The sequence below is a fragment of the Williamsia sp. D3 genome, assembly GCF_000506245.1.
GTDB classification, from domain to species: Bacteria; Actinomycetota; Actinomycetes; order Mycobacteriales; family Mycobacteriaceae; genus Williamsia; species Williamsia muralis.
In genome coordinates, this window is the sequence record NZ_AYTE01000006.1 from 1 (window position 1) to 109,491 (window position 109,491).

Below are 109,491 nucleotides of genomic sequence, written 5' to 3' on the forward strand. Positions count from 1 at the left end.
CGGCCCGCCCGCGACGACAACGATGAAGACGCCCTGAAGGCGCCCTCGCACATCGTCATTCGCGGCCGCCTGCAGCATCGACATCCGGAACGCTGCCGACGCCATGTCGGCCGCGCCGCCGATCATGAGCAATGCCACCGCGATCGGGAGCATCGGCAACGCCGACCCCGAGGCGAAGCCGACGCAGATCCCCACCCCGGTGATCGCCACACCCCAGATGAGGATGCAGATGATCACCGCGTACCCCTGACGCTGCACTCGCGAGACCCAACCGGAGAACACTCCCCCGATCACCGCACCCGCGGCGATGGCCGAGAACAAGAGCGCAAAGGCCACACCGCCACCGTCCGGTCCGCCGAAACTCTCGTGCGCCATCTGCGGGAACAGCGCCCTGGGCATGCCGAAGATCATCGCGATCAGGTCCACCAGGAACGACATCATCAAGACCTTGTGACCGCCGAGATAACGGAATCCCTCGATCACCGACTTCAGGCCTGGCGTGCCCCGTTTGTCCGGTCCCTCCGGTCGCAGCGACGGCAACCGGATCACCGCCCAGATCGTGGCGAACAGGAACAACGTGTCCACCAAGTACAGCACGGAATAACCCAGGATCGGGATGAGCGCCCCACCCACCAGCGGGCCGGCGATCCCGCCGGCCTGCATCACCGTCATGTTCAGCGAGTTGGCAGCGGGCAGTTCGGTTTTCGACATCAACTTGGGCAGGATCGCCGACCGCGTCGGCTGATTGACCGCAAAGAAGGCCTGTTGTACCGCGAACACCACGAGGATGAACCACACGTTGCCGAAGCCCAGCGCCGACTGCACAAAGAACAGGGCGCTGGTCGCGATCAGCCCGAATGTTGTGATGATCAACAGGATTCGCCGGTCCATCACGTCGGCGACCGCCCCGCCCCAGAGGCCGAAGATCACCAGCGGGACAAGGCCGAACAGTCCGGTCAGCCCGACGTAGGCCGAACTGCCGGTGAGTTGGTAGATCTGTGCGGGAACCGCCACCACCGTCAGTTGCGCACCGATGACCGTGACGATGTTCGCCCACCACAGGCGTCGGAAATCAGGGTGTTGCAGCGGGGTGGTGTCGGCGAGGAACCGGCGCGTCACCTCGTCCGTGCCCCGGAACCCGAATCCGGCAGGACCTGCCGGGTGGGCGTGGTCGGTGTCACGGCTGCAATCTCTCACTGCGCCAACGGCCGTCGACGAGCGTGCACCGAACCCGGTTGTGCAACCTGTTGGCCCGGCCCTGCCAGAACTCCACCTCGGTGGGCGTCAGGCGATAGCCACCCCAGCGCGGCGGCACCGGAACCGGTTGATCCCCGTCCGCGCCACCGAATTGGTCCGCGATCGCCGCCGCACGCTCCTCGAGCGCCTGGCGTGACTCGATGGGCGCCGACTGTTCGGACGCGTAGGCACTGAGCTGCGAACCACGTGGTCGCCTGACCCAGTAGTTCTCGGTGGCCTCGGCGGTCACCTTGCTGACGGGCCCCCGAAAGTGCACCTGCCGCTCCATCCCGATCCACGGGAAGGTGACCGAGGCATAAGGAGTGGACGCCAGATGGTTCGCCTTGTCGGAGTCGTAGCCGGTGAAGAACATCACGCCGTCGGCATCGGCACCCTTGCACAGCACCGTCCGTGTGGACGGATGGCCGTCGGCATCAACCGTGCCGAGGACCATCGCATTGGGTTCGGCGATCGCGGCATCGATGGCTTCGCGTAGCCATTGGCCGAACAGGGCCAGCCACGGCGGATCCCCTGCGAGCCAGCTCGGGTCGAGGTTGCCGCGAACCCCGTCCGCACCCGCCGCGTCGTCACCGCCCGATGCCGAATAGGCCACCCGCATGCTCGACAGATCCACCGGTTCGTTCGTCACGACGAATAACGCTACTCCCGGGTAACCGCGGCTGGAACGGGCTACTACAGTCCTAGGCAAGTACGGCAGTCGGTGCCCCGAGACCGCGGGTGACAGCGCGGCCGCAGTGTGCAGCTCGAACCGCGAGGAGTGCGATCGATGGCAGTCAATGTGCAGGTACCGGAGGGATTCGTCGAAGGTCTCGAGGGCGTCACCGCCTTCACCACCGAGATCGCCGAGCCGGACAAGAACGGCGGAAACCTCCGATACCGCGGGGTCGACATCGAAGACCTGGTCGAGAACAACGTGACCTTCTCCGATGTCTGGGCGCTGCTGGTGGACGGGAAGTTCGGCGACGGCCTCCCCCCGGCCGAACCCTTCCCGCTGCCCATCCACACCGGCGACGTCCGCGTCGACGTGCAGGCCGGGCTGGCCATGCTTGCTCCGATCTGGGGCTACAAGCCGCTGCTCGACATCGACGAGTCCACCGCACGCAACAACCTCGCCCGCGCCTCGGTGATGGCGCTGTCGTACGTCGCCCAGTCGGCACGCGGCATCCATCGTCCCGCCGTGCCGCAGGACGTGATCGACGAATGCGACACCGTCACAGCACGTTTCATGACCCGATGGAAGGGTGAGCCGGACCCCGCGCACATCCGCGCCATCGATGCCTACTGGGTCAGCGCCGCCGAGCACGGCATGAACGCCTCCACGTTCACCGCCCGCGTCATCGCCTCCACGGGCGCCGATGTCGCGGCCTCACTGTCGGGTGCCATCGGCGCGATGTCCGGCCCGCTGCACGGCGGCGCACCGGCCCGCGTGCTGCCGATGATCGAAGAGGTCGAGCGCACCGACGACCCCCGCGGCCTGGTCAAGGGCATCCTCGACCGCAAAGAGAAGCTGATGGGTTTCGGTCATCGCGTCTACCGCGCCGAAGATCCCCGGGCCCGGGTGCTGCGCCGCACGGCCCAGGAACTCAACGCCCCGCGCTATGAGGTTGCCGCCGCCCTGGAGCAGGCCGCCCTGACCGAACTACGTGAACGGCGCCCCGACCGCGCCATCGAGACCAACGTGGAGTTCTGGGCCGCGGTCATCCTCGACTTCGCCGAGGTGCCGCCGCACATGATGCCCGCCATGTTCACCTGCGGGCGCACCGCCGGTTGGTGCGCGCACATCCTCGAACAGAAGCGCCTGGGCAAGCTCGTCCGTCCTGCCGCGCTGTATGTGGGCGCCGCACCTCGCCGGCCAGAAGACGTCGACGGCTGGGCCACCATCGCCGGCTGACCCGAAAATGGTGGGTTCGGGCGAACAAACCCCCAGGTCGCGTTCGCCAAAACCCACCATCATCGGGTTCGGGGGCGGTCTCTAGACTGGTCGCATGAGCGAAACGATCACCATTCCGGCCGACCTCCTGCCCTCTGACGGCCGATTCGGTTGCGGCCCTTCCAAAGTCCGCCCCGAACAGCTGCAATCGCTCGTCGACACCGGTGCATCGGTGTTCGGCACCAGCCACCGGCAGGCCCCGGTCAAGAACGTTGTCGGCTCCATCCGCAGCGGTCTCGCCGACCTGTTCAACCTGCCCGACGGTTACGAGGTTGTGCTGTCCAACGGTGGTACCACCGCCTTCTGGGACGCCGCGGCATTCGGTCTCATCTCCAAGCGGTCGCTGAACCTCACCTACGGCGAGTTCTCCAGCAAGTTCGCCACCGTCGCGAAGAAGGCCCCGTTCCTCGACGACCCGATTGTCGTCTCCACCGAGCCGGGCACCGCGCCGAGCATCGCGACCATCGGCGCCGAGCAGTACGAGGGCGTCGACCTGGTCGGCTGGGCCCACAACGAGACCTCCACCGGTGTCGCCGTACCGGTGACGCGCCCCGACCTCGCCGGTGACGCCCTGATCGCCATCGACGCCACCTCCGGCGCCGGCGGCCTGCCGGTGAACGTCGCCGACGCAGACGTCTACTACTTCGCCCCGCAGAAGTCGTTCGCCTCCGACGGTGGCCTCTGGATCGCCCTGATGAGCCCCGCGGCTCTCGACCGGATCGCCACCATCGGCGCCTCCGATCGCTGGTGCCCCGAGTTCCTGTCGCTGCCGACCGCAGTGGACAACAGCAGCAAGAACCAGACGTACAACACCCCTGCTGTCGGGTCTCTGCTCCTGCTGGCCAACCAGATCGAGTGGATGAACAACCAGGGCGGCCTCGACTGGTGCACCGCCCGGACCGCCGACAGCTCCAGCCGGCTCTACGACTGGGCCGAGGCCAGCGAGTTCGCCAGCCCGTTTGTCGCCGACAAGACCTACCGGAGTCAGGTGGTCGGCACCATCGACTTCAACGACGACGTCGACGCCGCCGCAGTCGCGAAGATCCTGCGCGCCAACGGCGTCGTGGACACCGAGCCATACCGCAAGCTCGGCCGAAATCAACTGCGCGTCGGCATGTTCCCGGCCGTCGAGCCCGATGACGTCAGCAAGCTCACGGCGTGCATCGACTACGTGGTCGGCGCTCTGTAAAGGCCGAACCACCGCTCAACACACCCCCGCTGAGCTGGGATTTTTCGGGCGTGTCACAGCATGCGATCTGTTGAATCTGCATTACGCTGTCGCTAATGCAGACCGACGCAAGTGTAAGGCTGGCTCCCTGACGTGAAGGAGGAGCAGATGCGTGAGCTTCGAGTCATCGGCCTGGAGCCGGACGGCAAAAAGGTGATCCTGCAGGACACCGAGTCGAGCGAGAAGTTCCGCATCCCCGCCGACGACACCTTGCGCGCCGCCGCTCGCGGCGATCTGACCCGAATGGGTCAGATCGAGATCGAGATGGAGAGCACGCTGCGACCGCGAGAGATCCAGTCGCGCATCCGCTCCGGGGCGTCGGTCGCCCAGGTCGCCGCCGCTGCCGGTGTGCCGATCGACCGCGTCGAGCGTTTCGCGCATCCGGTTCTGCTCGAGCGTGCACGTGCGACCGAACTCGCCGCGCAGGCGCACCCGCTCCGCTACGACGGCCCGGCACTGTCCACGTTGGCAGAGGTGGTCGCCGCCGCACTCGGAGCCCGCGGGCACAACCCGGACGACACCGAGTGGGACGCCTGGAAGGGCGACGACAACCGCTGGGTGGTCCAGGTGAGCTGGCGCGTCGGGCGGTCGGTGAACCGTGCACATTGGCGTTACGTTCCGGGGTCCAACTCGGGCACCGTCGAGGCCATCGACGAAGTGGCCGACGAGCTAACCGATCCGGACATGAGCCGGCCGCTGCGGAGTGTGATCGCCGTCGCGCCGGTCTCGGAGGACAACACCTACGACTACGACCACCCCGAGCTCGCGTTCGACTACACACCTCCCCCAGCGGCACAGGTGACACCCGTCTCGCGGCCCGCACGACTGACCGTGAAATCCGACGGAACCGAAGCCGTGACCGTGGACGCCGACTCCCTGACCGGCGCCCAGACGGCCCGACGCATACCGGCGAGGCGGGCCGAACCCGTACCCGCGCCGCAGGTCGACAGGGAGCCGGCGGTCACCGAGCCGGCGCCGACCACCACCGACGATCATGACGACCACCACGACCAGACCGACGCCCCGGAAGCCCCCGCGGCCGAACAGCAGCCACCCGCGCCGCGTAAGCGTGCTCGCAACAGCCGCAAACCCGCCGTGCCGACCTGGGAAGATGTTCTGCTCGGTGTCCGGAGCAGTGGCAACACCTGACGCAGGCTAAGTTGTTTGATGCACCTAATGTCGGACAGCAATCACGGAAAGGCTTGAATTGGCAGCGAAGGCGTCCATGCTCTGGTTCGTCAATTCGAGCGATCCGGCGGCCGAGATCCGCGAGGGCGTGACCAACGACGAGAATGCGGCGCAGGCACTGGCCACGGATCTGTTCCCCGACATGACCCTGCTGCCGATCGGACACAGCGATCTGGTGGAGGCCGCAACCCCCGCAGCCGACCAGCTCTTCGTCGGCGTCTATCGCTCCTTGGCCGTGGTGACCGGACCGATCCTGCGGACCAGCAGTCCGTCCACCCTGCCCGAGCAGTGGACCGCCGCACTGCCGGCGCAGGCAACGGTGTTCCTCAACACCGATCCGGAGTACTCGGTCGGTGCATTCGCGCGCTGGGAGGACGGGATACTGCGCCGGTCGTTCGCGGCCAACCCTGTCGACATCTACGAGAACATCGGCCTCCCGTTCATCTTCGAGGGCCCGTTCTGGGCCGGTGAACGCCCGCTCGTCTACGCCGAGGGCGCCATCCCGGACCCCCAGGCCCTCCCCTTCCATCCGCAGGAGTTCGCCGAGGAGGCCATGCGGAGCTGGCTGGGCTTCCGCATCACCACCCCACGCGACCCGTCGGACTCCGATCCGCACTCGATCCAGTTGTCGGGCTTTGCGATTCGGCCGAAGGGTTATCAGCCCGACCAGCGTTCGGATGAACGGAACCTCGCCGAACAGCACCATTCCAAAGGCCAGTATCCGACCGAGCATCCGCAGCGACCCGCCGAGGAGTCGGCGCCCGCACCTGCGGCCAAGCGCGTGGCCCGGTGGTTCGGATTCGGACCCAAGGCCTGATTCAGGCCTGACGCGCAAGCCCGGTCATCGAGCCCGGTCAGCGAGCGCGTTCGTAGAACGCCAGGGCGGCGGCGGTCGCGACGTTCAGCGAATCCGTTCCGCGTGCCATCGGGATGCGTGCGCGCACATCGCCCGCACGCATCGCCGTCTCTGTCAGCCCCGGACCTTCGGCGCCCACCATGAACGCCACGCGCGGGGCATCCACCACCTCCGACAGGGTCGCCACCTCCGGGTCGGGGGTGAGTGAGATGATGCGAAAGTCGTTGCTGCGCAATACGTCCAGGTCTGCCGGCCAGCTCGTGGCATGGGCGAACGGAACCAGCAGTACGTGACCCATCGACACCCGGACCGATCGGCGGTAGAGCGGATCGGCGCATGCCCCACCGAAGATCACGGCATCCACGCCCAAACCTGCCGCGTTACGGAAGATGCTGCCGATGTTCTCGTGGTCGTTCACACCTTCGAGCACGGCGACGGTGCGGGCGTCGGCCAGGACGTCAGGCAGCGCAAGGGGTTCGGGGCGGCGCGCCACGGCGAGCACACCACGATTGAGGTGGAAGCCCACCACCTGGGCCATCACGTCTGCGTCAGCGCGAAAGAACGGCACCCCGCTGACCGCAGGATCGGTGAGAGTCTCACCGAGTTCACGCAACCTCTTGTCCACGCCGAAGAATGCGTGCGGCGCGAACCGGGAAGCGACCATCCGCTGCGCCACGAGCACACCCTCCGCGATGACCAGCCCCCGTCCGGGGCGTCCTCCGGCGAGGACCGGGAGATCCGGCCGCCGGTCGACCGAGTTGAGGTCGCGGAAGTCGTCCACGCGTGGGTCGTCGGGGTCGTCGATGTCGATGACCGTCACCGCGAGGTCAGAGATAGGTCCTGCCTGGTGAGCGTGCGATCCGACCATCCGACTAGTTTGCCCGACGGCCGATATGGCAGGTTGAACGGGTGAGCAAAGGTAATCTGACGCTTCGTCGCGCAAATGAATCCGACTGGCCGGCCATCGCGACCGCAGACGCCCGGGCCTTCGCGTTCGTCAACCCGCTCGACGAAGAGGCGCTGGCCGACATCCGCTCGAAAGTTCGCGATGACGACGTCATCGTGGTGCACGACATGTCCGATCCAGAGCGGCCGACGCTGGTCGGTGTGTCGATGTTCTTCCGGATGACGATGTCGGTTCCCGGCGGACATCGGGTATCGCTGCCCGGGTTGTCCTGGGTGTCGGTGGCCTCGACTCACCGCCGCCGCGGCATCCTGCGGATGATGATCACCGAGTTGTTCGAGCAATGGGAGCGCGAGCAGTCCGTGTTCTCGATCCTCACCGCATCAGAGGGCACCATCTACGAGCGATTCGGTTACGGCCCTGCCGCTTTCGAACAGCAGGTTCGGATCGACCTGCGCCGCGCACAACTGCGCGCACCGGCCCCCGAGGATTCGCGGGTTCGCTACGCCGACCCGGACCAGATCCGCGACCGCGTTCCCGAACTACATGACCGCTGGGTCTCCACCAGGCCCGGCGCTATCGTCCGGGCGCCGGTGTGGTGGAACATGATCTTCGCCGACCGTCCGATCCTGCGTGACGGACGAAGCGGTCTGCACTACCTGCTGCATCCCGACGGCTATGCGAGCTACCGGATCCACCACGAGTCGGAAAGCGTGTCGGTGGCGGAGGTCTCGGAGTTGTTCGCCGTCACCGACGAAGCGCATTCCGATCTCTGGAGGGTGCTGGTCGGCCTGGATCTACTGCCCGCCATCACCGCGACAACGCCGGTCGACGACCCGCTGCCGCTGAAGCTGACCGATCTGCGTGCTCCGTCCGTGACGGGTATCCGCGACAGCATGTGGCTACGGATCCTCGACGTGCCGGCGGCTCTGACGATGCGCGAGTACGGTCTCGACGCCGAGTTCGTGATCGAGGTGTCGGACAAGTTCCGCCAGTCGGGGGGTCGCTTCAAGCTCGCCATCACCGACGGCCGGGCCGAGGTCACCGAGACCGATGCCGAACCGACGGTCACGATGGACATCTCCGTGCTGGGCAGCCTCTACCTCGGGGCGTACCGGGCGGTGGACTTCGCATCGGCAAAGCGACTCTGGGCCGTCGACGGGCACACACTCCATGCGCTGGATCAAGCGCTGAGCACCGATCGCAAGCCGGTGGCGGGCACGTTCTTCTAGTCCCGCTCTGGGGCGCGGCGTTCAGTCGCTCTCTGCGACGATCGATTCGATGATGCCGACCGCGTCACGCAGCGTCGCCATCTGGTCGTCGTCGAGGCGTTTGAGCTGGGCACGCAGCCATTCCTCACGAGCATTCGCCTCATCGACCACAACGTCGGTTCCCGACGGCGACAGCGCCACGATCACCTGGCGTCCATCAGTGGGGTGCGGTTCGCGCTTCACCAGGCCGAGGTCGGCCAGGGATGCGATGACCCTGGTCATCGACGGAGGTTGCACACGTTCCCTCGCCGCGATGGCGCCCGGCGTCATCGGGCCTTCCCTGTTGAGGGTTGCCAACGCCGAAAGCTGTGTCAGCGACACCGGCGAAGCCGACCGGCGACCGCGCAAATGCCTGGTCAACCGGACAACGGCGATCGCCAGATCGCTCGCGAGCTTTTCGTCATTGTGATCCACGCGATCAAGGATAGGTGAGGCCGCGCTGAATGCACCATGAACCGGCGATGTTCATGTGTTCGGTTCACGAGTGAATGCTCGTTAACTTTTTAAAAGACAGTTCGTCTCGTAGTGCTGCACAAGCCATCCCCACGTCTGAGATTACGCCTGGACGAGTGGCTAAACGAGTGAACTTTCGACTGCGTACGAGTTGGCCTGCCACGTTTCCGTCACTAGTGTCGACTGCATGCCCGAACCCATTCCATCGCTGCCGCGAGCACTGACGGCACCGGAGCCGGTGATCGCGGTGGGCATGATCGGTTTCCTCATCGCGACCGTGCTGGTTGCCGTCTGGGACCTGGGAACCGACAACACGCTCACCATTTGCCTGGTGGGCCTGGGCGTTGGTCTGTTCGGCTGCTTCGTGGTGTCCCTGCAACGGTGGGCGATCCGGCGAGGGAGCCGCGCCGCCCAAGACGGTCTGTCCTGAACACGACACAGGTCGCCGACGCCACGAAGACCACGCCCAGGAGCCAGCCTGCGACGACATCGGTCATCCAGTGCACGCCGAGGTATACGCGACTCCAACCGATGGCGACAGCCAGTACAGGAGCCGCGAGGAGCACCAGGCGGTGCGCTCTCACCCACGAACTGCTGTGATAGCCGGCGACCGCGATCAGGCCGTAGACGATCGTCGCCATCATCGCGTGTCCGGACGGCATGGAAAAACGTGTCGATGGCCAGCAAGCGGGCTTCTGCGGGCGGCCGTTCCCTTCCGATCAGGTGCTTGAGCCCGACCATCAGGCCGTACGCGATCAGTGACCCGGCCCCGACCAGCACCGCCGACCGCGCTTGTCGCAGCACGAGCAACGCGATGGTCGCCAGCACCGCCACCAGCGTCAAGGTGACGGTGTCGCCGAGGGTGGTGACGACCTTCATCGTCCGGGTCCACGCGTCGGTCCGGTTCGCGACCGACCATTCCCAGACAGAACGGTCCGGCCCGAAGACAAGGGACTCGGTTCGGAGAATGCCCGTCGGGTCAGTCAGGGATGACGCGGAACTCGGCATCGATGTGGAGAACCCCTTTCTGATCGCGCCAGAACGGAACCCGGCGTCGACTCGTGGTGCCGTCGTGGTGCACCTCGACAACCAATTCATCATGTACCCGGATGGGACCGGTGGGCAGCGGCCTGCTCTGCATCAACGCCGATCGCAACGCGCCGGGCTCGGCCTCCCATGTGGACGGCCTGCCCTCCTGCACCGGTTCTGCGGCGAATTCCTCGGTCGCGAGCGGCATGTCGAGAAGGTCGGCGAGCGCCGATGCCAGCCCGATCTGCGACGGCACCACGGTGATGAGTCGACCGGGGTCGATGGCGGCGGCGAGCCAGGGGGCGTCCAGGACAACCGCGTCCTGCGCCACGTCTCCGGCGAGAGTTCTTGCAGCCGTTGGTGGTTCGATGTCGTCCAGCTCGATGCGGCCGGCCCGCAGCGCCTCGGCGAGGGCAGTGTGTGCTGTGGCCGCCACCAGCGGTGAGACCGCGCGGTCGGCCGCGGACAGCCGGTTCAGGATGAGCCGAGCCGCGTCGATGTCCTCGACATCGGCATTGCCCAGCGCGCCGGAGATCTCGTCACCGTGCGGGTGATCGATGGGGTCGAGCAGGCCTGCGACGGTCCGGTCGCTCGGTGCGCGCCAGCCCCCGAGCGGTACGCCGTCGACCACCGCATAGTGTCGCAACCACCAGCAGGTGTACCCGGAGCGATCGGCCAACAACGTTGCCGCGTCGGCAGATTCGACCAGCAAACTCAGCGCCTCCGGCCAGCGATCGGGGTCGACCAGGTCGAGATCGCGGACCGCTGCCAGCGTCTGCGGCGCATCGTCCAGTGTGCTCCACCACTGCTCTTCGTCGGGCAGGTCGTGGTCGGGGCCGGTCGGATACTCCTCACGCAGCACCGTGAAGTCCCAACCCACGCCCAGAGCGCGGAACGCCGCCTGGCCGAACTCCTCCACCAGATCGGCCGAGACGATCCCGAACGGCGAATCATCGATCAGCACAGCCGAAAGCGGACTGCCCGGCAACAGCAGCTCGTCCGCCGGTCGCACGTCGTCGTCATCGGTGGGGAGCTGCAACTGGCCCAGCCAGGTCGGAACCACCACGTCCGGAGCCGCGCGGAGCAGACCGAGCACACTCCGCACCAGACGTTCGTCGGCCGGGTCCTCGTCGATCTCACTGCGTAGGGCAGGGTCGGACAACATCTCCCCCACCGTGATCCGCTGAGCACCGAGCCGTTCGAGCAGATCGTGGTTCGCTGCAGGATGGACGGTCGGGAGCCAGCTGGGGGCGACAACGTCGGCATCCTCGTCGCCGCGGTACGGCGGCAACACGGTTCCGCGGGCACCGGGAAGTGTCCGTCCGTCGGTCAGGGGCACCGGGAGCGCCCCGAGTTCGTCGACCTGGCCCTGCGCCACCACCGACAACTCGGCGTAGAGGGCTCCCCACCACCGTGGTTCGCGTTCGGAACCGGTGAGCCGTTCGGCCACCTCGGCCAGACCGATCTCCGTCACACCCACCGACCTCAGCGTGCTGAGCGAGCCCCGGCCGGACAGGTCCGGGTGCACCAGCGTCGTGATGACCTCTCCCAAGAGGTCGGCGAGCCCGGCGGTGAGGTCGGGCAGCACCTCGGCCCGGGACGCGATCAGGTCGTCGCCCTCGGCACCCGGAACCCAGGCGTGCCCGGCCAACTCGGCGATCAGCGCTTCACGCAGTTGTTCGTCGTCGCGTCCGGCCGCGAACCCCGGTGCCGGGACGAGCCCCATTCGCTGATCGATGGGCAGCTCGGCCACGATCTGTGCGTAACCCTGTGCCAACACGGCGATGTCGGCGTCGGGATGCAACCCACGACGATCGGCCGTCAGCTGCACATCGCCGACACAGATGGCCGGCACGGTGAGCTCGACGTCGGTGCGGGTGGGTGCACGCAGCACATCGCGACGCACGCGAACCGGCCTGCCGTCGCGCAGCGGGAGCAACCAGCGGGCGCGCGGCGCCACGAGCTCACGCCAGCTCGCACCGCCGACGGAGATGATGTCGCCCTCGCGGACGCGTCGAAAGGTGTTGTCGGGCAGGGTTATTGTGTCGATCGATTCGAGCTCGAGCAGCAATTGCACACTTTCGGCGGCAAAACCGTCGAACATCGCGGCCATGTCGATCGAGTTGTCGATCTCCATCACCACCTCGGTGTCGAAGCCGTCGATCGGCGCGGTGTCGATCGGCCAGGCCAGGCGCAGCGTCGGTACCTGCTCCACGACCGCCCCGTTCGCGGCGAGTTCGGCCCGCGTGCGTTCGGCTGAGAACTCGAATGATCCGCTCTTCGAACGGATCTCGACATGACGCGTCACTGCGGCAACAGCGGTGAACCCCACCCCGAACCGTCCGATCAAGCCGTCGCCGTGTTTGCTCGAGGAACGCAGCGCCGTCAGGGCAGCGGCACCGTCGGAGTCGACAGGTGCGCCGGTGTTCGCGATGTGCAGCCACCGCCCGTCGTGCCACACACGAACCGAACCGATGATCCCGACAGCCGTGGCGGCATCGGCAGCGTTGGCGACCAGCTCGGTCAGCAGGCGATCGCGGTACCCGACGCCGACAAGATCTGTTTCGGCAGCAGTGTCTTCACGCAGGCGGGTGGGCGAGGTGAGCCACGACCCGAGAATCGAGTCGCGCAGACGGCCGAGGCCGAACGGGTCGGACGGCTGCACGACAGGGTCAGGAGTTGGCGTGGATCTCAACCGCGCCGTCGTCGTAGGCATCGTAGGCAGGGCTTCCGCCGCCGGTGGGCGCCTCGACATCCGAGTGGGCGCCGCACCCGTACTCGGCGTGCACCACACGGCCGTCCGCGGCGTATTCGTTGGCGCACACACCGAACGCGGCGCGCAGCGAACCGACAACGGGGAGGTAGAAACCGCAGGTGCCGCAGTTGTGCCGGGCGCTCCTGGCCATCTCGGAAGCGGGACCGTGCTCACCCTCGACCCACCGCGAAGCCGCCTCGAGCCGACCCTCGCGGCTCAGCAGTCGTTTGCGGCCCAGACCCAGTTCGGTCGCCACAGCGGACTCTTCGCTGAAGGGGTCATTGTCGTCGTTGTCGACGTACCCCGGGACCAGGCGTGGGTCGTCGGCCGGTGTCGCCAGCAGATCTCCGGGGTTCAGGTCTCCCGGCCGAACCCGCTCGGCCCACGGAACCCATTCCGGCGCGGTCAGCGCAGTGGAACCCGGCAGCAAGGCCACCTCGTTGACCGTGACGTCGTCGCAGCCAGGGCATCCGGCCAGGACCACACACCACTGCCATCCGCGATAGCCGGGCACATGGGCGGCGAAGTAGTGAGTAACCGTGAAGGCGGCCTCGGTGACCGCTTCGAGGTGGTCACCGACCTCTTTGTCGTCGGCGTCGATCGCGGCCCTCGCCTGCGAGACGGCCGCGGTCAGCAGCGCTTCCACGCGTTTCTGCTCGGCGTCATCCCTCTCCTGGTCGACATGACTGCCGGGCCCGTCGTGATCAGTCACTGCGTCTGTCTGCTCGGTAACCGCGTTCACGTCCTCCAGTGTGCCGTATCGGGGCGCGCCGCAAGTGCCCGAGGGTTGGTAGGCCCGCGTCGGATAGGGAACAATCGGGAAAGTGAACCGAGGAAATCAACCACACGATCCTCGTACGACCTCCTCGGGCAGGGGCAGAGGTACTCAGCGCCCCGCCGACCCCGCCGGGCAAGACCCCCGCCAGCCGCCACGACCGGGGCCCGCGGCGCATCCGGGTTCGGCCAATTATCCGGTGGACGGCTCGACGCCGGGAACCCGCCAGCCACGTCCTGGGGGCCAGCCCTCCTATCCGCGCGGCGGCCAGCCCCCCATGCCACCGCGTGGACCGCGACCGCCCAGTGGCCCTCCCAACGGTGGTCCTGCTCAAGGCGGTCCGCCGCCCGCGTCCACCGCCGCATTCCCCCCTCACGACGACAGCCGGCGGAACGACACTCGCCAGCAGACATCGCGCAACCCGCATCTGCCGCCACTGGACGAGACCGACTACCACCGCGAGGAATCCGGCGGCCGGGCAATGCCCCGCAAACTCACCGTCACCCGCGTTGCCGCGCTTCGAGGCCGGGAACTGACATCGAAGGGCCTGGGCAAGATTCATCAGGCCGCCACCGCCGACGGTGCCGACCGTTCTGGTCTGACCGCGTTGACCTATCCGACGGTGGTCAACTTCGCAGTCGACGCCGCGATGACGATCGCGTTGGCCAACACCTTGTTCTTCGCCGCCGCAAGCGCGGAATCCAAAGGCAAGGTCGGTCTCTACCTGTTGCTGACCATCGCGCCGTTCGCGATCATCGCCCCACTGATCGGGCCGATGCTCGACAAACTCCAGCGGGGCCGTCGGATCGCGATGGCCGGCACCTTTGCCGGGCGCACCGTGCTGGCCCTGCTGGTGATGGCGAACTGCGGTTGGGACGACGCCGCGAACCAGCTGACCTACGACCCCTGGGTGCTCTACCCATGCGCACTCGGAATGTTGGTGCTGTCCAAGTCATTCGGCGTGCTCAAGTCGGCCGTCACACCGCGTGTCCTGCCGCCGACCATCGACCTGGTCCGGGTCAACTCCCGGCTGACCACATTCGGGTTGGTGGGCGGAACGATCCTCGGCGGTGGTGTGGCAGCACTGTGTGAAGTGTTGCTGGCCAAGGTCCTTCCCCTCCACCTGCCCGGAGCCATGGTGTGGCTGGCCATCATCACCGTCGCCGGCGCCGTGCTGTGCATGCGCATCCCGTCGTGGGTGGAGGTCACCGCGGGCGAGGTCCCCACCACACTGACCTACCACGGTGAACCGGCACGCGATCCGTTGCGGCGCCCCGATCCTGCCCAGTACCCCCCGCCGGGTGGCGCACAGGCACCGAGCGCAAAACAATCCGGCGAGAAGGCCTCTCCGGTCAAGGCCCTCGCGGCCACGATGCGTCAGCCCCTGGGCCGCAATGTACTCGTCGGTCTCTGGGGTAACGGCACCATCCGCATCCTGACCGGCTTCCTGACCCTGTTCATCGCCTTCTACGCGAAGTCGCAGCAGGGTGGCGGCAGCGGCTGGGCCCAGGTCGCCATGCTCGGCGCGGTCGGCGCGGCCGCCGGCATCGGAAACTTCATCGGGAACGCCACCGGCACACGACTGGAGCTGAAGAACCCCGAGCGCATCATCGTGATGGTGACCGGTGCCTGCGTCGCGGTCGCGGCACTGGCCGCAGCGTTCGGCAGCCTGCTGTTCGTGGCCATCGCGGCACTCGTCGCCTCGGGAACCAGCGCCATTGGCAAGGTCTGCCTCGACTCGTCCATCCAGAACGACCTCCCGGACGAATCGCGGGCATCGGCTTTCGGTCGCTCGGAGACCGTCCTACAGATGAGCTGGGTGTTCGGCGCATCCCTCGGCGTGCTGCTCCCGCCGAACCTCACCATCGGCTTCGGAGTCGTCGCAGGATTGCTGGCCCTGGGCCTGGTGCAGACGTTCGTCACCAACCGGGGCTCTACGCTGGTCCCCGGATTCGGTGGCAAGCGGCCAGACATGACCATGCCCACCGGCGCAATCCATGTCGATCCGCACATCCGCGAGGCCTGGAACAAGGGCGGCGGAGACCGATGAGTTGGGATACATGAGCGCACGCTTGACCACAGGCGAGAAGAAGTTCTTCGCGATCGCCGTCATCACCGTTCTGTTGCTCGTCGCCGTCATCGGCGGCTCGGTGGCCGCGTTGGCCTCCGGACACGAGGACAACGACGTTCCATATCTGCATGTCGCGAACGGCAACACACTGATCACCGTTGAGCCGCTGATCTATTGCTCCATCGAGGTGACGAACTGCGAAGGATCGCCGACCAACAAGCCGGCGCGGATCCCCGTACCGGTCGGCGACGCGGTGATGGTGTCGCTGTCGAGTGACCTGTCCGTCGGGCCCTGGACGCTTGTGGTGCAGTACCTCACGAAAGACGGGTTCGACAACACCGCCGAGGTCTTCTACCGCAGCGACAGCAAACGCACATTCACCCTCGCCTCGACCCGCGACCGGATCCTGGCGACGATCGAGATCAAGCAGCCGTCACAGAAAGAAGACGCGGGCGGCTTCATCCCACGCGGGATCTGGGGCATCGACACCCTTCCCGACGGTGTCGATGTCCCAGCGTCCGACTAGTTCGAAATCCGGCTGGTTGAAGATCCGGCCGGTTGAGGAACCGGCCGCGGTGTCACACGAGTACTGCTAGGTCTCGAGCTCCCGGGCAACGGCCCGCACCACCTCGGAGATCCGGGCGGCGGTCTTGCGGTCGGGGTACCGACCCTTCCGCAGATCTGGCTGAATCTTGCCTTCCAGCAACGTGATCAGGTCGGCCACCATGCCGTGCAGCTCATCAGGACTGTGCCGCTTGGGCTGTTCCTTGCGCGCTTCCCGCGTGTTCTTGGCAACGCTGGGAGCCGGATCGAGAACCTTGACAGTCAACGCCTGTGGGCCGCGACGACCCGCTGCCATGCCGAACTCGACCCGCTGGCCGGGTTTGAGTGCCTCGGTCCCATCGGGGAGCGCGGACGAGCGCACATAGACGTCTTCGCCCTCATCTTGCGAGAGAAAGCCGAAGCCCTTCTCCGCGTCGTACCATTTCACCTTGCCGGTAGGCACTGTGCTCACCCTCATCTACTCGCATTGCCCAAAACGAAAGCGCCCGCTGCGGGCAACTGGCCCAGCCGGACGCGTTCGGTCAGTCTAGCGCCTCGGCCAACCCCCGAGCACACGGGTTTTCGGCCGCCTCGAACCTGCACTACCGTTGTCTACATGCGCAAAGCCGAAGGCAGCCTCTTGCTACGGGCCGCTGTGGGACTGTTCGCCATCGGAGTCATCGCACTGCTCTGGCTGTTTCTGAGTACGCCGATCACCGGTGAGACCGCTCCCCTGTTCGTCTATCTGCTCACCATGTGTGCCCCGCTCGGCTTTTTGCTCGGGCTGATTTTTGCGTTGCGATCAGGGCGACGCCATCGGGACGCCGCTGCGCACCAGGGCCGCGGCTCGAGGTCGCCACTACAGTGACTGACGACATGACGCTCTCAATCGACGGAGCATTGACTCCCACCAGTGACGGCACGGCACTCCGCGCTGCTTACAGCTGCTTTCCGACCGGTGTGGTCGCCGTATGCCACCAGGGCGACGGCGACCCCATCGGCATGGCCGCCAGCTCGTTCGCCACGGTGTCGCTCAACCCGCCACTGGTGTCGCTCTGCGTTCAGAACGAATCGACGACGTGGCCCAAGTTGCGCAGCGCTCCCGTCATCGGGCTGTCGGTGTTCGCCCATGATCAGGACGCCGAGTGCAAGCAGCTCGCGGGCCGGGCCGATGCGCGATTCACCGGGCTGCGGGTGGAAACGACCGACGACGGGGCACTCTTCATCGGCGGAGCGGTGGCCCAGCTCTCGTGCACCATCTACAACGAGATACCGGCCGGCGATCACAGCCTGGTCCTGCTCAAGGTCGAGGCGTTGCGCGCCGACCCGTCGCAGGAGCCGCTCGTGTTCCACGCCAGTGCGTTCCGGGCGCTGGAAAGACGGGCGTAGCAACCACGACTTCGGCGCCCATCAGAAAACGACCGTAGTCAGTTTCCCCCGGGAATCCGACCTCGATCGGGCGATCACCGTAGGCTTGTACAGGTGACCGCCATCGCTCTGGGTATGCCAGCCGGCTTATCCGTCCGCCCGCCCGTCGGGACAGACGCCGTCATGCCCACCAGCGGTCCCATGGTGGACACCTTCGGGCGCGCTGTTCGCGACCTCCGCGTCTCGGTGACCGACCGCTGCAATCTGCGCTGTACCTACTGCATGCCCGCCGAAGGCCTCGACTGGCTCGATCGCGACGACGTACTGACAGCTGCCGAGATCATGCGGGCGGTCTCGGTGGGCGTGCGCGAACTCGGAGTACGAGCCGTCCGGTTCACCGGCGGCGAGCCACTGCTGCGCAAGGACCTCCCGGAGATCATCGAAGCGGTTGCCGCCCTCGACCCCCGACCCGAGATCGCGCTGACCACCAATGGACTGGGCCTGGCCCGGCAGGCGAAACGATTGGCAGCTGCCGGCCTGGACAGGGTGAATGTATCCCTGGACACCGTCGACGCCGCCAAGTTCGCTGCCATCACCCGTCGCGACCGCCTTCCCGACGTGTTGGCGGGCCTCGAGGCCGCGGCCGACGCGGGGTTGACCCCGGTGAAGGTCAATGCCGTGCTCGACACCGCCGGCGGCCTCGACGACGCCGCTGCGCTCCTGAAGATGTGCCTGGACAAGGGCTACCAACTGCGGATCATCGAGCAGATGCCGCTGGACGCCGAACACCACTGGTCACGCACCTCGATGATCACCGCCGACCAGATCCTCGCCCGCCTGCAGCAGGACTTCGACCTGCGGCCCGACGACGTGGCGCGTGGGTCGGCCCCGGCGGAACGCTGGATCGTGGAGGGTCATACCGGGCTCGACGGGAGGCCTGCCCGAGTCGGGGTCATCGCCTCAGTGACCCGCCCGTTCTGCGGCGATTGCGACCGGACCCGGCTCACCGCGGACGGACAGCTTCGCAATTGCCTGTTCGCCACCTCGGAGACGGACCTACGCAGTTTGCTGAAGTCAACTGACGCTACAGATCAGGAAATCGCACTGCGGTGGCGACAGTCCACGTGGGGCAAGCTCCCGGGCCATGGCGTCAACGAGCCAGGCTTCCTCCAGCCCGCACGGTCGATGTCGGCGATCGGGGGCTGACCATGCGTATCTGCGTCCGGTTCTTTGCCGCCGCCCAAGCAGCCGCGGGTGTCGAGCAAAGTGTGGTCGAACTCACTGACAAAGCCACTCTTGCGGATCTGGAAATCCAATTGGGTCAAAGCAATCCACAGTTGGCTGAAGTGCTCGAGAGATGCTCGTATCTGCATGAGTCCGTCGCCGTTCGGGACCGCTCACGGGTGCTCTCGAGTGGCGACACCGTCGACGTCCTGCCGCCGTTCGCGGGCGGTTGAGCGCATCTCACCCTGCGGAGCAGCGGGTCATTCGACCCACATCGGCGTCTCATTCCTTCGGATGATGCTGTGACGTTCCTCACATAACGGTTGGGTTACGGTACGGACACGGGACGACAGTCATACCGATGAGCAGCAGTAATGCCGAAACCGCCGAAAACGGGCCCGACGACACGTCGAAAAGGCCGTCGAAGAAGTTATGTGTAACCACTGATTAACCCGTACCGTCTGTCTCGGTCGACCTGATCGGCCAGACCGCAAGTGAATATTCCCGGCTCGCCGCGCCCAACCTCGTCCCGCGAACCGAGAAACTCCAAACGCATTTCAGGGACGAGGACGGGGGACCCACCATCTCCTGGAGATCACCGGGTTCCGAGAAATCGGAGCCCTTGGGGTGAAGCCCGCGCAAGCGGACCGAGCAACCTCTCGCTCGAACCCGACAGCTGACTTCGTAGGCGCGTGGAGAGAGGAAGTACAACTCATGTCCGGACGTCATCGTCAGCCGACCACCACTGGTCGCACCATCGCCAAGTTCGCCCTCACCTCTGCCGTCATCGGCGGCGGCGCCACCCTCGCCTTCGCAGGCGGCGGCAACGCCGGTGCAGCCACCGACGCCGAGTGGGACCAGGTCGCCTCGTGCGAGTCGGGTAACAACTGGGCCATCAACACCGGCAACGGCTACCAGGGTGGACTGCAGTTCAGCCCGAGCACCTGGACCGGCCACGGCGGCGGCGAGTTCGCCCCCTCCGCCGACCAGGCAACCCGTGAGCAGCAGATCGCTGTCGCCGAGCGTGTTCTCGCCAGCCAGGGACCCGGCGCATGGCCGACCTGCGGCACCGGCCTGAGTGGCGCCACCCCGCGCAACGCTCCCGCTGCGGCCCCGAGCCTCGAGATCCCCGCAGCCCCGGCTGCGCCCCAGGCTCCGGACCTCTCGGCTCAGACCGACGAGATCGCCAACGACCTGAAGTCCGTGTTCAACGATCCCACCGTCCACGCGCTGATCGATCAGGCCAACGCGGCCGGTGACCTCGACGCCGGAACGATCGCGTTCTACAACGAGTACCGGGACTTCCTGCCCCTCCCCTGATCCTCGGGGAGCCCAGACGAAGGGCCTCGCACGCGACCATGAGTCCGTGCGGGGCCCTTTTCCATGTTCCGATGTTGGTGGGTTCGGGCGAGCATTTGCCCACGTCGACCCCGCCCGAACCCACCAATTCTGGGCGGGTGGGGCACTCTGGTCAGGCGCAGCCAACCCATTCGTCGGTGCCGTCGGCGAAAACCTGGTGCTTCCACACCGGGAGTTGGGCCTTGACCTCGTCGACCAGCAGGGCGCAGGTGGCGAAAGCTGCCTGACGATGATCGGCCGCCACGGCCACCACCAGCGCCGCATCACCGATCGCCAACGGACCCACCCGGTGCGTCACAGCGACCGCACGTACGCCGTCGGCCCCGGCTGCGATCTCTGCCACGACCTTCTCTACGACCTCGCCGGCCGTCGGGTGCGCGCTGTAGTTCAGTGCGGTGACGTCGCGGCCGCCGTCGTGATTGCGTACCGCGCCGACAAAACTCACGATGGCCCCAGCTGTTCCGCCTGCCGCCTCCGCCGCGAGAGCCTCATGGTCGGAGGTGGACAGAGGCTCTTCGGTGACCACGGCACGGGCGACGATGGCAGCCATCAGTGGTCGCCTCCGTTGATCTGGTCCAGGGCGTGGGTGAGCACAGGTGCGAGAACTTCGAGGCCGTCACGGACACCGCCCGTGGAACCGGGCAGATTGACGATGAGGGTGCGGCCCGCGACACCGGCCGTGCCCCGCGACAGGACGGCCGTGGGAACTTTGGGCAACCCGCTGTTGCGGATGGCGTCGGCCAGACCGGGTATGTCGCGTTCGATGACCGCGGCGGTCTGTTCGGGGGTCTGATCGGTCGGGTTCAGACCGGTGCCACCGGTGGTGAGGACCAGAGCGGTCTCATCTCCGACTGCTGTTCGAAGTGCTGCGCCGACCTGGTCACCGTCGGGAACCACCACCGGGTCGTTCACCACGAACCCTCGGTCGCGCAACCATTCGACGATGATCGGCCCCGAGCGGTCGGCGTACACACCGCCGGCGGCGCGCGTCGACGCCACGACAACCACTGCAGTGCGGGGATCAGGAGTGCGGGGATCGGCCATCAGTGCCCACCGTCCCGGGTCCAGTGACCCTTCTTGCCGCCGGTCTTCTCCTGGAGGCAGATGTCGGTCATCTGCGCGCGCGGATCTACCGCCTTGACCATGTCGTGCAGGGTGAGTCCGGTCACCGCCACCGCAGTGAGGGCTTCCATCTCGACGCCGGTGCGGTCGGTGGTGACCGCGGTCGCGCGCACCTCGATGAAGTCGGTGCCGAGCTCGAAATCGACGCTCACGGTGCTGAGCGCGACCTGATGGCACAGCGGGATCAGCTCGGGTGTCTTCTTGGCGGCCATGATGCCGGCGATGCGGGCCGTTGCCAGCGCATCCCCTTTGGGCAACCCGCCCGTCGACAACAGCGAGATCACGTCGGCCGTGGTGCGAAAAACCCCGGTGGCCAGCGCTTTACGCGTGGTGACCGCCTTGCCGCCGACATCGACCATCTGCGCCGCCCCCGCCTCGTCGAGATGGCTGAGACGTCCTGGGCCGGGCCGGTCGGTCGGCGCGCTCACCGATCAGCGATTGACGGTGGTTCGCGGGTGAAGGTAAGGCAGGTCGTCGACCGGGAGCGGGAAGGTGACCTCACCGAACGGTGACAGAGCGCCGGAGACGTGCGCGGCGAACTCACTGACGGCGTGCTCACCCTCGGGAACCTCGGGCCAACCATTATCGACGTACTTCTTCTTTTCAGCCACGGGCGTCATTCTGCCATGAGTGGCCCGCATATCATCTACTGGATGAGCCCCGACCAGCCAATCAGTCTGGCCGACGAACTCGCCCGCCGCGACGACGACCAACTGCTCGATCTCCTGCAGTCCCGGCCGGATCTGGCCAGCCCTCCCCCACCCGGGGTCGAGGTGCTTGCGCAGCGCGCGATGTCGGCGGCCTCGATCAACCGATGTGGCGAAGACCTGGACCTGCTGGCGGTGGCGGTGCTCGAGACCATCGCGGCACTGGGTTCGCGATCCGAACAGGCCCGTGGGCTGTCGCCTGTGTCCACCGACGCCATCGTCGAGGCGCTGTCGGAGCGTGCCGCACCCGACGCGATCCGGGCGCGCATCGACAACCTCGTCGACCTCGCGCTGCTGTGGGGGCCGCCCGATGCGCTGGTCACCGGACCGCACATGGCTGCGGCGTGGCCGTGGCGTTCACGTCTTGCGACCGCCCCTGTCAACGCGTTGTCGCTCGCCGAAATCCGAGCAAAGATCGACGCCCTCGGCGACCGGGAGCGTGACTTGTTGTCCACCCTGGCGTCGGGACCCGGCCTGGGACGAACCCGTGACGCCGGTCTCGGACCCGACTCGGATCGGCCGGTCCCGAGATTGGTCCATCAGGGACTGCTCCTGGTTGTTGATGAGCAGACCGTCGAATTGCCGGTGGTGATCGGCCAGCTCATCCGCGGCGAGGATCCAGCCGAGCCATTCGAGCTGCGGCCGCCGGAGCTCTCCGGTGGCGGTGGACGCAAGGTCGGGCTGGCCGAGGTCGATGCCGCGGCCGGTGGCGAAGCGCTCGAGTTCCTGCGGCACAGCGCCGACGCCATCGAGACCCTCGGTGCCCACCCGGCGGCGGTTCTGCGCGCCGGTGGCATGGGCGTCCGGGAGATCCGTCGACTCGCCAAGGCCCTGTCCGTGGACGAGAAACGGGTCGGCCTGGTCATCGAGGTACTCGCCGGGCTCCGCCTCATCGATTCCGGATTCCCCGTGCCCGACCCGTCGGACGGTCTCGAACCGTCGTGGGCCCCGACCACGTCCGTCGACAGTTGGTCGCATCAGGCACCCGAGCGCCGATGGTTCTCCATCGCCTCGGGGTGGCTGGATCTGCACCGCAGGCCGTGGCAGATCGGCGGACGCACCCCGGACGGCACGTTGATCGGCGCGCTGGTCGGTGCGATGCCCGAAGGTGCTGCCCGCGCCGAGCGGCTTCTTGTGCTCCAGGCGCTGGCCGAGGCCAAACCCGGCGCCGACGTCACGCCGGTCGCCCTGGGCAGGCACATCGCGTGGCGCCATCCCCGGTGGCTTCGCCGCATGCCGCAGTCGACGATCATCGAAACACTGGCCGAGGCCCAGTCGCTGGGCCTGGTGGCTCACGGCGCTCTGACATCGGCGGGCCGCGAACTCATCGCAACCGGTACACCCGACGAGGTCGAGGCCGCGACGGTCGCGGCGATGGCCAAGTCCATCCCCGCTCCCATCGACTTCTTCCTGGCTCAGGCGGATCTGACCGTGACCGCCCCGGGACCGCTGACCCCGGAACTCGCCGCCGACCTGGCTCTGGTCGCAGATCTGGAGTCCGGTGGTGCGGCCTCGGTGTACCGGGTGTCGGAGTCGTCGGTTCGCCGCGCCCTCGACGCGGGCCGTACCGGAACCGAGCTGATGACACTGTTCACGTCCCACTCGAAGACCCCTGTGCCGCAATCACTCTCGTACCTCATCGACGATGTCGCGCGTAAGCACGGACAGCTGCGCGTCGGCGTCGCCAGTACGTTCATCCGTTGTGAGGACCCGACGACACTCGCGGCGGTACTCAATTCACCGGTGGCCGAACAGTTGTCGCTGCGGGCGCTGGCCCCGACCGTCGCAGTGTGCGACGACCCCATCATCGACGTCCTGGACATCCTGCGGGCGGGCGGATTCGCCCCGGCAGGCGAGGACTCGGCGGGTGAACTGGTGGACCTGCGTACGCGCGGGGCTCGGCTGCCTACCCCACGGGAACGACGCGCGTCGGCACGCAAGCCGTCGCTCAGCTCACCCGCTCGCGATCGGTTGGCTGCGGTGGTAACCCACATGCGATCACAGGACGCGGCGAACGCAGCCACGCTCACCGCGGCCGGAGCCGGAGGATCGTCGGTGACCGGTGGCGGACTGCCCGCGACCGCATTGCTGCAGACCGCGCTGGCGAACAAGCAGTCGGTACGCCTGGGGTACGTCAACGCCGAGGGCTTCGCGTCCAAGCATGTGGTCGTGCCCCGGATGATCGGCGCCGGCCAGGTGATCGCCCTGGACCCGGGCAGCAACGACGAACACCGGTTCTCACTTCACCGGATCACCAGCGTGGAGATCGTCGACTGATTCCGCGCGCGGCCACCACGGGCCGAGGCCGCCGGGAAGTTCGGCGGCCTGTTGACTGTTGATCACGAAGCGAGTTGCAACATGTAGCAGCTCTCGATCCCCCGGCCACCGCTCGTGGCACAAACTGCTGCTTCTGAGGAGAATGGTTCCTTGTGACTGACGGACCGTTGATCGTGCAATCGGACAAGACCCTTCTACTGGAGGTCGACCACCCCCAGCTGCCGAGGCGAGGGCCGCGATTGCGCCGTTCGCCGAGCTCGAGAGGGCTCCCGAGCACGTGCACACCTACCGGGTGACACCGCTCGCCTTGTGGAACGCTCGTGCCGCCGGGCACGACGCCGAGCAGGTGGTCGATGCGCTGGTCACATTCTCCCGTTACGCGGTGCCGCAGCCTTTGCTGATGGATGTCGTCGACACCATGGGCCGCTTCGGCCGGCTACAGCTGGTGAAGAGTCCGGTGCACGGATTGACCCTGGTCAGCTTCGACCGCGCGGTGCTGGTCGAGATCATGCGCAACAAGAAGGTGGCGCCGATGCTGGGCGCCCGGGTGGACGACGACACGGTCATCGTTCATCCGTCCGAGCGCGGCCGTCTCAAGCAGATCCTGCTGAAGGTGGGCTGGCCTGCCGAGGACCTCGCCGGGTATGTCGACGGCGAAGCCCACGAGATCAAACTGGACGAGAACGGCTGGGAGCTGCGTGACTACCAGCAGCTGGCTGCCGAGTCGTTCTGGGCGGGTGGTTCCGGTGTGGTTGTGCTGCCCTGTGGTGCAGGCAAGACCATGGTCGGTGCGGCCGCGATGGCCACGGCGCAGGCCACCACGCTGATCCTCGTCACCAACACGGTCGCCGGCAGGCAGTGGAAGCGCGAGCTCATCGCACGGACGTCGCTGACCGAAGAAGAGATCGGCGAGTACTCGGGTGAGCGCAAGGAGATCCGCCCTGTCACCATCGCCACCTATCAGGTGATGACCCGCAAATCCAAGGGCGAGTACCGCAATCTTGATCTGTTCGACTCCCGCGACTGGGGGCTGATCATCTATGACGAGGTCCACCTGCTGCCCGCGCCGGTGTTCCGGATGACGGCGGATCTGCAGTCGCGGCGCCGCCTCGGTCTCACCGCCACGCTGGTGCGTGAGGACGGCCGGGAAGGCGACGTCTTCAGTTTGATCGGGCCCAAGCGCTACGACGCGCCGTGGAAGGACATCGAGGCGCAGGGCTGGATCGCTCCCGCCGAGTGCATCGAGGTTCGGGTGACACTCACCGACAACGAGCGCCTCGAGTACGCGGTCGCCGAGCCGGAGGAGAAGTACAAACTCTGTTCGACGGCGCACACCAAGATCAATGTGGTGAAGTCGATCCTCGAGCAGCACAAGAACTCTCAGACACTGATCATCGGCGCCTACCTGGACCAGCTCGACGAACTCGGCGCTGCCCTCGACGCACCCGTGATCAAGGGGTCGACGAAGAACAAGGAGCGCGAGGAGTTGTTCGCGAAGTTCCGCACCGGCGAGATCCAGACGCTGGTGGTCTCGAAGGTCGCGAACTTCTCGATCGATCTCCCCGAGGCGTCCGTCGCGGTCCAGGTGTCGGGCACATTCGGTTCTCGCCAGGAAGAGGCTCAGCGGCTCGGGCGCTTGCTGCGCCCGAAGGCCGACGGTGGTCAAGCGCACTTCTACTCGGTGGTCTCGCGCGACACGGTCGACGCCGACTACGCTGCACACCGCCAGCGGTTCCTCGCCGAGCAGGGGTACGCGTACCGGATCACCGATGCCGACGATCTGCTCGGACCCGCCGTCGGCTGACGATCTTTGGGCTGACGATGTTTGGCCGGCGATCTGGGGGGGCGTGCATCGGCCGACGACGCGGGGGTGGAACCACCGGCAATGGGCATCTGACGATCGGCAAACTGTAAGCTGTCGAGGTGTCCACTGCGACGTTCGAGCGGAGTGACCCGCAGCTGTTGTCGGTCGGCTATCGGCTCACGGGCAGTGTTGTCGCTGCCCTCGGCATAGCGGCCGACGGCGGTTCCACCTCAGACCCGGCAGACCGCTTGGTCCGCACAGTGCGGGCCGCTCTCGCGGCACTGCAGGCGGTTGCGGTACGCAAACAGACCTACACCGGGCCGTGGCTTCCCGAACCCATTGTCCTCGAACCTGATTCGTTCGAGGACCCGCTGGCGTCGGCCGTGGCAGGCCACGGCGCACGCCTGGCCACGATGGTGGCCCTGGAAGCACTGTCCCCCACCACCCGCATCTCGTATGTTCTTCGGGATTGTTTCGGAACACACGCCGGACAGATCGCCGGCGCACTGGCCATCTCGGCCGACAAGGTCAACCGGCTCGCCGACAAGGGTGCCGAGCTGATGGCCGACACGCTGCAGCCCGACAGCATCGAAGACCACAACGAGGTGGTCGCGCAAGGCGTGCTCGCGTTGACGCTGGGCGACATGGAATCGCTTGCGGCACTTGCTCACCCGGATCTGACGTACTTTGCCGACAGCAACGGGGTCACGAGGTCGGCAACCGGCCCGATCGTCGGCTCGGCCACCGTCCTGCGACTTCTCTCCACCGTGATGACCCGGTACGGCAGCGAGATGACCCGCCACACGCGTCCCGTGCTGATCAACGGCGAGATGGGCCTGCTCACCGACGCCGGGATCCGTGAACAGAGTCCCCTGCATCGGCGGGTGACGGCGCTGGCCGTCAGCGGCGGCAAGATCGTCGCGGTGTACGACCTGTCGAATCCGGACAAGCTCACCGGGACACCACTCTTCCGATGACCAGCGAAACGAAGCCGGGAGCCCGCATGCGGACGGTCAAGCGCCTACAGCCGTTCTCGTCCACCATCTTCGCCGAGATGTCGCAGCTGGCGGCCGAGCACGATGCCATCAATCTCGGTCAGGGATTCCCGGACACCGACGGCCCGGCGGCGATGCTCGCCGCGGCACAAGAGGCCATCGCGACCGGCCAGAACCAGTATCCGCCCGGTCCAGGCATCCCGGCGCTGCGGGATGCGGTGGCCCAGCACCAACTCGATCACTATGGCCTGCAGTACGATCCGGCCACCGAGGTACTGATCACGGTCGGCGCCACCGAGGCGATCGCTGGAGCCATCATCGGGCTGGTCGAGCCCGGCGAACGGGTGGTGATGATCGAGCCGTATTACGACGCCTACGCCGCCGCGACAGCGATGGCCGGTGCTGAGCGGGTGACCATCCCTCTGATCACCGATGGCGACGGTTTTGCGCTCGACCACGATGCCCTTCATGCGGCCGTCACCCCCGAGACGGCCATGGTGGTGATCAACAGTCCGCACAACCCCACCGGCACAGTGCTTTCCGATGAGGATCTGAAGGCCATCGCCCAGGTATGCATCGACAACGACGTGCTGGTGCTGACCGACGAGGTCTACGAGCACCTGGTGTTCGACGGGCGGGTACACACTCCTCTGGCCACGCTGCCCGGGATGCGCGAGCGCACGTTGCGGGTGTCATCGGCAGGCAAGACCTTCAACGTCACCGGCTGGAAGGTCGGGTGGATCAGCGGTCCGGCCGAGTTGATCGCAGCTGCGCGAGCCGCCAAGCAGTTCATGAGTTTTGTCGGCAGCGGTCCGTTCCAACCGGCAATCGCCGTCGCCCTGGGCACGGAGATGGAATGGGTCCGGCGATCGTCGGCCGGGTTGCAGCGTAAGCGCGACCTCATCTCCGCCGCGCTGACGGACGTGGGCTTCGGGGTCCACCGCAGCGAGGGCACTTATTTCGTCTGCGCCGACCCCCGGCCGCTCGGCTACCACGACGGCGCCGAGTTCTGCCGCGATCTGCCTGCTCGCATCGGGGTGGCCGCGGTCCCGGTCAGCGCGTTCGTCGACCACCCCGAGCAGTGGACCCATCTGGTGCGGTTCGCGTTCGCCAAGGAAGACACCGTGATCGAACAGGCAGCCGAGCGCCTTCGCGCCCTGTCCTGACGGTCGAATGCCTGATCAGGCGCCGATTCGCGATCAGACGTCGGCGCCCACCGGCAGCAACCGCAGCAGCACATCGTTCACCGTGAGGATTCCCGGCTCACGGTTGTCGGCGTCGACGACCACCATCACGTGGTTGCTCTCGGCCTTGGCCCGCTGCAGCGCCTCGTAGACCGGGGTTGTCCCGGGCAGGGTCAGCACCGGGCGCATCAGCTCCAGAGCAGGACTGCTCTGCGGCACCCCGATGGTGTCGCGCACGTGGACCATTCCCTCCACCGTCTGGCGACCCCTGACCAGGATCCGCAGATGTCCACTGCCGGTGGCGGCTTGGCGAACCTGCGCCACGGTGGCATCGGCTCGCACACTCACCGGCTCGATGCCCGGCGTCAGCAGTTCCCCGATCGTCACGCTCTCCAACTCCAGGGCGGCCATCAACTGGCCGTGGTAGCGCTCGTCGAGCGTGCCGACCGTCGCCGAGTGCTCGACGAGGTGCCGTAGCGTCGCCGAGTCCTGCCCGGACTCGAGCTCGTCGACCGGTTCGACTCCCACCTTGGCCAAGAACCAGTTCGCCATGTGGTTGAGCGCCAACAAGATCGGCCGGGTGAGCACCATGAAACCCCTCATCGGCAAGGCGAGCAGCGTGGCCGATCGTTCGGGGTGAGCAATGGCCCATGACTTCGGTGCCATCTCACCCACAACCAGGTGCAGGAATGTGACGATGATGAGAGCCAGAACGAACCCGGCCACGTCGGCCAGCCACCGCGGGGCGCCCCAGTCATCGAACAGCGGGGTGAGCCAGTGATGCACAGCGGGTTTGGTCACCGCACCGAGGGCCAGGGTGCAGACGGTGATGCCCAACTGCGAACCCGCCAGCAACACCGACAGTTCGGAAGCGCTGCGCAGGGCAGCGCGGGCCGAGCGGCTGTCGGGTGCGGCGTCTTCCAGTCGGTGCCGGCGCGCGGCGATCAGTGCGAACTCGACGGCGACGAAGAAGGCACTCGCAGCGATCAACGCCACCGTGATGGCCAGGACAATCCATGGACTACTCATGAGTGGATCTCCGAACCGCTGATGGTCACCAGAAGCGATGACGGAACCCGGTTGTCGATGGCCAGCACCTGCGCCTTCAGAAGTCGCGGGGCCGGAGTCGACTCATCGACCAGGTCGGCCGGGTCGGGCGAAAGTGGGATGGCGACAACGTCGTTCACGGCGGGAAAGTCCGCGAAGTGGGAAACCACCAAACCCGAGAGCGTTTCGACATCGCCTTCCGGTATTCGATGTCCCACCAGGCGTTCCAGCTCGTCGAGGTGCACATCCCCGGCGATCGTCCAGCCGTCCTCGCGCGACCCGCTGATAGCGACGTGACCGTCGTCGTGTTCGTCGGCGATGTCACCCACCAGTTCTTCGGCGATGTCCTCGAGGGTGATCACTCCGGCGAATCCGCCGTACTCATCCACCACGAGTGCCATCTCCGCCGATGCGCCCACCAATCGCGAAACCACCTGCGGCAGAGGAAGACTGGTGGGTACGATCACCGCTTCGCGCATGCAGGACGCAGCGTCGGCACCGTCCGGCTGCGCCGACAGCAGGTCATGTAGATCGATCACACCCAGCAGATCATCGGAAGTCGTACCGACCACGGGATAACGCGTGTGGCCGGTCCCCATCGTTGTCAGCACCTGCGTCACCGGGGTGTCGGCACGCACGGTGTCCACCCGGGCGCGCGGCACCATCGCGTGTTCGGCGGTGCGATCGGGGAAGTCGAGGATCCGGTCCAGCAGCGCGGAGAGTTCCGCGGGCAACTCGCCGGCATCGCGAGACCTGGCGACGATGTGCTCGAGATCGCGAGCGGTCGCCGAGTGCTCAACGTCGTGCACCGGTTCGATGCGCAGGGCTCGCAGCAACAGGTTCGACGACTGGTCGAACAACCAGATCAGCCAGCCGAAGAGCGAGAGATAGATGGTGGTCGACAGCGCGAGCCGGCGCGCGACGGGTTCGGGGCGCGCGATCGCGAGGTTCTTCGGGAACAGCTCGCCGAAGAGCATCTGGACGAAGGTCGAGAACACCACCGCGACGACCGCCCCGACGGCGATACCTACGCCGGTGGGGATGCCGACACCGCCGAGCAATTCACCCAATCCCCGGCCGATGAGCGGTTCGGCGACATAGCCGACCAGCAGGCCGGTCACGGTGATCCCGAGCTGCGCCCCGGACAACATGAATGATGTGCGCCGGGTGACCTCGAGCGCGCGGGCAGCACCCGCATCACCTGCCTCGGCCCGGGCCTTGAGACGGGATCGGTCAACCGACATGAAAGCGAACTCTAGGGCAACAAAATAGCCGGTCATCGCGGTGATGAGCAGGACGACGCCGACACCGAGAGCGATGGTCAGGACAATCAACGCCGGGTCAGCCCCGCTCGCGGTTGTTCGCTGGTGATGCTGGTGATGCTGGACGAAGATGGGCGCGATGCGCTCGACATGACTCTTTCTGGCAGATGGCACGTTCGTCGGCGACGAACCGTCGTTGGTAAAGAGTTACTTTACCTAAGGTCCGACAGTCTCGCCAAACATTTTATTCGCACGCGTGTTCGATACGAGTTATCCTGAAACCATGAATGCCGGTCGCCAGGCCTCGCTGTTCGAGGAAGTATCCACGGACCCGGCGCTGTCGGAGCTGGGAAGCGCAGTGGTCAGGCGCCCGCTCACCCACGGCGCCTGGGTGGACCTGCGGCCCGGCTGGATAGTCGGCGCGGACGAACTGTTCAACCGCCTGTCTGCCGACGTGCCCTGGCGCGACGAGCGGCGCACGATGTACGACCGAGTACTCGATGTGCCCCGTCTGCTGTGCCACTACGGGGAACATGCGCCACTGCCGCATCCCCTCTTGGACAGATGTCGCGACGCCCTCGGCCATCATTACCGCCGCGAGCTACCCGAGGGGTTCGCCACTGCCGGACTCTGCCTGTACCGCAACGGAAACGACAGCGTGGCCTGGCATGGAGACAAGATCGGCCGGGGAAAGACCGAGGACACGATGGTCGCCATCGTGTCCCTCGGCTCACCCCGGCCGCTCCTGTTACGTCCGGTCGGCGGCGGCGCTTCGTTGAAGTTCACCGTCGGCCACGGCGACCTGCTCGTCATGGGCGGCAGCTGCCAGCGCACGTGGGAGCACGCGGTGCCCAAGACCACCGGTGTGGGGCCCCGCGTCAGCGTGCAGTTCCGGCCGCGCGGTGTGCTGTGAGCTCGACTACCGCGAAACCTGCTCGAACGAGTACTCGACCCCGGTGAGTGATTCGGACAGGTCCCACAGCCCGGCTGCCATCAGCTCATCGTGTGATCGCTTGTTCGACTTGGCGGGGCCGGGTGCTCCGCGCATCCCGCCCAACTGGGTCGGGCCATAGAAGGCACCCGAACGCGCCTGCGGTGACGTTGCCGCATACAGCTGCGGAAGTGCGCCGTCGGCAGCGGACTGGGCGACGTACGAGCCACCCAGCGCCATCACGCGATCCCAGATCGACTCTGTGTGCGACTGCAACTCCGTCGACGCATAACCGGGGTGCGCCACAATTGATTTCACGTGCGAGCCCACCGCCGTGAGACGCTTGGCCAACTCATACCCGAACAGCAGGTTGGCCAGTTTGGACTGACCGTAGGCCGGCCACCGCGAGTACCGACGCTGGCGGTAGTTGGGGTCTTCGAGATTCATCTTGCCGATCTGGTGCATGGACGACGACAACGTCACCACCCGATCGGACACCTTGGGCAAGAGCAGACCGGTGAGCGCGAAGTGCCCGAGATGATTTGTGCCGAACTGCATTTCGAAACCATCCGCGGTGCGCCCCTGCGGGACTGCCATCACGCCGGCGTTGTTGATCAGCACGTCGACCGGGCCCGTCCGCTCGGCGCATGCGCGGACCGAGTCCAGGCTCGCCAGGTCGAGTTCGGTGATCGTCGCGTTGTCGCCGATCCGCGCGGCGACCGGCTCCGCCTTGGCGACGTTGCGGCAGGCGAGGATCACCTGCGCACCCGCTGCGCCCAACGCGAGTGCGCTCTGCTCACCGAGCCCGCTGTTCGCTCCGGTGATGAAGAATGTTCGTCCGGTTTGGTCAGGAATATCCGATGTGTTCCAGCTCATTCTCACAACCTACCTTCGTTCGGGTCCCGCTCGGTTAGTTCGAAACATCTCATCGTCGGGGACGCAGCCCCAGCACCGTCGCCGGTATCTTCAGTGCACCCTCGACCAGTGTCCGGAGGTTCCACTCTTCCGAATCCTTCGCCAGGGCAACGGTGTACAGCTTGGTGGGCTCCGCGCGCCCACGCAGCACCAGCGACCCGATCGAGTGCCACTCTCCCTCCTCGACCTCGGACGCCGCAAGCGCCGAACCACTCGCCAGCACGTGTGAACGCACTGATTTGGCGGCCTCGGACAGTCGTGCCGATTCGTTGACGGCGTCCCCCACCACGGTGTACTCGTACCGCGTGGTCGCGCCGATGTTGCCGGCAAACACCACACCTGCCGAGACACCGATCGAAAACCGCAGTGGCCGCAGTACTTCGAGCTCGGAATGCAGATCGCGCGCCGCGGCGAGCGCGGCTCCTGCCGGGTCGTCCACGGTGCTGGGCGCCCCGAAGATCGCCAGCGCCGCATCACCCTCGAACTTGTTGATGAAGCCGCTGTGCCGATCGACCACATCGGCGACGATCGCGAAGAAACTGTTCAAGATGGCCGCCACGGTGTCCGGGGCTTCGCGTTCAGCGAGCCGGGTGGAGCCCTGGATGTCGACGAAAAGGACTCCGACAAAGGTGTTCTCGCCATGGAAGCCGTCGCCGCGTTCCATCGCGAGCTTGGCCACACCGTCGCCCACATGTCGCTCGAAGAGTTCGCGGATCTGCTCGCGCTCGGCGAGTCCACTGACCATGTCGTTGAATCCCTGCTGCAGGATGCCGAGTTCGGAGGAGTCGTAGACGTCGAGGACGGGATACGTGTGCGCCACCTGCACCTCCTCCATACCCACGCGGATCTCACGCAGCGGGTCGGTGATGGACCGCGACACCAAGAACGTGGCGCGGATGCCGCCGAGGAGACAGAACGTCGCCAGCACGACGGTGGGGGCGTCCAGTACATAGCGATTCTCGGGCAACCAACCCGTCGCGCGGCCCACGTTGATGGCGATGATGCCCAGCAAGGGCACCGCGGAGAACACGATCCACACGGCGAGAAGCCGTTCGCGGACGCCCAGCAGCGACCCGGCAAGAACTCCATCACGCATCGCGATGGCGACGATCGGTCGCGAAACACGTTCGACGAGAAGGTAGGTGAGACAACCGGCAGATGTTCCCGCCATCAGGAACGCTGAGCCGAACACCACGAACTCGACCGCGGTACCGCCCAGTCCGAAAGGAATGTAGATGACGGCCCCGGTCGTCCAGGTGACCAGAGCGGCTCCCGCCTGCTGCAACGGCATCATCTGGATCGATCGTCGCCGGACGGGCGAGGCCGCAACGGCCTTGGTGAACCACATCAACTGCGGATACACCAGGTAGGCGCTCAGGCTCCCACCGATGAGAAGGGCGCCGACCACGGAGGCGATGATGACCGGAACATTCGACGTGTCGACCATCCCCCACACACTCAACTCGCCGCCGGTCATCACCAGTCGCACCATGACGACCATCTCGATGGCCGCGAAGGTGTTGCTGGCCACCAGGCCGAGACCGGCCAGGATCAGGAATCGGTTCGCAACGTGCCGCCGGCTGGCCGGGCCGTCCTGACTGGGGTCGGGTACCCCGATCAGGAACTCGTCGATCCGTCGAACCGCACGTGACGCGCCGACGAGCGGTGAAGTGGTGGCGTGAGCTCGGGCGATGCGGCTGCGACGCGACAACTTGGCCACTGCGGCACGCTTGCCGGAGACACCACTGAGCAGCGATCGCCAGCCGATCGGGTGCGCCATTGTCGGATTCCGCCTTCTCTCGCCGCTGATCATGCCCCCGGACGTGGCCAGATCGCGATCGAAGTCTTGGCTGAGTATACATAGCGCAACTCGAGTTGCGTTAGAGTCGATCAGTGACCCAGTCCAGTTCGCCGAAGCGGCCAGTGCGCTCCCATCGTCGGGGTGCGGCGGTGCGCGACGGGGTCATGTCGGCGGCGGTGCACGAGTTGCTCAACGTCGGGTTCGACGGGCTCACCATCGCGCAGGTGGCCGACCGCGCAGGCGTGCACGTCACATCGGTGTACCGACGGTGGAAGACCAAGGAGCAATTGGTCACCGACGCGCTGATCAACCATCTCGACCCATCGATACCGGCGCCCGACACCGGTTCGCTACGGGGCGACCTGATCGCGATGTGTGCCGACCTCAACGTGTCGCTCACCAGCCCACAGATGAAGGCATTGCTGAGATTGTCTGCGATGCCCGTGGAGATAGATCCCCTCGGCGACGCCCGGCGGCGCATCATCGACGCCAGGACCGAGGCACTCAAGACGGTCTTCACGCGAGCCGTCGACCGCGGCGAGCTCAGTGCGGACAATCAGCCCGACTACTCCATCGCTGTCGAGGTGATCCATGCGCCGATCTACGCGCGGGTATTGCTCAACCGCGAGCCGGTGACCGGCGACTTCGTGGCCTCACTGGTCGACATGCTGCTGACCGGACTCGGCGGGACGCGCTCCCCCACATGAAATTCGCCCACATGGAATTCGCGCCGCCTGCCTGCGATCGCTCCTGTTGTAACGGGCGCGTACGCCGGCGCGCGGCGCGAATTTGACGAGGGCGGGGGCCTACAACGGCCCACACAACGCCGAACGGCGGCCGCGTCACCGGGTTCATCCGGTCGCGGCCGCCGTGGCGGATGCTGATCAGCGGGATCAGGCAGGCGAGGTGAGGTCAGGCTGCGGCTTTGCCGGCCTCGATCTCGAGGGTGATGGTGATCTTGTCGCCGACGACGGTGCCGCCGGTTTCAAGGGGCATGTCGATGTCGATGCCGAAGTCCTTGCGATTGAGCACAACCGAGGCCTCGAAGCCTGCGACAGGGCCGTTGCCCATGCCGGGGTTCACGCCGTTGAACTCGAGCTTGAGGGTGACGGGCTTGGTCACACCGTGGAGGGTGAAGTCGCCCTCGAGCAGGTAGTCGCCGCCGTCGGGCTTCACCGAGGTGGAGGCGAAGGTGGCGGTCGGGTACTTCTCGACCTCGAAGAAGTCAGCAGACTTGATGTGTCCGTCGCGCTGTTCGTTGCCGGTGTTGATCGAGTTGACGTCGATCTCGGCGGTGACGGCAGGGTTGCCGTTCTCGTCGACCGTGATGGCGCCGGAGAAGTTCTCGAACTTGCCGCGAACCTTGCTCACCATGAGGTGACGTACGGAGAAGTTGACGGCCGAGTGAACCGGGTCGATGGTCCAGGTGCCGGTCTCGAGTGCGTTGTTTACTGCAGTGCTCATTGTGGTCTCCCTTGTCGAGCTGTGGTTTCGCCTACGTGAAGTGTAAACGGACCTCGGTCCGAATAATTCCCGAGTCCACACTCGGGCCATACCGAGGTTTACTGAACTGCGGTTATCCACCGCAGATGTGACCGGAACCACACTGCGTCAGACGGAATTGCCGCATAATTCGGTGCATTCAGGCGGCTCGAGAACAGGTGGTTACCCATGGCCGAGACGGACGTCCTCATCGCGGGCGCAGGACCGATCGGCCTCACCGCCGCGATCGAACTGAGACGGCGCGGCGTGCGGTGCCGCATCGTCGATCCGCTGCTCCAACCCCCGCAGTACGCGAAAGCGGTGGGCGTCCAGCCGCGCACCCTGGAGGTCTTCGAAGGGATGGGTGTGCTGCGCCAGGTCCTGGACACGGCCACCCAGATGCGTGGCCAGATCGTGTACGTCAACGGCGAACGCGTCAGCCAACTGGAACTGACACTGCCCGACGACATCCCTTTTGGATTCACCGCTATTCCCCAGTACGACACCGAGCGCATCCTGCGCGACCGGCTGGCGGCCCTCGACGTCCCGATCGAGCGAGGCATTCGTCTGACCGGTTTCGAGCAGGACGCCGACGGTGTCCGGGCGACATTGGCCGGCGATGACGGCGAGCAGACGGTGCACGCGCGTTATCTCATCGGCTGCGACGGCGCGCACAGCATCACCCGCAAGACCCTGGGTCTGACGTTCGAGGGCGCGGCGTTTGACGAGCAGTACATGCTCGGTGATGTCGAGGTCGATTGGGATCAGCCGGCCGGATTCGGCATCCGGTCCATGCATCAGACCGACGGTGTCACCGACGACCTCCTCGTGTGCATCCCGCTGCCCGGCCGCGGCCGCTATCGCATGTCGATGCTGGTGCCCGACGAACTCACGGCGAAGAACACGACCCCCGAGCCCGGCGCAATCGCGCACGGTTTCGAAGCCGGTCGACCGCCCGAACTGCACCACATCCAGGAGGTCCTGGACCGGCTTGCGCCCGAGCCCACCCGCGCCACGAACCTTCGGTGGTCGTCGGTGTTCCGCATCAGTCATCGCATCGTCGATTCGTATGGCACACAGCGGGTTTTCGTCGCGGGCGACGCCGCGCACATCCATCCTCCGACCGGCGCGCAGGGCATGAACACCGGCATCCAGGATGCCCACAATCTGGCCTGGAAGATCGCCTTGGCCGTCGCCGGGCATGCATCGCCCGACCTGCTCGCCAGTTACGACGCCGAGCGTCGTCCGATCGGCGAGGAGGTGGTCGGGAGAACCGTGCGCAGCGCCCGCGAGGGCATCGGCGCCGACTCCGACGACCTGACCCACATCATCAAACGTGAGGCCCAGCTCCTCATCGACTACGCCGCCAGCCCGATCCTCGGAGACGCCCCGGCCGGGCGGGCCCTCGTCGCTGCAGGTCTGCGGGCGCCCGACTCCACCGGCCTCACCCGACCGGCCGTCAGCGGTTCCTTCCGACTGTTCTCGCTTCTCGATCGCCTCCGGCACACCGCAATCCTGTACGTGGACAACATCTCCGGCGTCGACGACCTCACAGCGCTGGAAGATGTCGCGGCAACTGCGGCCGGTGCAGCCCACGACCTGCTCGACACCTATCTGGTGGTTGCCCCGGGAGTCGATCCCGGGCCGAGCCTGCTGCCCGTCATCACCGATTCCGATGGAATGTTCGCCGCGGCGTACGGCCCGGGCGAGCGGTCCCTGTACGTCATCCGCCCCGACGGGTACCTCGGATACGCCGAGCGCGGCATCGACGCCGGTGCAGTGGTGGACCACCTGAAGAAGACCTTCAGCTGACTCGTTCGTGTTGTCCCGCCGAGACGGGCTGCGTACGCGATGATGAATTGGTGATCGCGCAAACTCCTGCTGACGGATCAGGACCCCGGTGGTGGGTCAGAGACGTGGTCGTGGCCGGGGTGGTCGCGGTATTCGTCAGTGTCGCCACGATGATCGGCCAGAAGATCATCGACGACGTGCGCGCCGACCGTGACCACGAGATCTCGGACCGACAGAGTCAGCGTGCCGAGCGCCTGGAGAATCTCCGCTTCATCCGCGGTCGGTCCAATGCCGACCCCTCTGTGGAGCGGCCGTTCTACGGACTGGATCTCGCCGGATTGAGCCTGAGCGGACTGGACTTACCCGGCGCGAACTTCAGCGAAGCCGACCTCCACGGATGCGACCTGCTCTCGACCAATCTGCAAGGGGCCAACCTCTCCTACGCGAACCTCGCCGACACCATTCTGTTGGGAGTTGATCTCCGTGATGCCAATCTGGTCGGCGCGCAGTTCACCGACGTCACCATCGACAACGAGGTGGCCGCCAACCCGGCGCCCGGTCAGGCAGGCCAACTGACCAGTTTCGCCGGCGCCGCCCTTCAAGCGGTCGACTTCAGCGGGGCCGTTCTGTGGGACGTCAGTTTTGCCGGCCACGACCTCAGCCACGCGAAGTTCGCCGGCGCAACACTTTTCGGGGTGGACTTCACCGGCGCCAACCTCACCGATGCTCATTTCGACGAGGTGAAATATGACGGCGCCACCTCGTGGCCAGAGGGTTTCACCCCGCCACCGAGCACCGACTGACTCACTCGTGGTGGATACGGCCGTCGGTCTGTGACAGTGGCCGGCCCGCGCCGCCCCAGCGGCGGGCGATGATCTCGGCGGCAATCGAGACCGCCGTCTCTTCCGGGGTGCGAGCTCCCAGATCGAGACCGATGGGGCTGGCGAGCCGACTCAGTTCGTCGTCGGTGAGTCCGGCGGCCCGCAAGCGCTCGACCCGGTCGTCGTGGGTGCGGCGCGACCCCATGGCACCGATGTACCCGACGTCCGGTATGCGCAAGGCGACCTCGAGTAGCGGCACGTCGAACTTCGGGTCGTGGGTGAGAACGCAGATGACACTGCGCGAATCGAGTGCATCGGCCTCCACCTGCGCGGCGAGATACCGATGCGGCCATTCGACGATCACCTCATCAGCGGTCGGGAATCGTGCGGACGTGGCGAACACCGACCGCGCGTCACAGACGGTGACGCGATACCCGAGAAACGAACCCTGCTCCGCGACAGCCGCAGCGAAGTCGATGGCGCCGAACACCAGCATCCTCGGCCGCGGTGCGTGGCTGGAGACGAACACCGACATACCTTCGCCGCGGCGCTGACCGTCGGGGCCGTAGGTCAAGACCTCACTGCGTCCGGCAGCAAGCAGTCCGCGTGCGTCGTCGACAACAGCGCTGTCCATCCGGTCCGATCCCAGTGTGCCGCTGACCTTCCCCGGCGTGATGATCAGCCGGCGGCCCACTTCCTCGGTGTCGGTGTGGTCGATCACGGTCGCAACAGCCACGGGCCGATGATGTTCGATGTGGTCGGCGACGTCGCCGAGTTCGGGAAACGTGTGCTGTGAGATGGCTTCGGCGAAGATGTCGATCACGCCGCCGCACGTCAGGCCCACCGCAAACGCGTCGTCGTCGGAGATCCCGTAGCGCTGCAGCACAGGGATGCCGGTGCGCGTCGAGTCGATTGCGAGTTCGTACACGGCGCCTTCCACACATCCACCCGACACCGAACCGCTCACCGTTCCGTCCGATGCGACCACCATCGAGGCGCCTGGCGGTCGCGGCGCCGAACGGAAGGTCCGCACAACGGTTCCCGCACCGGCCGTCCCGCCCGAACGCCAGATCTTCATCAGGTCAGTCAGCACATCTTGCATGTTCACCTTCATCACCGCCGAGGTCGTGGACAATTCCAACCATCAGGTCGATGTGTTCTCCCGTGGCACGCCCAGCGCCATGACCGCGGTGTCGTCTTCCAGACCGGTTCCGAAGCTCGCCAGCAGTTCACGCAGATCATCGACGATCTGTTCGGCGGTGGTCGGTGTGTGCGCTGCCGCGAACTCGATCAGCGCACCGTCGTCGTCGTACCGCTCTGTGCCAGGCCCGATTCGGGCCTCGGTCAGCCCGTCCGTGTAGAGCACGAGGGTGTCGCCGGCCGACAGGTGCACCCGTTTGGAGACGAACTTGGGGTCGCGGAGGATGCCGACGAATTGGCCTCCCGCGGTGCTGATGTACTCCGCCTCCCCGTCCGCGGTGAGCAACAGCGCCGGAGGATGTCCGCCGCTGGCGAGGTGGACGTCGAACCCGTCGTCGCGACGGGTCAGAACACCGAAAACAACTGTGCAGAAACGTGGTTCATCACCGTGGTAGTTCGAGTGCAGTACCGCGTCGAGGTTGTGCAGCACGGCAACGGGGTCATCGTCGAACACCGCAGCCGACCGCAACGTGTACCGGGTCAACGATGTGACCGCCGCCGCGGTCGCCCCCTTGCCGCATACATCTCCGAGGAAGAATCCCCACTTGTGGTCGGGCAGGGCGAACAGGTCGTAGAAGTCGCCGCCGACATCGTCGGTGGACGCAGGGTGGTAGTAGGCCGCCGCATCCATGCCGGCGGGCGGGGTGAGCGACGGCGGCAGAAGCGAACGTTGCAGGGTCGAGGCGAGTACCTGGACACGGGCCCGTTCGTGCTCTGCCATACGCCGTTCTTCGAGCAGCTGCTTCTCGTACGTCCTGCGGTCGCGGGCATCCTGCAGGGTGATGCGTACCAGCACCACCGACCCCGAGGCGTCGGTCTTGACGTTGGCGGTGACGAAGACGGGAAGGCGTTCACCCTGCGCCGCAACAAGGTCCACAGTGATCCCGCTGAGCTCGCCTTCGAGCTGCAGCAAGGGCGCGAAGTGGGTTTCGTAGTGGATTCGACCGCCTGCGGTGAGCAGATCGGTGAACGGCTCATCGAGCAACGCGTCCCGCTCGAATCCGAGCCACGAAGCGAGCGTGGCGTTGATCCGAGCGATGCGGCCGTCGGGCCATGTCGACAGGTAACCGCAGGGCGCGTTCTCGTAGAGATCTTCGAGGTTCTCTTCGAGGATGTCCGCGTGCGTGATGGAACGGCTGCTTGGTTGCCGGAACTCGCCTGGATCCCGCTGCATCAGCGGTGGCCGGCAAACGCGGTGATTGCCTCCGTGGTGGCCTCGGGCGCACTGAGTTGAGGACAATGCCCGCTGGCGTCGAGTGTCACCAGTCACTCCCGTCGATGCGTTCGTGAACATAGGCGCCGACGTGGCGCGGGGCCAGCGAATCCCTGGCGCACTCGATGACTAGGGTTGGGATGGTCACCCGCGCGAGGTCCTCACGGTTGTCGGACAGGAAGGTGGTGCGCGCGAAGACAAGCGCCTTGGCCGGATCGGTGCGGCAGAAGCTCTCGGTCAGCTCGCCGCCGAGCTGGGGCCGATCGGGATTGCCCATGATGTTCGGGGCCATGGTCTGCGACCACCCGAGGTAGTTGGCCTCCAGCGACTCGAGCAGTTCATCGATGTCGGCCCGCGTGAAACCGCCCCGGTAGCCGTCGGAGTCGTCGTCGACATACCGCGGCGAAGGAGTGAGCAGCACGAGTTTGGCGAACCTGCTCGGATCGGCCGCGACGGCGAGGACACCGATCATCGAAGCGACCGAGTGGCCGACGAACACGACGTCGTGCAGGTCGAGACCCTCGACCAGGGCGAGGACGTCTTCGGCGTAGGCATCGAGCGTGGAATAGCGCTTGGCGTCCCACGCCGAGGGGTCCGAGGCCCCGGCCCCGACATGGTCGAAGAGCACAACGCGGTAGTCCGCGATCAGTCGTTCGGTGACCAACCTCCACAGATTCTGGTCACATCCGAAACCGTGGGCCAACACGATCGTCGGGCCACCGTCCCGCCCGACGATCTTCACATTGTTCTTGGCACGCACATCCACGTCCCACATCTTCTCATCCGGCACACCGATCGTGGTGTCGCAAGTGCCGGAAACGTGCCCACCCACACCTGCGCGCCGGTCGTGTCGCCGACGTCGAGACCCGACGCCGACGACACCGACGCGACCCGGAGACGAGCTGGACGCGACTAAGCGGTCTCGGTGGAATCCGCTGCCGCGGACGCCTGCGCAAGCGCCTTCTGACGTCGTGCCACCACATATCCCGCTCCGGCGCCCGCAGCCGCCAAGGCGCCGATGGCCACTCGGCTGGTGTTGAGGCGATGCCCGAGAGCGGCGTCTACGGAGTACTTGCCGGGTCCGGTCAGAGCCAGCGCTGCGGCGGCAAGGCCCAGCGTGGCCGGGTATTCGTAGCCGCCTGCGGTTGCGAAGAAGCCGGCCGGTTTGTGCACCGAGGCCGCGCCGATCATCGCGCCGACAGCACCGGCGGCGGCCACCGGGGTGGCAGCTCCGAGTGCGATGAGCGCTCCCCCGGCTTCGCTGATACCCGCGACGGCCGCAGAGGGCTTGGCCGGCTTGAACCCCATCCCGCCGAACGCGCCGGCGGTGGCGTCGAGGCCGTGACCGCCGAACCAGCCGAAGAGTTTCTGGGTGCCATGGGCGAATAAGGTGCCGCCCACGCCGACTCGCAGTGCCAACAGACCGATGTCCAAGGTGGACCGTTTTTGTGCAGATACCATGGTTTTGTCTCCTAACGACACCGAAACGATACTCCGGTCCGTTTAGGGCGAGGCGCGACCACCCCCTGACATCCGGGGGCGCCGGCGTCAGGCGATCTGAGCGTCGAGCGTCACCTTCACCGACACCTGGCCGCGATCGTTACGCCGACTGACCGCGTGTCCGGTTCGTTCCGCGCCGTGAAGCGTCACCGTCACAGGCCCGCCCTCGCCGGAGAAGTTCCGCCACCAGTTCTTCTTGTCGGGGAGCGCAACGCCGATGAGCAGCTCGTCACCCCGCTGCTTGTAGCTCACCGGCAGACTGAAGGTCTTTCCCGATTTGCGGCCCGTGTAGGTGAGCATCAGCATTGATCCGCCGGCGACTTTGTCAACCCCGGGCGCCTTCATCGCCGCGACGACAACTTTGTTGACCGCACCGGCGACCTTCTGAAATGTGTTCACGTCCGTACCTCTTCTCGATCGGTCATGGTGTCCGATCTCACCGTAATCACCCTGACCCGCGACGGCCCTGATTCACCACTGCCTCGATTGGGACCGCGATGCGCAGGTGATGCACAGCCGGGCTGCGGGGAGGGCTTCGAGCCGGGCTTCGCCGATCTCGTTCCCGCACTGTTCGCAGATGCCGTAGGTTCCGAGTCCGAGCCGCGCCATCGCGGCATCGATCTCCGTCAGGCGCGCCTTCGAGCGGGCCACCTGAGCAACCAGTTGTCCGCGTTCGAACGCGAGGGTGGAACCTTCCGGATCATGTTCGTCGTCGGAACTGGCGTCGGCGCCGGCCTCCACCACCGACCGCAGCCGTGCCGACATGGTCTCGATCAGCGCCAGCGTCGCCGCCCGTTCGTCGACCAGGGCCTTGCGATCGAGGTCGTGGTTCATGCTGCGATGGTACGGATCTCCACTGACATCGGTGCATATTGCCCGGTCGCGACGAGCACCCACACAAACGTCCGGCCCTGCACCGTCGGTACAGGGCCGGACGTCTCGCCTGGCGAACCCTACTTCTTGAGCAACGACGCCAGGTGGGTCGCCGACTTGAGACCCAGACGTGGCTCCGCCCTGCGGATTTCAGCGATCGCCTCGACCTGCTTGTCCGCCGGGATCCCAGCGTTGTTCAGCACGCCCTGCGCCCATGTGGTCGCGCGAGCGATCGCTTGTGGGTCGTCGGCGCTTTGATGTTCGCCGAAGGTCGCGACAATCTCTTCTCGGGGGTTGCGATGGTCACCGACGATCAAGTCCTTGAACGACATCGTGTTTCTCCTTTCGGTTCCCCGACATGCGATTTGCACGCCAGAACTTTCAACGGGTGCTCGGAGGTCAGTAGCCCCGCGCGGCACGACGCTGCGCGAGGGCTTCCAGGCGAGCACCTGACTGGCGGCGGGTCATCACCCGCAACGCCCGCGGCGCCAGGACAAGCCCCAGCACCGCCCACGCCACGGGTACCCCGATCGCCAGCACCACCTGTCCGACACCGTCGAACGTGGTACCGGGGACCAGCGTCACCCGCGACAACAATCCCAGCCAGTAGACCGGGAAGAACTTGATGGGAACCGTCAGCCAATCCGGGAGGTCCCCGATGGAGAAGAAGATGCCCGACACCGACATCAGGCGTACGCCACCAACGAGATCGGGAAGATCGCCAGCGGCGACTTCACCAGGCTTCCGGCGACGGCACCGATGGGCACGGTCGCGAACAACGTCAACGCCGCGACACCGGCCAATGCGACCCATCCCGCGAACGTCCCGGGCAGGATCGGAGCGACGAAGATGTGGGCTGGGATGAGGATCAGCAACGCGGTCACCACACCGGTCACCAACAGACTCAACGTCTTTCCGATCAGATGCCCTGCGAGCCCGTAGGGCAGCGTCCGGACCCTGAGCATGGTTCCGTCGTCCTGTTCGGAGACCAGCTCCCCGCAGATCCCGACGAATCCACCGACGAACAGCGACGCGGCAGCGATCCCGGCGAGCATCCCGACGGCACCTTGTCCACCCAGGACATCGCTGACGTCCACGTTGGTGAAGATCAGGACCAGGGCGATCGGAACGATCAGGTGACCCAGCGCGCTCGGCCGGGTGAAGCGGATGACCAGTTCCACCTTGGCCTGCAACGCCCCGAACTTCACCACACCGAGACTGCCGGCGCCGGCTCGCGAAGCGATTGTTGTCATGGTCGGACCTCCTCGGCTGTGTTGTTCTCGCGCACGATCGACAGGTACACCTGCTCGAGGGTGCCGCGCTGAACCTCCAGATTCCAGGCACGCTCGGGGCCCGTGACCAGCTCGCGCACCAGCGAATCGGAGTCCGCGACCACACGACGCCGTGGACCCTGCTCCGTCATCCACGACACGGTGCTGGTCGAGGCCAGCGTGGCGCGCAGTTCGGTCGGACTCCCGTCGGCCACCACCCGGCCGTGATTCAGGATGATGATGCGCTCGCACATCTCTTCGGCTTCGTACAGATTGTGTGTCGCCCAGATGATCGTCGTGGAGTGCGCCAGGCTTCGGACGAGTTCGTAGAACGACTGCCGGATCTCCGGATCGAAACCTGTTGTCGGCTCGTCGAGAAAGAGTAGTTCCGGCCGGCTGATCAGTGCGGCGGCAACGTCCACCCGACGGCGTTGACCTCCCGAGAGGGATCGAATCTGCTGATTCGCGCGGTCGCCCAGTTCGACTGCTTCGAGCAACTCGTCCACCGGCCAGAGATTCGCCACACCCGCTGCCCGATGGGCCGCACTGATGTACCGCAGGAAGTCACCGATCTTCCACGTCCCGTGGTCCCGCCACGCCTGCAGCACCACGCCGAGGCGCGACCGCCACTGCTCGGGCGCATCGTCGGGGCGGTGGCCCAGCACGGATACGTTGCCCCCGGACGGCTTTCGCAGACCCTCGAGGATCTCGATCAGCGTGCTCTTGCCGGCACCGTTGGGGCCCAGCACGGCGACCTTCTGGCCGGAAGGGATCTCGAATCCCACGTCTTTCAGCACATCGGTTGTGCCATAACGCATGGTGAGTCCGTCTACGCGAACGCTCGTCGATCCGGTTCGACTCGAATCGAGGACGTTCATGGACGTCTGGCTTGTCATGATCGTGTCCCATCGTCGGGTTCGGTGTTGTCGCGCATGTGTTGTCGTCGGGTCAACCACGTCACAAACGGGGCAAGGCCCGCAAGGTGGTCCGTACGGCCGGTGGTCCGCACGAAGTCGAACATGTGGAGTGCGATGCGAGCAGCCACCACATCGTCGAGGCGTCGTCGATCGACCTCTCGACCGGATTGCGCCGAGTAGCCGTCGAGCAGGGCCTGCGCTGCTCGTCCGAACGGCGCCGAGTGCGCGGCACCGAGAGACTTACCCGAGTTCGCGGCGGTGTATTCGAACTCCGTCAGTTCACCGATCATCCAGCCCAGATCGAGTTCAGGAGGCCCACTGCACATCTCCGGCCCGATCGCGACCTGCACGGTTTTGTGATCGTCGTCGGTGAACACCGACCCCAGGCTGAAACCGCCGTGGCAGGTCAGGTGCGGCCCGTCGGTGAAAGTCCGGGCGATCGACCGGAGCGCGCCCAGCGTCGCCTCTGGTAGCGCTGCGTGCACTGCCGACACGTCCATCGGGGAATCGGTGGCCGACAGGTAGGAACGGAGTCGTCGCACGTGGGGGCTCTCGAGGTCCCCGGGCGGATACGGACCGGCGCCGTGCAGGTGAGCCACGAGTCGCCCGAGGTCGGCCATACTCTGCAAACCGTTGTCGGTCAGGAACGCCGGGCTCACCACAGGCCACAGCTGGTTGGCGAGTTGGTCGCCGACTGTCAAGTCGAACCGGAACTTGCTGTCATCCACCCGTACCCCGCGAACGAACGCGGCACGTCCGACAGACGGGGGCACGATCTGGCCCCATTGGTGCTCGGCCTCACACTGTTGCCGATAGCGGCGGGTCAGCGCGAACGACGAGCCGGTGTGCATGAGCCGCTGGTACCAGGCCGCGGTGTCGAACTCCCAGACCGTGGTGGCAGTGTTCAATTCAGCAGTGTTCAATTCGGCACTGTCCGTCCCTGTGCCGTTCATTCCGAGCTCTCCAGCTGGGATTGATCGGCCAGTGCCGACGACAACGCCTGCGCCGCAATCGGAAACAGAACCGGCGGCAGGCCTTCCAGATCCGGATCGCTCACGCTGAAGCCCTTCATCGGCGCCAGCAACTCGACGTTGGGACGGTCCTCCAGGCTTGGCGGTGCCGATGCCATACCGGTGTCTGGGTGAAACCCGGTGGCGCCGAGGCGGCCACCACCACCGGGGCGGTACTGCCCTGAATGGCCAGCATCGCCGGCGAATCACAGAGACCGGCAGAGAGTCTGGACACGAAGTTCATGGTGGCCGGGTGAACGAGATACCCCTGCGCCCACTGTGTGAGATCCACGTGAATCGGCCGGTGCTCGTTGTCCTGCCAGCTGTCGATCACCGGTTCGTACCCAAACCCTCGGATGGTGCCCAACCCGATGAACTGCAGGGAGGCTGGGGTGAGGACCACTCGGACCTGCGTGGACGGGGAAGTCGAGCGCAACCATCCCAGCCACGAGTGCAGGAAGGCCGAGCCGAGGGCTCCCGTAGCCATCACCACGATCCGGCGTTCGGCGAGCCCGTCGATGCGGTACGACTGTGGGTCCGCGCCATCCATCAGGCAACCACCCCGGTGGATCGGGCAGACATCCGCGGGATCGCGTGCTCGGGGATCGTCAGGCGCGCAGATGATTTGGCGTGGAGCGCGGCCAGGATCTCCTCGAGATCCTCGACCGCCTGGCCTGCTCCATGGAGTTTGGCGACACCGAAGACGTTCAGGACAACCTCGTGCACGCCACGCCGGTGCAGGTCGGCGACCGAGTCGACGAGTTCGTCCGCAGACCCGTACAAGTAGGTCCCGGACGAGACCAGTTCACCGGCGCCCGCCCACGGATCGGATTGATCGACGGCGACACCGCCCTGTCGGAGCATGTCGGTGTAGTGCGGCGCGCTCAGATGAGCTCCGACCGCGGCATGCGCGAGCTTCTGCGGATCTCGTCCCGGACGGCGGATGGCCATGTGGACCACAGCGGCGACTCGAGGTGCGGGTCGGTCGTGTTGTGCTGCGCTCTCCCGCATCTCGGGGATCAGGACATCGTCGAGGTACCCGGCTGGGGTGAGCCAGGTGATCGCCCATTCCGCGGCCCGCCCGGCACACCGGGCCATGCTCGGACGAAGAACCCCTAACCCGGTTTCGACCGAGCCGAACATCTTGTCCACTCGCTCCGGGCCGTCGGCCGGACCCGTCTGCAGAGGTCCGGGAATGATCCCTTTCACCTGATCGAGGAACTTCCGCGCCGAACTGACCGGCGCCTTCATCGGCGCGCCATAGAGGCTCTGCTGCAACTGCGCACTCCCGGGACCGATCCCGGCCACGTAGGTCTGGCCGGTCAGCCGCCCCACCGATTGGGATTGGACAGCAAATCCGTGAGGCTGGAACAGGGGATAAAGCGCCACGCACTGCCGAATTGGAGCGGATATCCCCGGCCGGCCAGCGCAGCCATCGTGAGATGGGAATCGACTGTGGACGAGTGACCGAACCACAGACGATGGCCGCCTCTGCGGGCCGCCTCCGCATAAGGCACCACCGGACCGATGGCAACAGGCATCTCCGGATACATGATTCCGATGTTCGAGTTCACAATTCAACCCACTTTCCGTTGGAGCAATCAGGTGAGAGCACCACAGCACCGAACCCGTCTGGCTCGTACATGGTTTCGACCGTGCGGGTCAGTGTGTCGACGCCGGCGCGAGCGACCAGATCCTCTGGCGACCCGGTGGTGTCCAGCGCCGAATCCAGAGAACCCTCGTATATCGCCGCGCGTTCGTCCACCGCCGACTGCAAGGAATCACGGTCGACGATGGTGCGACCGATCAGATAACGCGCCGCGTCCACCATGCTGGGCCGCGTGAGCTTTCGATGCGCGAACTGGTCGAGAGCGGTCCGGATGGCGTCGTCGCAGGCATCTTCATCGCCCGGCGTGGTCTGTACATCGACGACCAGCAGATGCCGTCCGTCGCGCTGCAACAACGTGGACTGAGGGCTGTAGCTCAAACCGCGCTGGCCCCGAACACAGTCGACGAGGTGTGAGCCGTACACGCCCCCGAAGGCCACATTCACCAGGCTCCGCGCGAGTCGCTCGCCGGGGTCTGTCGGTGGGTCGATGAATCGATACCACCGCACCCACGATGACCTGACCGGGACCTGGGCCCAGCGCCGTGTCGTCACGTCCGGCCGCCGAGGTGTTCGGCGCGCGGTTTCCCGCTTCGGCTTCACGCCGTTCTCCACTGCGGTGTCGACCACGTCGCAGATTCGGTCACGGGCTGAGTGGAGCGCGGATTCGCAGTCACCGCCCCCGACAATCACGTCGAAGGACAGCGTGGTCAGGATGGACGTCAATTCACCTTCGGTGGGGTCGGTCTCGTCGTGGGCGTCGAAGGTCAGGGCGGTGATCAGTTCGGCCGGCGAGGTCGGCGGAGATGCCGGCGCGATCATGTTGTCTGCAAACGCCTTTCGCCAGCTTTGGAGTCTGGCCACCAGCTCATCGACAGCGCGGGGATCCGATCGCCACGTCGCGGTGACAAAGATCCCTTCGGAGCCGGCGTGGGCGCGAGCCGACACGATGCCGGCCCGGTGAAGCCCCTCGGTGAGGGTACGTGCCAGACGCGACCGCGCACCCCATCCCACCGCCGGTGTTGTCACGAGCGAGAGGTACATCAGGTCGGTGCTACCCCGCACCAGTACGTCCTCGGTCAGCAGGCTCGTCATGATCGACCCACCCCTGTCGGGGCTGCCGAACTCAGTGTCCCGGCCGCACACGCGCGCGCATGCCAGAGGTACTGATCGATCTCTTCGGGTGTTGTCTGTGCGACAGCGCAGCGGCGTGCCCACGTCTGTATGCCGAATGCGCTGTCTCGGGCCACCATCGCGGCGTGGGTCGCCGTGCTCGACAGTTCCTTGTCGATGTTGTCCAGCGCGCGCTGCTGTGCGTGCACAAAGAGCTCGGAACGTCGATCCGAGGGCGTATCGGTCCACTGCGGAACCGCGATGTCGGCGCCATGAGGCCGACTTCCGATGAGAACACGGTGGTCCGGCCCCATCGTTGCGCCGAACAGTCCTGTTTGCCAGTGTGTTCCGGGCGAAACGGCGTTGGCCCATTCGACCGCGATCATGGAGTGCGCTTGTGCTGATTCCGGGGCGGCCCCGTGTGCGTCGGGTACGTATCGAATCGACGAGTACATGGGAATCTGGGTCGCAACGGAACTCTGCCGGTGGTGCGGACCATCGATCAGGTCGCCGAAAGCCGCGGTGTAGGCGTCCGTCGCGGCTGTTTCCGGTTCACCCTCTTCACAACCGAGGAGATCCAGCACCAGGTCGGGACTCCACGGCCCGGCAACACCCACGGCCACCGGTGCCGGCGAGTACGCGCGATGCAGGAAACGCTCGATTGCCTCCGGCGTGGCCGCTTCGATGTCGGCAAGATCCGAGAATCCGTTGTGGCGCAGTCCGAAGTCCGTCGACAACACGCCCAGTGCGTCGATCCAGGGAAATCCCGCCGTCGGCGAGGTCGACATACGGCGTGCCACCTCCTGCCGGATGATTCGGCTCTCGCATTCGATGTCGACTGACGTGATGCGCGGTGGTGCAACCCGTGCGATCGCCCGGTCGATCCAGTCCGGGATCTCGGCTTCGGCGGGCGCCGGGATGACAAAGCTGTATTCGGTGTGAAACGGGTAGGTCTGCGCGTTCGAGATGCCGCCGACACGGACTATCTGGTCTTCGACTCTCTCGCCCGATTGATCTCGAGCGTACTGATGCATCAGATGCTCACTCAGATGGGCGAAGCCGGCCTCTCCGGGCCGCTCGTGGGCGGTCCCCACCGGGATCACCACACTCAGTCCCATCGTGCGCGCGGACTGCACCCGGCTCGCAGTGATGTGACACCGACCCCGACGCCGGCAGGTCATCGTGAACACGCCATGTCTCGGCATGGTCTGAACTCCACTGCTGTTCAACGCTTCTGCCCGTCCCTTCGCAATGCTCTACCGGACTGTGTCCGGCGCCGACCGATCACCCGGCGCCGCCACGGAGACGGCACAGCGCGTCTCCGTGGCAGGCCTGGAGTGCTACGTCAGCAACCTGCGCCGACGGTGATGCTGGTGCTGGTGACAACACCCGCACTGGCACCGACCGAGAAGGCAGCGCATTCGGGGCTGGAGGCCGACACGAACGCCGAGACCGGGCTGATGCCGGGTGCCGATTCCGCATTGACGTGTGCGAGCTCTTCGCTGCGGACGTAGTTGGCGTATCCGGAGATGAGTGACTGGGAATTGGTCATGATGCTCCTTCGAGAGTGGATGGTCTGATCTTTGGATTCTCGGATCGAGAGGGTCTGGCGTGTCGAGCGTGGTGGAGCGGTCAGCAACCCCAGGTGATGGTTGCTCCGACACCGCCGGAGCTGATGACGCTCACTGCGGTTCCGCACGCGGTCGACGAGGTGCCGATGAAGCTCAGAATGCCGGGCGTCGCGGACGGAGCTGCTTCACTCATCTCGGTCAATTCCGGTGCTGCCGCGTAGCTGCGGTATCCAGCCACCAGGGACTTCGTAACTGCCTCTGACATGATGTCCTTCCTTTCGTTCGTTCGGTCATTTCCTGATGTCGAGGGGCAGATGCCCCTCGCCTGGCCGTGTGGCCAAGTCTTTGGGTTGCCGACTCTTCTAGTGCGCTGGCGAGTCGAGGTTGCGGTACACCGCAACAGGGTCGATGTTGGCCGTGATGAGCTGCCGTCGAACAGCTTTGGCCAGATCGGGTGCGGCGGTCAGCCCCTCGGCCACGATCGCTTTGGCAATGGTGTTGCTGCGGTGTTCTCCGAAGCTCGTCCCTCTACGTGGAGTCGAGATGTCGGCAGGCTCCCACGCCATCGATACGCCGTTGGTCAACTGACGGCAGAACAGTGAGCCCGGGGCGTGCGGCCGGTCGCTGCGGAGATGGTCCGCGATGTCGTCGACCGCGTGCCAGCTCTCGGAAGGCAGGTACACCACCATGCCGTCGTTGCGCGGGAACCCCGAGCGCCGCGACACGATCTTGACACGCAACGGCAGGCGTCGCTCTTCGATCCACCTGGTGAACGATCCCCACACTTCGATGGCTTCTTCGGCGTCCCCGAGGTGGCGGTACAGGCGGAGCAGACGGGACGTGTGCCCGGCACCCGCCGTGGAGGTGTAGAACATGAACCCCAACGACAGTCGACTCTCCACCGAGGGCACCGCGGCCAGAACGGTGTGCTCGCCCTCTGACAGGATGGTGTTCGATTCGAAGAACACCCGAACGCCGTTGATCAACAACACAACTCCGGAGTCACCGGGAGCACGTTCGACGAGGGTCATCGTGGAAGCTCGATGTTTGACCGGCGTTGCCTCGTACAACCGCGACTCGAGTTCGGGATCTTCGAGAAGCGCAGGGATGAACTCACTGTCACCGGCGCCGGCGGACATGCCGGCATGCAGGTTGCGGTAGAGATGCCCGCCGAGATCGCGCTGCAACTCGGCCGGGGACTCGGCACTGAGTTCGGTTCCGTCGAAAGTCACCTCGCAAGAACCGGATTCAGCAACCGTCAACGCACTTGTCCGCGCGATCAACCACCGGACCGCCTGATCGAGTTCGACGTGTGAGGTGCCGCCGGCCGGTTGTTCATGTCGTAGTTGTTCATGACGTTGCACTGTGGTCACGCCGCGACCCTCCCCTCGGTCATACCGAGCGCCTCGGCGTAGTCGCCGCCGCCGAGAATGGCCTCGCGACCGATGCCTGCCAGCGCGCGATCGAGTGCAGACAACCGACCGAAGTAGGTTCCGGCCGCGAGCGCCCGATCGAACAGTTGCCAGCCGAAGTACTGAACACTTCGCGCAACGAACTCCGGGTCGGCCGCGTCGGCCCGCACCGCGCGGTACGCGTCCCATACCGCACGGGCACCCGGCGTCGCCTCGGCCAATGCAGCCGTACCCCGCTCGATGATCTCGGTGTCGGTGACCGATTCTTCGTCGCCACCGGCAAACGAGGCCAGGCTCTTTCGCATCCGATGGTAGAACACCTCGCCCATCAGAGCGCCGACGTCGCGGGCGCCGTCCTGGAGTCGGAAATCCTCCCAGTCGAGGATCCAGTTGGTCTCGCCGGCCAGCAGGATCTGGTCTCCGCGCAGATCTCCGTGGATGGGTACCGTCGGCGTCGGTGTGGTCGCGAGCTGGTTGAGCGCTGCCCGTAAACCTGGATCGGACTGGATGATTCGCCACATGTCGAGCTGGCCCATGGTGGACCCGTAGTACATCTGGATGGAGATGGCGTTCGGTCCGTGTGGTGGGAAGAACGGTGTGGTGTGGTCGGTCACCGAGGCATCGCGCACCGGCAGGCAATGCAGTCCCGCGACGCATCGGCCGACACGCTCGAGGGTTGCGAAGTCGATGTCGTCGTCTCGGAGCAGTTGACCCGCACTGACCCCGTTGTCGATGAACTCGTACACCACCGTGTGACTGTCGTTGTCGCGAGCGAGAAGTGCGGGCGTCGCAGTGTGAGCGGGTGCGTCGGACACGTCGATCGCATCGTGGAACGACACACTCCGGGTGTACCGGTCCACCGCGCCCAGTCCGGTCATCCGTTTGATGAACACGGTGTGCGAGCCCTCAAAGGTGATCTGGCCGCTGATGTTGCGGCCGAGCAGGGGTTTGACCTCAGTGATCTCATCGACATCTCGACCCAACTGCGGGATCACGTGCGCGATCGAGGAGAGGAGTTGCTTCTCTTGCCGCCGGAACACGGGTTTTGTCATGACGGCACGTCTTTGCGGTACAGCGACAGGCAGCGAGGGCTGTCGGGGCCGAAAGGTGTACTGCCCCAATCAGCCCAGCGCTCGGCCAATGTCAGACCCGCGTTGCGGGCGACGGCGTCCATCTCGTAGGGGAACAGGTATCTGAGGACGTGCGTGTAATTGAACTGTTCGCCATCTCGGAAGACGAGGTTCTGGGCGATGAGCAACTGCCGGCTCGGCTCGGCCACGTACTGCTCCAGCTGGGTGGTGGAGGCGTCGAGCTGGCGCATCTGCACGTCCGGTTGGCGAAGACCGTGGTAATGGTTGGGATTGAATGTCTCCACCAGGAAGAACCCGTCGTCAGCGAGATTGGCTGCGGCATTGGCGAATACCGCGACCTGCTCGTCCAGGGTCTTTGCGACGAACAGGGTGTTTATCATGAGCAAGACGGCATCGAATGTTCCTTCGACCCTCTCGGTGATGAAGTCTTGCTCCACCACCTTGACCCGCCCATCGACGTCTTTCTCCTTCAACTTCGCCAGCATTTCACTGGAGACATCGAGGCCGGTAACCTCAAATCCTATTTCTGCCAAAGGCATTGCGATCCGGCCCGTCCCCACTCCGAATTCGAGAACTCGATTGCCCTTGGCCCGCGACCTGACGAACTCACAGAATGTTGCGGTGTCATTGAAAAAGTCCGGGTACAGCAGATCGTAGATCTGTGCGATCCGGGCGGGATAGAGATCTTCTCCAGACATGCGAAAAACCCTCTCTCACACCGATTGTTGGCGTCTGCACCTGCGGTGACTCGTGACGGAAGTGCCGGTTCAACCTAGGCCTTGCTTCGTTCTCGCCGCGATCCACGTTATTGATGAACTACCCGGGCTTCAACGTAGATAACGCCCACACGGGCCAATTAAGGAGTTGTTCACATTGCATCCACGAGGGCTTTACCGCGGGCGGCGGCAACCGGACCGGCGTCTCACATATTCTTTATGACTTCGAGTAAATGCGAAGTATTCTTTACAATTGCGTGGAGCTGGTTCATCTCAAATTGCTTTATCGAATTACTTTCTTGCTAATTCAAATTGCTGGGCTGATCGGCGTTTGAATCCCGGTTCCATCGGCGCCTGCTGGGCGCGTGGCCGCGGCTCGACGAGATCCACAACCGCGGGCCGGGAAGAGGCTCCAGCCGGGCCGACGGCTCGTCACACGGGCCGGACGCCGGCCGTGGCCACGTAGACTGGTTGCAAATGATTAATGTCGAGCGTCATTCCATTAATCCAGTCACCGACTGGAGCGATGCTCGACGCGTGGCACACCTTCGATCGACCCGGCTCGGCAGCAATTGGCGACGGTTCGGCCGTCTGCGGCGCGGGGCTCTGCGTGTGGGGCTCTTGCTCATCGCGCTGTCAATCCTGTGTGCCCACTACTACGCGCTGGATGTGCAGCCCGAGCGCCAACGTCTGGCGATGACCCATCCTCGCCTCCATCACATCCACGACGCTCAGGATCCGCTCGACAGCGGTACAGCGGTGGTCGACCTGGTCGGACTGGGAAATGTCGACGCCAGTGACACGGCGCGGGCCCTCCCGGCATTCATGGGCATCGGTCAGGTGTGGGCAGTGCAGTACGACAACGCCGGTCTGGACACAGCCGTCATCAGCCGGCTGGTCACCCAGCACGCCCGTCGGGCCGGCGTCAGCAGGATCGTCGTCGCGGGCCACAGCATGGGCGGCATCATCGCTCTGGAAGTCGCCGAGCACCTGTACGAGGACGGGGACCTCGAAGTCCGGGCGGTGGTACTCGACTGCACACCGATCGACCTCCACGCCGTGCGTGCGGAGAGCCGAGACGCAGGCGAAGACATGCTGCGCTGGATGGGGTGGGTTCCGGGTGCCCGCGAGAGCCGAGCTCTGCGCCTGGTGGTGGAGACCGCCGCGCGCAGAGATCGATACCTCTTCCGCCCGTCCGACGGGCATCCGCTGGTGGATACCGGGGAGCTCACCGGCGTGGTGAAAGAAGTGCTCCGCAAGAAATTGTTGTCCGACGATACGGCCAGCAACGGGTTGATCGAATCGCAATTCAAGGCAATTGTCGCCTCGGGTGCACAGAATGATTTACAGACCCTCACCACGGAGTCGGACGACCGTACTCCCCCGGCGATCATCTTCATGCGACCGGCATTCGGCGCAGACGACCCGGTGGTCGACGTCGACTACAGCCAACAGGTTCTGCTCGACGACATCGCCGGCACCGACGCGCGGCTTCTCGTGGTGCGGATGGCCGGGACCGGACACGCGAATCCCAAGCAGCAGCCGGGGATCTACAACGCTGCCATCGACACCAAGGTGGCGCCGTTCCTCGACCGGATGGACGAGAGGGCGGACGCCTCGGTGACGATGGTGCGGGACACCGACATCGCAGGGGCAGTCAGCTCACCGTGACGGTGGCCCTTTGACGCAAGAACCCACCGACGCAAAAAACCTCCGGCTCCTGCTTCATCCTCCGGTTGCAACCGGAGGATGAGACAGATGTCGGAGGTTCTTTGCGGGTGGTGCCGGCCGATCTACTCGGCGGCAGCATGCTCCGGCTTGACGTCGGTCTCGGCTGCCGCCGGTCGTTTCGCCGATCGGACCATTGTCGCTGCCAGCACCAGGACCACCGACATGATTCCGCCGACGAGGAACGCGAGGTGGATGCCGTCGGCGTTGGCAACAACCGCATTGCTGCCGTCGTCGAAGGACGACTGCGTCCCCCGCGTCATCAAGGTGATGAACAGGGCGGTACCCGCGGCGCCGGCGACCTGCTGAACGGTGCTCACGGTTGCGCTGCCGTGCGAATACAGCTCCGGCGGAAGCGATCCCAGCGCCGATGTCATCAACGGGGTGAGACCGAAAGCGATTCCCGCGCTCAGGATCACATGCGCGATGATGACGGTGTACAGCTCCGATTCGGAGTCGAGGGTGGCCAACATCCACGTACCCGCGCTCATCGCGATCGCGCCGGGCAGCACCAGTGGCCGGGCACCCCACTTGTCGTAGAGACCTCCGACCAGCGGTCCGAGCAGACCCATCACCAAACCACCGGGCAACAGCACCAAACCGGTTGTCAGGACGTCTTTGTCGAGCACGTTCTGTAGGTACAACGGCAACAGGATGAGGGCGCCGAACAACGTCAACATGAATCCACCCATCAGGCCGACGGCCAAACGGAACGATCCGACCGCGAACGTGCGCAGATCCAGCAGCGCTCGGCCCTTCTTCACGAGCTTGAGTTGGCGGACGACAAACAGCGCCAGAGACACCACGCCGATGGTCAGCGGCAGCCACGGCGGCACGGGTGCGTGCCCGGATGCCGACTCACCGATGCTGCTCAGCCCGTAGACGATTCCACCGAATCCGAGGGCGGACAACGGAATGGAAATGACGTCGAGGTGGGCGGCCCGCGGTTCGGTGACATTGCGGACGAAGATCCCGCCCAAGATGGTCACCGCCGCGGCGATCGGCAGCACGATCCAGAACATTGCACGCCAGCTCAGCGATTGGAGGATCAAACCGGACACGGTGGGTCCGATGGCCGGGGCCACCGAGATCACGATGGTGACCAAGCCCATCACCCGTCCGCGGGAGTGTTCGGGCACAACGGTCAGGATCGTTGTCATCAGCAACGGGATCATCAGCGCGGTACCCGCGGCCTGGATGACGCGGGCGACCATCAACAGCTCGAAACCGGGCGCCAACGCGGCGACCAGGGTTCCCACGGTGAACGCGGCCATCGCCGCGATGTAGATGGACCTGAGCGCGAAGCGCTGCAGGATGAACCCGGTGGTCGGGATCAAGATCGCCATGGTCAGCAGGAACCCACTGGTCAACCACTGCGCCGTCGGCGCACTGATGTCGAGGTCGACCATCAGCGTCGGGAGTGCGACGCTAAGGATTGTTTCATTGAGGATCACCACGAAGGTCGCCACGAGCAGGAGGCTGATCAACAGCACACTGCCCGCGGGACTTCCGCCATCCTTCCGTGGCGCCTCGGCGCCCACGGTCACGTTTTCGGTCACAGGTTTCATCCCCCACTAGTCCTTCACAACTCGTGCAGCATATACCAACTGTCAGTCACTGCCACATTGGCAGAGCGTGACGAAAAACCATTTGACAGCTAAGCTCCGCACCATGACAGCCCAGCCGCTCGCCGCGCCCGATCTGCGCACGCGACGTCGCACCGAGACTCGCTTGCAGATTCAGCAGGCCGCGCTGGACCTGTTCGAGCAGCAGGGCTTCGAGGTGACCACGGTCGACGAGATCGCGGCCTCTGCGGGTGTGTCCTCACGGACCTTCTTCCGCTATTTCGCCACCAAAGAGGACTCGGTCCTGTTCGACATGTACGGCTTCGACGAGGCCATGCGGCTTGCGTGGCCGGCGCCGATCCCAGCCGGTTTGTACTGGCAGACGTTGAGCAGGCTCTTTCCGGGGTCATCGAGAGCATCCGCGAAGAGCAGGGCGAACTGGCAGCCACAATCCTGCGAATCCAGAAACTGGTGTCGGCCAATCCGTCGTTGAGCAAGGCGGCAATGGGCCGGTGCGCGGACTCGTCGCATCACCTTCTCGCTCTGATCGACGACGACGGGACGCCCGGGCGGCGCTCACATATCCGGATGATCCTCGAGATAGCGCAGTTGGCCTTGCAATGCGCCTTTGACGAGTGGGTCAACTCGTGCGCTCCGAGCCTGCCCGACGCCGACCTGCTGACCATCTATCGCCAGGTGTGCGATCGCCTACGCCGGCTCTGACGACCTGGCCGCCTCACCCACCTCATCTTTTTGCCCCCTCGATCGGGTGAGCACTTCGACCCTTGACTCGGACAGACTATGTCTGAGTATACTCGGACAATAAGTATCCGAGTAGAGGAGAGCGCCATGAAGATCGTCATTTTCGGTAAGGGACTCATCGGCAGCCAGGTCGCGACGAAGCTGGAGGAATCCGGACACGACGTCGTCGCGCTGGGACGTGAATCCGGCATCGACACCACAACCGGCACCGGACTACGCCAAGCCATGGAGGGCGCCGATGTGGTCATCGATCTCACGAACTCGCCGTCATGGGCCGACGACGACGTGATGGCATTCTTCCGCGACTCCACGGCGCATCTGCTCGCCGCCGAAGAGGCGGCCGGCGTCGGACATCACGTGATCCTGTCGATCGTGGGCGCTGACCGCGTACCCGACTCCGGCTACATGCGGGCGAAAGTTGCTCAAGAAGAGCTGGTCAAGGCCGGCCGAGTTCCATACTCGATCGTCCGATCCACCCAGTTCTTCGAGTTCATCGCCGGTATCGCCGACGCCGGCGCAGAAGGCGGAACCGTGCATGCCACTCCTGCACATCTGCAGCCCATTGCCTCGCACGACGTGGTGAATCGAGTTGCGCAGGTCGCCACCGGCGCTGCGCTGTGCGCCACTGTTGAGATCGCGGGACCGCAGCCACTTGGCATCGATGAATTGGTTCGACGACTGTTCGCCGCCACCGGGGATACCCGAACCGTCCTATCCGACCCCGATGCCGGCTATTTCGGAGCCAAGCTCGACAACTCGTCCATCACCCCGACTCCCGGCGCGGACGCGTGGATAGCGCCGACCACCCTGGACGAATGGCTCAAGACAGAGTTCTGAGGCGAGGACGGGGACGATCCACTGATCCCCCCGCCGCACGGACTCAAGGTGCCTGGGCGTGGCTAGAGTCGGTGACATGAAGCTATCCGCCGGCGTGGAGTGGTCCCTTCACTGCTGCGTGGTGCTGGGACAGGCAAATGGTCCCGTACCCGCTGCTCGTTTGGCCGAGCTTCACGGTATCTCCAAGACCTACCTTGCAAAACACCTGCAGTCACTCGCCCGCGCCGGAATCGTTCACCCATCCGAAGGACGCGATGGAGGGTACGTCCTGACCCGCGGACCTCAGCACACCACCGTTCTCGATGTGGTGCAGGCGATCGACGGCAAAGAACCGGCTTTCCGATGTACCGAGATCCGGCAGCAGGGCATTCTGGCAGCTCCGCCGGAGGAGTGTCTGTCGGCTTGCGGGATCGCGAAGGTCATGGCACAGGCCGAACAGGCTTGGCGGTCAACACTTTCCGCTGTCAGTATTGCCGATCTCGCGGCGACGCTCGATGTCGATGCGCTCAAGGAGATCCTCGAGCCGCGCAGCTGAGAACTCACAGCAAACCCCGCAGTGCGCGAGCACCTTCCTTCAGGAACTCGACGAGTTCAGTGCTGTTCGGAGACACCCTGTGCGCGGCCCCCTGTAGGCACAATCCCCCGATCACGTGAGATGAGCGTTCCCGAATCGGAACGGCCAGGGCAGCCCGCCCCAGACGGGACTCCTCGTTCTCGGAAGCGAGTTCGGTGGCGAGAACGCGGGCCAGGTCCTGCTGTAGGGCTTCGCCGTCGACCAGGGTGTGGGAAGTGACAGCGCGCAGCTGCACCGAACGAATTTTCTGCGGTTGATAGGCAAGCAGCAGCTTGCCGATCGCATGCGCGTGGGGATTGCGCATGATCGTCGACGGTGCAACGCCCTCGTGGTCGGGATCAGAGTCGACCACCCGCAACGAACCGTCTCGAAAGGTCGCCAGGTACAGACCATGGCGGGTTTCCGACCGCATCGCCTCGAGCACGTCACCCACACCTTCGACCGTGGTCGACGTCGACGCCGCATGGGCCAATTCGCTGGTCCGCTGCCCGAGTGCAAACCCGGTCAGATCGGGCACGCGGACCAGAAAACCCTCGGCCACCAGATAGTTCAGCATCCGGTAGGCCGTGGCGGGCGGGACGCCGGTGTGTCCGGCGATCTGTTTGGCCGTCGCCCCCGCTCCGAGATGAGCCACCGCCTCGAGCATCGCCAGCGCCTTGTGCACCGCCTTGGGTTGCTGACCACCGAAGCCGGTTCCCGAACCGGAACGCCGTTGATCCTGCCTCATGCCTACGGCCCAAATCGTTCCGGTGCCAACATGATCCGACCGTCCGGACCGGTGGTCAGAACAGCCGACCCCGGCAAGAGGTCGGCCGTCTCGACGGTGTCGAACTCACCGATCGTGGCGATGCTGGCCGGTCGAACCTGCCTGAGAACCGCGTACCACACCGAGCCCGAGATGCCGAAGCCCACCGCCCACACCGCGCAGGTCCAGGCTCCTGACCGGTAGGTCTCCAGGAGGGTGATCATCAGAAGCGCCAAACCGGCGACACTGGCGATCCCACCGCACAACACTGTGACGGCCGTGTGTTCACCGATGCGGTGCAGAAACCTCAGTGCGGCCACCGACACCAGTGTGTAGCCGAGCATCAAAGCCACCTCGACCACGATGTCGAAATTGTTGGCGAGATTGTCGGTGCCGTAGACGACGGCTCCGGCAAGACTCAGGCAGCAGAAAACGGTCACCGCCACGAACGGCGTCCGGAAGCGGGGATGCACAGTGGCGAGGGCACGCGGCGCCACCCAGTCGACGCCCATGGCGAACAGCAGGCGTGACCCCGCCTGCACACATCCCAACGTGGACGCAAGCCAGGAACAGCACACCCCTATGTTGACCGCGGCAACGAGCAGCGGATGCGCACCGGACGCCGTTCCACCGAAGTAGGCATTGAGCAAGGTCCCGGCATGACCACTCATTCCAGCCCATGCGGCGGAGACATAAAGGACGCCGATGATGATGGGGCTCAACAGGACCGTGCGCGTGACGGTACGCAGCGGGCGCCTCGCCTCCGGCCCGAAAAATGCTGCACTTTCAAAGCCCGCCATGCTCATCACGGTTTGCATGGCCAGAAAAATCATGAATCCGACAGGCAGAGAGTGCGCGGGTTCGGTGACCTCGACGGCAACCGGCGCGCGCATCAGCAGCGCGACGATCAGTATCAGCGAACATGTCTCGATGACGAGGATCGTGCGGGCCGCAAACCGCACACCACGTATCGCCACCATGGCGACGACCACCGCGACGATGATGCAGATCGCCAGGACGGTGGTGCGAGTGGCAGAGATCGGCAAACCGGCTTCGAGCCCGAGAGCGAGCAGGTCAGAACCCGAGTTCCACAACACCGAGATGGACACACCCAGATAGCCCATGAGCAGTGCGGTCCCCGCCGTGAGGGTTGCCCTCTTCCCCAGCCCCTGGGCGACAAAGGAATACAGAGACCCCGCGGCCGCCAGCCGTGCTGTGAACTGGCTGATGCACACCGCGACGAGGGTCATGACGATCGTCACGCCGGCGATGGTCAGCAAGCCCGTGAGTCCCGACGAGTACGTCGCCGTCCACAACGCTATGTACACCATGCACGTGGCCGGGGCCATCGTCGACATCGACTGCCCGAGCAGATCCATCGGTGTGAGTTGGCGGCGACCGAGTGCACTCAGCGGTGAGCGCACCGGATGGTCAGGCCGACCGGACTGCTGCTGCGCATGTGCCAGCGCGGCCCGAAGTGCGTTGGTGTTCATGGACTCTCACTTCTCATCGAACGACGAACGCAAAATGTACCGGGGGATCATTGCAGTGATATTTCGTCTGTGAACGACTCGTGCAATTCAAGTGGGAATCGGTAGGGAAAATCCCGAACAACGATCGCGCCGTTCCCCTCATCACCGAAGCCACCCCGCCTGACCTGCGTGGACTCCACGCATCGTTCCTCACTTGAAACCGCTGATCACGTAACTCCCGCGCAGCATCTGTGTCTCATCAGTTCCCGAGGATTGGCTCGAGCCGATCCACGAAGGACCGATCGCACGAGAATCGAGGTTGCCATGGTGTGGGCCGCCATATCCGCCGCGCTGGGCGCGGTGATGCTGGTCGCAGGACTCCCGAAGCTGGGTGATCGGGAAGGGATGATCCGCGTGGTGCGGGGGTACGAACTACTGCCGCCGAAGATGGCAACAGTCGTCGGAACGATCCTCCCGGCGGTCGAGATCGGGCTGGGAGGAACGCTCATCGCAGGTGTGCTGCCTGCCGTGTCCGGCTTGATCGCCGCGGCCTTGTTCACCACCTTCTTCGGTGGACTCACCATCAACCTGATGCGAGGCCGCCGCGACCTTGACTGCGGTTGTTTCGCGTTCGCGGTCGCCGATGATCACCCCGTCCAGATCGGTTGGTGGCATTCGGCACGGGCCGCCGCCTTCACGCTCATCGCGGTGTTGGTCGCATTCGGCCCCGGCGACCTCGACGTCGGTGACCGCCTCGCCGGCGGTGCACTCGGAGTGACGGTGGTCGCGCTGGTGGCCGTTGCCCTGACCGCGCTGTCGGTGATGAACCTCGGCCGTCGGCCGGTCGACGACTACCTCACCGATGCCGCCATCGAGATGCGCACCGTATCTGCATCCAAGTACTGAAAAGCGAAAGGCAACACAATGATCCCATTCCTGACCGCCATGACCGGCGTTCTCACCGTGGCCGTACTGGTCCTGCTGTTGATGATCCTGGGGCTCGCCCGCGAAATCGGCCGAGTACAAGTACGTCTCGGCCCCCTCGGAGCACGAATGCTCGACACCGGGCCGAAGATCGAGCAGGCGGGGCCTTCGTTCCGCGGACTCACCGATCACGTCGGCCGCGAGGTCGGTGTCGGTGGTCATCGCGACCGTCCTCAACTACTCCTGTTCACCGCGCCGAGCTGCTCGACCTGCAAGAGCCTGCTGCCCGGGGTGAAGGCGATGGCCAAGAGCGAGGACGACGTCGACATCGTGATCATCTCCGACGGCGCTCCTGCCGAGCACGCCGCGTTCCTCGCCGGCGCGGGACTCGGTTCGGAACTGAGCTATGTCGATGCGCGCGACGTCGGCATCGCCTATCAGATCGGAACCACGCCGTACGGTGTGATGCTCGACGAGCACGGGAAGATCCGCGCAAAGGGACTGTGCAACCACATGGCTCAGGTCGAGAGCCTGCTCAACGCCCTCGAATCCGGAAACCCTTCCCTGCAGCATCTGCACCGCCAGGCCGCCGAGAACCGAGGCGCGGCCTGAGCACACGCCCGTCACACGACCCAACCATCGTCATCCCCCTGAACACGTGAATGGAGAATCAATGGACCACGAACATCAACACGGCTCGAGCGAGCAGCGATATCCGGTCGACGAGAACACTGTCGCCGAGCAGGCCGAGTGGATGGCGGGCCGCGGCGGCAGTTTCGCGAGCCGGTCGGGACGCCGCCTCTCAGAACAAGTTTCGCGCCGGTCGGTGATCTCGCGTATCGGCCGATGGACCATGGGCGCCTCGGGCGTCGCACTGGTGAGCTCGCTGCCTGTCTCACGCGCGCTCGCGGCGCCCGAGCCCGAGACCCCTGCGGCCCCAGAACCCCTCGTCCCGGTCTACGACGGCAAGAATCCTGCCGAATGCGAGTACTGGCGATGGTGCAGCATGGACGGGACTGCCTGTGCTGCATGTAATGGAGGTGGCGTCACCACCTGCGCTCCAGGGTCCAAGCCGGGCGCCGAGTTCTGGGTGGGATGTTGCACCAATCCGGATGACGGCAAGACCTACCTCATCGCGTACTACGACTGCTGCGGTGCGCCGAGCTGCTCGCAATCATTCTGCGGGGAGCCGGACATGCAGGCGACCATGTACAACCCGGTATCCGGCAGCTACGACCAGGAGATCATCTGGTGCGTGTCCGATGAGTCACAGGCGTACACGTGCACGATGGCGCCGATCATCGGGAAAGACTGCCAGGCTCGGCCGGCCGCTCGGCCCAAAGTGGGTGCAGGGTCGTGAATGCATCAACGCTCCGATCAAGAGCAGCTGTGGCGCTGACGGTCTCGATCGCGGCAGTACTGACCGTCACATCGTGCAGTTCGTCCGGTGACGAGGCGGGCACTTCGACCGAGGTGTCGTATCCGTCGGTGCCGTACGGGCCACCGAGCGAGGGCACCGCCCTCGAGACCCAGGACCAGGAGATCGGCGAGACGATCCCCGAACCGCTGCACGTCGGCGAGATCGAGCCGATCGCGGCCAACCAATTACTGGCCGTCGAAGGTGGATTCGGCCAACTCGAGGTCCCGGTCGACGTCATCGATCCGGCCACCGGCGAGGTGACCAGCCGCATCGTTGTGGGCAACGGGATCTGGGACCCCGTGATCCACGGTTTCGTCGGCAAGACCAGCCAGGACCCGGCCGTCCTGGCCGCCGAGGTGTGGCGGCCACGTGGATCCCGTGGCGCCGCCGACTTCACGGTCAGCACCTATTCGGGCAACCTGCTCGAGCCCCGAGAAGTGATGCTGCCGAACGTGGCCCGCGTCCATTCCCGAATGGGCTCGAATGCGGTGACCTCTGACGGCAAGTACTTCGTGACCTGGGATGACGGCTTGTTCGGGATACGCGTGGTGGATCTCGCCGCGGGGAAGACCACGGGCGCCCTCCGCGTGGTCGGCTGTGGCCCCTTCACGTGGATGGTGGGTCACCAGGTCTACAGCGTCTGCGAGGACAGTCGTGAGCTCCTGCAGGTCACCATCGGTGACGATGGTGTGCCCACCGAGACCGCGCGAGTGAAGGTCCTTCCCGATGACTTCGTCAGCACCCGAAAGGTCACGTGGGCAGCTGATGCCAAGAAGGCCCTGCTGGTGAGCGAGAACGGAGACGTGTTCGTGTTCGACTTCTCGAACGGGTTGCCGAAGAACCCGGCCGCACCGATCGGGAACGCCGGCGACGACTCGGGCCGCTTCTCGGAGAACGCGATCAACAACGACGGCACCCGGATTGCGGTCACGTACACCGACTCCCCCATTCATCCCGATTCCGCGCGAGGTGGTTCGGTCGCCAAGATCGTCTTGTCCGAAGCCCAGACCTTTGCTGCGGTGAAGACACTGACATTGGCGGACCTGGGTCTCACCGAGTTCTCGAGCATGACCTACAGCGTCGACGGCAAGACCCTGTACGTGCTGGGCAAGGGCCAAGAGGTGGACGGGACCGCTCCGACAAAGGTGGTCGGAATCGCCTCGGCAACGGGCGACCAGGTCAGCTCGGCCGACATCTCCGGCAATGTCGACGACGTCACCGAGCTCATCACACCCGAGGTGATCGGATGACTCGACCGGCTTCCCGGTTCGTCCTCGACCGTCGCCGCTTCCTGTCTGTCGCGTCGGCCGGTTTCGCGGTGTCGGGTCTGGGCGTGGTCGGGCTGGGAGTCGCCGGATGCGGCAGCAGCTCGTCCGCGTCCAGCGACTCACCGGGTCCGGACAAGCTCGACTACATCAAACCCGGTGATCCGGAAGTGGCTGCGGCCGAGAGCAAGCGGAGATACTCGGGAACCACGGTCCCGGTCGCGTTGTCTGCCGGGGCTGCCACGGTGGACCTCGGCGGTCGCATCGTGAACACCTGGGCGTTCGGTGACAAAGTGGTGGCCCCGACCATTCGGATGTCCGCAGGTGACCGGTTGGATGCCACCCTGTCCAATTCACTGTCGGCGGATACCAGCATTCACTGGCACGGTGTCCGCATCCGCAACGACATGGACGGCGTTCCACCGGTCACCCAACCCGCGGTGGTGCCGGGGTCTGCATTCGACTACACCTTCATTGCACCGGATCCGGGAACGTACTGGTATCACTCGCATTCAGGCCTGCAGGCCGACCGAGGACTCTTCGGCGCGCTCGTGGTCGAGGATCCGCAGGATTCCTCGGGTGCGGACACCGATACCGTTCTGGTGCTCGACGATTGGGTCGACGGATTGGGAACCACGCCGGATGCGCTGATCACGGCGCTCAATCCGCAGATCGCCGGTGGCCACAGCGGCCACGGCGCGCACGGGGGCGCAAGTTCCACGGCTGCGATGCCCGCGGGGCCGACGTCCGAGGAAACCGCCGTCGCCGAGAGGCTCGTGACCGCCGGTCACGGCAATTCCTCCGCGCTCGGTGGGATGACCCAGCACATCACCTACCCGATGCATCTGATCAATGGGCGGCCATCCAACGACCCCTCCGTCATCGAAGCCGCGCCGGGTACACGCCTGCGGATTCGAATCATCAACGCTGGTGCGGAAACTCCCTACCGATTCGCAGTTGCCGGGCACCGGTTGACCGTGGTGGCGGTCGACGGGTACGACGTGGTGCCCACCGACACAGACGCAATTCTCATCGGCATGGCCCAGCGTTATGACGTGCTCATCACGGTGGCGTCGGGCGCATGGCCGGTGGTGGCCTCGGTCGAGGGTCGCGCCGGGTACGCGTCCACGGTTCTTCGCAGCACCGATACGACGCCCCTGGCGAATCCCGATGTGGGCGGGTCCATCCCGGAACTCACCCGTCAGCTGGTGCTGGAAAGCGAGCTGAAGGCGGCGGAGAGCGTTCGCCTCGATTCCCGCCCACCCGACCGGGACTACCGGGTGGACTTGCTGCAAGCGGGTGATCGCTACGTATGGGCGATGGCTGGTCCCGACGCGGGCGAACTCGTCATGAAACAAGGTGAGCGCGTGCGGATCACGATGACCAACACTTCGACGATGTGGCATCCGATGCACACACATGGTCATACCTTTGCCGTGCCTGCGTACGGCGGACTTCGTCGTGACACGGTCAACGTGATGCCCAGGACGTCGCTTGCGATCGAGTTCGACGCCGACAATCCCGGCGAGTGGATGTTCCACTGCCACAATGCATACCACTTCGAAGCCGGAATGACGGCGAACTTGAAGTACATCAGATGAGAGGTATCCGAATGAAGAAGCTCGTTGTCCTGCTGATTGCCCTGTGTGCCGTGGTGAGCACTGTCGCCTGCGGTGGCGGCGACACCGGATCCGAGTCGGGAGCAGCAGCCACGGTGACGGTGAAGAACATGAGCTACAGCCCGGCGTCGGTGACCATCAAGAAGGGCCAGACGGTGGAGTGGGTGTTCGACGACTCCGGCCTGCCCCACGACGTGGTCGAGGACTCCGACGAGGCCTTCAAGAGTGACCTGCTCACGTCGGGGACCTTTCGGCACACCTTCGACGACGCCGGCACGTTCGACTATCACTGCACCCCGCATCCGATGATGGTCGGAACCGTGGTGGTTCAGTAGTGAGACGTGCTGCCCTGGCAGCGATCCTGCTCCCGCTGACTGCCGGTTGCAGCCAGCAGACTGCTTACCCGGCCGGCGATGATCGGCCCGCCGATGCCGTGGTGACCATCAGCAACATCCGGTTCAATCCTCAGGAGGTGCACATCCCCGTCGGGGGCGTCGTGGAATGGAGGTTCGACGACGGCGGCCTGCTCCACGACGTGCGCTCCGACGGCGTCTTCGACAGCGGTCCAACCGGTGACAGCACGTTCCGCTTCACCTTCGAGAAGGCCGGAATCGTGCAGTACACCTGCTCAATCCATCGCTACATGCTCGGAACAGTTCACGTCGGCTGACGTGGACGCCCACGACCGAAAGGCACACAGATGACCACGGTGATCGATCACTCACCACTTCAACAGGACATTCCCGACATCCGTCCGCCCTTGCAGGACTCAGTGGACCGGATGTCACGGACAGTACTCACCGGGGGGCTGGTCGGCGCCGGTGTGGTTGCGGCACTAACGCTTTCGCCGTCCCCCACCTCCGGTCTGACGGGGGCAGTCATCGCAGTCGGTGCAGTCACCGCCCTCGCCGCCAACTGGTCCACGTGCGGGATGTCAGTGGCCGGCGTTGTGGTGGCGCCCAAGCACACCGAGCGACGAGGTTCTTCGACGCCGGTGCGCCGGCTCGCGTGGCATGCCCTCGGTTCCGTCTCGACCGGTGCGGTGACAGGCGCTGCGCTGGGTGGGATCGGCGGCTTGGTACTCGGCGCGGTGCCGATGACCGTGACCTTGGCGATCTGGGCCGCGTTGGCGATGGCGTATGGCCTCCACGAACTCGGGCTCATTTCGATGCCCACTCCGATGCGACGGCAGCAACTACCCAGACACCTACGACGCACCACCGCCCCGTGGAAGGTGTCATTGATCTTCGGCGCGATCATCGGTCCGGGATTCCTCATCTACATCCGCTCGAGCGCCTACTATCTGCTTGCGCTCGGCGTGGCCGCCCTCGGCTCCCCGGCGCTCGGTGCCGCCTTGTTCGTCCTGGTCTCTCTCGGCCGATGCATGCCGAGCGCGCTGGCCATCGTCCACACTCGCCGCGGCGGCTCGATGCCCGGATTCCTCTCGATCATGTGTGTGGTCGATCGCCGGATCCAGAGTCTGGCCGGTGCTGCCCTGATGGGTCTCGGAGTCTTCACAGCTCTTGTGCTGAGCTGACGAGTGCAGGCTGATGCGGCGCCCCTCGAACGACGGGGCGCCGCATATGCCACCGTTGGTCACATGCTCTACGAATACCGCTTCGATGTGGTGTCGTTTCTCGTCTCGCCCGCCCACGCGTACTTCGGTCGAGCGAAAGACGGACCTGCGGCGCACGTTGCCACCCAGACACCCGATTCCATCGAGATCGTGGCAGACAAGGGAATTCGCGGTGACCGCTTCTTCGGCGTCCGTGCCCATACCGAAGCAGCGGTGACCTTTCTGGCTCTCGAGGCGTGCGAGGCCGCGGCTGGTGGTGTCGACTCTGCTGTGGCCCGGCGCAACGTGATGGTGCGCGGACTCGAACTCGATCCCCTGCGCGCTGAGGAGTTCGAGATCGACTCCGGTGACGGCCCGGTTCGGTTCCGTGGCGGCCGGCCCGCACATCCCTGCAGCTGGATGGATTCCATGGCCGGCGACGGCACCAGAAAGGCGCTCATCGGCCGGGGTGGGTTGCGTGCGCAGCCACTGACCTCCGGGATCCTCACCGCGGGCCCCGCGATCATCCGATGCAACACGGAACTGGATCCTTCCCGGGCCGCCGATCAGGTGCGCCGGGCGCAACCGACCTGAGTGCGCTGCCATTCGGACGGTGCCGTTCCGAACACCACCGGAGACGTGCCAGACTTCGCGCATGACCGAGAGCAAACCCGACCTGGTCCTACTCCACGGCGTGACGATGTCCGGATCGGCGTGGTCCGACGTGATCCCACTGTTGTCGCAGGCTCACCGGGTACATGCGCCCACCGCACTCGGTCATCGCGGCGGCGCGCCGGCACCGGACCGACGACCGGTCACCCTCGGCGACATGGTCGACGATGCCGAGCGCATCCTCGATGATCTCGGACTCGACCGACCGCATCTGGCAGGCAACTCGATGGGCGGCTGGATGTCCATCGAATTGGCACGCCGCGGTCGCGCTGCAAGCGTTTGTGCGCTGTCTCCGGCAGGAATGTGGTCGATCGGGAGCGCAAGCCAGGATCACGCGGTTGCGCGGCTACGTCGCGAGGTAGCTCTGACAAGGGTCAGCAGGCCCATCGCCCCACTGGCACTGAAACTCGCAGCCGTGCGGCGAATTGCCATGCGCGACATCGCCTGGCGTGCGGATCGACTCACACCTGCCGCGGCTCTCACCGCGGCAGATGACCTTCTGGGCTGCGCGGTGACCGTCGATCTCCTCGGTACCCGCGAGCACCTCGAACCGCTCGACCCCGTGCCGTGCCCGATCACTGTCGCATGGGGGCAGCACGACCGGATCTTTCCTGTCGACGTCAACGGCGTTATCGCGCGGAATCGCCTTCCGCAGGCCACGTTCACGGTGCTCACCGGCGTCGGTCACGTTCCAATGATCGATGACCCGGCTCTGGTGGCCGACACCATCATCGGCACCACCGGTGCGGCTCGCGCGAATTGAGGATCCGGCCCCGCACAGGCGCTACAGCGTTGTCGCGATTCCGCCGTCCACCGGTATCACTGTGCCGGTGAGATAGGAGCCCGCCCGGCTCGTCAGGTAGACGACGGCGCCGACCATATCGTCCGGACGGCCGATCCGCCCCAATGGCGACGCGGCCTCGATCTCGGCTCGGAGGTCTTTGAGGATGGGCGCCATCATCCGCGACTCGAATGGTCCGGGCGCTATGGCGTTGACGGTCACGTGACGCTCGCTGAGATCGCGGGCCAGGTGGCGCGTGAGCTGATGTACGGCGGCCTTGCTCGCCGAATAGGAGTAGGAAGCTGTGCGCGGCACGCGAATTCCGTCGATGCTGCCGATCATGACGACACGCGAAGGATCGTCTGCGGTGGCCGTTCGCTCCAGCATCGGAAGCAGGGCTTGCGTCAGGACAAACGGTGCCCGAACATTCAGATCCAGGACGCGGGACCATGCCGAGTCGGGGAACTCGTCCAGCGGGGCACCCCACGTGGCGCCGGCGTTGTTAACCAGGATGTCCAGACCGTCCACCCGGTCGGCAACTTTCTCGGCCAGTTCACGACAGCCTTCTGTCGTCGAGAGATCGGCCTGGATCGCCATCAAGCCGCCGGCCTCGGCCGCTTCGAGAGCCGGCTGCTTTCGTCCTGCGATGACAACGCGTGCGCCGTGTTGATGCAGTCCGTGGGCGATCATCGCCCCTATACCGCTGGTACCGCCGGTGACCAGCGCAGTCTTGCCTGCGACGTCAAATAGGTTGCGGCTCATACCCTGAGTCACTTCAGTCATATCTTCAGGTTCTATCATCCGGGCGGGGCTTCCCGTGCCGGTTCGAGCGCCCCGGTGGCAGCAACGGCTCAGGGTAGGACTGTCAGTCCCTGACTAGGTCCCACGATCGCGGATACCGTGGCGACCATGGAACTCGGATTGCACATCGCGGACTTCACCTACCCTGCCGGACCGTCCGGACTGGCGGACGATCTGGTCACCATCGCGCAAACAGCTGAGGCGCAGGGATTCGCCAAGCTCAGCGTGATGGACCATCTCTGGCAGATCGGCCCCGTCGGCCCTGTCGACACCGACATGCTCGAGGCCTACACGGCGCTCGGCTACCTGGCCGCGGTGACCGAGAAGGTCGACCTCCTCGCCTGGGTGACGGCCACCGTCTATCGCGAGCCCGGACTGCTCGCAAAAGCGGTCACGACTCTTGATGTGCTGTCCAAAGGTCGGGCCTATCTGGGCATCGGCGCGGCCTGGAACGAGGAAGAATGCGTGGGCCTGGGCCTGCCGTTCCCGAGCACGGCCGAGCGGTTCGAGCGCCTCGAAGAGACCTTGCAGATCTGCCTTCAGATGTGGAGCGACGACAACGGCGCCTACGACGGCAAGCACTACCGTCTCGGAAGCACACTCAATGTGCCACAAGCGTTACGCCGTCCTCATCCGCCCATCTTGATCGGCGGCAGTGGCGAAAAGAAGACGTTAAGGATGGTCGCTCAGTATGCGCAGGCGTGCAACCTGTTCGGCGGACCCGATGTGGAACACAAGCTCAATGTGCTTCGCTCGCACTGTGAGTCACTCGGCACCAACTATGACGCGATCGAGAAAACCGTCATGTTCCCTCTCGACCCGGGGTCAGATGGCGCGAACGTCGACGAGCTGCTCGGGCAACTCAAACCACTGGCAGATCTGGGTGTCACCCACGTTCACGGCTGGGTTCCGGGGGTTGCCGAGATCACCCCACTGGAGATCCTCGGCGACCGCGTCATTCCCGTGATCGCAGACTGGTAGGGCGAGGGCCCGACCGGGTCGCGGGCATACGGACACTCAACGCAGACAAGGGCTTTTCTAGACCACCCGCAGTAGCCCACTCGCCGAGTTTGCTCTCAGCCGGTACCATTCTGCGTTCAAATGATGAACGCAGCTTCTGTTGTAGCGCAGTAATTCTCGAGCACTAGAAGGGCGGGCTAGCGCAGTTTCAGGGGCAGCGTGCAGTGGTCTCACAGTCACCATCGAGCACCATCGAGTTCGAACATACATTCGACAACTTCGGATTCTATTGCTAGACTGAGGTATCGGGTTCGAGGGCTGGGGGGCTTGTCGATGAGTGATTCGGTGACGGTGGATCCACCGCCGATGCCGGTGTTGGTGGGGTTGTATCGCGATCTTGATGCGGTGTTGCAGCGGATTGCTGGTGCGTCAGCAGCTGATGTTGATGATGTGCAGGTTGCGGAGTTGGTGCGGGTGAACGAGAGAGTTGTCCGGACACTGACCTTTCAGGGCCTCAAGCGGTTGCAGGAGGTGAATGATCGAGGCTTGTTTCGCAAGGCTGGTCATTCGACGTTGCACCGGTTTGTGATGAGTGAGTTGCGGGTGTCTCGTGGTGATGCCTCGTCGCGGTTGAAAGCACTCGATGCTGCCGGTGTGTTGTTGTCGATGCAGGGCGAGCCGCTGCCCCCGAAATGCCCGGCCGCCGCGGAAGCGTTGGCCGAGGGTGCGATTGGTTTGGCGCACATGGATGTGTTGCTCAAAGTCCGCGACAAAATCCCGCACAAATCTGCACCGGAAGTGTATGACGTGGTCGATGCGTGGATGACCGACAACGCCCGCACCCTGGGCCCCAACGAACTTGAAGTGTGTGGACGGGAAGTGTTGGCGCGAGTTGATCCGGACGGATCACTCACCGACGACGCCGACCGCAAACGCAACCGGGGCCTATCTGATGGTCCTCAAGGGTTGGACATGATGGCCAAAATCAGTGGCAATCTCGACCCGGCGACGTTGGCGTTGTTTCGGACGGTGATGGATGTATGGGCAGCACCGGGTATGAACAATCCTGATGATCCGAACTCACCGACCGGCGCTGCTGACGATCCGACCATGGATCCGGCGATCATCGAGGCTGCCGCGGGGCGCGATTCCCGGAGTAGAGCCCAACGTCAGCACGATGCATTCAAAGCGATCCTGAAGACCATCCTCGAGTACAAACTGCTCGGTACCTCCCACCGTGGCCTACCAGTGCAGGTCATCATCACCATGACCAAACAGCAGCTTGATGAGGCCGCAGGCATCGCCCGCACCGCCTCCGGCGTTGATATGCCGGTCAAGGACGCTGTCGAACTCGCCGCCCGGGTGGATTGGTCGCTGGCAGTGTTCGCCAACCACTCCGCCGACGTCCTCTACTTCGCCCGCGCCAAACGCACCGCCCAGCAAGGCCAACGGATGGCCTTGTTCGCCAAAGACCGAGGCTGCACCAGCCCCGGCTGCCGTAACCCGATCTCCTGGACCGAAATCCATCACACCACCGCCTGGGCCGACGGCGGACACACCGACATCGACGAACTCGCGCCTGCGTGTCCGCCTCACCACAAGATGATCGGACCCGGCGAGGATCAATGGCAAACCATCATGCTCACCGACGGCCCCGACGCCGGCCGAGTCGCCTGGATCCCACCCACATACATCGACCCCGACCAACAACCACGCATCAACCGGGCCCACCACACCGACCACACCATTGAAGCGGTATGGCAGAACATCATCGCCGAACGACAACAAGCACTCGACGAACGCGAACAACGCATGCAGCTGCAACAGCGAAGTGCTCCACCGATTGTGGGTTCCGAATCAGACGACGATGCAACGCATCTCGAATAAGAACCTCGACGAGAGCGATCCGGCCGCACACCCATCTCAGCAAATATGTTGCACTGCAACCCGCATCGCCGTCACGATGCTCGGAATCATTGCGGGATCGCCGGCATCGGCGATGACCCGTGCAGCGGTCGGACCGCTTGCCGCGACTACCGACAGTTGGCAGAGCTGCGGTGATGTGTTCGCCGATCTCACCCCGGCAAGGTCGGTCAGAAGGCGTGATGAGATGCTGTCGAGCTTGGCCCGTAGATCCGACAATGGCGGGTTCGGGATGGACAACTGCGCTTGGTCCGATAGCGTCCATGTGGAGAAATACGCGTATTGAACACCGGTCGCCGCCTGTACCTGATCGGTGAAGAACGCAGCCACCCGCGCTCGATCCAGCCCGTGAGCGGACGCTGAGTCCGACGCGGCCTGGATGACCGCGGCCGCGCGAACAGGGTCGTTGATCGGGCTGCCGGAGTGCCACTTCGACTGGGCGACCTCATGGGCCACGATCAAACGGTCACCAATAGTGTTGACCAGCTGGACGACTGGATCATGGCCTACCGGCGTCGCATGGGCTGTTGGGCCCGCCAACACCGCACCGACTGCGGCCAGCGACATCACCAGGAACGACGCAACAATTTGTACCGCCCGCATTCTTCCTCCCGACCCGTCCAGCCCCATTCCATGCGACCGTACTCGCCGAGACCGAGCCCAGCGTTGCGAATTGCCGCACGCCGATCCTTCAGCCTTCGGCCCATTTACTGCGCTCGGCGGGCGCCGGGGCGCGACGACCGATGAGCAGTGTCAGCGTTGCGAGACGAGATAAGTGATCGACGTCGGGCCGCTCGGTGAGCCGGCCGTGGTCCCGATCACCACCGTGTAGCGCTTGCCGTCTTTGTCGGCTCCATACCCGGCGACGGTCTGGCCACCTTCTTGCCGACGGAACTCCTCGGTGAACCCCGCGTCGGTGAGGACCTTGCCTGCGTTGTCGAAGGGATTCCCTGCGTCGGGCTTACCGGCGACGGTGAGGTTCCAGCCCTCCTGCGCGGTCCCGCCCGCGGCGAGTATCGAACCCTCGATCAGCGGTACCTGATCCGGGAAATCTTGCGGCAAATTCACTGACCCGACCGTCGTGGATTCAGCCTCCTCGCTGTCTCCGCCACACGCTCCCAACACCAGCGCAAGACCCGTGATCATCAGCACCAAAACCACTCGCACCCGACTCATGCGAACAGAGTAGGGGGTGGGGTCCGGTTGCGCCCGATCGGCTGCGATCTTGTCGGGAACACCAACTTGTCCGTTTTGCGGTGACCAGCGGCGAGAGGCCATCTCGGTGGCCGCCTCATCCCCGAATACGGCACCTAGCAGCAGCAACGGTAGACTGGGTGACAACAAACCGGAGCTAATCCGTCTTCGGTGAACGGTCGCAGGCATTGTTCGGTGTGCCTGTCGCCGTTGTCACGACCCACCCGACACCCCGCCCATTCGATCGACGGAGTGCCTCTTGATCGCAGTCTTGGCCGCCTTGGCCATCACGGCTGTGCTGGCCCCTGCGATCATCACCGCCCTGGGCAGGCGCGGCTTCTACCTCCTCGCGCTCGCCCCGCTGGGCGGCCTGGTGTGGGTGGTGCTCAATTGGCCCGACGACGAACACGGCGTCCGGACGGAATCCTTCAGCTGGGTCCCTGCCCTGCAGATGAACATCGACTTCCGCTTCGACACCCTCGCGGCCGTCATGTCTGTTCTGGTGCTCGGGGTCGGAGCCCTGGTGCTCTGTTACTGCGCCGAGTACTTCAGTGAGGTGCGACGTCGGGTCGCCGGCTTCGCGGCCGAGATGGTGGCGTTCGCGGGCGCGATGTTCGGGCTGGTCATCAGCGACAACATGCTCGTGCTCTACATCTTCTGGGAACTGACCACGGTGCTGTCGTTCCTGCTGGTCGGTTTCTACGCCGTCCGCGCGACGAGCCGCCGCGCCGCCACCCAGGCCCTGCTCGTGACCACGGCCGGTGGACTGGCGATGCTGGTCGGCATCGTGATGCTGGGCGAAAAAGCCGGCTCCTACCTGTTGTCGGACATCGTGGCCGACCCCCCGGTCGGGTGGACGGTCACCGTGGCCATCGTCCTGATCCTGATCGGTGCGCTCAGCAAGTCGGCGATCTTCCCGTTCCACTTCTGGCTTCCCGGTGCCATGGCGGCCCCCACCCCGGTCAGCGCCTATCTGCATGCCGCAGCCATGGTCAAGGCCGGAATCTTCTTGGTGGCCAGGCTCGCCCCGGGCTTCTCCGACCTTGTGTCCTGGGACGTCTTGGTGGTCGGGCTCGGCTGCGCCACCATGGTCCTCGGCGGATTCCGGTCGCTGCGCGAATACGACCTCAAGTTGGTGCTCGCCTTCGGAACGGTCTCGCAGCTGGGGTTCCTGATGGTGCTGGTCGGCATCGGCGACGAGGATGTCGCGATGGCGGCGATGGCGATGTTGGTGGCCCATGCGCTGTTCAAAGCGTCGCTGTTCATGGTGGTCGGCATCATCGATCACTCCACCGGTACCCGCGACCTGCGCAAACTCGCCCGACTCGGTCACAGCACCCCTGTGTTGGCGGGCATCGCAGCACTCGCGGCCGCCAGCATGGCGGGCCTCCCCCTCACCCTGGGATTTGTCGGCAAGGAGACCGCCTTCGCCGAGATCTGGGACACGGGCGCCCTGAACGAGTGGCAGGGGCCGGTGGTGGTCCTGGTGCTGGTACTCGGATCCACTCTCACCGTCGCCTATTCGCTGCGATTCCTGTGGGGCGCCTTCGGTCGCAAACGCAAGGCCGAACCCAGCCCAGCGGTGGCGCGCATGCACCGTCCGAGCGCCGCGTTCCAGGCGCCGGCGGCGATACTCGCGCTCGCCGGGGTGGTCTCCGGTCCACTCGCCGGACTCATCGGCAAGCGCGTGGAGCCCTACGCCGAAACGGTGCCCAGCTACGACGAAGGCATAGCCCACCTCTCGCTGTGGCATGGCTTCAATCTCGCCCTCGGTTTCACGGCCATCGCAGTGGTCGCGGGTACCGCGCTGTTCCTCCTGGTGCGCGAACTCGGCCGGCTGGGGTTTGTGCGTCCCGCACTCGGTAACGCCGACAGGATCTATGACGCGGTGCTGCGCGGCGCGGACACCATCTCGATCAACCTGACCCGCAACACCCAGCGGGGGTCGTTGCCACTCACCCAGGGTGTCATCGTGATCACGCTGGTGCTCCTACCCACGATCGTCCTGTTTCTCGGGCAGCGGAACAGGCTGGAGATCAACGGCTTCGAGTCTCCCGTGCAGTTCGTGATCGGCGGGATCATGGTGGCCGCGGCGGTAGCCGCCACTGTCCTGCGCAACCGGCTCGCCGCCGTCCTCGTCGTCGGGGTCACCGGCTACAGCTGCGGCGTGCTGTTCGCCTTGCACGGCGCACCCGATCTCGCGCTCACCCAGTTCCTGGTGGAGACACTGACACTGGTCATCTTCGTATTGGTCCTGCGAAAACTCCCCGCCGAGGCGGAGAACCGCCATGCCACCGGGTTCAAGCCGTTGCGGGCCTTGCTCGGCCTGGCGTTTGGCGCACTGCTCGTGGTGGTCGGTCTGTTCGCGGCCGCCGCCCGCAACACAATTCCGATGTCCACCGAGATCCCCTACGCCGCATACAAATACGGCAACGGCTCCAACGCGGTCAACGTGCTGCTCGTGGACATCCGCGCATGGGACACCCTCGGTGAGGTGTCGGTCCTGATGGTTGCCGCAACCGGTGTCGCGTCGATGGTGTTCCGCCACCGCCGGTTCGGTGCTGCACCGCGTGTGGCCGATGCGACCAGAGCGGGTAGGCCCCGCCCCGAAACCGAGGGCGCGCAGCTGTTCGGGGAACGCACCACGTGGTTGCGCGGCAGCAACTTCCGCGACCCGCGCCACCGGTCGATGGTGCTCGAGGCCACCACACGGTTGCTGTTCCCGACGATGATCGTGTTGTCGCTCTACTTCTTCTACGCAGGTCACAACGCGCCGGGCGGCGGGTTCGCAGGTGGATTGACGATGGGTCTGGCCCTGGTCCTGCGTTACCTGGCCGGCGGCCGGTACGAGCTCGGCGAAGCGCTGCCCATCGACGCGGGGCGCATTCTCGGGGTCGGCCTCGGCCTGTCCGCCGGTACCGCTGCCGCGTCGGTTCTGCTCGGCGCGCCCGCACTGTCGTCGGCGACGTTCGAGTTCACGCTGCCGATCTTCGGCGACGTCAAGCTGGTCACGGCCCTGTTCTTCGACCTGGGTGTCTACCTCATCGTGGTGGGCCTGGTGCTCGACGTACTGCGCAGTCTCGGCGCCCGGCTCGACGAAGACAACCCACGGGTGCGTCGCGACGCCGACCAGTCCGAGCCCGAGGAGGTGGCGGCACGATGACCATCAACCTCGGCCTGATGATCGTGGTCGCCCTGATGGCCGCCTGCGGTGTCTACCTGTTGCTCGAACGCAGTCTCATCCGCATGCTGCTCGGACTGCTGCTGGTGGGCAACGCGATCAACCTGATGATCGTCACCGTCTCGGGAGCCATGGGCAATCCGCCGATCATCGGCCGCACGTCAGAGGGCCGCACCGGAGACGCCGATCCGCTGGCGCAGGGCATGGTGCTCACGGCCATCGTCATCACGATGGGCATCGCTGCCTTCGTCCTGTCGTTGGCCTACCGCTCCTTCATGATCAACACCGATGACGAGGTGGACGACGATCCCGAAGACCTCAAGGTGAAGTCACAGTCGAGCGCCACCGCACCCGACCGCGATCGCAGCGACGACCCGATCACCGGGCTCGACACGTTCCGGGGTGACCTGTTCGACGACGACGGCAACCCGCTCACCGACGAGCAACTGCGCGCCCGCGCCGAGTTGCATCAGACCGACCTGCTGCCCAGCGCCGACGACAGTGATGACTTCGAGCCGACCGACCGTGACGGTGATGGCCGATGACCTTGTCGCACGAGTGGTTCTCGACGCTCATCGTCGCGCCCGTCCTCGCCCCGATGATGGGCGCGGTGCTGACCCTGATCATGGGGCGGTATCCCCGATTCCAGCGTGTGGTCACGGTCGCCGCGATCACGGTCGCGTTTGTCGCCTCATGCCTTTTGCTCTATCTGACGAACCGCGACGGTACGTATGCGTTGCACGTCGGCGGTTGGGATTCCAAGGGCGGTGACCTCGGCCCTCTGGGCATCACGCTTGTGGCTGACCAGCTCTCGGCGCTGATGCTCGTGGTGTCCACCGCGGTGCTGCTCTGCGTCATGCTCTACGCCGTCGGCCAGGGTATCCGCGACGGCACCACCGAACAGCCGGTGTCGATCTTCTTGCCGACCTATCTGCTGCTGTGCACCGGCGTCTGCAACGCCTTCCTCGCCGGCGACCTGTTCAACCTGTACGTCTCGTTCGAGGTGCTGCTCGCCGCGAGCTTTGTGTTGCTCACCCTCGGTGCCAGCGCGGACCGGGTGCGCGCCGGCGTCTCGTACGTGATGGTCTCGATGGTGTCGTCACTGATCTTCTTGGCGGGCATCGCGTTTGCGTACGCAGCCACCGGCACACTGAATCTCGCGGAGATGGCGGTCCGGCTCGAAGATGTTCCCGACGGGACCAAAGGTGCGCTCTACGCAGTGCTGCTGGTGGCGTTCGGCATCAAGGCCGCGGTCTTCCCGCTGTCGACGTGGCTGCCCGACTCCTACCCCACAGCTCCCGCCCCGGTCACCGCGGTGTTTGCCGGCCTGCTCACCAAAGTCGGTGTGTACGCGATCATCCGCGCGCACACCCTGCTGTTCCCCGGCGGCGCAATGGACCGGGTGCTGTTGGTGGCCGGACTTCTCACGATGTTGGTGGGCATCTTCGGCGCCATCGCGCAGTCCGACATCAAACGTCTGTTGTCGTTCACGCTGGTCAGCCACATCGGGTACATGATCTTCGGCATCGCTCTGTCCACCGAGTTCGGTTTGTCGGGCGCGATCTACTATGTGGCGCACCACATTTTGGTCCAGACGACTCTGTTCCTCGTGGTGGGGTTGATCGAGCGGCAGGCAGGCTCGGCGTCACTACGACGTCTCGGCGGTCTGGCGGCCAGTCCTCTGCTCGCTGCCTTGTTCCTGATCCCAGCTCTGAATCTTGGCGGCATCCCGCCCTTCTCGGGTTTCATCGGCAAGGTGGCATTGATCGAGGCGGGTGTACAAGAGGGCAGCGTGCTGGCCTGGATCCTGGTGGCCGGCTCGGTGGTGACCAGCCTGCTGACCCTCTACGTCGTCGCCCGCGTCTGGACCAAGGCGTTCTGGCGGCCGCGCGCCGATGCCCCCGACGGCGAGATGGCCGATGCGGGGCCGGCAGCTCTTCTCGAGGGCTCGGCCGACGTGTCCTTCGACGACCGCGCCGACGTGGGCCGGATGCCGATCGGCATGGTGGTACCCACCATCGCAATGGTGGCTGCCGGACTCGTGTTGACGTTGTGGGCCGGGCCGTTCTTCGAGTTCACCGAATCGGCCGCTGCCGACCTGATCGACTCCAGCATCTACCTCGACGCCGTCCTGGGCGCAGGAGGTCCCCGATGACCGACAAACCCGACCCCGGACAGCGGCCACAACCGCCGGCTCCCCGAGGCCCCATCCGGGCGCACATGGTGAACGCCTGGCGTTACTCGGTGATCTTCCTGGCGTGGTACTCGGTGAAGACCTTCCTCTTCCTCAAGTCCCATATCCACATCAAGCGCTGGTTCGGCGGAAATGCGCGCGAAGTGGCCGTACGGCTGTGGACGATGGCGTGGTTGACGTTCGTGTGGGTGCTGCTGTGGGGTACCTACGACATCGCGACGGTGGTCAGTGGTCTCGGTATCGCACTCCTCGTGCTGATCGCGTTGCCATTGCCGCGCGTACCGGTCGAGGGCCGGATCCATCCGCTGACGATCCTCGAACTGGTGATCAGGCTGGTGTTCGACCTGTTCCGGTCGAGCCTGCAGGTGGCGTGGCTGTCGGTGCGCCCCGGCAAACCACCCTTGAGCGCGGTCGTCCGGGCACGCCTGGCCATCAAATCCGACATGGTGCTGACCCTTGCGGTCGACTATCTCAATCTTGTGCCCGGCACCATGGTCGTGGAGATCGACCACAGTCGCCGTCTGCTGTACGTGCACCTCATCGACGCGAGCTCACCGGAGAAGGTGAAGGCGTTCTATGGGCAGGTCGCCACCATCGAGAGGCTGTTCATCAAAGCCTTCGAGCGTGAGAGCGAATGGCACGCCAGTCCCTACCATGGGATCGACGATGAAGTCGGTGGCCAAGACAGCCAGGACCTTCGGAGCGGAGCGAAGTCATGAACGTGGTCTGGATGATCGCCGCCGGTCTGCTGTTGGCAGCATCGGTACTCACCACCGCCCGGATTCTCATCGGCCCGAACACGCTCGACCGCCTGGTCGCCCTGGACACCGGTGTCGCGATGGCGATGTGCTCGCTGGCCGTCTGGGCCGCATATTCGATGGATTCGACAGTGGTGTCCGGCCTCGTCGCCCTGTCGCTGCTGAGTTTTGTGGGCACGGTTGCAGTCGCCCGATTCCGCGTCCGAGACAACGAGGTTTAACGATGGTCTCCGACATCTTCGTCGCCGTGCTGGTGCTGTCCGGTTCAGGTCTGGCGTTCACGGCATCGGTGGGCATCTTGCGATTCCCCGACACGCTCACCCGCATGCACGCCGCCACCAAACCGCAAACCCTCGGTTTGCTGCTGGTCCTGATCGCGGCGATGATCCGTCTCTGGGACACCGTTGATTTCGGAATGCTGGTGTTGACCGGGATATTCGCGCTGATCACCGCACCGGTGATCGCACACCGCGTCGGCAAACTGGCTTATCAGGAGCAACGGGTGCGAGACGACCTGATCGACAGCAGCGAGCTCGAATCCCCCCGCAGCGACTGATGACTGGCGACGATCAGCTTCCCCCGACCTCTCGTGTGCGCCGCGGGAGTGAACTGGGAAAGGTGGCCGCCCATTCGGTTGCCAGGCGCGTCCGCTCGCGGGCCGCCGGGGTCGGTGCCACACCCGATGAACGGCGCTCGCGCGCCGAACTGGATGCCCTCGCTGCCGCAGACGAACTCATCACCGTGCTCGGGTCGATGAAGGGCGCTGCGATGAAGGTCGGCCAGTTCCTGTCGATGATGGACCTGGGCATGGTGCCGGCCCACGCGCGTGACGGCTTCCACCGCAAGCTCGCGATCCTGCGCGACAACGCCCCTCAGGTCTCCTCGGAGACGATGCTCGAGGTTGTCCGAAAAGAGCTCGGCTCGAACATGTCCCACATCGAGTCCATCGATCCGGCTCCTATTGCTGCTGCTTCCATCGGCCAGGTCTACCAGGCCAGATTGATCGACGGGCGCGACGTGGCGATCAAGGTGCAGTACCCGGGCATCGACCGGGTGGTCCGGGCAGACCTCAAGAACCTCGCGATGGCCCTGCGGCTTTACAAGGGCCTGCTGCCGACAGTGGACCCCCAGTCGTTTGTCCGGGAGATCTCCGGGGACATGTTGTCGGAGCTGGACTATCGGGCCGAGGCGGCCAATCACCGTCGTCTCGCGGACCGCTACGCCGGGCACCCGTTCATCCAGATCCCCGATGTCGTCGAGAGTCTGTGCACATCAAAGATCCTCACCTCCGAGCTGATCACCGGGATACCGTTCGACGAGATCACCACCCTCGACGCCGACACACGAGACCAGGTCGGCGAGGTGATCTATCGCTTCTACTGCGGCAGTATCCATACCGACGCCACCTTCTGCGGCGATCCACACCCGGGAAACGTGATGCTCGCCGACGACGGCCGGGTTGCGTTCCTCGACTTCGGATCCTGCAAGACCATGTCGGCCGCGCCCGGGACCTGGAACGCCGCGCGGTCATCGCGGCTCGCGCCGGGGATGCTGCCGAAGTGGCTCAAGTCCTTCGCCAAGGACAGGTGCTGATCAGCGAGGAGGCCATCGATGACGCCGACGTGCTGTCCTACGTTCGAGACGCCACCTGGTGGCACATGGACGACGCCGAACTGACCATCACCCCGGACATCGCCAACGGCGTCATGATCTCCGCGGTGCACCCGGCCACCGAGTACGGCAGCGCGGCGCGAGAACAGCATTTCCCCGAAGACAATTTGATCGCGCGCCGCGTCGAGTTCTACACCTGCGCGATGCTCGGGCAACTCCGGGCAACGGCGAACTGGTGTCGGATCGAAGCCGAATGGCTGACCGGGGCCGAACCCGAAACCGAACTGGGTCAGATCGATCTGTGGTGGCGACGGCGGACATTCAGCGATTGAGTTCGGAGACAACCTGATCGACCACGGCCACCATGTCTCCCGTGTCGGCGAATGTACGCCGCTGCCGCTGGTACGAGCCCCCGTGGCCGGGGATGTCGGCAACCGACGCCAACTCGTCGGCGCACCCGAGGTCGACGGCGACGGGAGTGAGGCGTTCGAGCATGTCGTAGAGGTCGTCCGTCACCAACCGCTCGTTGCAGTCCGAGTCGGTGATGATGATCGCGTCGAGTCCGTAACGGGCTGCGCGCCATTTGTTTTCCTGCACAAGCCAAGGCGCCATGTCGGGCAATGTCTCCCCGGCATCGAGGCGCCGATCGAGATCCACCACCAGGCAGTGGATCAGTGCCACGAGCCCGGCCAATTCGGCGATGGTCGACACGCCGTCACACACCCGGATCTCGACGGTACCGAGGTTCGGAGAAGGCCGGATGTCCCAACGGATCTCGTTGAGGTTCTCGATGATGCCGGTGGTCATCTGGTCACCGACGAACTTCTCGAACTCGCTCCACCGCTGGAACTGGAACGGCAGGCCGGCCGTGGGCAACTGCTGGAACATCATCGCCCGGTTGCTGGCGTACCCGGTGTCCTGCCCCGACCACATCGGAGATGACGCCGACAGCGCCAGCAGATGGGGATACTGATTCAGCAGCGACGACACGATGGGCAAGACCTTGTCGCGATGATTGATCCCGACGTGAACGTGCACACCCCAGATCAGCATCTGCCTGCCCCACCACTGGGTCCGCTCGATCAGCTCGGCGTACCGCGGCGACGGGGTCAACTGCTGGGTGGACCACAGTGCAAACGGGTGGGTACCTGCGCCGAACAGATCCACACCGAGATCGTCGGCGATCAAACGAACCACCGACAGCGACTCTTCGAGGTCTGCGATCGCCTCACCCGTGGTGCGGCAGATACCCGTCACCAGTTCAACGGTGTTGCGCAGCAGTTCCTTGTGGATCCGATCGCCGGAACTGGGATTGTCCAGTTCGCTCACACGCTCGAACAGCTGCGCCGCAGAGTTCGACAGATCTCGCGTCTGCTTGTCGACAAGCGCGAACTCCCACTCCACGCCCAGAGTGGGCCGCGGGGAAGCGTTGAAATCGATGGAGCGAACGTTGTTTATTCTCAGCTCTTTTCGATGACACCGCAGGCGATCCGCTTGCCCGCGTCTCCGGTGGCGAGGGTTTCCTCATCAGGGGCGGGAGCGTACTTGGTGGGGATGTTGCCGAAGTTGTCCGGCTTCTCGTGGATCATGATCGAGGTGTCGATGATGTCCTCGATGCTGAAAGCGTCACTGGCAGTGGTGGTCTCGCCATTGCCGGCCTCGTCGATGAAGATCGAGACCAAGTCGCCGCTGGCCGGATGCCCGGAGTGGCCCTCGACCTGCAGGTGGCCGCCCGCGGAGAGGAAGTCGCCGGCCGCGCCCCCGGTGGGAGGCGTCGAGTTTGCTTCACACTTGCCGACAGCGTGCAGGTGCATGCCGTGGAACCCCGGGGCGAGGTTCTCGGCCTTCACACTCACGATCACCGAACCCTCCGCGGTGGTGAACGTCGCCTTGCCTGCCGGTTCGCCGCTGGGGGTCTCGAGTTCGGCAGTGGCCTCGCCGCCTTCGCTGGGCGCACCGATCGCGCCCACATCCTCGGGTGCCGGGTTACCGGTGAGCACACTCGGGGTGGTTCCCTTGGCGTCGGTCGGCTCTTCGTCCGGACTGCAACCCACAACGAGCAGCGCGACGGCTGCGGCGGGTGCCACCAGCGCGGCGATTCGCCGGGTGCCGGTCAAGTTCCTGAGCGAACGCTGCGCCATGGTTGAGCTCCCTTGCAGTTGGCGGTCGAGTGCAGTTCTACCGTTGGTAGTAGTCAGCGAAATCATATCGGTTCCCCGCACACGGTTCGCTGCCGGTTGAGTGGCTAACGCGTCACGACGATCAGGACGAGGCCACCCTGACATTGACTGAAGGCGGCCGGACGGGGATCCACCGAGATGTCGCCGCCGAGTTCTTCAGCCAGCTGCTCGGCGTACTCCTGCTGCGTCCCGGTGTAGAAGATGGTGTTCTCGGTGATGCTGGCCGACTGCAGATTGGACGGCGTCGCCGTGGTCCAGCCCGCATCGTCGACGAGCTTGCGATACGTCTGCCCGAGCCCGCCGACTGTGCCGGCGTTGAAGATGCACACGCGCGGCCGGTCGGGGTCCACCGATGTGGACGTGCTGCTGCTCGCAGACGTCTCGGCGCCGCTTGAAGTGGTGGTCGCTGGTGACGACGATGTGGGCTGGCGGCTCTGAGCTGCCTCGAGGCCCGCCTCGGGGTCGGAGTCACCGGTGGCTGCCGAGTGCCACCCGAGTCCGATGAACACCACTGCGATCGCCAGCAACAGCATCGCCCCGGCACGTAACGGCAGGTGCGCCGCCTCGGAGCGGGCCGGCGCGGGGGGCCGCGCACGACGCGAGCCCGATGTGCCCGAGTCCGGACTGTTCGTGCCGGTCCCGCTCGGGTCTTCCCCGGGCTGGTCTGGACGGTCGGACGTGGTCATTGGACCAACCTTACGAAACTTGCCAACCTTACGAAAATTTGCGGCCCGACTGACCGACAGGGCCAAAGGCGCCGAGGGCGTGGCGGGTCGGCACACCCATCAGGTGACGTCGAACCCGAGCCGGCGAGCCGCCCGGGCCTTCTGCCGGCTTGCACGGAGACGACGGAGTCGCTTCACGAGCATCGGATCTGCGGCCAGCGCCTCCGGCCGGTCCACCAAGGCGTTGAGCACCTGGTAATAACGGGTCGCGGACAGGCCGAATAGTTCTTTGATGGCCTCTTCCTTGGCACCGGCATACTTCCACCACTGCCGTTCGAAGGCCAAGATGTCATGCTCACGCCGAGTCAATCCGTCGGCCCCGACCTCGCCCGGACCGAGCTCTGCGTGGTCTTGGTGTGAGTTGTCCGCCTGCCCGGATTGCTGGTCTCGCGCGGTTGCGCCGTCCATCTCGCTCCCTTGAGAATCGGTCCTGCTCCACCCCGTCGCCACACCGGAGTTCGTCGCTATCAACGGTGTGAATTACAACAGTGTGGTTCGCAGTACATCTAACCACGCCGCCAAAGGAATTCGCGCGATGGCGTGCCGAGTAATCTGACCCCCATGGCAATTCTTCCCATCTGCATCGTCGGTGATCCGGTGCTGCACAACCCGACTGAAATCGTCGCATTGGACGCCGAGGGCAAGGCCCCCGCCGACGTGGCCGCACTGCTCGACGACATGTACGAGACGATGGATGCCGCCAACGGTGTCGGACTCGCCGCCAATCAGGTCGGTGTCGCCAAGCGCATGTTCGTCTACGACTGCCCCGAGGGCGACGGCCGCACGGGTCCTCGTCGTCGCGGCGAGGTGATCAATCCCGTCCTAGAGACGTCGGAGATCCCCGAGACGATGCCCGACCCCGATGACAACGACGAGGGGTGCCTGTCGGTACCGGGCGAACAGTTCCCGACCGGCCGGGCCGACTGGGCCAAGGTCACCGGGGTGGACCGCAACGGCGACCCTGTGGAGATCGAGGGCAAAGGATTTTTCGCCCGGATGCTCCAACACGAGACCGGGCACGTCGACGGTTTCCTGTACACCGACGTGTTGATGGGCCGCAACGCCCGCGCGGCCAAGAAGACCATCAAGCGCAACGGCTGGGGGGTGCCGGGGCTCTCCTGGCTACCCGGCGAAGACGCCGATCCCTTTGGACATGATGACGAGGACTGACCGCATCGGTCGGGTCGGCGTGTGACCGGCCGCGGCACGTGAGCACCCCGTCACCCGGGGATCGGGTGGTGGTCCGCTTCCACAAGGGCCCCGGCGCCCCGGCCGACTGGCGCGCCGACGAGTCGGCCACCTTGAGCGATGTCACCGGGGTGCTGGAGTCGAGCGATTCGTCCGTACTGGTGGTCCGGCGTGGTGACGAGTCGGTCCGGGTACCCGCCTCGTTGGTGCAGGCCGTCAAGGTCCTGTCGATCAGACCGGTCCGGAACTCCGAGATCCGTTCGCTCGAGGTGGCCGCGGCCCGAGGCTGGCCCGGCCTCGAGTGGGAGATGATCAGCGGATGGCGCGCCCGGGCGGGCGGCGGGTTCAGCCGGCGTGCCAATTCGGCGGTGCCGCTGGAGATGGGCGCAAAGGTAGATGGCGAAACGATCGAGCTTCTACGGCAGTGGTATGCCGAGCGCGATCTGCCGCTGAAGCTGGCTGTGGTGACACGGCTGATCCCGGGTTCGCATGTGTCGGTCGACGACTACGTCATCACGGTCGAGACACTCACCGCTCCGATCGGCGTATTGGCATCGTCCCCCGACCATCCGGTCGACATCACCGACAGCCCCACCGAACGATGGGCTGCGAAATACTGCGCCGCACACGGTGACTCCGACGCCCCACTGGCCGCTGCCGTGGTGTCCGCGGTCGACGGCGGCACCCTGGCGTTCGCGGGCATCCACGACTCCGACGGCGCACTCGTGGCGATCGGCCGAGGGGCAGTGACCGACGGACTACGTGACGATCGGTGGCTTGGCCTCTCGGCTCTGTGGACCGCACCCGAGTGTCGGGGCCGCGGGCTCGGACGGTCGATCCTCACCGCACTGGAGCAGTGGGGTGAGGCGCAGGGCGCCACGTCGATCTACCTGCAGGTCGAAAGCGGGAACACGACAGCTCGGGAGTGGTACCGCCGCTTAGGTTTTGGCCTGCACCACAGTTACGGGTACATCGACTACTGACGCCCCCGCCGAGAGGGTCCTTTTCCCGTCGACCGCGAGATCAGGACTTGAAGCGCGCCACAAACCGGCGCTGCCACGGGGTCTCGACCGCTCGCGGCGAGTATGTGGCCCGCACGTACGCCACCGCGTCGGCTGCGGGCACCCCATCGATGATCGCCAGGCACGCCATCGCAGTACCCGTGCGACCGTATCCGCCGCCGCAGGCGATCTCCACCCGCTCCGACATGGCGCGATCCCACACCTCGTGCAACGCCGACCGGAAGTCGACCGGGTCAGCCGGCAGCCAGAAGTCACGCCACCGCACCCATCGACTCCCCCAGTTCATTGCGGGAGGCCTGGCCCCCAGCAGGTACAGCCCGAAGTCGGGGACTGCTTCAGAGGTTGTGTCGTGTCGCAGACCGCGACCGCGAATCACTCGGCCCGACGGCAGGCGCATGAGGCCTGACTCAGAGTTCTCCCAGGTGAGGGGCATACCGCGAGCCTAGCGCTCCGCCGACAGCGAACGACCTCGACGGCGGTCTGTAACGGTGTAATCATGTAATCACCTACCAAGGAGACATCATGAAAAACGAACACCGAGGCTCGCGCGGTCCGGGAGCCGGACGCCGCGGCGGCTGGCAACAGGCCGAACTACCCGACGCCGGCGACGCTGCCGCCTGGTTCGCCGGACGACTTCCCGACAACTGGTTCTCAGGACCTGTCGAGGTCACCGTCGACCGAGACGAGATCACCGTCATCGGCACACTCACACCGCCGGACACCGGCGACGAGGGGAACGCGGCTGCCGCAGCAGAGGGCCGGGCTTCACGTTTCCGAGAGGACACCCGCGGTGAACGGATGGCCATCGCCGACGAGGCACAGGCCCGTTATGCGCGCAAGGTGTCATGGGGCGTCAAGGTCGGTGACAAGCGAATCCTCTTCACCCACATCGCTATTCCAGTGATGACCCGGCTCCGCCAGCCCGAACGTCAGGTGCTCGACACTCTTGTTGATGCCGGAGTAGCCCGCTCCCGCGCCGACGCGCTGGCGTGGTCGGTCAAACTGGTCGGCGCGCATACCGACGAGTGGTTGGGCAAACTCCGAACGGCGATGGACGAGGTCGACAACCTGCGCGCCGAGGGCCCCGGGCTCTGACCCACCCACCCAATTCAATGACGACAACTCCGTCGACCGTGCCCTAACCGCCGCCGACCGTGCCGATATCCCCGTCGAGTGTGCCTTGTATGAGGAGCCGACGTACAGAGGTGCTGAGTAAGCAGTGAGAAGAGCACGCTCGACGCGAATTTGGGCACGCTCGACGGAAGCTAGGGCACGCTCGACGCGGGTTTGGCCCGCTCGGTGAGTTACTCGGTGAGGGCCCGGCTGTTGTCCTTGAGGTCCACACCGCTGCGCCCCAGCTTGCGGGCGCCTTCGACCAGCGCCGCGCAGACGCGTGCGGCGTCGGCGTACCCGAGACCTCCGGGCGGATGGATGTTCGATATGCAGTTGCGCATCGAATCCGCCCTGCCGGGCTCCGGGAGGTGGGTGAGGTAGATGCCCACACTGTCGGCCACCGACAGCCCCGGCCGCTCGCCGATGATGACGATCAGTGTCCCGACCTTTTGAGCCGCGCCGATGTGGTCGCCGAGGGCCACCCGCGCCTGGGTCGCGATGACCGGCGGAGCGAGCGAGTAGCGCGGTGCGAGAACGTCTTTGAGTGCCGAGAGCAATCCGGCTCCATGTTCGGACAGGGCAATCGGTGACAGCCCGTCCGCCAGGACGAAGCCGATGTCCGCGCCGACGTCCGAGACTGCCGTCAGGTCGTCCGGTGTGCGGCCCAGATCCGGACGCCTCAGGTATTCGCTGCGGTCGGATGCCTTGCTGGTGACCACGATGGGCTCGCCGAGACCCACTTCGGCCACTGCGGCCGCGAGGCCCCCGACATCCAGTGGCTGGTGCACCGCGTCGCGAGCGGCGGCATGCGCGGCGGCGAACTCCAGCACTCTGCTGGTGGGCAGCGAATCACCAGTGCGCCCCAACCCTATTCGAGCAGCGGTCCGTAAACGCAGACCGTCCCACAAATCGCTCATCAGGCCACCGGCCCCGTCAGACTGCGCAGCGGCGACGACTCGGGTGCCAGGTCGAGCACCCGACCGTCGGCTCCCAGCATTCCCACCTTGTCGAGCCACGCCTCGAACTCTGGAGCCGGCTTCAGTCCGAGCGTCCGCCGCGCGTACAGGGCGTCGTGGAACGACAGGCTCTGGTAGCCGAGCATCACGTCGTCGGCTCCGGGAACGGTGATGACAAACGGCACGCCGGCAACCCCCAGCAGGGTGAGCAGATCGTCCATGTCGTCCTGGTCGGCCTCGGCGTGATTGGTGTAGCAGACGTCCACACCCATCGGCAGCCCCAGCAACTTGCCGCAGAAGTGATCCTCGAGTCCGGCCCGCACGATCTGCTTGCCGTCGTAGAGGTATTCGGGACCGATGAAGCCGACGACCGTGTTGATCAGCAACGGATCCAGTTCTCGCGCAACGGCGTACGCCCGCGTCTCGAGGGTCTGCTGATCCACCGGCCTACCACCGGTTCCGAGGTGCGCTCCCGCCGAGAGGGCCGATCCCTGGCCGGTTTCGAGGTACATCACGTTGTCGCCGACAGTCCCGCGCGACAACGACCTGCCCGCTTCGTTGCCCTCGCGCAACAGCGCCAGATCCACGCCGAACCCCTTGTTCGCCCCCTCGGTTCCCGCGATCGACTGGAACACCAGATCCACCGGCGCACCGGCTTCCACCAAACCGATGGTGGTGGTGACGTGCGACAGCACGCACGACTGCACTGGGATCTCGAACCGCTGACGGATGTCGTCGAGCAATAACAGCAGTTCAGATGTGGCGTGTGGAGAATCGGTGGCCGGATTGATCCCGATCACCGCGTCGCCGCATCCGAGCAGCAGACCATCCAGGGTCGCCGCGGCGATCCCGGTCGGATCGTCGGTCGGATGATTGGGCTGCAACCGGGTGGCCAGCCGGCCCGGGAGGCCGATCGTGGTGCGAAACGCCGTCACCACCGAAATCGCCTTGGCGACCGCGATGAGGTCCTGGTTGCGCATCAATTTGCTCACCGCCGCAACCATTTCCGGCGTCAGACCCGGCGCGACGTTCCGGAATGTCGTCGCCGCGACGTCTGAGGGCCTGGCCGCAACCTCGAGCAGCCAGTCACGAAGACCACCGACGGTCATCGACGACACCGGCGAAAAGGCTTCGCTGTCATGCGAATCCATGATCAGCCGGGTGACCTCGTCGGATTCGTACGGCACCACCGCCTCGGACAGGAACACGGTCAGCGGAACGTCGGCCAGTGCCCACTGCGCCGCCGCCCGCTCGGTGTCCGACTCGGCAGCACACCCGGCCAACTCGTCGCCACTTCGGCGTGGAGTGGCCTTTGCCAGCAGCTCGACCAAGCCGTCGAAGGCGTAGGTGGTGCCGGCAAGCGTGTGTCGATAGACGGTCACACCCTCATTCCATTTCTTTGTCGACCTCGGCAAGCAGTGCGAACTCCTCGTCGGGCGAGGACGCCACCAGGTGCTTGCGGCTGTACAGGCCAAAATAGGCCATGAACGCGACAAACGCTGCCAGACACCACAAAGCTGCGGTGGTGTCGACCAGGAAGGTGGCGATCACCGATGCCACCGCGATGACCAGCGCGAATCCGGTGGTGACGATGCCTCCGGGCGTCTTGTACGGCCGTTCCATATCGGGCTCGCGAACGCGTAGCACGATGTGGCTCACCATCATCAACACGTAGCTCAGCGCCGCCCCGAACACCGCCATGTTGAGCAGGATCGCACCCTCGCCGGTGAAGGTCAGGGCGAACCCGATGACACCCGGGATGATCAGCGCCCAGGTGGGCGCCTTGCGGCTGTTGGTCACCGACAACACGGTCGGCAGGTAGCCCGCACGCGACAGCGCGAAGAGTTGGCGCGAGTATGCGTACATGATCGAGAAGAAGCTGGCGACCAGGCCGGCCAGACCGATGTAGTTGACGACGGTCGCGGTGGTGCCGTCGAGCGCGTCGACCAGCGGGTTGGCGGACTCCCCCACACCCTGGGCCCCGAGGGCCCCGGTGGCGAGGAACAACACCAGCGCGCAGGTCAGGAGCAGTACGCCCATTGCGGCGATGATGCCCCGCGGCACGTTCTTCTCCGGGTTCTCGGCCTCCTCCGCCGCAAGCGGAACACCTTCGATCGCAAGGAAGAACCAGATGGCGAAGGGAAGCGCAGACCAGATGCCCAGGTAGCCGAACGGCATGAAATCGGACGACCCTACGGCGTCGGGGTCGGGCGCGATGTCGGTGAGCAGACCCGCGTCGAACTTGCCGAGCGCGGCTATCCCGAAGATCACCAGGCCGACCAGTGCAATGGCGGTGATGACAAACATCGCCTTGAGTGCCTCGCCTGCCCCCACGAGGTGGATACCGATGAAGATCACGTAGACAGCCAGGTAGACCCACCAGCCGTCGGAGATGCCGAACAGGTCGAGCGATTCGACGTAACCCCCGATGAAGGTGGCGATCGCCGCAGGTGCGATGGCGTACTCGATGAGGATGGCCGTGCCCGTGGCGAAACCACCCCACGGGCCCATCGCCCGACGGGCGAAGGTGTAGCCACCTCCGGCCGCGGGCAACGCAGAAGACATCTCGGCCATGCCGAGGACCATCGCGAGGTACATCGCCGCGATGATGACCGAGGCGATGAGCAGTCCACCGAAACCACCCTCGAGCAGACCTGCATTCCAGCCGGCGTAGTCGCCGGAGATCACATAACTCACGCCGAGCCCGGCCAGCAGCACCCAGCCGGCCGTGCCCTTGCGCAGTTGACGTTTTTCGAGATAGTCGGAGGTTTCTGACCCTGCAACGGTTTCAGTCATGCCGCAAGGTATCCGGCGACTGAAACCGCACCGTTAGCGTGAGTTTTCGTACGTGTTTCGTCTTTCGGCCGCTTCCACCGCATGCGGGAATTCGGCGGACCGGTGCTGGAACGAGAGAATGCTCGGATTCTTGACGACACCCTCACGGATCTCGATTGCCCGGAACACGGTCGGGACACGGTCCCACGCTGCGGGCCCCTGCAGGATCGTCTCGAGATGCGGCAGCAGCGCCGAACTGATCTCCCACGTGGCCGAGTCCCACAGATATGACGGACTGTGGTCGACCGCGTAGTACAGAACGTTGTTGCCGACCATGAACGAAGGATCGGTGAAGGTGGTCGGCCGCGCCCAGCTGAAACCCATTCCCTCGTCACAGGACACGTCGACGATGATGCTGCCGGGCGCGAACCCAGCCAGATCGGATTCGTCCAGGAACGTCAACGGCATGTCGGTGTTCTGCAGGACGCAGTTGACAACGATGTCGTTGCCGGCGAGGAACTCGGCCACCGGGACCCGGCCGTCTGCCGACTCGGCCCACATGCCCTGGGGCTCGCCCGATTCACCGTGCTCGAGCTGGACGATCTGGGTCGAGTGGATGGGTGAGCCGACGGCCGCGACGTCGCGGTTCGTCAACACGGTGACGTCGTCGACTCCGTGGGCGTTCAGTGCGGTCACCGCACCACGCGCGGTGGCGCCGAATCCGATCACGGTCGCCTTGAGCCTGCGGCCGTAGTCCCCCGTCTTGCCTGCCAGTTCGAGCGCGTGCAGCACCGAGCTGTATCCGGCCAGTTCGTTGTTCTTGTGGAAGACGTGCAGCGCAAACCCGCCCTCGGCAGTCCAGTGGTTCATCGCCTCGAACGCGATCAGCGTCAGTCGCCGGTCGATTGCGACCTGCGTGAGCGCTTCGTCCTGCACGCAATGCGGCCATCCCCAAACCGTTTGTCCCACACGCATATCCAGAAGATCCGCAGCCTGGACCTTGGGGAGCAACACCACGTCACAGTCGGCGATGAGCTGCTCACGGGTGCCGATGTTGCCGACCAGCGGGCGCAGGTCGGCATCGGTCACCCCGAAATGCCGGCCATAGCCGTGCTCCAGCGAGATCCGACTCCGCACGCCCGGCTCGATCTTGCGGAAGTGCTGAGGATGAATCGGTAGCCGTCGTTCGTTTTCTTTTGCCGAGTGAGCGAGTATGCCGATCGAAAGATTCTGCAAGTCAGCGCTTTTTGTTGCCGCTGAAGATGGTCTCGCCCGGGGCGGACTCGGTCTTGCCTTTCTTGATGGCACGCTTTTCTTTGAGGGACTTGCCGGACTTCTTGGACATACCTTGACGGGGCGATTTGTCTGCCATGTGGCGATCCCTTGATTGAGAACCTGATAGGTCCCGATGTCCTCAGCGTACCCCTCCGGTATGAAAAACTCGGAGGCATGCGTATCGCCACCTGGAACGTCAACTCCATCCGGGCCCGGAGTGAACGGGTCGTCGATTGGCTCGAACGGGCCGACATCGATGTGCTGGCCATGCAGGAGACCAAGTGCAGCGACGACCAGTTCCCCGCCATGGGGTTCGCGGCGGCAGGATATGACCTCGCCACGATCGGATACAACCAGTGGAACGGCGTGGCCATCGCGTCGCGGGTCGGGCTGACCGACGTCCGCACCGCATTCGACAACCAACCGGGGTTCAGCAAGGACGCCGACGTGGATCCCGCGGTCGAGGCCCGGGCCATCGGTGCCACGTGTAGTGGGGTGCAGGTGTGGAGTCTCTACGTGCCCAATGGCCGCAGCCTCGACGACCCCCACTACACCTACAAGCTGGAATGGCTTGCTGCGCTGCGTGATACCGCGGCGGGGTGGCTCGCCGACGACCCGACGGCGCAGATCGCGCTCACCGGGGACTGGAACATCGCCCCCACCGACGACGATGTCTGGGACCCCGCACTCTTCGCCGACAAGACACACACATCCGAGCCCGAGCGCAAGGCGTTCCGTGCGGTGGTCGATGCCGGGTTCTCCGATGTGGTACGCCCCCACACACCTGGCCCGGGGGTGTACACGTACTGGGACTACACACGGTTGCGGTTCCCACGCAAAGAGGGGATGCGCATCGACTTCGCACTCTGTTCACCGGCGCTGTCCGCTCGGGTGACCGGTGCCGAGATCGACCGCCAGGAACGAAAGGGCAAGGGCGCCAGCGATCACGCGCCCGTGATCGTCGAACTCGGCTAGGACGGGCGGGTCACTGGTCGCGGTCTTCCACCAACTCGTCGGCGACCACGCGCAGGGTGCGGCCCAGCACTTCGCGCTCGGCGGAATCGAGTCCGTCGAGTGCCTTCTCCAAAGCCTGGATACGACGCGATCGGCTGCCGTTCACCAGTTCGTTGCCGGCGTCACTGAGGGCGAGCAGACTCGCCCGGCCGTCGGCCGGGTCGGCGGTCCTGGCCACCAGACCGTCCCGTTCGAGAGCGGTCACGATCCGCGACATCGTTGGCACCGTGACGTTTTCACGTTCGGCCAGCTCGGAGAGCCGGATCGGCGCCTCGGCGGCCATCAGGACCCACATCGCCGACAAGGCACTGAGCGGCTGCGAATGCTGGCCGGTCCGCTGACGCAGTGCCCGGGTGATCCTGGTCAAATCGCGGTACAGCGACGATGCGGTGGTGGTCTGGCCAGTCATGACTTCGATCCTGTCAGTTCGGTGCTCGGCGCCTTCGAGAGATCATCGTTCACTGAGCTCTTCGGCGCCATCGGAGGACGCCATGGACGCAGTGACCATCATGACGGTCGTCGACGGCATCCGACCACTCCTCACACAAACTCGTCACCGGGGCGACACAGCCCTGTGCAACCGACGGCGGTTCACCGGGTGTGGAGGATGAGGATCAAGACGAGCCCGCTGGTCACGATCAGGGCGGCGACCACGGCCGAGACCCCGACAGCCACGAGAACGGTCGCCGTGTTGACACCTGATTCCGGTTCGACGGCCCGGATTTCCTGCGTCGGATCGTCGTCGTGCGGCTGCATTTGCCCATTACAACACGGCAACCCGATTCATAGGGAGCTTAGGCTAAGCTCACCCCATGACCAGAGGACTGTCCGGTTTGGCCCTCAAAGCGTTCGGGGCGAACGACTACCGACTCACGGTGACAGGCAATCAGCAGATCACCGACCGCTACATCCGTCTCGGATTCGCAGCCGGGGGGTTGCTGGAACATCACCCGAGTCACCCGACCCAGTGGATCCGGCTGTGGATCCCGAACGGTGACAAGGTGCAGCAACGGGGATACACCCTCGTCGACCCCGACCCGGCGGCCGACCGCTTCGACATTGAGTTCGCGCTCCACCCCGGCCCGGCATCGGACTGGGCGACCTCCGCGGTGGCCGGCGACGAGATCGACGCGTCGGTGATGGGTTCGAAGTTCGAGATCCCCACACCGCCCCCAGCCGAGTACCTCCTGTTCGGCGACCCCGCCTCCCTGCCTGCGATCAACTCGTTGCTCGACGTCGTCGGCGACGTGCCGGTGCGCGTCTGGCTCGAGTGCCAGCACGACTCGGATCGCGATCTACCGCTGCGCTCCACTCCCCGCACAACTGTGCAGTGGCTCGATCGGGGAGACAAGGGGCAGGCCCTGCGCAGGGCCGCGAGCGAGTTGAGTTGCGGTCCAGGGGCATACGCATGGGTTGCCTGCGAGTTCCACACCACACGCGACATCGTCAAGTCGCTCAAGTCGATACACAAGATCCCCAAGTCCGCGATCAAGTCGCAGGCCTACTGGAAATGACCGTCAGCGAAAGAGTGCAGATGCCCACCCGCTTCAACCGTCTCGGGGCCCCGGCCCTCACCGCAGTGTTCGCCGTCTTGATCCTGCTGATCTCCGCGTGCAGTTCCCCCGAGGAGAAGGACGACTCCGCAGGCGGTCCCATCCAGGTGAACACCTCGATGGGTCAGGTCACCATCGACGGCACGCCGGAACGGATCGTCACCCTCGGTACCCAGTGGACCGATGTTGCCCTCGCGTTCGGTGTGACGCCGGTGGCCTACCTCGACAACGTCGAATTGCTCACCAAGGAACCCACGCCGTGGGTGGGCGAACGCCTTGCCTCGTCGCAGTCGGTGGACCCTGCCCGCGACGTCGCCAGTCAGGTCGCGTCCGTCGATCCACAGCTCATCCTGTCGACGAACTTCGGCGAACAGCAGGAGACCTACGAGAAACTGAACAAGCTCGCCCCTACCATCCCGTCGATCACCGGCCAGCAGGTCGACCCGTGGGAGGACATGGTGACCTTCATGGGCACCGTGCTGCGCCAGCCCGACAAGGCCAAGGAGATCATCGATGGCGTCCACGCCAAGGTCGACCAGATCAAGCAGGACCATCCCGGGCTGAACGGCAAGACTTTTTCGCTGGCGTACATGTTCACCAATGATCAGATCCAGGTCTTCGGTGACCCCAATGACGGTGCGGCCACCCTGTTCTCGTCACTCGGTATGGCGATGGCCCCCAGCCTGCTCGACACGTTCAAGAAGAACGGCGAACCGCGTTTCCCGATCTCCACCGAGAACGTGCCCCTGATGAACTCGGATCTGCTGGTGGTGACGGCCAATTCACCGCAGATGCGGGGCGCCCTGGAAAGTCTGCCGGGATACAAGAACCTGACCTCGGTCAAGGACAAAGCCGTGTCGTGGCTCAGTGTCGCCGAGATCAGCGGCATCAATCAACCGTCGCCGCTGTCGCTTCCGTACGTCCTCGACAAGATCACGCCCGCATTCGACGCCGCTGCCAAGTGACCGCGGCGAGCCCACCCTCGGTGGGTAACCTGGAGTTCGTCTACGCCTTCCGGCCGGGGGCGTCCTGCATGACCGCACCCGGCGGCGTGGCGGTGTTGTTGCCCGACAAACAGCGCCTCACCGGGCTGTCACCCGAACAGATCCGACTGCTCAAAGCGCTGGGCCGAGAACCCACCCTTCTCGACCCGGCCGACACCCGTGTCAGCCCTCTGCTCGATCGACTCGTCGCGGCCGGACTGCTGACGGTCACCGTCCGGTCGGGCGGAGTTGACCTGTACTCGCTGCTGCCGTTTGCGCCGCCGCCGCCGCGAACGACCCCCGAGGCCGGCCGGTTACCGATCACCCTCTCGAAGTTCGCCGTGATCCACCGGATCGACGACCGTTGTGTGGCAGAACATCCGATGTCGTGGTGTGACATCGAGATATACGACGGGCGGGTGCTCACGGCCATCACAGGGCTGTCCGCCACCGGGGAGCTCTCTTCCGATGCCCTGTCCAGGTTGGCCGACGACCTGGGCTGGGCGGGCTTTGTCACCGACCCGCGATCCGAGCACGACGACTTCGCCACCCGCAGTTGGGGTCCGCACGAACTGTGGTTCCATCGCCGGAGCACTTTCGGTGTGCGCACCCGCGACTGGGGGCGCTTCGGCCCGACCAAATGGGCGGCCGGCACGTTCCCTCCACTGCCCGCTCGCAAGACCGCCTATGCAACCGACCCGATCGCCCTGCCTTCCCCTGACCTGGACAGTCTGCGCGTCGCCGGGGACTCACTCACCGCCGCGATCGAGGACCGCACCTCGTGCCGAGACTTCGCGGCCCAGTCCCCGCCCACCGTCGAGCAACTCGGAGAGTTCCTCTTTCGCACGGCGCGGAACCGGACGCTGCGGTTGATCGGGGACGAGGAGTTCCCGTCAAAGCCGTTCCCGTCGGGCGGGGGTCTGTACGAGATGGAGGTGTATCCCGTTGTGCGACAGGTACACGGACTCGCTGCGGGGATGTACCACTACGACGCATTCGATCACGCGTTGCGTCCGGTGGCCGCCATCGACCGTCCGGCGATCAGCCGGCTGCTCACCCCGTCGTCGCTGACTCTCGCCGACGGACAGCTGCCGCAGATCCTGTTCGTCTTCGCCGCACGCGTAGGACGGGTGATGTGGACCTACGAGCAGATTCCTTACGCAGTCATGCTCAAGCATGTCGGGGTGCTGACCCAGACGATGTCGCTGGTGGCCACCGACATGGGCCTGGGCTCGGTGGCGCAGGGCTACTGCGACACTGCCGCATTCGCCGAACTGGCAGGGGTCGATGAGATGGCCGAATGTGCCATGGGCAGTTTGGTACTCGGCTCCCCGCGTCGGTGACTCGAACAGCCCGGTCGCGGACGAGAACCGACGTCAGAGGGCGCGGGCGAGCGCGGCCACGGACTCCTGCCAGATAGCTGCGAGATCGTCGGCTTGCCTGGCGTTCATCAGCGACTCACTCCAGCGCAGACTGGTGACCAACTGCGGTCCCTCGGCCGTGCCCCGGACCACTGCGACCACGTCCAGTGCGTACCGGAGCGGCAACTCGGGTTCTGGAGCGGTGGGCAGATGACCGTTGAGTTCGAGGTCGGTGATGGCCGACCACGGTCGGGGGTTGTCCGTCGCTCCGGCCGAACTCAGATCGAACCGGCCGAGGTAGTTGAACTCGATCTGCGGGTCGGCGAGATCCACGAGTCCCGAAACCCGCTCGACATGGCGCAGCAAGCCGTAGTCGATCCCGCGACGCGGGATGGCGCCGACATGCGAGGTGACCGAATCCAACAGGGCAACTGCGACTTCCGGTGCGCGTGTGACCGCGCCGAGGTCGACCGGCTTGCCCGCACCGAGCCGGACCGGGAAGACGCTGGTGAACCACCCGACGGTCTCAGAGGTGTCCACTTCGCCTGCCACCACGCCGTCTTCGCGGCCGTGTCCCTCGAGGGCGATCAGAGCACCGCCGGTGTTGTCCTGCCCGTTGACGGTTCGCCATGTCGTCACGGCAATGGTGAGGGCAGTCAGCAGGAACTCGCGCATCCCGGCGTCCTGGCCCGCCAGTTTCGCCAGCACGCGGCCGGTGATCTCGGTGGTGGTGTGTGCGTCGGTGGTCTGCAGGGACGACCAGTCGTCGACGGCCGGATCGGGCGGCCGCTCCCCGATCTCCTGGTCCGGCCCCGCGAGTTGACCGATCCAATAATCCTGCTGCGCAAGAACGTCTTCGGATCCGCTCCGCTCGGTGAGCACGTGCGTCCAACGTCGATAGGAGGTGGACACACGTCCCAGAACGGGCACCGATCCTTCGCTGAGCATGCGTCCGCACTCGGCGAGGTCGCCGAACAGTATCTGCCAGGACACCGCATCTGTCGCCAGATGGTGGATGGCGAGGAGCAACACGTCTCCACCGACCGGGTTCTGTAGTCGAACAGCGGCCATCATGGCGCCGGCTTCGGGATCGATCCGTCCGGCAGCGATCCGGGCGGCGTCCTCGACTGCGCGGCCCGGGTCTTCGCCGACCACAACCGTCTCGATGATGTCCGCCGCGCTCACCGACCCGATCTCTCGCGTCACGAGCCGGTGGCCGGACGGATCGGAGTACAGCTTCGACCGCAGCATGTCGTGGCGGTCGAGCAGCGCTTGCAGCACCGACTGCACGTCGCCGTCCGTCACACCCTCAGGCAATGCGATCAGGGTTGTCTGGGTGAACCGGCGGAAACGGCCGTACTCGTACATCCATCGGACGATCGGCAGTGCAACCACCTCGCCGGGACCGTCGTGCTCGCCGTCGTCGTCGACCACGGCCACCTCACCGTTATCGATGGCCGCGGCAAGAGAGCGTACCGAGGGGTTCTCCAGAACCGCTCGTGGACTGACGTGCACGCCGAACCGTCTGAGCGCGTTCACCAGCGACATGGCGACAATGCTGTCCAACCCGAGATCGAAGAAGTCCTCGTCGACGCCTGGTGGGGGCCCGCCGATCAATTCGGCGAACGCCGTGCACAGGGCTCGCTCGGTGTCGGTCGACGGCAGCGCATCGGCTCCTGTCCTGGCCGACAGTGCGTCGCGCGCCAGATTCGTCAAGATGTCGTTGTCCAGCTTGCCGTTTGATGTCATCGGCAAGGACTCGAGCATCAGCACTCGGGCGGGAAGCATATGGGCGGGCAGGCGTTCGGCGAGGAACGCACGAACCTGTTGATCCGAAATGGATGTCCCGACAACAAAGCCGACCAGCGTAGCCCCGGCCGCACGTCGAAGCACCACCACCGCAGCCGTTCTCACACCCGGCACGCCGCGCAAGGCACTCTCGATCTCGCCGATCTCGATGCGATATCCCCGGATCTTCACCTGACTGTCAGCCCGGCCGAGAAAGGTCAGCTTGCCGTCGGGCAGGTGCCGGACCAGGTCCCCGGTTCGATACATCCTCCTCCCGGTACCGGTGGGGTCGGCAACAAACCGGCCGGCGGTCATCCCTGGCTGCGCTGCGTAACCGCGGGTGACCTGCTCGCCGGCGAGATACAGCTCCCCGGCGACCCCACGCGGAACGGGACGTAGCGCAGAATCGAGAACGTGCGCCGTCATGCGGTCCACGGCCTGACCAACCGTGGGTGTGGGTGAATCCTTGACCGTTGCGACCACGGCTTCGACAGTGGTCTCGGTGGGGCCGTAGCAGTTGTAGACGTCCAGATCGTCGAACTCTTGCAACTGTTTCCACAGTGCCGCACTGATGGCCTCGCCGCCGAGTGCCAGCACCGACAGCGGTGTGCGTGTGCTGTTCGCCGGGATCAGGCCGGCACCCGAGAGTTGCCCGAACATCGACGGGGACGTGTCGATCATGTCGACTCCGTGCGCGATGATCCCCTCGACCAGGGCGTCGGCATCACGCATGTCCTCGGAGTCGAACAGATGGACGCTGTGCCCGTCGAGCAGACCGACCAGTGGTTGCCACGAAGCGTCGAAACTGAGCGACCACGCGTGAGCGATGCGCAACGGGCGGCCGAGGCGATCCTTCGCGGGCGCGTACACCCGGTCCCGGTGGTCGGCGAAGTAGCTCAGCACGGCGCCATTCGTACCGATCACACCTTTGGGTTCACCGGTCGAACCGGAGGTGAAGATGAGATAGGCGCTGAGGTGGGACTCGTCCGGCACCAACGGCGGCACGGGTTCTCGGCGTGCGATCGAATCGACCACCGCCGGGTCGTCGAGCCGCAGTACGGTGGTGGCACCGCCCAGGAGCTCCGCGTGCAGCACATCTGACCTGGTGATCACGAAGGCGGAGTTCGACTGTCGCAGAATCGATCCGATCCGTGCCGCCGGCAGCGCGACATCCACGGGGACGTATGCAGCACCGGCGGCCAGTACACCGAGGATCGAGATCACCGACTCGGCCGACCGCTCCAGCGCGATCGCCACCACGTCTTCCGGACCGACTCCACGGTGGCGCAGTTCCTGGGCCACACGCAGTGTGCGGTCGCGCAATTCGGCATAGGTGAACTGGGTGGTCGTGGTGGTGAGGGCGGTCGCGTCCGGGGTCACCGCGGCCTGGCGGAGGAACGCGGCAGCGATGGTGCCGGTGGGCACGTCATCGACGGCGACACCGCGTTCCACGGCAGTGCGCTCGGCGGGTAGCAGCACGTCGAGAGTGTCGGGACCGGCAGATCCGGAATCGGGAATCTGTCTGAGCACGTGCAGGATCCGCTCGGCGATGTGCGCGGCGGGCAGGTGCGGAAGGGCCTCGTCGATGGCCTCTGCCATCACCACCAGGGAACCGTTCTGCAGGTATGCCGCGATGGTGAGTGGGTAGTGCGCGAGGCTCTCCATCGCCACGGGCAGAAACCGCGTCCCATCGCTGGTGCTGAGAGGGTCGGTCACCGCACCGATCGGGGCGTTCTCGAAGACGAACAGGGTGTCGAAGAGACTGCCGTGTCCTGCGGCACGCTGCACCGCAGACAGACCGAGATAGCCGAGATCGCGCATCCGCGCAGAGTCTCGCTGCAGTGCCGCAAGACTTTCTGCCACCGATATGCCGGGTTCGAAGACGACCACTGAGGGAACTGTGTTGATGAACAGACCGATCATGCCCTCGACGCCCGGCAGGGAGTCCGGCCGACCCGAGATGGTGGTGCCGAACACCACGTCACGCCGATCGGTCAGCCGTCCCAACACCACTGCCCAGGCGTATTGGACGACGGTGCTCACCGTCAGACCCTGGGTCCGTGCCCACGATGTCAGCCTGGTGGTGTCGGACCGGTTCAGCTGAACTCTCGTGCGCCGGGGGGCCGAATCCGGCTGGGCCCCGCGGCCTTCGGCCAGCATCACCGGACCACGTAACGGCGCGAGGTAGTCGACCCAACTCGCCAACGCGGAGTCATCGTCCTGGGCCGCCAGCCAGCCGATGTAGTCGCGGTATGGCCGCGGCAGAGGCAATGACCTGCCATCGCCGCCCGCCTCGTACACAGCCAACATCTCCTGGAAGAAGATCGCGACGGCCCATCCGTCCATCAAGATGTGGTGCGCGGTGATCAGCAGTCGCCGGCGGTCGTCGGGCAAGTTCACCAGCACCACACGCAGTGCGGGGCCCTGGGACAGATCGAACTTGCGTCGCCGCTCGGATCCGGCGATGGAATCGAACTCGTCCGGGGTCGCGGAACGCTCGGCCCACGGCAGTTCGACCCAGGTGGGAACGATCTGTACGGGTTTGGGGATGTCGCGGTCCCAGAAGGAGACCCGCAGGTTCGGGTGGCGCTCGAGGATCACCTCGACGCTTCTTCGCAACAACTCGGTGTTCACATCGCCGCTGATCTCGACGATGAATTGCATCGTGTACAGATCGAGGTCGTCACCCGCGATCTCGGCGAGTGAGAACAGGCCCTCCTGCAGTGGACTCAGTGCCAGAACATCCTCGACGGCGGGTGCGGGGCGATTGACCACGTCCTCGGTCATGAACCCGGTTTCCACGAGGCGGTGAGGGCTGCCAGGGCGTCGTCACTCAACCCGGAGACAGACATCGGCGCATGGGTCGATGCGGGGGCCTCGGGCCGGCCGACTTCGGGGTTCTCATCCGACCCGGGAGCTACGGCACGGGCCTCGTCGACTGCGGCGGCCACCTCGGCGATCGTGTGGTGATCGAAGATCATCTGTGGCGTGAGCGGAATGTTCTCGGCTGCAAGCTTTCCCGCGAGCTGGATGGAGATGACGCTGTCGCCACCGAGTGCAAAGAAGTTGTCATCGCGACCCACGCCGTCGATGTCCAGCAACTCCGCGAGAACATCGCAGATCGCGCGCTCGGTGCCGGTCTGGGGCTGTTCGCCACCGCCGGCGACGCCCACGACCCCACCGGCCACCGTGGCCTCGGACTGCATCTGGAAGACAAGCGAACCGGTGCGGTCCCACCTCGCTCTGTCACCGGTGCGCACGCGTCCCGACCCCGCCACCTGGACGTGAACGTCGCCCACCACCCCCGGCGGAACCGGGTCGAGGTGTGCATCGAGCACCAATACCTTCGATCCTGGGACCGGGCGTCCGGAGTGGGAACCGGACAGCTCGCCGGTCACCACGATGGCGTCGAGATCCCCTGCCGTGTAACGGTACTCAGCAACCGAACCGGCAGACAGGGACCCGAGCGTCTCGCCCAGAGATGGTTGGGTGCTGACCGAGGCAGCCACCCAGGTCCGCACCGACGGCATCATCGACACCCCCGAGTGCGGGAGCAGGCCGAGCATGTCCGGTGAAGCGACAACCCTCTGCGCCGACTGCCCGGCGATCACAGCAGCCAGGGCGGCTGGATCGGTTCGTTCGGAGTCGGTGGCCAGCACCACGGTCGCCCCGTCCGACAATCCGGCGAGGAGTTCCGAGACCATCACCGGGTCGCCGGAACGAACAGCGATCAACCGAACCGCATCGGTGCTCGGAACCGGAAGCTGACACGGTTGTCTGTGCATCGCATCGCGCACAACCGCGACGACATCGGACAGCGGGCCACTCGCGTTGTCGTTGCGTGCCAGATCATCGGCGAGGGAACGATAGTCGAGGACATCGTCGCTCCGCCGGATCGCAATTGTGTCGCTGCCGGCAGGAAGGGCATTCATCCTGGCTCGGAAGGCCTCGACATCAAGCGGTCCTCCATCGCACCACTGGTCGAGAAGGCGGTGGCGTTCGTCGGCAAGAAGCACGTCCGCCTTCTCCACCGGGGTGTCCACGTGGTCGGCAAAGTGCTCGAGCATGACGATCATTCGGCGGGCCATCTCTTCGGCGGTGTCGCGATCGTAGAGATCCGTCGACGCCACGAGGCGTGCGGCCAGACCGCCATCGGCTTGCGAGGCGAAGATGATGTTCAGGTCGAGGAACGATGTCTCGAAGTCCACCGGCAACAACGAGATCGTGGTTCCGTCGGTCAGTGCCGATGCGCCGGAGACACCGCTGGAATCTCGGCTGTGCTCATCTCGAAAGTGCATCATCACCTGGAACAGCGGATTACGCGACCGGGTGCGGCGCGGGTTGAGCGCTTCGACGAGGCGCTCGATGGGCACGTCCTGGTTGGCATACGCTCCCAGCGCCACATCTCTCCCCCGGATGAGGACGTCGTGCAGCGTCGGGTCACCGCTGAAGTCGTTGCGTAACACCACCATGTTCGCGAACAGTCCCACGATGTCGGCCGTGGCATCGTCGGTTCGGCCGGCGACCGGAGTACCGATGGTGATGTCGTCGCCACCGCCCAGTTTGTGCAGCAGGGTCGCCACCGCAGAGTTCAGCAACATGAACTCGCTGACGCCGGCGCGATCGGCCACGCCGCGCAACTTGGCGCGCAGATCTGCGGGCACCGCAAAAGTCACGATTTCGCCGGTCTTTCCGAGCACTGCGGGCCGAGGACGGTCCGCTGCGACGGTGATGTGGTCTGGAATGCCCGCCAACGTCGATCGCCAGTACGCGAGCTGCGCATCACCCACGTCGTGCGCCACCGCGCCTGGTTCGAAGAGGTCGCGTTGCCACAACGCGTAATCGCTGTATTGGATCAGCAGGGGCAACCAGGACGGCGCCGACTGATGACCGAGGCGGTGGCGGTAGGCGGTGGCCACGTCGGCCAGCAGCACATTGAACGACCAGTGGTCGATCACCATGTGATGCACCAAGATCGACAGCACATGCGAGTTCTCGCCGAGTGAGAACAGCTCCGTACGGATCAGCCGTTCGGATTCGATCGCGAAAGTATGGCCGGCCACCCGGTCGAGTTCTGCACTCAGCTGCGCTTCCTTCTCGGCGATCGACGTGCCGTTCACCACCGTGAGTGGCAACACCGCGGGCTCGACGGGTCCGACAACCTGATACGGCACACCTTCTCGCTCCACAAACGTTGTCCGCAGAGCCGAGTGGCGGGCGATCACGTCGCCCAGTGCGTCGGTCAGGGCAGGCACATCAAGCGGACCATCGATCCGCACCGCCATCGGGATGTTCCCGACCGCACTGGGCCCTTCGAAGCTACGGGCGAACCACATCGCGAGCTGTGAATACGACAGGGGCACGTGTTCTGGCGCCTCGGTGCGAGCAGTGATCGCGGGCCGGCGCAGTGCGCCGGTCAGAGACGATGACGCCGAAGCCTCCGCGATCGAACTGCTGCTGAGATCCCAGTCTCCGCCTTCGTCATCGTCATGGGCGTCGAGGTCGATGCCGAACTCACTGCGCACCTGGGCCACCAGCCACGTCGCCAAGCCGGCAACGGTCGGCGTGTCGAACGGCGCCCGGACGTCGATGTCCACTCCGAACTCGGTCCGGATCTGCGTGACCAAGCGCGCCGCCAGCAACGAGTGTCCGCCGAGTTCGAAGAAGGAGTCATCCGCACCGATGTCATCGCGGCCGAACAGGGACGCGAACAGTGCGGCAACACGGATCTCGGTCGGGGTGGTGGGTGCACGTGACTCCGCGGGCCGGCTGCTCACCGGTTCCGGAAGTGCTCTGCGATCGAGTTTCCCGTGTGCGGTGAGTGGTATCTCGCCGATCACGGCAAAGCCGCTCGGCACCATGTATTCCGGCAACACCGACGCAGCGTGGTCCCGGACGTCCCCGATCTCGATGGTCTGATCACGTTCGGCGACAAGGTAAGCCGCCAGCGATGCGCCCACACGTGGATCGTCGGTGACGATGACCAGAGCACGCGCGACCGCAGGGTGGCCGGCGAGCGCGGACTCGACCTCGCCGAGTTCGATCCGGAAGCCGCGTATCTTCACCTGCTCATCGATCCGCCCGACGAACTCGATGTCGCCGTCGACGTTCCAGCGCGCGAGGTCGCCCGTCCGGTACAGCCGGGCACCCGGCGACATCGGATCGGCGACGAACCTCTCGGCGGTCAGCGCTGGACGGCCGAGGTATCCACGTGCGAGTTGCTCTCCGCCGATATAGATCTCGCCGACCACTCCGGTCGGCACGAGCTGCAGTGCGGCGTCGAGGATGTACACCGTCACATTGCGGTTCGGCACACCGATCGGCACGATCCGGACACCCTGGGGTCCGTCGACCGGGTAGTGGGTGGCCGCGACAACCGCTTCGGTGGGGCCGTAGTTGTTGCGCAATCGGGCGTCGAACACCGTGCCGAACTTGTCTGCGATCTCACCGGGCAGCGCTTCTCCACCCACGGGTATCTGGCGCAGGGTGGTCCACTCGTTGACCCCGGGCAGCAACAGGAACATCCCCAGCATGGAGGGAACCATGTGCATGACGGTGACGCCCTGGCGCACCAACAGGTCCGCCATGTACGGGATATCTTGCAAGCCATCGGGTTTGGGTATCACCAGCGTGGCCCCGAGAGTGAGCGTGCAGAACACCTCGAACAGCGAGGCATCGAAGCTGACCGACGATGTCTGAACCAGCCGGTCCTCGGCGGTCATCCCGAATTGGGCATGGAAGCCGGCGAGATGGTCCGCGATCGCCGCATGGGGTACCGGGACACCTTTGGGCCGGCCGGTGGACCCGGAGGTGTAGATGACGTACGCCAGACCAGCCGGGAGCAGAGGGCGGATCCGGTCCGCGTCCACCGGATCGACGACGGGCAGGGCCTCGGCTGCCTGCTCAGCAGCCGCCAGATCGGCCTGCGACAGCACAATTCGCGGCCTGGCGTCCTCGACGAGGAAGTCGATCCGGTCCTGTGGGTAGGACGGATCTATCGGAAGGTACGCGGCGCCCGCCTTGAGCACGGCGACCGATGCCACGACGAACTCCACCGACGCGGCAAGACTCAGTGCCACAAGGTCTTCGGGTCCGATGTCGCGCGAGATGAACCAGCGGGCCAGACGGTTGGACCGGGCGTTGAGCTCGGCGTAGGTGAGGGTGTCATTGTCGTCGATGATCGCGGGCTGGTCCGGATGTGCCCTGACCCGACTCTCGAACATCTCCGGCAGCGTGGCGGGTGCAGCGGCGACCTGATCACCGTGCGAACGCTCGATGATCTCCGCTCGCCCCTCCCCCAGGATGTCGAGATCGACGATTCGTGTGCTGGGCGACGCGACAGCCTGGTGGAGCACCCGACCGTAAGCGGCCAGCATGTCGTCCACGATCGCGTGGTCGAGCACATCCGCGAAGTACTCGGCTTCCACAGATGCGCCGTCGTCATCGCGCACCACCGTCAGCCCGAGAGGCATCTGGGTCACCGAGGCGGCAAGGTCGAGCTGTTCGGCCGTCACGCCGTCGAACGCGAACCCGACAGCGCTCTTGCGCGTCGAAAAGCTCAGTCGGACAATCTGTTCGAGACCGTCACCACCAGACCGGTCCGGGTTCAACTCGCGCACCACCCGGTCGATGCCGACATGCTGGTGACCGAACGCACCGAGAGCATTGTCGCGAGTGGCCGCGATGAGGTCTTCGAAGGCGGCCCGGGGGTCGATGGTCGTCCGCACCAACACTGTGTTGCCGAAGTACCCGATCGCCCTGTCGGCCCCAGGCTTGCGCCGGTCGGTGATGGGCACGGCCACCAGGAAGTCCGTCGCACCGGTGTACCGGTGGATCAATGCTCCGAAGGCTGCCAGCAACACTGTGAACGGCGTTGTCGAAACCGCGCGAGCGAGCTCGTTCACCGCCTCGATCAGATCCGAGGACATCGCGCTGGAACCACGGCCTGCGTTCTTGGACGCGACACCGGGTGTCTCCGCGGGCAGTTCGAGCCATTCCGGAGCCGGGCTCAGCAATTCGCGCCAGTATGCGATCGCCGGGTCGTCGACTTCGGGGGCCACCGGATCGGTTGCCACGTCGAGGAACTGGGTTGGCGCCCGGTGTGCCGATCGCCCGTCATAGGCCGCATTCAGGTCGTCGAAGAAGACCGCCCACGAGTCGTCGTCCCAGCAGATGTGGTGGACGACAAGGACGAACACCCACTCGTCGCGGCCGGTTCGGGCCAGTGTCGCCCGCATCAGCACGTCCCGGGCGAGGTCGAACGGCCGCCCGAACTCACGTCGGGCGAGCACTTCGAGACGGCGAGAGCGACTCTGCTCCGCGAGATCGGTCAGGTCGTGTTCACTCCAGGGCACCTCGACGTGCTCGGCAGCAGCAGACTGGTACGGGATCCCATCGTCGCCCACGCCGTACGAGGTGCGCAGGATCTCGTGGCGTCCGACCACGTCGGATAGCGCTGCCCGCAACCGGTCGACGTCCAAGCGGCCCGACAACCGGTATGCCACACAGACGTTGAGGGTGGTGTCATCAGGGTCACGGGTCTGCAGGAACCACAGCCGCTGTTGCCCCACCGACAGCGGTGAGCGCTCACCGGCCGATCGAGTGCGAACCGGAGCGGTGACGTCGGATGCGAGGCCGCTCTCGACGAGCTTTCGGCGGAGCAGTTCTTTGCGGCGGGCTATCAGGTCTTCTGGCATGGAACGCCCCTAGCGATCACGGTCCGACGGCAGACGCAGGCGGCGCTACAGCGCGCACGGAACCTGCGCGTACCCGGCGACCTCACAGGCGCTGGTGTTCGACAGCTTCCACTTGTTGTCTTTCCACACCCAGGTCAGGCCCATCGTCGCGTCGTTGAAACCCGGCGACGAGAGGATGAGGTTGGCGGACATGGTGTTTCCGTTGACGGTCACCGGGCCCGCGATCCGCCACTTCACACCCGCGGGCTCGAACGTCCGCAGCGTGTTTCCGATCCCCTCGCCCACCGGCACGCCCCGGGTGCCGGCCTCGAGCTCGTCGGCTTTCTGCGCACTCGAACCGTTCAGCACCAATTTCAGTTTGTTCTGCAGTTCTCCTGCGGACAACGCAGCGGGCGCAGCCGTTTCGGCTGCGGGCGCCTCGGTTGTCGCCGGCGCCGCGGGGGCCTGCGGTGCGTAGCCGCCACCCGAGGTGGTGCCA

109 protein-coding genes, 3 pseudogenes and 1 riboswitch are annotated in these 109,491 nt (G+C 65.4%); of the genes and pseudogenes, 53 read left to right on the forward strand and 59 right to left on the reverse strand.

What is annotated here, in order from left to right; translation table 11 throughout:
• Positions 1-1,119: MFS transporter (locus W823_RS35480; protein ID WP_031331462.1), on the reverse strand; the 1,119-nt coding region annotated here is incomplete at its 3' end.
• A 58-nt stretch (positions 1,120-1,177) separates the two neighbouring features.
• On the reverse strand, positions 1,178-1,855 hold the full coding sequence (gene pdxH, locus W823_RS35485; protein ID WP_051406372.1) for a pyridoxamine 5'-phosphate oxidase: 678 nt from the start codon (positions 1,853-1,855) through the stop codon (positions 1,178-1,180).
• 168 nt (positions 1,856-2,023) lie between these two features.
• Here pdxH and W823_RS35490 point away from each other — a divergent pair, with 168 nt between their 5' ends.
• The 4 genes from W823_RS35490 (at position 2,024) to W823_RS35505 (ending at position 6,420) form a co-directional block, all read left to right on the forward strand.
• Complete coding sequence (locus W823_RS35490) at positions 2,024-3,148, forward strand: citrate synthase 2 (protein WP_023955314.1); 1,125 nt, start codon at positions 2,024-2,026, stop codon at positions 3,146-3,148.
• A 94-nt stretch (positions 3,149-3,242) separates the two neighbouring features.
• The gene (gene serC / locus W823_RS35495) at positions 3,243-4,376 is read left to right on the forward strand and encodes a phosphoserine transaminase (RefSeq protein ID WP_023955316.1); all 1,134 of its coding nucleotides are present in this window, start codon (positions 3,243-3,245) and stop codon (positions 4,374-4,376) included.
• Positions 4,377-4,523: 147 nt separating this feature from the next.
• Positions 4,524-5,564 (forward strand): septation protein SepH, encoded by a 1,041-nt coding sequence (sepH, locus tag W823_RS35500; RefSeq protein WP_023955318.1) that lies wholly within the window; start codon positions 4,524-4,526, stop codon positions 5,562-5,564.
• A 76-nt stretch (positions 5,565-5,640) separates the two neighbouring features.
• Positions 5,641-6,420 (forward strand): hypothetical protein, encoded by a 780-nt coding sequence (locus tag W823_RS35505; protein WP_051406362.1) that lies wholly within the window; start codon positions 5,641-5,643, stop codon positions 6,418-6,420.
• A 37-nt stretch (positions 6,421-6,457) separates the two neighbouring features.
• Here the strand turns inward: W823_RS35505 and W823_RS35510 are convergent, their stop codons facing one another.
• Entirely contained in the window at positions 6,458-7,294 is an 837-nt protein-coding gene (locus tag W823_RS35510) for an RNA methyltransferase (protein WP_031331468.1), read from the reverse strand.
• 74 nt (positions 7,295-7,368) lie between these two features.
• Here W823_RS35510 and W823_RS35515 point away from each other — a divergent pair, with 74 nt between their 5' ends.
• A complete protein-coding gene (locus W823_RS35515; protein WP_023955324.1) occupies positions 7,369-8,595 on the forward strand; it encodes a GNAT family N-acetyltransferase in 1,227 nt (408 codons plus the stop codon).
• A gap of 21 nt (positions 8,596-8,616) precedes the next feature.
• Here W823_RS35515 and W823_RS35520 read toward each other — a convergent pair whose 3' ends face one another.
• Positions 8,617-9,048: a MarR family winged helix-turn-helix transcriptional regulator gene (locus W823_RS35520; RefSeq protein WP_023955326.1), complete on the reverse strand. Its 432-nt coding sequence runs from the start codon at positions 9,046-9,048 to the stop codon at positions 8,617-8,619.
• A gap of 226 nt (positions 9,049-9,274) precedes the next feature.
• Here W823_RS35520 and W823_RS57075 point away from each other — a divergent pair, with 226 nt between their 5' ends.
• Positions 9,275-9,517: a DUF2530 domain-containing protein gene (locus W823_RS57075; protein WP_023955327.1), complete on the forward strand. Its 243-nt coding sequence runs from the start codon at positions 9,275-9,277 to the stop codon at positions 9,515-9,517.
• On the opposite strand, the gene W823_RS58635 is transcribed toward W823_RS57075, so the two are convergent.
• From W823_RS58635 to W823_RS35535, 3 genes are all read right to left on the reverse strand, one after another.
• Positions 9,405-9,749, reverse strand: coding sequence for a phosphatase PAP2 family protein (locus tag W823_RS58635; protein ID WP_369792576.1), 345 nt, complete (start codon positions 9,747-9,749; stop codon positions 9,405-9,407). The two genes, W823_RS57075 and W823_RS58635, sit on opposite strands and share 113 nt — an antisense overlap.
• A 317-nt stretch (positions 9,750-10,066) precedes the next feature.
• Entirely contained in the window at positions 10,067-12,811 is a 2,745-nt protein-coding gene (locus W823_RS35530) for a sacsin N-terminal ATP-binding-like domain-containing protein (protein ID WP_235189405.1), read from the reverse strand.
• A complete protein-coding gene (locus W823_RS35535) occupies positions 12,789-13,613 on the reverse strand; it encodes a DUF3027 domain-containing protein (RefSeq protein ID WP_023955331.1) in 825 nt (274 codons plus the stop codon). Before W823_RS35535 ends, W823_RS35530 begins: the two co-directional genes overlap by 23 nt.
• A gap of 310 nt (positions 13,614-13,923) precedes the next feature.
• Here W823_RS35535 and W823_RS35540 point away from each other — a divergent pair, with 310 nt between their 5' ends.
• Together W823_RS35540 and W823_RS0128015 are read left to right on the forward strand one after the other, a co-directional pair.
• Positions 13,924-15,696, forward strand: coding sequence for an MFS transporter (locus W823_RS35540; protein ID WP_023955333.1), 1,773 nt, complete (start codon positions 13,924-13,926; stop codon positions 15,694-15,696).
• 10 nt (positions 15,697-15,706) lie between these two features.
• Complete coding sequence (locus W823_RS0128015) at positions 15,707-16,243, forward strand: DUF2771 family protein (RefSeq protein WP_023955335.1); 537 nt, start codon at positions 15,707-15,709, stop codon at positions 16,241-16,243.
• Positions 16,244-16,309: 66 nt separating this feature from the next.
• Here the strand turns inward: W823_RS0128015 and W823_RS59385 are convergent, their stop codons facing one another.
• Entirely contained in the window at positions 16,310-16,723 is a 414-nt protein-coding gene (locus W823_RS59385; protein ID WP_023955337.1) for a cold-shock protein, read from the reverse strand.
• Positions 16,724-16,876: 153 nt separating this feature from the next.
• Here W823_RS59385 and W823_RS35550 point away from each other — a divergent pair, with 153 nt between their 5' ends.
• From W823_RS35550 to W823_RS35570, 5 genes are all read left to right on the forward strand, one after another.
• Positions 16,877-17,128, forward strand: a complete 252-nt coding sequence (locus W823_RS35550; RefSeq protein WP_023955339.1) for a hypothetical protein — start codon at positions 16,877-16,879, stop codon at positions 17,126-17,128.
• A gap of 8 nt (positions 17,129-17,136) precedes the next feature.
• Positions 17,137-17,649, forward strand: coding sequence for a flavin reductase family protein (locus W823_RS35555; RefSeq protein WP_031331474.1), 513 nt, complete (start codon positions 17,137-17,139; stop codon positions 17,647-17,649).
• Between the two features lie 93 nt (positions 17,650-17,742).
• Positions 17,743-18,834 (forward strand): GTP 3',8-cyclase MoaA, encoded by a 1,092-nt coding sequence (gene moaA / locus W823_RS35560; RefSeq protein WP_023955343.1) that lies wholly within the window; start codon positions 17,743-17,745, stop codon positions 18,832-18,834.
• Positions 18,835-18,836: 2 nt separating this feature from the next.
• Entirely contained in the window at positions 18,837-19,085 is a 249-nt protein-coding gene (locus W823_RS35565) for a MoaD/ThiS family protein (RefSeq protein WP_023955345.1), read from the forward strand.
• A gap of 301 nt (positions 19,086-19,386) precedes the next feature.
• A riboswitch (cyclic di-AMP (ydaO/yuaA leader) is annotated at positions 19,387-19,559 on the forward strand.
• Positions 19,560-19,566: 7 nt separating this feature from the next.
• Entirely contained in the window at positions 19,567-20,172 is a 606-nt protein-coding gene (locus tag W823_RS35570) for a transglycosylase family protein (RefSeq protein WP_023955347.1), read from the forward strand.
• Positions 20,173-20,323: 151 nt separating this feature from the next.
• Here the strand turns inward: W823_RS35570 and W823_RS35575 are convergent, their stop codons facing one another.
• From W823_RS35575 to W823_RS35590, 4 genes are read right to left on the reverse strand one after another with little or no spacing between them, the layout of a single operon-like run.
• Positions 20,324-20,761, reverse strand: a complete 438-nt coding sequence (locus W823_RS35575) for a molybdenum cofactor biosynthesis protein MoaE (RefSeq protein WP_023955349.1) — start codon at positions 20,759-20,761, stop codon at positions 20,324-20,326.
• Positions 20,761-21,255: a molybdenum cofactor biosynthesis protein B gene (locus W823_RS35580; protein WP_023955351.1), complete on the reverse strand. Its 495-nt coding sequence runs from the start codon at positions 21,253-21,255 to the stop codon at positions 20,761-20,763. Before W823_RS35580 ends, W823_RS35575 begins: the two co-directional genes overlap by 1 nt.
• The gene (gene moaC / locus W823_RS35585) at positions 21,255-21,761 is read right to left on the reverse strand and encodes a cyclic pyranopterin monophosphate synthase MoaC (protein ID WP_023955353.1); all 507 of its coding nucleotides are present in this window, start codon (positions 21,759-21,761) and stop codon (positions 21,255-21,257) included. The genes W823_RS35580 and moaC overlap by 1 nt, the downstream gene beginning before the upstream one ends.
• A 3-nt stretch (positions 21,762-21,764) precedes the next feature.
• Entirely contained in the window at positions 21,765-21,953 is a 189-nt protein-coding gene (locus W823_RS35590) for a hypothetical protein (protein ID WP_023955355.1), read from the reverse strand.
• 6 nt (positions 21,954-21,959) lie between these two features.
• Between W823_RS35590 and W823_RS35595 the strand changes: the two genes are divergently transcribed.
• From W823_RS35595 to W823_RS35610, 4 genes and pseudogenes are all read left to right on the forward strand, one after another.
• On the forward strand, positions 21,960-24,317 hold the full coding sequence (locus tag W823_RS35595; RefSeq protein ID WP_081729638.1) for a helicase-associated domain-containing protein: 2,358 nt from the start codon (positions 21,960-21,962) through the stop codon (positions 24,315-24,317).
• 152 nt (positions 24,318-24,469) lie between these two features.
• Positions 24,470-26,121 (forward strand): annotated as a pseudogene (locus W823_RS35600) (DNA repair helicase XPB).
• A 119-nt stretch (positions 26,122-26,240) separates the two neighbouring features.
• On the forward strand, positions 26,241-27,098 hold the full coding sequence (locus W823_RS35605) for an RNA polymerase sigma factor SigJ (RefSeq protein WP_023955359.1): 858 nt from the start codon (positions 26,241-26,243) through the stop codon (positions 27,096-27,098).
• 26 nt (positions 27,099-27,124) lie between these two features.
• Entirely contained in the window at positions 27,125-28,282 is a 1,158-nt protein-coding gene (locus tag W823_RS35610) for a pyridoxal phosphate-dependent aminotransferase (RefSeq protein WP_023955361.1), read from the forward strand.
• A gap of 33 nt (positions 28,283-28,315) precedes the next feature.
• On the opposite strand, the gene W823_RS35615 is transcribed toward W823_RS35610, so the two are convergent.
• Positions 28,316-29,329, reverse strand: coding sequence for a hemolysin family protein (locus W823_RS35615; protein ID WP_023955363.1), 1,014 nt, complete (start codon positions 29,327-29,329; stop codon positions 28,316-28,318).
• Entirely contained in the window at positions 29,326-30,681 is a 1,356-nt protein-coding gene (locus W823_RS35620) for a hemolysin family protein (RefSeq protein ID WP_031331475.1), read from the reverse strand. Before W823_RS35620 ends, W823_RS35615 begins: the two co-directional genes overlap by 4 nt.
• Before the next feature lie 211 nt (positions 30,682-30,892).
• On the opposite strand from W823_RS35620, the gene W823_RS35625 reads away from it, so the two are divergent.
• Complete coding sequence (locus tag W823_RS35625; protein WP_023955367.1) at positions 30,893-31,522, forward strand: alpha-ketoglutarate-dependent dioxygenase AlkB; 630 nt, start codon at positions 30,893-30,895, stop codon at positions 31,520-31,522.
• Positions 31,523-31,528: 6 nt separating this feature from the next.
• Here W823_RS35625 and W823_RS35630 read toward each other — a convergent pair whose 3' ends face one another.
• Together W823_RS35630 and W823_RS35635 are read right to left on the reverse strand one after the other, a co-directional pair.
• Entirely contained in the window at positions 31,529-32,416 is an 888-nt protein-coding gene (locus W823_RS35630) for an oxidoreductase (protein ID WP_023955369.1), read from the reverse strand.
• A 49-nt stretch (positions 32,417-32,465) separates the two neighbouring features.
• Positions 32,466-34,235 (reverse strand): adenylate/guanylate cyclase domain-containing protein, encoded by a 1,770-nt coding sequence (locus W823_RS35635; RefSeq protein ID WP_023955371.1) that lies wholly within the window; start codon positions 34,233-34,235, stop codon positions 32,466-32,468.
• A gap of 170 nt (positions 34,236-34,405) precedes the next feature.
• Here W823_RS35635 and W823_RS35640 point away from each other — a divergent pair, with 170 nt between their 5' ends.
• Positions 34,406-34,963 carry a TetR/AcrR family transcriptional regulator gene (locus tag W823_RS35640; protein ID WP_152537988.1) on the forward strand — a complete coding sequence of 186 codons (558 nt, stop codon included), beginning with the start codon at positions 34,406-34,408 and terminating at the stop codon, positions 34,961-34,963.
• A 205-nt stretch (positions 34,964-35,168) separates the two neighbouring features.
• On the opposite strand, the gene W823_RS35645 is transcribed toward W823_RS35640, so the two are convergent.
• Positions 35,169-35,720: a YceI family protein gene (locus tag W823_RS35645; protein ID WP_023955375.1), complete on the reverse strand. Its 552-nt coding sequence runs from the start codon at positions 35,718-35,720 to the stop codon at positions 35,169-35,171.
• Positions 35,721-35,927: 207 nt separating this feature from the next.
• On the opposite strand from W823_RS35645, the gene W823_RS35650 reads away from it, so the two are divergent.
• Positions 35,928-37,550, forward strand: coding sequence for an FAD-dependent monooxygenase (locus W823_RS35650; RefSeq protein WP_023955377.1), 1,623 nt, complete (start codon positions 35,928-35,930; stop codon positions 37,548-37,550).
• Between the two features lie 50 nt (positions 37,551-37,600).
• A complete protein-coding gene (locus W823_RS56305; protein WP_152537989.1) occupies positions 37,601-38,332 on the forward strand; it encodes a pentapeptide repeat-containing protein in 732 nt (243 codons plus the stop codon).
• 1 nt (position 38,333) lies between these two features.
• On the opposite strand, the gene W823_RS35660 is transcribed toward W823_RS56305, so the two are convergent.
• From W823_RS35660 to W823_RS35745, 21 genes and pseudogenes are all read right to left on the reverse strand, one after another.
• Positions 38,334-39,452: an XdhC/CoxI family protein gene (locus W823_RS35660; protein WP_031331478.1), complete on the reverse strand. Its 1,119-nt coding sequence runs from the start codon at positions 39,450-39,452 to the stop codon at positions 38,334-38,336.
• Positions 39,453-39,494: 42 nt separating this feature from the next.
• A complete protein-coding gene (locus W823_RS35665) occupies positions 39,495-40,724 on the reverse strand; it encodes a PP2C family protein-serine/threonine phosphatase (RefSeq protein ID WP_023955383.1) in 1,230 nt (409 codons plus the stop codon).
• A pseudogene (locus W823_RS35670) lies at positions 40,724-41,538 on the reverse strand (alpha/beta fold hydrolase). The gene W823_RS35665 and the pseudogene W823_RS35670 overlap by 1 nt, the downstream one beginning before the upstream one ends.
• 137 nt (positions 41,539-41,675) lie before the next feature.
• The gene (locus W823_RS35675) at positions 41,676-42,224 is read right to left on the reverse strand and encodes a DoxX family protein (protein WP_031331481.1); all 549 of its coding nucleotides are present in this window, start codon (positions 42,222-42,224) and stop codon (positions 41,676-41,678) included.
• Between the two features lie 87 nt (positions 42,225-42,311).
• Positions 42,312-42,662, reverse strand: a complete 351-nt coding sequence (locus W823_RS35680) for a nitroreductase/quinone reductase family protein (RefSeq protein WP_023955387.1) — start codon at positions 42,660-42,662, stop codon at positions 42,312-42,314.
• Positions 42,663-42,734: 72 nt separating this feature from the next.
• Positions 42,735-43,097: a TraR/DksA C4-type zinc finger protein gene (locus W823_RS35685; protein ID WP_023955389.1), complete on the reverse strand. Its 363-nt coding sequence runs from the start codon at positions 43,095-43,097 to the stop codon at positions 42,735-42,737.
• Positions 43,098-43,216: 119 nt separating this feature from the next.
• The gene (locus tag W823_RS35690) at positions 43,217-43,468 is read right to left on the reverse strand and encodes a hypothetical protein (protein ID WP_023955391.1); all 252 of its coding nucleotides are present in this window, start codon (positions 43,466-43,468) and stop codon (positions 43,217-43,219) included.
• Positions 43,469-43,535: 67 nt separating this feature from the next.
• Positions 43,536-43,823: a hypothetical protein gene (locus W823_RS56310; RefSeq protein ID WP_051406364.1), complete on the reverse strand. Its 288-nt coding sequence runs from the start codon at positions 43,821-43,823 to the stop codon at positions 43,536-43,538.
• Positions 43,823-44,389: an ABC transporter permease gene (locus W823_RS56315; RefSeq protein ID WP_051406365.1), complete on the reverse strand. Its 567-nt coding sequence runs from the start codon at positions 44,387-44,389 to the stop codon at positions 43,823-43,825. The genes W823_RS56310 and W823_RS56315 overlap by 1 nt, the downstream gene beginning before the upstream one ends.
• Positions 44,386-45,303, reverse strand: a complete 918-nt coding sequence (locus W823_RS35700; protein WP_235189407.1) for an ABC transporter ATP-binding protein — start codon at positions 45,301-45,303, stop codon at positions 44,386-44,388. Before W823_RS35700 ends, W823_RS56315 begins: the two co-directional genes overlap by 4 nt.
• The gene (locus tag W823_RS35705) at positions 45,300-46,277 is read right to left on the reverse strand and encodes a hypothetical protein (RefSeq protein WP_023955396.1); all 978 of its coding nucleotides are present in this window, start codon (positions 46,275-46,277) and stop codon (positions 45,300-45,302) included. The genes W823_RS35700 and W823_RS35705 overlap by 4 nt, the downstream gene beginning before the upstream one ends.
• A 115-nt stretch (positions 46,278-46,392) precedes the next feature.
• Positions 46,393-46,884: a flavoprotein gene (locus tag W823_RS0128035; RefSeq protein WP_023955400.1), complete on the reverse strand. Its 492-nt coding sequence runs from the start codon at positions 46,882-46,884 to the stop codon at positions 46,393-46,395.
• Positions 46,884-47,669 carry an LLM class flavin-dependent oxidoreductase gene (locus W823_RS35710; protein ID WP_051406366.1) on the reverse strand — a complete coding sequence of 262 codons (786 nt, stop codon included), beginning with the start codon at positions 47,667-47,669 and terminating at the stop codon, positions 46,884-46,886. The genes W823_RS0128035 and W823_RS35710 overlap by 1 nt, the downstream gene beginning before the upstream one ends.
• A complete protein-coding gene (locus tag W823_RS58000) occupies positions 47,657-47,908 on the reverse strand; it encodes a hypothetical protein (RefSeq protein WP_051406367.1) in 252 nt (83 codons plus the stop codon). The genes W823_RS35710 and W823_RS58000 overlap by 13 nt, the downstream gene beginning before the upstream one ends.
• Positions 47,905-49,035, reverse strand: a complete 1,131-nt coding sequence (locus W823_RS35715) for an insulinase family protein (RefSeq protein WP_152537990.1) — start codon at positions 49,033-49,035, stop codon at positions 47,905-47,907. The genes W823_RS58000 and W823_RS35715 overlap by 4 nt, the downstream gene beginning before the upstream one ends.
• Complete coding sequence (locus tag W823_RS35720; RefSeq protein ID WP_161633974.1) at positions 49,032-50,189, reverse strand: insulinase family protein; 1,158 nt, start codon at positions 50,187-50,189, stop codon at positions 49,032-49,034. Before W823_RS35720 ends, W823_RS35715 begins: the two co-directional genes overlap by 4 nt.
• Before the next feature lie 209 nt (positions 50,190-50,398).
• Positions 50,399-50,605 (reverse strand): hypothetical protein, encoded by a 207-nt coding sequence (locus tag W823_RS35725; protein ID WP_023955406.1) that lies wholly within the window; start codon positions 50,603-50,605, stop codon positions 50,399-50,401.
• Between the two features lie 80 nt (positions 50,606-50,685).
• Complete coding sequence (locus W823_RS57655) at positions 50,686-50,889, reverse strand: hypothetical protein (protein ID WP_133248684.1); 204 nt, start codon at positions 50,887-50,889, stop codon at positions 50,686-50,688.
• A gap of 97 nt (positions 50,890-50,986) precedes the next feature.
• Positions 50,987-51,997 (reverse strand): T3SS effector HopA1 family protein, encoded by a 1,011-nt coding sequence (locus W823_RS35735; RefSeq protein WP_023955410.1) that lies wholly within the window; start codon positions 51,995-51,997, stop codon positions 50,987-50,989.
• Positions 51,994-53,088: a phosphotransferase gene (locus W823_RS35740; RefSeq protein ID WP_081729641.1), complete on the reverse strand. Its 1,095-nt coding sequence runs from the start codon at positions 53,086-53,088 to the stop codon at positions 51,994-51,996. The genes W823_RS35735 and W823_RS35740 overlap by 4 nt, the downstream gene beginning before the upstream one ends.
• On the reverse strand, positions 53,085-53,825 hold the full coding sequence (locus W823_RS35745) for a bifunctional 2-polyprenyl-6-hydroxyphenol methylase/3-demethylubiquinol 3-O-methyltransferase UbiG (RefSeq protein WP_023955414.1): 741 nt from the start codon (positions 53,823-53,825) through the stop codon (positions 53,085-53,087). Before W823_RS35745 ends, W823_RS35740 begins: the two co-directional genes overlap by 4 nt.
• 495 nt (positions 53,826-54,320) lie before the next feature.
• Between W823_RS35745 and W823_RS35750 the strand changes: the two genes are divergently transcribed.
• The gene (locus W823_RS35750; RefSeq protein ID WP_031331486.1) at positions 54,321-55,514 is read left to right on the forward strand and encodes an alpha/beta fold hydrolase; all 1,194 of its coding nucleotides are present in this window, start codon (positions 54,321-54,323) and stop codon (positions 55,512-55,514) included.
• Positions 55,515-55,636: 122 nt separating this feature from the next.
• Here W823_RS35750 and W823_RS35755 read toward each other — a convergent pair whose 3' ends face one another.
• Entirely contained in the window at positions 55,637-57,139 is a 1,503-nt protein-coding gene (locus W823_RS35755) for an MDR family MFS transporter (RefSeq protein WP_023955418.1), read from the reverse strand.
• Between the two features lie 103 nt (positions 57,140-57,242).
• On the opposite strand from W823_RS35755, the gene W823_RS56325 reads away from it, so the two are divergent.
• The 4 genes from W823_RS56325 (at position 57,243) to W823_RS35770 (ending at position 59,270) form a co-directional block, all read left to right on the forward strand.
• Positions 57,243-57,629, forward strand: coding sequence for a TetR family transcriptional regulator (locus W823_RS56325; protein ID WP_051406368.1), 387 nt, complete (start codon positions 57,243-57,245; stop codon positions 57,627-57,629).
• On the forward strand, positions 57,626-57,859 hold the full coding sequence (locus W823_RS56330; protein ID WP_152537991.1) for a hypothetical protein: 234 nt from the start codon (positions 57,626-57,628) through the stop codon (positions 57,857-57,859). Before W823_RS56325 ends, W823_RS56330 begins: the two co-directional genes overlap by 4 nt.
• 126 nt (positions 57,860-57,985) lie before the next feature.
• The gene (locus W823_RS35765; RefSeq protein ID WP_023955420.1) at positions 57,986-58,735 is read left to right on the forward strand and encodes an SDR family oxidoreductase; all 750 of its coding nucleotides are present in this window, start codon (positions 57,986-57,988) and stop codon (positions 58,733-58,735) included.
• Between the two features lie 76 nt (positions 58,736-58,811).
• Positions 58,812-59,270 carry an Rrf2 family transcriptional regulator gene (locus W823_RS35770; RefSeq protein ID WP_023955422.1) on the forward strand — a complete coding sequence of 153 codons (459 nt, stop codon included), beginning with the start codon at positions 58,812-58,814 and terminating at the stop codon, positions 59,268-59,270.
• 4 nt (positions 59,271-59,274) lie between these two features.
• On the opposite strand, the gene W823_RS35775 is transcribed toward W823_RS35770, so the two are convergent.
• Positions 59,275-60,036, reverse strand: coding sequence for an IclR family transcriptional regulator (locus W823_RS35775; protein WP_023955424.1), 762 nt, complete (start codon positions 60,034-60,036; stop codon positions 59,275-59,277).
• Between the two features lie 2 nt (positions 60,037-60,038).
• Positions 60,039-61,547, reverse strand: a complete 1,509-nt coding sequence (locus tag W823_RS35780; RefSeq protein ID WP_023955426.1) for an APC family permease — start codon at positions 61,545-61,547, stop codon at positions 60,039-60,041.
• A 303-nt stretch (positions 61,548-61,850) separates the two neighbouring features.
• Here W823_RS35780 and W823_RS35785 point away from each other — a divergent pair, with 303 nt between their 5' ends.
• The 10 genes from W823_RS35785 to W823_RS35825 all read left to right on the forward strand — a co-directional run bounded on the left by W823_RS35785 (position 61,851) and on the right by W823_RS35825 (position 69,744).
• Entirely contained in the window at positions 61,851-62,432 is a 582-nt protein-coding gene (locus tag W823_RS35785; RefSeq protein WP_023955430.1) for a MauE/DoxX family redox-associated membrane protein, read from the forward strand.
• 18 nt (positions 62,433-62,450) lie between these two features.
• The gene (locus W823_RS0128050; protein ID WP_031331489.1) at positions 62,451-63,062 is read left to right on the forward strand and encodes a redoxin domain-containing protein; all 612 of its coding nucleotides are present in this window, start codon (positions 62,451-62,453) and stop codon (positions 63,060-63,062) included.
• Positions 63,063-63,123: 61 nt separating this feature from the next.
• Entirely contained in the window at positions 63,124-63,810 is a 687-nt protein-coding gene (locus tag W823_RS35790) for a methylamine dehydrogenase light chain (RefSeq protein ID WP_023955432.1), read from the forward strand.
• Entirely contained in the window at positions 63,807-65,120 is a 1,314-nt protein-coding gene (locus tag W823_RS35795; protein ID WP_023955434.1) for a hypothetical protein, read from the forward strand. The genes W823_RS35790 and W823_RS35795 overlap by 4 nt, the downstream gene beginning before the upstream one ends.
• Positions 65,117-66,736 (forward strand): multicopper oxidase family protein, encoded by a 1,620-nt coding sequence (locus tag W823_RS35800; RefSeq protein ID WP_023955436.1) that lies wholly within the window; start codon positions 65,117-65,119, stop codon positions 66,734-66,736. Before W823_RS35795 ends, W823_RS35800 begins: the two co-directional genes overlap by 4 nt.
• An 11-nt stretch (positions 66,737-66,747) precedes the next feature.
• Complete coding sequence (locus tag W823_RS35805; RefSeq protein ID WP_023955438.1) at positions 66,748-67,089, forward strand: plastocyanin/azurin family copper-binding protein; 342 nt, start codon at positions 66,748-66,750, stop codon at positions 67,087-67,089.
• The gene (locus W823_RS35810; protein ID WP_023955439.1) at positions 67,089-67,424 is read left to right on the forward strand and encodes a biphenyl 2,3-dioxygenase; all 336 of its coding nucleotides are present in this window, start codon (positions 67,089-67,091) and stop codon (positions 67,422-67,424) included. Before W823_RS35805 ends, W823_RS35810 begins: the two co-directional genes overlap by 1 nt.
• Before the next feature lie 30 nt (positions 67,425-67,454).
• On the forward strand, positions 67,455-68,291 hold the full coding sequence (locus tag W823_RS35815; protein WP_023955441.1) for a hypothetical protein: 837 nt from the start codon (positions 67,455-67,457) through the stop codon (positions 68,289-68,291).
• A 63-nt stretch (positions 68,292-68,354) separates the two neighbouring features.
• A complete protein-coding gene (locus W823_RS35820) occupies positions 68,355-68,903 on the forward strand; it encodes a hypothetical protein (RefSeq protein ID WP_023955443.1) in 549 nt (182 codons plus the stop codon).
• 61 nt (positions 68,904-68,964) lie between these two features.
• Positions 68,965-69,744: an alpha/beta fold hydrolase gene (locus W823_RS35825; protein ID WP_023955445.1), complete on the forward strand. Its 780-nt coding sequence runs from the start codon at positions 68,965-68,967 to the stop codon at positions 69,742-69,744.
• 21 nt (positions 69,745-69,765) lie between these two features.
• Here the strand turns inward: W823_RS35825 and W823_RS35830 are convergent, their stop codons facing one another.
• Complete coding sequence (locus W823_RS35830) at positions 69,766-70,545, reverse strand: SDR family oxidoreductase (RefSeq protein WP_031331492.1); 780 nt, start codon at positions 70,543-70,545, stop codon at positions 69,766-69,768.
• A 126-nt stretch (positions 70,546-70,671) separates the two neighbouring features.
• On the opposite strand from W823_RS35830, the gene W823_RS35835 reads away from it, so the two are divergent.
• Together W823_RS35835 and W823_RS35840 are read left to right on the forward strand one after the other, a co-directional pair.
• Entirely contained in the window at positions 70,672-71,544 is an 873-nt protein-coding gene (locus W823_RS35835; RefSeq protein ID WP_023955449.1) for an LLM class F420-dependent oxidoreductase, read from the forward strand.
• Between the two features lie 312 nt (positions 71,545-71,856).
• Positions 71,857-73,410, forward strand: a complete 1,554-nt coding sequence (locus W823_RS35840) for an HNH endonuclease signature motif containing protein (protein WP_081729642.1) — start codon at positions 71,857-71,859, stop codon at positions 73,408-73,410.
• A 36-nt stretch (positions 73,411-73,446) separates the two neighbouring features.
• On the opposite strand, the gene aroQ is transcribed toward W823_RS35840, so the two are convergent.
• Positions 73,447-74,049: a gamma subclass chorismate mutase AroQ gene (gene aroQ, locus W823_RS56335; RefSeq protein ID WP_023955453.1), complete on the reverse strand. Its 603-nt coding sequence runs from the start codon at positions 74,047-74,049 to the stop codon at positions 73,447-73,449.
• 150 nt (positions 74,050-74,199) lie between these two features.
• A complete protein-coding gene (locus W823_RS0128060) occupies positions 74,200-74,622 on the reverse strand; it encodes a hypothetical protein (RefSeq protein ID WP_031331497.1) in 423 nt (140 codons plus the stop codon).
• 277 nt (positions 74,623-74,899) lie between these two features.
• Between W823_RS0128060 and W823_RS35845 the strand changes: the two genes are divergently transcribed.
• The 8 genes from W823_RS35845 to W823_RS56340 are packed head-to-tail and all read left to right on the forward strand — an operon-like array spanning position 74,900 to position 82,716.
• Positions 74,900-77,803 carry a Na+/H+ antiporter subunit A gene (locus W823_RS35845; RefSeq protein ID WP_023955457.1) on the forward strand — a complete coding sequence of 968 codons (2,904 nt, stop codon included), beginning with the start codon at positions 74,900-74,902 and terminating at the stop codon, positions 77,801-77,803.
• Positions 77,800-78,366, forward strand: coding sequence for a Na(+)/H(+) antiporter subunit C (locus W823_RS35850; RefSeq protein ID WP_023955459.1), 567 nt, complete (start codon positions 77,800-77,802; stop codon positions 78,364-78,366). The genes W823_RS35845 and W823_RS35850 overlap by 4 nt, the downstream gene beginning before the upstream one ends.
• A complete protein-coding gene (locus tag W823_RS35855; RefSeq protein ID WP_023955462.1) occupies positions 78,363-79,976 on the forward strand; it encodes a Na+/H+ antiporter subunit D in 1,614 nt (537 codons plus the stop codon). The genes W823_RS35850 and W823_RS35855 overlap by 4 nt, the downstream gene beginning before the upstream one ends.
• Complete coding sequence (locus W823_RS35860) at positions 79,973-80,734, forward strand: Na+/H+ antiporter subunit E (protein ID WP_023955464.1); 762 nt, start codon at positions 79,973-79,975, stop codon at positions 80,732-80,734. Before W823_RS35855 ends, W823_RS35860 begins: the two co-directional genes overlap by 4 nt.
• Positions 80,731-80,994 (forward strand): monovalent cation/H+ antiporter complex subunit F, encoded by a 264-nt coding sequence (locus tag W823_RS35865; protein ID WP_023955466.1) that lies wholly within the window; start codon positions 80,731-80,733, stop codon positions 80,992-80,994. The genes W823_RS35860 and W823_RS35865 overlap by 4 nt, the downstream gene beginning before the upstream one ends.
• 2 nt (positions 80,995-80,996) lie before the next feature.
• Complete coding sequence (gene mnhG, locus W823_RS35870) at positions 80,997-81,329, forward strand: monovalent cation/H(+) antiporter subunit G (RefSeq protein WP_023955468.1); 333 nt, start codon at positions 80,997-80,999, stop codon at positions 81,327-81,329.
• Complete coding sequence (locus W823_RS35875) at positions 81,329-82,366, forward strand: AarF/ABC1/UbiB kinase family protein (protein ID WP_051406370.1); 1,038 nt, start codon at positions 81,329-81,331, stop codon at positions 82,364-82,366. Before mnhG ends, W823_RS35875 begins: the two co-directional genes overlap by 1 nt.
• A complete protein-coding gene (locus W823_RS56340; protein ID WP_051406371.1) occupies positions 82,360-82,716 on the forward strand; it encodes a hypothetical protein in 357 nt (118 codons plus the stop codon). Before W823_RS35875 ends, W823_RS56340 begins: the two co-directional genes overlap by 7 nt.
• Here the strand turns inward: W823_RS56340 and W823_RS35880 are convergent.
• The 4 genes from W823_RS35880 to W823_RS35890 form a co-directional block, all read right to left on the reverse strand.
• The gene (locus W823_RS35880) at positions 82,706-83,788 is read right to left on the reverse strand and encodes a glutamate--cysteine ligase (RefSeq protein ID WP_023955470.1); all 1,083 of its coding nucleotides are present in this window, start codon (positions 83,786-83,788) and stop codon (positions 82,706-82,708) included. The genes W823_RS56340 and W823_RS35880 overlap by 11 nt on opposite strands.
• Positions 83,789-83,844: 56 nt before the next feature.
• Positions 83,845-84,525: a superoxide dismutase family protein gene (locus W823_RS35885; RefSeq protein WP_031331500.1), complete on the reverse strand. Its 681-nt coding sequence runs from the start codon at positions 84,523-84,525 to the stop codon at positions 83,845-83,847.
• Positions 84,526-84,629: 104 nt separating this feature from the next.
• A complete protein-coding gene (locus W823_RS0128070) occupies positions 84,630-85,250 on the reverse strand; it encodes a LytR C-terminal domain-containing protein (RefSeq protein WP_023955474.1) in 621 nt (206 codons plus the stop codon).
• A 99-nt stretch (positions 85,251-85,349) separates the two neighbouring features.
• Positions 85,350-85,697: a DUF3263 domain-containing protein gene (locus W823_RS35890; RefSeq protein ID WP_023955476.1), complete on the reverse strand. Its 348-nt coding sequence runs from the start codon at positions 85,695-85,697 to the stop codon at positions 85,350-85,352.
• Positions 85,698-85,850: 153 nt separating this feature from the next.
• Between W823_RS35890 and W823_RS35895 the strand changes: the two genes are divergently transcribed.
• Together W823_RS35895 and W823_RS35900 are read left to right on the forward strand one after the other, a co-directional pair.
• Positions 85,851-86,459, forward strand: coding sequence for a peptide deformylase (locus tag W823_RS35895; protein ID WP_023955478.1), 609 nt, complete (start codon positions 85,851-85,853; stop codon positions 86,457-86,459).
• Positions 86,460-86,497: 38 nt separating this feature from the next.
• A complete protein-coding gene (locus W823_RS35900; protein ID WP_023955480.1) occupies positions 86,498-87,460 on the forward strand; it encodes an N-acetyltransferase in 963 nt (320 codons plus the stop codon).
• A 40-nt stretch (positions 87,461-87,500) separates the two neighbouring features.
• On the opposite strand, the gene W823_RS35905 is transcribed toward W823_RS35900, so the two are convergent.
• Complete coding sequence (locus W823_RS35905; RefSeq protein WP_023955482.1) at positions 87,501-87,932, reverse strand: hypothetical protein; 432 nt, start codon at positions 87,930-87,932, stop codon at positions 87,501-87,503.
• Positions 87,933-88,021: 89 nt separating this feature from the next.
• Between W823_RS35905 and W823_RS35910 the strand changes: the two genes are divergently transcribed.
• Entirely contained in the window at positions 88,022-88,594 is a 573-nt protein-coding gene (locus tag W823_RS35910) for a hypothetical protein (protein ID WP_023955484.1), read from the forward strand.
• Between the two features lie 209 nt (positions 88,595-88,803).
• On the opposite strand, the gene eutC is transcribed toward W823_RS35910, so the two are convergent.
• From eutC to W823_RS59215, 5 genes are read right to left on the reverse strand one after another with little or no spacing between them, the layout of a single operon-like run.
• Positions 88,804-89,529: an ethanolamine ammonia-lyase subunit EutC gene (eutC, locus tag W823_RS35915; protein WP_023955486.1), complete on the reverse strand. Its 726-nt coding sequence runs from the start codon at positions 89,527-89,529 to the stop codon at positions 88,804-88,806.
• A complete protein-coding gene (locus W823_RS35920; RefSeq protein WP_023955488.1) occupies positions 89,529-90,950 on the reverse strand; it encodes an ethanolamine ammonia-lyase subunit EutB in 1,422 nt (473 codons plus the stop codon). Before W823_RS35920 ends, eutC begins: the two co-directional genes overlap by 1 nt.
• 4 nt (positions 90,951-90,954) lie before the next feature.
• A complete protein-coding gene (eat, locus tag W823_RS35925) occupies positions 90,955-92,364 on the reverse strand; it encodes an ethanolamine permease (protein ID WP_023955489.1) in 1,410 nt (469 codons plus the stop codon).
• A 33-nt stretch (positions 92,365-92,397) separates the two neighbouring features.
• Positions 92,398-93,579, reverse strand: a complete 1,182-nt coding sequence (locus W823_RS35930) for a N(5)-(carboxyethyl)ornithine synthase (RefSeq protein ID WP_023955491.1) — start codon at positions 93,577-93,579, stop codon at positions 92,398-92,400.
• A gap of 1 nt (position 93,580) precedes the next feature.
• Positions 93,581-93,715, reverse strand: a complete 135-nt coding sequence (locus W823_RS59215; protein ID WP_023955493.1) for a hypothetical protein — start codon at positions 93,713-93,715, stop codon at positions 93,581-93,583.
• 77 nt (positions 93,716-93,792) lie between these two features.
• Here W823_RS59215 and W823_RS35935 point away from each other — a divergent pair, with 77 nt between their 5' ends.
• Positions 93,793-94,593 carry an exodeoxyribonuclease III gene (locus W823_RS35935; protein ID WP_023955495.1) on the forward strand — a complete coding sequence of 267 codons (801 nt, stop codon included), beginning with the start codon at positions 93,793-93,795 and terminating at the stop codon, positions 94,591-94,593.
• Positions 94,594-94,603: 10 nt separating this feature from the next.
• Here W823_RS35935 and W823_RS35940 read toward each other — a convergent pair whose 3' ends face one another.
• Positions 94,604-95,041 (reverse strand): MarR family winged helix-turn-helix transcriptional regulator, encoded by a 438-nt coding sequence (locus W823_RS35940; protein ID WP_023955497.1) that lies wholly within the window; start codon positions 95,039-95,041, stop codon positions 94,604-94,606.
• A 182-nt stretch (positions 95,042-95,223) separates the two neighbouring features.
• Positions 95,224-95,388, reverse strand: coding sequence for a hypothetical protein (locus tag W823_RS58005; protein WP_023955499.1), 165 nt, complete (start codon positions 95,386-95,388; stop codon positions 95,224-95,226).
• A gap of 56 nt (positions 95,389-95,444) precedes the next feature.
• Here W823_RS58005 and W823_RS35945 point away from each other — a divergent pair, with 56 nt between their 5' ends.
• From W823_RS35945 to W823_RS35955, 3 genes are all read left to right on the forward strand, one after another.
• Complete coding sequence (locus W823_RS35945) at positions 95,445-96,146, forward strand: siderophore-interacting protein (protein ID WP_023955501.1); 702 nt, start codon at positions 95,445-95,447, stop codon at positions 96,144-96,146.
• A 20-nt stretch (positions 96,147-96,166) separates the two neighbouring features.
• Complete coding sequence (locus W823_RS35950) at positions 96,167-97,150, forward strand: ABC transporter substrate-binding protein (RefSeq protein WP_031331504.1); 984 nt, start codon at positions 96,167-96,169, stop codon at positions 97,148-97,150.
• Between the two features lie 68 nt (positions 97,151-97,218).
• Complete coding sequence (locus W823_RS35955; RefSeq protein ID WP_200866356.1) at positions 97,219-98,511, forward strand: SagB family peptide dehydrogenase; 1,293 nt, start codon at positions 97,219-97,221, stop codon at positions 98,509-98,511.
• A 33-nt stretch (positions 98,512-98,544) separates the two neighbouring features.
• Here W823_RS35955 and W823_RS35960 read toward each other — a convergent pair whose 3' ends face one another.
• The 3 genes and pseudogenes from W823_RS35960 to W823_RS58010 all read right to left on the reverse strand — a co-directional run.
• The gene (locus W823_RS35960; protein ID WP_031331506.1) at positions 98,545-103,104 is read right to left on the reverse strand and encodes a non-ribosomal peptide synthetase; all 4,560 of its coding nucleotides are present in this window, start codon (positions 103,102-103,104) and stop codon (positions 98,545-98,547) included.
• Complete coding sequence (locus W823_RS35965) at positions 103,101-109,013, reverse strand: non-ribosomal peptide synthetase (RefSeq protein WP_023955509.1); 5,913 nt, start codon at positions 109,011-109,013, stop codon at positions 103,101-103,103. The genes W823_RS35960 and W823_RS35965 overlap by 4 nt, the downstream gene beginning before the upstream one ends.
• A gap of 45 nt (positions 109,014-109,058) precedes the next feature.
• Positions 109,059-109,491, reverse strand: a pseudogene (locus W823_RS58010) (hypothetical protein); the annotation flags it as partial.

What these genes read in the sequence shown, in the direction of transcription:
- pdxH (WP_051406372.1), bottom strand. Translation starts at nt 1,855, where the DNA reads ATGCGGGTGGCCTATTCGGCATCGGGCGGTGACGACGCGGCGGGTGCG.
- W823_RS35490 (WP_023955314.1), top strand. Translation starts at nt 2,024, where the DNA reads ATGGCAGTCAATGTGCAGGTACCGGAGGGATTCGTCGAAGGTCTCGAG.
- serC (WP_023955316.1), top strand. Translation starts at nt 3,243, where the DNA reads ATGAGCGAAACGATCACCATTCCGGCCGACCTCCTGCCCTCTGACGGC.
- sepH (WP_023955318.1), top strand. Translation starts at nt 4,524, where the DNA reads ATGCGTGAGCTTCGAGTCATCGGCCTGGAGCCGGACGGCAAAAAGGTG.
- W823_RS35505 (WP_051406362.1), top strand. Translation starts at nt 5,641, where the DNA reads ATGCTCTGGTTCGTCAATTCGAGCGATCCGGCGGCCGAGATCCGCGAG.
- W823_RS57075 (WP_023955327.1), top strand. Translation starts at nt 9,275, where the DNA reads ATGCCCGAACCCATTCCATCGCTGCCGCGAGCACTGACGGCACCGGAG.
- W823_RS58635 (WP_369792576.1), bottom strand. Translation starts at nt 9,749, where the DNA reads ATGCCGTCCGGACACGCGATGATGGCGACGATCGTCTACGGCCTGATC.
- W823_RS35540 (WP_023955333.1), top strand. Translation starts at nt 13,924, where the DNA reads ATGCCACCGCGTGGACCGCGACCGCCCAGTGGCCCTCCCAACGGTGGT.
- W823_RS0128015 (WP_023955335.1), top strand. Translation starts at nt 15,707, where the DNA reads ATGAGCGCACGCTTGACCACAGGCGAGAAGAAGTTCTTCGCGATCGCC.
- W823_RS35550 (WP_023955339.1), top strand. Translation starts at nt 16,877, where the DNA reads ATGCGCAAAGCCGAAGGCAGCCTCTTGCTACGGGCCGCTGTGGGACTG.
- W823_RS35555 (WP_031331474.1), top strand. Translation starts at nt 17,137, where the DNA reads ATGACGCTCTCAATCGACGGAGCATTGACTCCCACCAGTGACGGCACG.
- W823_RS35565 (WP_023955345.1), top strand. Translation starts at nt 18,837, where the DNA reads ATGCGTATCTGCGTCCGGTTCTTTGCCGCCGCCCAAGCAGCCGCGGGT.
- W823_RS35570 (WP_023955347.1), top strand. Translation starts at nt 19,567, where the DNA reads ATGTCCGGACGTCATCGTCAGCCGACCACCACTGGTCGCACCATCGCC.
- W823_RS35575 (WP_023955349.1), bottom strand. Translation starts at nt 20,761, where the DNA reads ATGGCTGCCATCGTCGCCCGTGCCGTGGTCACCGAAGAGCCTCTGTCC.
- W823_RS35580 (WP_023955351.1), bottom strand. Translation starts at nt 21,255, where the DNA reads ATGGCCGATCCCCGCACTCCTGATCCCCGCACTGCAGTGGTTGTCGTG.
- W823_RS35590 (WP_023955355.1), bottom strand. Translation starts at nt 21,953, where the DNA reads ATGACGCCCGTGGCTGAAAAGAAGAAGTACGTCGATAATGGTTGGCCC.
- W823_RS35595 (WP_081729638.1), top strand. Translation starts at nt 21,960, where the DNA reads ATGAGTGGCCCGCATATCATCTACTGGATGAGCCCCGACCAGCCAATC.
- W823_RS35610 (WP_023955361.1), top strand. Translation starts at nt 27,125, where the DNA reads ATGCGGACGGTCAAGCGCCTACAGCCGTTCTCGTCCACCATCTTCGCC.
- W823_RS35615 (WP_023955363.1), bottom strand. Translation starts at nt 29,329, where the DNA reads ATGAGTAGTCCATGGATTGTCCTGGCCATCACGGTGGCGTTGATCGCT.
- W823_RS35625 (WP_023955367.1), top strand. Translation starts at nt 30,893, where the DNA reads ATGAATGCCGGTCGCCAGGCCTCGCTGTTCGAGGAAGTATCCACGGAC.
- W823_RS35630 (WP_023955369.1), bottom strand. Translation starts at nt 32,416, where the DNA reads ATGAGCTGGAACACATCGGATATTCCTGACCAAACCGGACGAACATTC.
- W823_RS35635 (WP_023955371.1), bottom strand. Translation starts at nt 34,235, where the DNA reads ATGGCGCACCCGATCGGCTGGCGATCGCTGCTCAGTGGTGTCTCCGGC.
- W823_RS35645 (WP_023955375.1), bottom strand. Translation starts at nt 35,720, where the DNA reads ATGAGCACTGCAGTAAACAACGCACTCGAGACCGGCACCTGGACCATC.
- W823_RS35650 (WP_023955377.1), top strand. Translation starts at nt 35,928, where the DNA reads ATGGCCGAGACGGACGTCCTCATCGCGGGCGCAGGACCGATCGGCCTC.
- W823_RS35660 (WP_031331478.1), bottom strand. Translation starts at nt 39,452, where the DNA reads ATGCAAGATGTGCTGACTGACCTGATGAAGATCTGGCGTTCGGGCGGG.
- W823_RS35665 (WP_023955383.1), bottom strand. Translation starts at nt 40,724, where the DNA reads ATGCAGCGGGATCCAGGCGAGTTCCGGCAACCAAGCAGCCGTTCCATC.
- W823_RS35675 (WP_031331481.1), bottom strand. Translation starts at nt 42,224, where the DNA reads ATGGTATCTGCACAAAAACGGTCCACCTTGGACATCGGTCTGTTGGCA.
- W823_RS35685 (WP_023955389.1), bottom strand. Translation starts at nt 43,097, where the DNA reads ATGAACCACGACCTCGATCGCAAGGCCCTGGTCGACGAACGGGCGGCG.
- W823_RS35690 (WP_023955391.1), bottom strand. Translation starts at nt 43,468, where the DNA reads ATGTCGTTCAAGGACTTGATCGTCGGTGACCATCGCAACCCCCGAGAA.
- W823_RS56310 (WP_051406364.1), bottom strand. Translation starts at nt 43,823, where the DNA reads ATGTCGGTGTCGGGCATCTTCTTCTCCATCGGGGACCTCCCGGATTGG.
- W823_RS56315 (WP_051406365.1), bottom strand. Translation starts at nt 44,389, where the DNA reads ATGACAACAATCGCTTCGCGAGCCGGCGCCGGCAGTCTCGGTGTGGTG.
- W823_RS35700 (WP_235189407.1), bottom strand. Translation starts at nt 45,303, where the DNA reads ATGACAAGCCAGACGTCCATGAACGTCCTCGATTCGAGTCGAACCGGA.
- W823_RS35705 (WP_023955396.1), bottom strand. Translation starts at nt 46,277, where the DNA reads ATGAACGGCACAGGGACGGACAGTGCCGAATTGAACACTGCTGAATTG.
- W823_RS0128035 (WP_023955400.1), bottom strand. Translation starts at nt 46,884, where the DNA reads ATGGATGGCGCGGACCCACAGTCGTACCGCATCGACGGGCTCGCCGAA.
- W823_RS35715 (WP_152537990.1), bottom strand. Translation starts at nt 49,035, where the DNA reads ATGACGAGCCTGCTGACCGAGGACGTACTGGTGCGGGGTAGCACCGAC.
- W823_RS35725 (WP_023955406.1), bottom strand. Translation starts at nt 50,605, where the DNA reads ATGACCAATTCCCAGTCACTCATCTCCGGATACGCCAACTACGTCCGC.
- W823_RS57655 (WP_133248684.1), bottom strand. Translation starts at nt 50,889, where the DNA reads ATGTCAGAGGCAGTTACGAAGTCCCTGGTGGCTGGATACCGCAGCTAC.
- W823_RS35740 (WP_081729641.1), bottom strand. Translation starts at nt 53,088, where the DNA reads ATGACAAAACCCGTGTTCCGGCGGCAAGAGAAGCAACTCCTCTCCTCG.
- W823_RS35745 (WP_023955414.1), bottom strand. Translation starts at nt 53,825, where the DNA reads ATGTCTGGAGAAGATCTCTATCCCGCCCGGATCGCACAGATCTACGAT.
- W823_RS35750 (WP_031331486.1), top strand. Translation starts at nt 54,321, where the DNA reads ATGATTAATGTCGAGCGTCATTCCATTAATCCAGTCACCGACTGGAGC.
- W823_RS35755 (WP_023955418.1), bottom strand. Translation starts at nt 57,139, where the DNA reads ATGAAACCTGTGACCGAAAACGTGACCGTGGGCGCCGAGGCGCCACGG.
- W823_RS56325 (WP_051406368.1), top strand. Translation starts at nt 57,243, where the DNA reads ATGACAGCCCAGCCGCTCGCCGCGCCCGATCTGCGCACGCGACGTCGC.
- W823_RS35765 (WP_023955420.1), top strand. Translation starts at nt 57,986, where the DNA reads ATGAAGATCGTCATTTTCGGTAAGGGACTCATCGGCAGCCAGGTCGCG.
- W823_RS35770 (WP_023955422.1), top strand. Translation starts at nt 58,812, where the DNA reads ATGAAGCTATCCGCCGGCGTGGAGTGGTCCCTTCACTGCTGCGTGGTG.
- W823_RS35775 (WP_023955424.1), bottom strand. Translation starts at nt 60,036, where the DNA reads ATGAGGCAGGATCAACGGCGTTCCGGTTCGGGAACCGGCTTCGGTGGT.
- W823_RS35780 (WP_023955426.1), bottom strand. Translation starts at nt 61,547, where the DNA reads ATGAACACCAACGCACTTCGGGCCGCGCTGGCACATGCGCAGCAGCAG.
- W823_RS35785 (WP_023955430.1), top strand. Translation starts at nt 61,851, where the DNA reads ATGGTGTGGGCCGCCATATCCGCCGCGCTGGGCGCGGTGATGCTGGTC.
- W823_RS0128050 (WP_031331489.1), top strand. Translation starts at nt 62,451, where the DNA reads ATGATCCCATTCCTGACCGCCATGACCGGCGTTCTCACCGTGGCCGTA.
- W823_RS35790 (WP_023955432.1), top strand. Translation starts at nt 63,124, where the DNA reads ATGGACCACGAACATCAACACGGCTCGAGCGAGCAGCGATATCCGGTC.
- W823_RS35800 (WP_023955436.1), top strand. Translation starts at nt 65,117, where the DNA reads ATGACTCGACCGGCTTCCCGGTTCGTCCTCGACCGTCGCCGCTTCCTG.
- W823_RS35805 (WP_023955438.1), top strand. Translation starts at nt 66,748, where the DNA reads ATGAAGAAGCTCGTTGTCCTGCTGATTGCCCTGTGTGCCGTGGTGAGC.
- W823_RS35815 (WP_023955441.1), top strand. Translation starts at nt 67,455, where the DNA reads ATGACCACGGTGATCGATCACTCACCACTTCAACAGGACATTCCCGAC.
- W823_RS35820 (WP_023955443.1), top strand. Translation starts at nt 68,355, where the DNA reads ATGCTCTACGAATACCGCTTCGATGTGGTGTCGTTTCTCGTCTCGCCC.
- W823_RS35825 (WP_023955445.1), top strand. Translation starts at nt 68,965, where the DNA reads ATGACCGAGAGCAAACCCGACCTGGTCCTACTCCACGGCGTGACGATG.
- W823_RS35830 (WP_031331492.1), bottom strand. Translation starts at nt 70,545, where the DNA reads ATGACTGAAGTGACTCAGGGTATGAGCCGCAACCTATTTGACGTCGCA.
- W823_RS35835 (WP_023955449.1), top strand. Translation starts at nt 70,672, where the DNA reads ATGGAACTCGGATTGCACATCGCGGACTTCACCTACCCTGCCGGACCG.
- W823_RS35840 (WP_081729642.1), top strand. Translation starts at nt 71,857, where the DNA reads ATGAGTGATTCGGTGACGGTGGATCCACCGCCGATGCCGGTGTTGGTG.
- aroQ (WP_023955453.1), bottom strand. Translation starts at nt 74,049, where the DNA reads ATGCGGGCGGTACAAATTGTTGCGTCGTTCCTGGTGATGTCGCTGGCC.
- W823_RS0128060 (WP_031331497.1), bottom strand. Translation starts at nt 74,622, where the DNA reads ATGAGTCGGGTGCGAGTGGTTTTGGTGCTGATGATCACGGGTCTTGCG.
- W823_RS35850 (WP_023955459.1), top strand. Translation starts at nt 77,800, where the DNA reads ATGACCATCAACCTCGGCCTGATGATCGTGGTCGCCCTGATGGCCGCC.
- W823_RS35855 (WP_023955462.1), top strand. Translation starts at nt 78,363, where the DNA reads ATGACCTTGTCGCACGAGTGGTTCTCGACGCTCATCGTCGCGCCCGTC.
- W823_RS35860 (WP_023955464.1), top strand. Translation starts at nt 79,973, where the DNA reads ATGACCGACAAACCCGACCCCGGACAGCGGCCACAACCGCCGGCTCCC.
- W823_RS35865 (WP_023955466.1), top strand. Translation starts at nt 80,731, where the DNA reads ATGAACGTGGTCTGGATGATCGCCGCCGGTCTGCTGTTGGCAGCATCG.
- mnhG (WP_023955468.1), top strand. Translation starts at nt 80,997, where the DNA reads ATGGTCTCCGACATCTTCGTCGCCGTGCTGGTGCTGTCCGGTTCAGGT.
- W823_RS35875 (WP_051406370.1), top strand. Translation starts at nt 81,329, where the DNA reads ATGACTGGCGACGATCAGCTTCCCCCGACCTCTCGTGTGCGCCGCGGG.
- W823_RS35885 (WP_031331500.1), bottom strand. Translation starts at nt 84,525, where the DNA reads ATGGCGCAGCGTTCGCTCAGGAACTTGACCGGCACCCGGCGAATCGCC.
- W823_RS0128070 (WP_023955474.1), bottom strand. Translation starts at nt 85,250, where the DNA reads ATGACCACGTCCGACCGTCCAGACCAGCCCGGGGAAGACCCGAGCGGG.
- W823_RS35890 (WP_023955476.1), bottom strand. Translation starts at nt 85,697, where the DNA reads ATGGACGGCGCAACCGCGCGAGACCAGCAATCCGGGCAGGCGGACAAC.
- W823_RS35895 (WP_023955478.1), top strand. Translation starts at nt 85,851, where the DNA reads ATGGCAATTCTTCCCATCTGCATCGTCGGTGATCCGGTGCTGCACAAC.
- W823_RS35905 (WP_023955482.1), bottom strand. Translation starts at nt 87,932, where the DNA reads ATGCCCCTCACCTGGGAGAACTCTGAGTCAGGCCTCATGCGCCTGCCG.
- W823_RS35910 (WP_023955484.1), top strand. Translation starts at nt 88,022, where the DNA reads ATGAAAAACGAACACCGAGGCTCGCGCGGTCCGGGAGCCGGACGCCGC.
- eutC (WP_023955486.1), bottom strand. Translation starts at nt 89,529, where the DNA reads ATGAGCGATTTGTGGGACGGTCTGCGTTTACGGACCGCTGCTCGAATA.
- eat (WP_023955489.1), bottom strand. Translation starts at nt 92,364, where the DNA reads ATGACTGAAACCGTTGCAGGGTCAGAAACCTCCGACTATCTCGAAAAA.
- W823_RS59215 (WP_023955493.1), bottom strand. Translation starts at nt 93,715, where the DNA reads ATGGCAGACAAATCGCCCCGTCAAGGTATGTCCAAGAAGTCCGGCAAG.
- W823_RS35935 (WP_023955495.1), top strand. Translation starts at nt 93,793, where the DNA reads ATGCGTATCGCCACCTGGAACGTCAACTCCATCCGGGCCCGGAGTGAA.
- W823_RS35940 (WP_023955497.1), bottom strand. Translation starts at nt 95,041, where the DNA reads ATGACTGGCCAGACCACCACCGCATCGTCGCTGTACCGCGATTTGACC.
- W823_RS58005 (WP_023955499.1), bottom strand. Translation starts at nt 95,388, where the DNA reads ATGCAGCCGCACGACGACGATCCGACGCAGGAAATCCGGGCCGTCGAA.
- W823_RS35945 (WP_023955501.1), top strand. Translation starts at nt 95,445, where the DNA reads ATGACCAGAGGACTGTCCGGTTTGGCCCTCAAAGCGTTCGGGGCGAAC.
- W823_RS35950 (WP_031331504.1), top strand. Translation starts at nt 96,167, where the DNA reads ATGCCCACCCGCTTCAACCGTCTCGGGGCCCCGGCCCTCACCGCAGTG.
- W823_RS35955 (WP_200866356.1), top strand. Translation starts at nt 97,219, where the DNA reads ATGACCGCACCCGGCGGCGTGGCGGTGTTGTTGCCCGACAAACAGCGC.
- W823_RS35960 (WP_031331506.1), bottom strand. Translation starts at nt 103,104, where the DNA reads ATGACCGAGGACGTGGTCAATCGCCCCGCACCCGCCGTCGAGGATGTT.
- W823_RS35965 (WP_023955509.1), bottom strand. Translation starts at nt 109,013, where the DNA reads ATGCCAGAAGACCTGATAGCCCGCCGCAAAGAACTGCTCCGCCGAAAG.